General features: G+C 71.4%; 100 protein-coding genes, 5 tRNA genes and 3 pseudogenes (2 of these 108 only partly in view). 36 read left to right on the forward strand and 72 right to left on the reverse strand.

The window, feature by feature from the left end; genetic code table 11:
* Both rsmD and recG read right to left on the reverse strand, forming a co-directional pair.
* Window positions 1–42, reverse strand: partial view of a 16S rRNA (guanine(966)-N(2))-methyltransferase RsmD gene (gene rsmD, locus ACH5AC_RS26865; protein ID WP_398864737.1) — the start only. It extends 543 nt beyond the left edge of the window; the window shows 42 of its 585 coding nt (coding positions 1–42); the start codon lies at window positions 40–42; its stop codon lies beyond the left edge, outside the window.
* A 107-nt stretch (window positions 43–149) separates the two neighbouring features.
* Window positions 150–2,354, reverse strand: coding sequence for an ATP-dependent DNA helicase RecG (recG, locus tag ACH5AC_RS26870; RefSeq protein WP_398864738.1), 2,205 nt, complete (start codon window positions 2,352–2,354; stop codon window positions 150–152).
* A gap of 164 nt (window positions 2,355–2,518) precedes the next feature.
* Here recG and ACH5AC_RS26875 point away from each other — a divergent pair, with 164 nt between their 5' ends.
* Both ACH5AC_RS26875 and ACH5AC_RS26880 read left to right on the forward strand, forming a co-directional pair.
* On the forward strand, window positions 2,519–4,348 hold the full coding sequence (locus ACH5AC_RS26875) for an HSP90 family protein (protein WP_398864739.1): 1,830 nt from the start codon (window positions 2,519–2,521) through the stop codon (window positions 4,346–4,348).
* On the forward strand, window positions 4,345–7,302 hold the full coding sequence (locus ACH5AC_RS26880) for a tetratricopeptide repeat protein (RefSeq protein ID WP_398864740.1): 2,958 nt from the start codon (window positions 4,345–4,347) through the stop codon (window positions 7,300–7,302). The genes ACH5AC_RS26875 and ACH5AC_RS26880 overlap by 4 nt, the downstream gene beginning before the upstream one ends.
* A 21-nt stretch (window positions 7,303–7,323) precedes the next feature.
* Here ACH5AC_RS26880 and ACH5AC_RS26885 read toward each other — a convergent pair whose 3' ends face one another.
* Window positions 7,324–9,006 carry a DAK2 domain-containing protein gene (locus tag ACH5AC_RS26885; RefSeq protein ID WP_398864741.1) on the reverse strand — a complete coding sequence of 561 codons (1,683 nt, stop codon included), beginning with the start codon at window positions 9,004–9,006 and terminating at the stop codon, window positions 7,324–7,326.
* 268 nt (window positions 9,007–9,274) lie between these two features.
* On the opposite strand from ACH5AC_RS26885, the gene rpmB reads away from it, so the two are divergent.
* Window positions 9,275–9,460, forward strand: coding sequence for a 50S ribosomal protein L28 (rpmB, locus tag ACH5AC_RS26890; protein WP_003993230.1), 186 nt, complete (start codon window positions 9,275–9,277; stop codon window positions 9,458–9,460).
* A 94-nt stretch (window positions 9,461–9,554) separates the two neighbouring features.
* Here rpmB and thiD read toward each other — a convergent pair whose 3' ends face one another.
* Together thiD and ACH5AC_RS26900 are read right to left on the reverse strand one after the other, a co-directional pair.
* On the reverse strand, window positions 9,555–10,355 hold the full coding sequence (thiD, locus tag ACH5AC_RS26895) for a bifunctional hydroxymethylpyrimidine kinase/phosphomethylpyrimidine kinase (RefSeq protein ID WP_398864742.1): 801 nt from the start codon (window positions 10,353–10,355) through the stop codon (window positions 9,555–9,557).
* Window positions 10,352–11,317 (reverse strand): thiamine-phosphate kinase, encoded by a 966-nt coding sequence (locus ACH5AC_RS26900; RefSeq protein ID WP_398864743.1) that lies wholly within the window; start codon window positions 11,315–11,317, stop codon window positions 10,352–10,354. The genes thiD and ACH5AC_RS26900 overlap by 4 nt, the downstream gene beginning before the upstream one ends.
* A gap of 206 nt (window positions 11,318–11,523) precedes the next feature.
* Between ACH5AC_RS26900 and ACH5AC_RS26905 the strand changes: the two genes are divergently transcribed.
* Window positions 11,524–11,757: an Lrp/AsnC family transcriptional regulator gene (locus tag ACH5AC_RS26905; RefSeq protein WP_037677600.1), complete on the forward strand. Its 234-nt coding sequence runs from the start codon at window positions 11,524–11,526 to the stop codon at window positions 11,755–11,757.
* A gap of 20 nt (window positions 11,758–11,777) precedes the next feature.
* Window positions 11,778–12,278 (forward strand): DUF3515 domain-containing protein, encoded by a 501-nt coding sequence (locus tag ACH5AC_RS26910; protein ID WP_398864744.1) that lies wholly within the window; start codon window positions 11,778–11,780, stop codon window positions 12,276–12,278.
* A 95-nt stretch (window positions 12,279–12,373) separates the two neighbouring features.
* On the opposite strand, the gene ACH5AC_RS26915 is transcribed toward ACH5AC_RS26910, so the two are convergent.
* From ACH5AC_RS26915 to ACH5AC_RS26925, 3 genes are all read right to left on the reverse strand, one after another.
* On the reverse strand, window positions 12,374–13,531 hold the full coding sequence (locus ACH5AC_RS26915) for a D-alanine--D-alanine ligase family protein (RefSeq protein ID WP_398864745.1): 1,158 nt from the start codon (window positions 13,529–13,531) through the stop codon (window positions 12,374–12,376).
* Between the two features lie 70 nt (window positions 13,532–13,601).
* Window positions 13,602–14,612 (reverse strand): NAD(P)H-dependent glycerol-3-phosphate dehydrogenase, encoded by a 1,011-nt coding sequence (locus ACH5AC_RS26920; protein ID WP_398864746.1) that lies wholly within the window; start codon window positions 14,610–14,612, stop codon window positions 13,602–13,604.
* Entirely contained in the window at window positions 14,609–15,373 is a 765-nt protein-coding gene (locus tag ACH5AC_RS26925; RefSeq protein ID WP_398864747.1) for a lysophospholipid acyltransferase family protein, read from the reverse strand. Before ACH5AC_RS26925 ends, ACH5AC_RS26920 begins: the two co-directional genes overlap by 4 nt.
* A gap of 196 nt (window positions 15,374–15,569) precedes the next feature.
* On the opposite strand from ACH5AC_RS26925, the gene cofC reads away from it, so the two are divergent.
* Both cofC and ACH5AC_RS26935 read left to right on the forward strand, forming a co-directional pair.
* Window positions 15,570–16,208: a 2-phospho-L-lactate guanylyltransferase gene (gene cofC / locus ACH5AC_RS26930; protein ID WP_398864841.1), complete on the forward strand. Its 639-nt coding sequence runs from the start codon at window positions 15,570–15,572 to the stop codon at window positions 16,206–16,208.
* A 10-nt stretch (window positions 16,209–16,218) separates the two neighbouring features.
* Entirely contained in the window at window positions 16,219–16,422 is a 204-nt protein-coding gene (locus ACH5AC_RS26935; protein WP_398864748.1) for a hypothetical protein, read from the forward strand.
* A gap of 93 nt (window positions 16,423–16,515) precedes the next feature.
* On the opposite strand, the gene ACH5AC_RS26940 is transcribed toward ACH5AC_RS26935, so the two are convergent.
* The 4 genes from ACH5AC_RS26940 to leuC all read right to left on the reverse strand — a co-directional run bounded on the left by ACH5AC_RS26940 (window position 16,516) and on the right by leuC (window position 19,827).
* Window positions 16,516–17,166 carry an HU family DNA-binding protein gene (locus ACH5AC_RS26940; protein WP_398864749.1) on the reverse strand — a complete coding sequence of 217 codons (651 nt, stop codon included), beginning with the start codon at window positions 17,164–17,166 and terminating at the stop codon, window positions 16,516–16,518.
* Between the two features lie 136 nt (window positions 17,167–17,302).
* Window positions 17,303–17,533, reverse strand: coding sequence for a hypothetical protein (locus ACH5AC_RS26945; RefSeq protein ID WP_398864750.1), 231 nt, complete (start codon window positions 17,531–17,533; stop codon window positions 17,303–17,305).
* A 263-nt stretch (window positions 17,534–17,796) separates the two neighbouring features.
* Window positions 17,797–18,390 carry a 3-isopropylmalate dehydratase small subunit gene (leuD, locus tag ACH5AC_RS26950; RefSeq protein WP_398864751.1) on the reverse strand — a complete coding sequence of 198 codons (594 nt, stop codon included), beginning with the start codon at window positions 18,388–18,390 and terminating at the stop codon, window positions 17,797–17,799.
* A 6-nt stretch (window positions 18,391–18,396) separates the two neighbouring features.
* Window positions 18,397–19,827 (reverse strand): 3-isopropylmalate dehydratase large subunit, encoded by a 1,431-nt coding sequence (leuC, locus tag ACH5AC_RS26955; protein ID WP_398864752.1) that lies wholly within the window; start codon window positions 19,825–19,827, stop codon window positions 18,397–18,399.
* Window positions 19,828–19,970: 143 nt separating this feature from the next.
* Here leuC and ndgR point away from each other — a divergent pair, with 143 nt between their 5' ends.
* On the forward strand, window positions 19,971–20,687 hold the full coding sequence (gene ndgR, locus ACH5AC_RS26960) for an IclR family transcriptional regulator NdgR (protein WP_398864753.1): 717 nt from the start codon (window positions 19,971–19,973) through the stop codon (window positions 20,685–20,687).
* 206 nt (window positions 20,688–20,893) lie between these two features.
* Here the strand turns inward: ndgR and ACH5AC_RS26965 are convergent, their stop codons facing one another.
* Entirely contained in the window at window positions 20,894–21,040 is a 147-nt protein-coding gene (locus ACH5AC_RS26965) for a hypothetical protein (RefSeq protein WP_398864754.1), read from the reverse strand.
* Between the two features lie 38 nt (window positions 21,041–21,078).
* Here ACH5AC_RS26965 and ACH5AC_RS26970 point away from each other — a divergent pair, with 38 nt between their 5' ends.
* Window positions 21,079–21,723 (forward strand): MerR family transcriptional regulator, encoded by a 645-nt coding sequence (locus ACH5AC_RS26970; RefSeq protein WP_398864755.1) that lies wholly within the window; start codon window positions 21,079–21,081, stop codon window positions 21,721–21,723.
* 48 nt (window positions 21,724–21,771) lie between these two features.
* Here ACH5AC_RS26970 and ACH5AC_RS26975 read toward each other — a convergent pair.
* The 6 genes from ACH5AC_RS26975 to ACH5AC_RS27000 all read right to left on the reverse strand — a co-directional run bounded on the left by ACH5AC_RS26975 (window position 21,772) and on the right by ACH5AC_RS27000 (window position 23,073).
* Window positions 21,772–21,844: transfer RNA gene (locus tag ACH5AC_RS26975), tRNA-Glu, on the reverse strand.
* Window positions 21,845–21,872: 28 nt separating this feature from the next.
* Window positions 21,873–21,944: transfer RNA gene (locus ACH5AC_RS26980), tRNA-Gln, on the reverse strand.
* A gap of 20 nt (window positions 21,945–21,964) precedes the next feature.
* Window positions 21,965–22,037 (reverse strand) — tRNA-Glu (locus ACH5AC_RS26985).
* Between the two features lie 30 nt (window positions 22,038–22,067).
* Window positions 22,068–22,140: transfer RNA gene (locus ACH5AC_RS26990), tRNA-Glu, on the reverse strand.
* Between the two features lie 37 nt (window positions 22,141–22,177).
* Window positions 22,178–22,249, reverse strand: a tRNA-Gln gene (locus tag ACH5AC_RS26995).
* A 92-nt stretch (window positions 22,250–22,341) separates the two neighbouring features.
* On the reverse strand, window positions 22,342–23,073 hold the full coding sequence (locus ACH5AC_RS27000) for an HAD family hydrolase (RefSeq protein WP_398864756.1): 732 nt from the start codon (window positions 23,071–23,073) through the stop codon (window positions 22,342–22,344).
* A gap of 37 nt (window positions 23,074–23,110) precedes the next feature.
* On the opposite strand from ACH5AC_RS27000, the gene ACH5AC_RS27005 reads away from it, so the two are divergent.
* Window positions 23,111–23,395 (forward strand): hypothetical protein, encoded by a 285-nt coding sequence (locus ACH5AC_RS27005; RefSeq protein WP_398864757.1) that lies wholly within the window; start codon window positions 23,111–23,113, stop codon window positions 23,393–23,395.
* Between the two features lie 61 nt (window positions 23,396–23,456).
* Here the strand turns inward: ACH5AC_RS27005 and gltX are convergent, their stop codons facing one another.
* The 3 genes from gltX to ACH5AC_RS27020 all read right to left on the reverse strand — a co-directional run bounded on the left by gltX (window position 23,457) and on the right by ACH5AC_RS27020 (window position 26,019).
* Window positions 23,457–24,941 (reverse strand): glutamate--tRNA ligase, encoded by a 1,485-nt coding sequence (gene gltX / locus ACH5AC_RS27010; protein WP_398864758.1) that lies wholly within the window; start codon window positions 24,939–24,941, stop codon window positions 23,457–23,459.
* Window positions 24,925–25,701, reverse strand: coding sequence for a fumarylacetoacetate hydrolase family protein (locus ACH5AC_RS27015; RefSeq protein WP_398864759.1), 777 nt, complete (start codon window positions 25,699–25,701; stop codon window positions 24,925–24,927). Before ACH5AC_RS27015 ends, gltX begins: the two co-directional genes overlap by 17 nt.
* Before the next feature lie 132 nt (window positions 25,702–25,833).
* Window positions 25,834–26,019, reverse strand: a complete 186-nt coding sequence (locus ACH5AC_RS27020) for a hypothetical protein (protein WP_398864760.1) — start codon at window positions 26,017–26,019, stop codon at window positions 25,834–25,836.
* A gap of 607 nt (window positions 26,020–26,626) precedes the next feature.
* Here ACH5AC_RS27020 and ACH5AC_RS27025 point away from each other — a divergent pair.
* The 8 genes from ACH5AC_RS27025 (at window position 26,627) to ACH5AC_RS27060 (ending at window position 37,260) form a co-directional block, all read left to right on the forward strand.
* Window positions 26,627–30,496 carry a nitrate- and nitrite sensing domain-containing protein gene (locus ACH5AC_RS27025; RefSeq protein WP_398864761.1) on the forward strand — a complete coding sequence of 1,290 codons (3,870 nt, stop codon included), beginning with the start codon at window positions 26,627–26,629 and terminating at the stop codon, window positions 30,494–30,496.
* Window positions 30,497–30,505: 9 nt separating this feature from the next.
* Window positions 30,506–30,919, forward strand: a complete 414-nt coding sequence (locus tag ACH5AC_RS27030; protein ID WP_003973453.1) for a roadblock/LC7 domain-containing protein — start codon at window positions 30,506–30,508, stop codon at window positions 30,917–30,919.
* Between the two features lie 110 nt (window positions 30,920–31,029).
* The gene (locus ACH5AC_RS27035) at window positions 31,030–31,428 is read left to right on the forward strand and encodes a DUF742 domain-containing protein (protein ID WP_009190816.1); all 399 of its coding nucleotides are present in this window, start codon (window positions 31,030–31,032) and stop codon (window positions 31,426–31,428) included.
* Window positions 31,409–31,984, forward strand: a complete 576-nt coding sequence (locus ACH5AC_RS27040; protein WP_137308836.1) for an ATP/GTP-binding protein — start codon at window positions 31,409–31,411, stop codon at window positions 31,982–31,984. The genes ACH5AC_RS27035 and ACH5AC_RS27040 overlap by 20 nt, the downstream gene beginning before the upstream one ends.
* A 377-nt stretch (window positions 31,985–32,361) precedes the next feature.
* The gene (locus ACH5AC_RS27045; RefSeq protein ID WP_398864762.1) at window positions 32,362–35,598 is read left to right on the forward strand and encodes a nitrate- and nitrite sensing domain-containing protein; all 3,237 of its coding nucleotides are present in this window, start codon (window positions 32,362–32,364) and stop codon (window positions 35,596–35,598) included.
* 10 nt (window positions 35,599–35,608) lie between these two features.
* Window positions 35,609–36,022, forward strand: a complete 414-nt coding sequence (locus ACH5AC_RS27050; protein ID WP_004983065.1) for a roadblock/LC7 domain-containing protein — start codon at window positions 35,609–35,611, stop codon at window positions 36,020–36,022.
* A 97-nt stretch (window positions 36,023–36,119) separates the two neighbouring features.
* Complete coding sequence (locus ACH5AC_RS27055) at window positions 36,120–36,698, forward strand: DUF742 domain-containing protein (RefSeq protein WP_398864763.1); 579 nt, start codon at window positions 36,120–36,122, stop codon at window positions 36,696–36,698.
* Window positions 36,679–37,260 (forward strand): ATP/GTP-binding protein, encoded by a 582-nt coding sequence (locus tag ACH5AC_RS27060; protein WP_026243582.1) that lies wholly within the window; start codon window positions 36,679–36,681, stop codon window positions 37,258–37,260. Before ACH5AC_RS27055 ends, ACH5AC_RS27060 begins: the two co-directional genes overlap by 20 nt.
* Before the next feature lie 138 nt (window positions 37,261–37,398).
* On the opposite strand, the gene ACH5AC_RS27065 is transcribed toward ACH5AC_RS27060, so the two are convergent.
* Together ACH5AC_RS27065 and ACH5AC_RS27070 are read right to left on the reverse strand one after the other, a co-directional pair.
* Complete coding sequence (locus ACH5AC_RS27065; protein WP_398864764.1) at window positions 37,399–37,590, reverse strand: acyl-CoA carboxylase subunit epsilon; 192 nt, start codon at window positions 37,588–37,590, stop codon at window positions 37,399–37,401.
* 13 nt (window positions 37,591–37,603) lie between these two features.
* Window positions 37,604–39,199, reverse strand: a complete 1,596-nt coding sequence (locus ACH5AC_RS27070) for an acyl-CoA carboxylase subunit beta (protein WP_398864765.1) — start codon at window positions 39,197–39,199, stop codon at window positions 37,604–37,606.
* A gap of 315 nt (window positions 39,200–39,514) precedes the next feature.
* Here ACH5AC_RS27070 and ACH5AC_RS27075 point away from each other — a divergent pair, with 315 nt between their 5' ends.
* Window positions 39,515–40,132 (forward strand): YceI family protein, encoded by a 618-nt coding sequence (locus ACH5AC_RS27075; RefSeq protein ID WP_398864766.1) that lies wholly within the window; start codon window positions 39,515–39,517, stop codon window positions 40,130–40,132.
* Window positions 40,133–40,201: 69 nt separating this feature from the next.
* Here ACH5AC_RS27075 and ACH5AC_RS27080 read toward each other — a convergent pair whose 3' ends face one another.
* Window positions 40,202–40,762: a YdeI family protein gene (locus tag ACH5AC_RS27080; protein ID WP_398864767.1), complete on the reverse strand. Its 561-nt coding sequence runs from the start codon at window positions 40,760–40,762 to the stop codon at window positions 40,202–40,204.
* A 182-nt stretch (window positions 40,763–40,944) separates the two neighbouring features.
* On the opposite strand from ACH5AC_RS27080, the gene ACH5AC_RS27085 reads away from it, so the two are divergent.
* Window positions 40,945–41,727 carry a S1 family peptidase gene (locus ACH5AC_RS27085; RefSeq protein ID WP_398864768.1) on the forward strand — a complete coding sequence of 261 codons (783 nt, stop codon included), beginning with the start codon at window positions 40,945–40,947 and terminating at the stop codon, window positions 41,725–41,727.
* Between the two features lie 81 nt (window positions 41,728–41,808).
* Here the strand turns inward: ACH5AC_RS27085 and ACH5AC_RS27090 are convergent, their stop codons facing one another.
* From ACH5AC_RS27090 to ureA, 6 genes are all read right to left on the reverse strand, one after another.
* Window positions 41,809–43,191: a hypothetical protein gene (locus ACH5AC_RS27090; protein WP_398864769.1), complete on the reverse strand. Its 1,383-nt coding sequence runs from the start codon at window positions 43,189–43,191 to the stop codon at window positions 41,809–41,811.
* A gap of 93 nt (window positions 43,192–43,284) precedes the next feature.
* Window positions 43,285–44,895, reverse strand: coding sequence for a citramalate synthase (cimA, locus tag ACH5AC_RS27095; protein ID WP_398864770.1), 1,611 nt, complete (start codon window positions 44,893–44,895; stop codon window positions 43,285–43,287).
* Between the two features lie 296 nt (window positions 44,896–45,191).
* On the reverse strand, window positions 45,192–45,740 hold the full coding sequence (locus ACH5AC_RS27100) for a TetR/AcrR family transcriptional regulator (protein ID WP_398864842.1): 549 nt from the start codon (window positions 45,738–45,740) through the stop codon (window positions 45,192–45,194).
* Window positions 45,741–45,759: 19 nt separating this feature from the next.
* Window positions 45,760–46,872, reverse strand: a complete 1,113-nt coding sequence (locus tag ACH5AC_RS27105; protein WP_398864771.1) for an agmatine/peptidylarginine deiminase — start codon at window positions 46,870–46,872, stop codon at window positions 45,760–45,762.
* Between the two features lie 9 nt (window positions 46,873–46,881).
* Window positions 46,882–48,555 (reverse strand): urease subunit alpha, encoded by a 1,674-nt coding sequence (locus ACH5AC_RS27110; protein WP_398864772.1) that lies wholly within the window; start codon window positions 48,553–48,555, stop codon window positions 46,882–46,884.
* Window positions 48,552–49,232 (reverse strand): urease subunit gamma, encoded by a 681-nt coding sequence (gene ureA, locus ACH5AC_RS27115; RefSeq protein ID WP_398864773.1) that lies wholly within the window; start codon window positions 49,230–49,232, stop codon window positions 48,552–48,554. Before ureA ends, ACH5AC_RS27110 begins: the two co-directional genes overlap by 4 nt.
* 151 nt (window positions 49,233–49,383) lie before the next feature.
* On the opposite strand from ureA, the gene ACH5AC_RS27120 reads away from it, so the two are divergent.
* Complete coding sequence (locus ACH5AC_RS27120) at window positions 49,384–50,826, forward strand: cytosine permease (RefSeq protein ID WP_398864774.1); 1,443 nt, start codon at window positions 49,384–49,386, stop codon at window positions 50,824–50,826.
* Here the strand turns inward: ACH5AC_RS27120 and ACH5AC_RS27125 are convergent.
* The 4 genes and pseudogenes from ACH5AC_RS27125 to ACH5AC_RS27140 all read right to left on the reverse strand — a co-directional run.
* Window positions 50,823–51,911, reverse strand: a complete 1,089-nt coding sequence (locus ACH5AC_RS27125; protein WP_398864775.1) for a branched-chain amino acid aminotransferase — start codon at window positions 51,909–51,911, stop codon at window positions 50,823–50,825. The two genes, ACH5AC_RS27120 and ACH5AC_RS27125, sit on opposite strands and share 4 nt — an antisense overlap.
* 257 nt (window positions 51,912–52,168) lie before the next feature.
* Entirely contained in the window at window positions 52,169–53,212 is a 1,044-nt protein-coding gene (locus tag ACH5AC_RS27130; protein ID WP_398864776.1) for a 3-isopropylmalate dehydrogenase, read from the reverse strand.
* A 138-nt stretch (window positions 53,213–53,350) separates the two neighbouring features.
* The gene (locus ACH5AC_RS27135) at window positions 53,351–53,482 is read right to left on the reverse strand and encodes a hypothetical protein (RefSeq protein WP_398864777.1); all 132 of its coding nucleotides are present in this window, start codon (window positions 53,480–53,482) and stop codon (window positions 53,351–53,353) included.
* Between the two features lie 220 nt (window positions 53,483–53,702).
* Window positions 53,703–53,999: pseudogene (locus tag ACH5AC_RS27140) on the reverse strand (LysR substrate-binding domain-containing protein); the annotation flags it as partial.
* A gap of 3 nt (window positions 54,000–54,002) precedes the next feature.
* On the opposite strand from ACH5AC_RS27140, the pseudogene ACH5AC_RS27145 reads away from it, so the two are divergent.
* Window positions 54,003–54,122: pseudogene (locus ACH5AC_RS27145) on the forward strand (alpha/beta hydrolase); the annotation flags it as partial.
* Between the two features lie 95 nt (window positions 54,123–54,217).
* Here the strand turns inward: ACH5AC_RS27145 and pruA are convergent.
* Window positions 54,218–55,849 (reverse strand): L-glutamate gamma-semialdehyde dehydrogenase, encoded by a 1,632-nt coding sequence (gene pruA, locus ACH5AC_RS27150; protein ID WP_398864778.1) that lies wholly within the window; start codon window positions 55,847–55,849, stop codon window positions 54,218–54,220.
* 36 nt (window positions 55,850–55,885) lie between these two features.
* On the reverse strand, window positions 55,886–56,812 hold the full coding sequence (locus ACH5AC_RS27155; protein ID WP_398864779.1) for a proline dehydrogenase family protein: 927 nt from the start codon (window positions 56,810–56,812) through the stop codon (window positions 55,886–55,888).
* A 163-nt stretch (window positions 56,813–56,975) separates the two neighbouring features.
* Here ACH5AC_RS27155 and ACH5AC_RS27160 point away from each other — a divergent pair, with 163 nt between their 5' ends.
* The 6 genes from ACH5AC_RS27160 (at window position 56,976) to ACH5AC_RS27185 (ending at window position 64,558) form a co-directional block, all read left to right on the forward strand.
* On the forward strand, window positions 56,976–58,160 hold the full coding sequence (locus ACH5AC_RS27160; protein ID WP_398864780.1) for a PucR family transcriptional regulator: 1,185 nt from the start codon (window positions 56,976–56,978) through the stop codon (window positions 58,158–58,160).
* Window positions 58,161–58,760: 600 nt separating this feature from the next.
* Window positions 58,761–59,201 carry a hypothetical protein gene (locus ACH5AC_RS27165; RefSeq protein WP_398864781.1) on the forward strand — a complete coding sequence of 147 codons (441 nt, stop codon included), beginning with the start codon at window positions 58,761–58,763 and terminating at the stop codon, window positions 59,199–59,201.
* A 408-nt stretch (window positions 59,202–59,609) separates the two neighbouring features.
* Window positions 59,610–61,106, forward strand: coding sequence for an ABC transporter substrate-binding protein (locus ACH5AC_RS27170; protein WP_398864782.1), 1,497 nt, complete (start codon window positions 59,610–59,612; stop codon window positions 61,104–61,106).
* Between the two features lie 17 nt (window positions 61,107–61,123).
* Window positions 61,124–62,890, forward strand: a complete 1,767-nt coding sequence (locus ACH5AC_RS27175) for an ABC transporter permease subunit (RefSeq protein WP_398864843.1) — start codon at window positions 61,124–61,126, stop codon at window positions 62,888–62,890.
* Window positions 62,880–63,887 (forward strand): ABC transporter ATP-binding protein, encoded by a 1,008-nt coding sequence (locus ACH5AC_RS27180; RefSeq protein WP_398864783.1) that lies wholly within the window; start codon window positions 62,880–62,882, stop codon window positions 63,885–63,887. Before ACH5AC_RS27175 ends, ACH5AC_RS27180 begins: the two co-directional genes overlap by 11 nt.
* Window positions 63,884–64,558 (forward strand): ATP-binding cassette domain-containing protein, encoded by a 675-nt coding sequence (locus ACH5AC_RS27185; RefSeq protein WP_398864784.1) that lies wholly within the window; start codon window positions 63,884–63,886, stop codon window positions 64,556–64,558. The genes ACH5AC_RS27180 and ACH5AC_RS27185 overlap by 4 nt, the downstream gene beginning before the upstream one ends.
* 79 nt (window positions 64,559–64,637) lie before the next feature.
* Here ACH5AC_RS27185 and serA read toward each other — a convergent pair whose 3' ends face one another.
* The 6 genes from serA to ACH5AC_RS27215 form a co-directional block, all read right to left on the reverse strand.
* Window positions 64,638–66,227 carry a phosphoglycerate dehydrogenase gene (gene serA / locus ACH5AC_RS27190; RefSeq protein WP_398864785.1) on the reverse strand — a complete coding sequence of 530 codons (1,590 nt, stop codon included), beginning with the start codon at window positions 66,225–66,227 and terminating at the stop codon, window positions 64,638–64,640.
* A 232-nt stretch (window positions 66,228–66,459) separates the two neighbouring features.
* Complete coding sequence (gene ilvC / locus ACH5AC_RS27195; protein ID WP_398864786.1) at window positions 66,460–67,458, reverse strand: ketol-acid reductoisomerase; 999 nt, start codon at window positions 67,456–67,458, stop codon at window positions 66,460–66,462.
* Window positions 67,459–67,572: 114 nt separating this feature from the next.
* Window positions 67,573–68,097, reverse strand: coding sequence for an acetolactate synthase small subunit (gene ilvN, locus ACH5AC_RS27200; protein ID WP_166002432.1), 525 nt, complete (start codon window positions 68,095–68,097; stop codon window positions 67,573–67,575).
* A 21-nt stretch (window positions 68,098–68,118) separates the two neighbouring features.
* A complete protein-coding gene (locus ACH5AC_RS27205; RefSeq protein ID WP_398864787.1) occupies window positions 68,119–69,984 on the reverse strand; it encodes an acetolactate synthase large subunit in 1,866 nt (621 codons plus the stop codon).
* A 219-nt stretch (window positions 69,985–70,203) separates the two neighbouring features.
* Window positions 70,204–73,185 carry a putative bifunctional diguanylate cyclase/phosphodiesterase gene (locus ACH5AC_RS27210; protein ID WP_398864788.1) on the reverse strand — a complete coding sequence of 994 codons (2,982 nt, stop codon included), beginning with the start codon at window positions 73,183–73,185 and terminating at the stop codon, window positions 70,204–70,206.
* A gap of 369 nt (window positions 73,186–73,554) precedes the next feature.
* On the reverse strand, window positions 73,555–74,529 hold the full coding sequence (locus ACH5AC_RS27215) for a 2-hydroxyacid dehydrogenase (RefSeq protein ID WP_398864789.1): 975 nt from the start codon (window positions 74,527–74,529) through the stop codon (window positions 73,555–73,557).
* Window positions 74,530–74,603: 74 nt separating this feature from the next.
* Between ACH5AC_RS27215 and ACH5AC_RS27220 the strand changes: the two genes are divergently transcribed.
* On the forward strand, window positions 74,604–75,605 hold the full coding sequence (locus ACH5AC_RS27220; RefSeq protein ID WP_398864790.1) for an aldo/keto reductase: 1,002 nt from the start codon (window positions 74,604–74,606) through the stop codon (window positions 75,603–75,605).
* Window positions 75,606–75,817: 212 nt separating this feature from the next.
* Window positions 75,818–76,981, forward strand: a complete 1,164-nt coding sequence (locus tag ACH5AC_RS27225) for a PQQ-dependent sugar dehydrogenase (protein ID WP_398864791.1) — start codon at window positions 75,818–75,820, stop codon at window positions 76,979–76,981.
* Here ACH5AC_RS27225 and ACH5AC_RS27230 read toward each other — a convergent pair.
* The 7 genes from ACH5AC_RS27230 to ACH5AC_RS27260 all read right to left on the reverse strand — a co-directional run bounded on the left by ACH5AC_RS27230 (window position 76,978) and on the right by ACH5AC_RS27260 (window position 84,601).
* Complete coding sequence (locus ACH5AC_RS27230) at window positions 76,978–77,169, reverse strand: DUF6191 domain-containing protein (protein ID WP_398864792.1); 192 nt, start codon at window positions 77,167–77,169, stop codon at window positions 76,978–76,980. The genes ACH5AC_RS27225 and ACH5AC_RS27230 overlap by 4 nt on opposite strands.
* Window positions 77,170–77,226: 57 nt before the next feature.
* Window positions 77,227–80,292, reverse strand: coding sequence for an AAA family ATPase (locus ACH5AC_RS27235; RefSeq protein WP_398864844.1), 3,066 nt, complete (start codon window positions 80,290–80,292; stop codon window positions 77,227–77,229).
* Between the two features lie 92 nt (window positions 80,293–80,384).
* The gene (locus ACH5AC_RS27240; RefSeq protein WP_398864793.1) at window positions 80,385–80,555 is read right to left on the reverse strand and encodes a hypothetical protein; all 171 of its coding nucleotides are present in this window, start codon (window positions 80,553–80,555) and stop codon (window positions 80,385–80,387) included.
* 181 nt (window positions 80,556–80,736) lie between these two features.
* A complete protein-coding gene (locus tag ACH5AC_RS27245) occupies window positions 80,737–81,240 on the reverse strand; it encodes a hypothetical protein (RefSeq protein WP_398864794.1) in 504 nt (167 codons plus the stop codon).
* Window positions 81,241–81,275: 35 nt separating this feature from the next.
* Window positions 81,276–81,851: a GNAT family N-acetyltransferase gene (locus ACH5AC_RS27250; protein ID WP_398864795.1), complete on the reverse strand. Its 576-nt coding sequence runs from the start codon at window positions 81,849–81,851 to the stop codon at window positions 81,276–81,278.
* Window positions 81,829–84,063: an MMPL family transporter gene (locus ACH5AC_RS27255; protein WP_398864796.1), complete on the reverse strand. Its 2,235-nt coding sequence runs from the start codon at window positions 84,061–84,063 to the stop codon at window positions 81,829–81,831. Before ACH5AC_RS27255 ends, ACH5AC_RS27250 begins: the two co-directional genes overlap by 23 nt.
* Window positions 84,064–84,295: 232 nt before the next feature.
* The gene (locus tag ACH5AC_RS27260; RefSeq protein ID WP_398864797.1) at window positions 84,296–84,601 is read right to left on the reverse strand and encodes a hypothetical protein; all 306 of its coding nucleotides are present in this window, start codon (window positions 84,599–84,601) and stop codon (window positions 84,296–84,298) included.
* Window positions 84,602–84,763: 162 nt separating this feature from the next.
* On the opposite strand from ACH5AC_RS27260, the gene ACH5AC_RS27265 reads away from it, so the two are divergent.
* On the forward strand, window positions 84,764–85,570 hold the full coding sequence (locus ACH5AC_RS27265; protein ID WP_398864798.1) for an SAM-dependent methyltransferase: 807 nt from the start codon (window positions 84,764–84,766) through the stop codon (window positions 85,568–85,570).
* A 62-nt stretch (window positions 85,571–85,632) separates the two neighbouring features.
* Here ACH5AC_RS27265 and gatB read toward each other — a convergent pair whose 3' ends face one another.
* The 10 genes from gatB to ACH5AC_RS27315 form a co-directional block, all read right to left on the reverse strand.
* Window positions 85,633–87,147 (reverse strand): Asp-tRNA(Asn)/Glu-tRNA(Gln) amidotransferase subunit GatB, encoded by a 1,515-nt coding sequence (gene gatB, locus ACH5AC_RS27270; protein WP_398864799.1) that lies wholly within the window; start codon window positions 87,145–87,147, stop codon window positions 85,633–85,635.
* Window positions 87,148–87,162: 15 nt separating this feature from the next.
* On the reverse strand, window positions 87,163–87,405 hold the full coding sequence (locus ACH5AC_RS27275; RefSeq protein WP_398864800.1) for a hypothetical protein: 243 nt from the start codon (window positions 87,403–87,405) through the stop codon (window positions 87,163–87,165).
* The gene (gatA, locus tag ACH5AC_RS27280; protein ID WP_398864801.1) at window positions 87,402–88,895 is read right to left on the reverse strand and encodes an Asp-tRNA(Asn)/Glu-tRNA(Gln) amidotransferase subunit GatA; all 1,494 of its coding nucleotides are present in this window, start codon (window positions 88,893–88,895) and stop codon (window positions 87,402–87,404) included. Before gatA ends, ACH5AC_RS27275 begins: the two co-directional genes overlap by 4 nt.
* Window positions 88,896–88,900: 5 nt before the next feature.
* Entirely contained in the window at window positions 88,901–89,197 is a 297-nt protein-coding gene (gene gatC, locus ACH5AC_RS27285) for an Asp-tRNA(Asn)/Glu-tRNA(Gln) amidotransferase subunit GatC (RefSeq protein WP_018531282.1), read from the reverse strand.
* Between the two features lie 185 nt (window positions 89,198–89,382).
* Entirely contained in the window at window positions 89,383–91,680 is a 2,298-nt protein-coding gene (locus ACH5AC_RS27290; RefSeq protein WP_398864802.1) for a putative bifunctional diguanylate cyclase/phosphodiesterase, read from the reverse strand.
* Window positions 91,681–91,950: 270 nt separating this feature from the next.
* Window positions 91,951–94,143 carry an NAD-dependent DNA ligase LigA gene (ligA, locus tag ACH5AC_RS27295; protein ID WP_398864803.1) on the reverse strand — a complete coding sequence of 731 codons (2,193 nt, stop codon included), beginning with the start codon at window positions 94,141–94,143 and terminating at the stop codon, window positions 91,951–91,953.
* Between the two features lie 15 nt (window positions 94,144–94,158).
* Window positions 94,159–95,166 (reverse strand): methionine synthase, encoded by a 1,008-nt coding sequence (locus tag ACH5AC_RS27300; protein WP_398864804.1) that lies wholly within the window; start codon window positions 95,164–95,166, stop codon window positions 94,159–94,161.
* 44 nt (window positions 95,167–95,210) lie between these two features.
* Window positions 95,211–95,909, reverse strand: coding sequence for an SDR family oxidoreductase (locus tag ACH5AC_RS27305; protein WP_398864805.1), 699 nt, complete (start codon window positions 95,907–95,909; stop codon window positions 95,211–95,213).
* A 7-nt stretch (window positions 95,910–95,916) separates the two neighbouring features.
* Window positions 95,917–96,456 carry a TIGR00730 family Rossman fold protein gene (locus tag ACH5AC_RS27310; protein WP_398864806.1) on the reverse strand — a complete coding sequence of 180 codons (540 nt, stop codon included), beginning with the start codon at window positions 96,454–96,456 and terminating at the stop codon, window positions 95,917–95,919.
* Window positions 96,453–97,256 (reverse strand): class I SAM-dependent methyltransferase, encoded by an 804-nt coding sequence (locus ACH5AC_RS27315; RefSeq protein ID WP_398864807.1) that lies wholly within the window; start codon window positions 97,254–97,256, stop codon window positions 96,453–96,455. The genes ACH5AC_RS27310 and ACH5AC_RS27315 overlap by 4 nt, the downstream gene beginning before the upstream one ends.
* 78 nt (window positions 97,257–97,334) lie before the next feature.
* Here ACH5AC_RS27315 and ACH5AC_RS27320 point away from each other — a divergent pair, with 78 nt between their 5' ends.
* Window positions 97,335–97,694, forward strand: coding sequence for a DUF427 domain-containing protein (locus ACH5AC_RS27320; RefSeq protein WP_398864808.1), 360 nt, complete (start codon window positions 97,335–97,337; stop codon window positions 97,692–97,694).
* A gap of 38 nt (window positions 97,695–97,732) precedes the next feature.
* Entirely contained in the window at window positions 97,733–98,515 is a 783-nt protein-coding gene (locus ACH5AC_RS27325) for an alpha/beta fold hydrolase (protein ID WP_398864809.1), read from the forward strand.
* Here the strand turns inward: ACH5AC_RS27325 and ACH5AC_RS27330 are convergent.
* The 3 genes from ACH5AC_RS27330 to mnmA form a co-directional block, all read right to left on the reverse strand.
* The gene (locus ACH5AC_RS27330) at window positions 98,505–99,770 is read right to left on the reverse strand and encodes a globin domain-containing protein (protein WP_398864810.1); all 1,266 of its coding nucleotides are present in this window, start codon (window positions 99,768–99,770) and stop codon (window positions 98,505–98,507) included. The two genes, ACH5AC_RS27325 and ACH5AC_RS27330, sit on opposite strands and share 11 nt — an antisense overlap.
* Window positions 99,767–99,994, reverse strand: coding sequence for a hypothetical protein (locus ACH5AC_RS27335; protein ID WP_398864811.1), 228 nt, complete (start codon window positions 99,992–99,994; stop codon window positions 99,767–99,769). Before ACH5AC_RS27335 ends, ACH5AC_RS27330 begins: the two co-directional genes overlap by 4 nt.
* Before the next feature lie 199 nt (window positions 99,995–100,193).
* Window positions 100,194–101,327 carry a tRNA 2-thiouridine(34) synthase MnmA gene (mnmA, locus tag ACH5AC_RS27340; protein WP_398864812.1) on the reverse strand — a complete coding sequence of 378 codons (1,134 nt, stop codon included), beginning with the start codon at window positions 101,325–101,327 and terminating at the stop codon, window positions 100,194–100,196.
* A gap of 82 nt (window positions 101,328–101,409) precedes the next feature.
* Between mnmA and ACH5AC_RS27345 the strand changes: the two genes are divergently transcribed.
* Window positions 101,410–102,087: an N-acetylmuramoyl-L-alanine amidase gene (locus ACH5AC_RS27345; RefSeq protein ID WP_398864813.1), complete on the forward strand. Its 678-nt coding sequence runs from the start codon at window positions 101,410–101,412 to the stop codon at window positions 102,085–102,087.
* Between the two features lie 19 nt (window positions 102,088–102,106).
* On the opposite strand, the gene ACH5AC_RS27350 is transcribed toward ACH5AC_RS27345, so the two are convergent.
* From ACH5AC_RS27350 to ACH5AC_RS27360, 3 genes are all read right to left on the reverse strand, one after another.
* The gene (locus ACH5AC_RS27350) at window positions 102,107–103,276 is read right to left on the reverse strand and encodes a cysteine desulfurase family protein (protein WP_398864814.1); all 1,170 of its coding nucleotides are present in this window, start codon (window positions 103,274–103,276) and stop codon (window positions 102,107–102,109) included.
* Between the two features lie 204 nt (window positions 103,277–103,480).
* Window positions 103,481–103,747 (reverse strand): DUF4190 domain-containing protein, encoded by a 267-nt coding sequence (locus tag ACH5AC_RS27355; RefSeq protein WP_398864815.1) that lies wholly within the window; start codon window positions 103,745–103,747, stop codon window positions 103,481–103,483.
* 14 nt (window positions 103,748–103,761) lie between these two features.
* A complete protein-coding gene (locus ACH5AC_RS27360; protein ID WP_398864816.1) occupies window positions 103,762–103,926 on the reverse strand; it encodes a hypothetical protein in 165 nt (54 codons plus the stop codon).
* Between the two features lie 100 nt (window positions 103,927–104,026).
* Here ACH5AC_RS27360 and ACH5AC_RS27365 point away from each other — a divergent pair, with 100 nt between their 5' ends.
* Window positions 104,027–104,671: a TetR family transcriptional regulator gene (locus tag ACH5AC_RS27365; protein ID WP_398864817.1), complete on the forward strand. Its 645-nt coding sequence runs from the start codon at window positions 104,027–104,029 to the stop codon at window positions 104,669–104,671.
* A 32-nt stretch (window positions 104,672–104,703) separates the two neighbouring features.
* On the opposite strand, the gene ACH5AC_RS27370 is transcribed toward ACH5AC_RS27365, so the two are convergent.
* A complete protein-coding gene (locus ACH5AC_RS27370; RefSeq protein WP_398864818.1) occupies window positions 104,704–105,561 on the reverse strand; it encodes a thioesterase family protein in 858 nt (285 codons plus the stop codon).
* A 139-nt stretch (window positions 105,562–105,700) separates the two neighbouring features.
* Between ACH5AC_RS27370 and ACH5AC_RS27375 the strand changes: the two are divergent.
* Window positions 105,701–106,934, forward strand: a pseudogene (locus tag ACH5AC_RS27375) (alpha/beta hydrolase).
* On the opposite strand, the gene ACH5AC_RS27380 reads toward ACH5AC_RS27375, so the two are convergent.
* The 5 genes from ACH5AC_RS27380 to ACH5AC_RS27400 form a co-directional block, all read right to left on the reverse strand.
* Window positions 106,843–107,499, reverse strand: coding sequence for a trimeric intracellular cation channel family protein (locus ACH5AC_RS27380; RefSeq protein WP_398864819.1), 657 nt, complete (start codon window positions 107,497–107,499; stop codon window positions 106,843–106,845). The pseudogene ACH5AC_RS27375 and the gene ACH5AC_RS27380 overlap by 92 nt on opposite strands.
* A 63-nt stretch (window positions 107,500–107,562) precedes the next feature.
* Window positions 107,563–108,810 (reverse strand): dipeptide ABC transporter ATP-binding protein, encoded by a 1,248-nt coding sequence (locus ACH5AC_RS27385; protein ID WP_398864845.1) that lies wholly within the window; start codon window positions 108,808–108,810, stop codon window positions 107,563–107,565.
* A gap of 14 nt (window positions 108,811–108,824) precedes the next feature.
* Entirely contained in the window at window positions 108,825–109,919 is a 1,095-nt protein-coding gene (locus ACH5AC_RS27390; protein ID WP_398864820.1) for an ABC transporter ATP-binding protein, read from the reverse strand.
* A complete protein-coding gene (locus tag ACH5AC_RS27395; RefSeq protein ID WP_398864821.1) occupies window positions 109,916–110,914 on the reverse strand; it encodes an ABC transporter permease in 999 nt (332 codons plus the stop codon). Before ACH5AC_RS27395 ends, ACH5AC_RS27390 begins: the two co-directional genes overlap by 4 nt.
* A 111-nt stretch (window positions 110,915–111,025) precedes the next feature.
* Window positions 111,026–112,135: the 3' portion of an ABC transporter substrate-binding protein gene (locus ACH5AC_RS27400; RefSeq protein WP_398864822.1), read on the reverse strand. 690 nt of this gene lie beyond the right edge of the window; 1,110 of the gene's 1,800 nt are visible here — the last part of the coding sequence; its start codon lies off the right edge, out of view — the gene reads right to left on this strand; the stop codon is at window positions 111,026–111,028.

A 112,135-nucleotide genomic window follows, 5' to 3' on the forward strand; every position in this document is an offset into this window, starting at 1 on the left:
CAGGCGACGTCCGCCGGCTGCGCCGGCGATCACGCGGGTCATCTTTGGTCCTTGGTCGTGGGCGGCTTCAGGTATCAGTGTGGCTGGTCGCGCCCGCGCGGCGGTAGCCGCATACGGATTACAGCCCCGCGCCCCCAGGTCGGTGTCCCTCAGCCCTTTTCCAGGTACTGCTCCCTCTCCTCGTCCAGGAGGGCGTCCAGGGCCGTTCTCAGGCCCGGGAGGTCGGTCAGCTCCGGATCGGCCGCCACCACCGCCGTCGCCTCCTGCCTCGCCTCCGCGATGATCTCCTCGTCGTCGATGACGGCGAGGACGCGCAGGGAGGTGCGAGCGCCGGACTGGGCCTGGCCGAGGACATCGCCCTCACGGCGTTGTTCGAGGTCGAGGCGGGAGAGTTCGAAGCCGTCGAGGGTGGAGGCGACGGCGGCCAGGCGCTGGCGGGCGGCACTGGCCTCGGGCATCTCGGTGACGAGGAGGCAGAGACCGGGGGCTGAGCCCCGGCCGACGCGGCCGCGCAGCTGGTGGAGCTGGGAGACGCCGAAGCGGTCGGCGTCCATGATCACCATGGCGGTGGCGTTGGGGACGTTGACGCCGACCTCGATGACGGTGGTGGCGACCAGGACGTCGGTGTCCCCGGCGGCGAAGCGGCGCATGACGGCGTCCTTGTCGTCGGGGGCCATACGGCCGTGCAGGACCTCGACGCGCAGGCCCTTGAGGGGGCCGCCGCTCAGCTGGTCGGCCACCTCCAGGACGGCGAGCGGGGGCCGCTTCTCGGCCTCGTCCTCCGGGGACTTCTTCCTGGCCTTCTTCGGGTCGTCCTCCTCGTCCCCGATGCGGGGGCAGACGACGTACGCCTGGTGGCCGCCCGCCACCTCCTCGCGGACCCGCTCCCAGGCTCGGGCGAGGAAGTGGGGTTTGTCGGCGGCGGGGACGACATGGCTGGCGATGGGTGAGCGGCCGGCCGGGAGCTGGTCGAGGACGGAGGTCTCCAGGTCGCCGAAGACGGTCATGGCGACCGTGCGCGGGATGGGTGTGGCCGTCATGACGAGGAGGTGCGGGGGTTGTTTGCCCTTGCTCCGCAGGGCGTCGCGCTGCTCCACCCCGAAGCGGTGCTGTTCGTCGACGACGACCAGGCCCAGGTCCTGGAACTGGACCTTGTCCTCGATCAGCGCGTGGGTGCCGATGACGATGCCGGCCTCGCCGGTGACCAGGTCGAGCAGGGCCTGGCGGCGGGCGGCCGCTCCCATGGAGCCGGTGAGCAGCACCACCTTGGTGGCGTGCTCGGATCCGCCGAGCATGCCGCCCTCGGCGAGCTCCCCCATCATCTCGACGACGGACCGGTGATGCTGCTGGGCGAGCACCTCGGTGGGCGCCAGCATGGCGGCCTGACCGCCCGCGTCGACGACGGCGAGCATGGCGCGCAGGGCGACCAGGGTTTTCCCGGATCCGACCTCGCCCTGGAGCAGGCGGTGCATCGGGTGGTCCGTCGCCAGGTCGTCGAAGATCTCCTCGGAGACCTTCTGCTGGCCCTCCGTGAGGGTGAAGGGGAGGCGGTCGTCGAAGGCGGAGAGCAGGCCGTCCGGCTTGGGTCTGCGCGGGAGCGCCGGGAGTTGGGCGTCGGTGTGGCGGCGGCGGGCGAGGGCGACCTGGAGGACGAATGCCTCGTCCCACTTGAGGCGGTCGCGGGCGGCGGCGATGTCGGCCTTGGTGTGCGGGCGGTGGATCTTGAGGAGGGCCTCGGGCAGGGAGACCAGGCCGCGGCCCTCGCGGAGTTTCTCCGGGAGCGGGTCGAGGGCCTCCTGGGCGCTGGGCAGCACGGTCTGGACGGCCTTGGCGATCTTCCAGGACTCCAGTTTGGCGGTGGCCGGGTAGAGGGGGATCAGGGCGCCGGCCCAGGACTCGACGGTCTCCTCGGTGTCCGCGCGGAGCAGTTCGTAGGCGGGGTGGGCGAGTTGGAGGCGGCGGTTGAAGACGGAGACCTTGCCCGCGAACATCGCTCGGGTGCCCGGCAGGAGTTCCTTGTGGGGCTTGTGGACGCCGTTGCCGAAGAAGACCAGCTGGAGGCGGCCGCTGCCGTCGGTGATGGTGACTTCGAGGCGCTGCCCCTTGCCCCGGGACGCCTTGGTGGAGGCGAAGGTGTGCAGGCGGGCGTCGGCGACCTGGGCGACCACCGTGACGTGCTCGTCCATGGGGAGGTCGGCGAGGTGGGTGAGCTGGCCGCGCTCCTCGTATCTGCGCGGGTAGTGGTGGAGGAGGTCGCCGACGGTGTGCAGGCCGAGGTGCTCGGCCATCACCTTCGCGGTGGGGGCACCGAGCACGTTCTTCAGTGGTTGTTCCAGTGCGGGCACGGGATCCATTGCACACCACGCCACTGACAATGCCGTATACGTGTGTCGAAACCCCTGGTCAGGCGCGTCGTTCGGGACTTAGGATGGCGCGCTCCGGCCATCCCGCGGATCCCCGCCCCACACGGGACCGCCCGACCCCGCGCCGTCGCGAATCCCCCACCGGCGCAGCGACGATGGACTCCCAGACCTCACAGTCATCCCAGACATCACCGTCACCTCATTCGTTCCAGGTCGACCTGCGTGGTCTGGTGGACCTGCTGTCCCATCACCTCTACTCCAGTCCCAGGGTCTACCTGCGGGAGCTGCTGCAGAACGCGGTGGACGCCATCACCGCCCGGCGGGCGGTGGATCCCGACGCTCCGGCCCGGGTCCGGCTGTCCGCGGAGGGCGGCGCCCTGCGGGTGGCGGACTCCGGCGTCGGGCTCACCGAGGCCGATGTGCACGACCTGCTGGCGACGATCGGCCGCAGTTCCAAGCGGGCCGAGGGGTTGCAGGAGGCGCGCTCGGACTTCCTCGGGCAGTTCGGCATCGGCCTGCTGGCGTGTTTCGTGGTCGCCGAGCGGATCCGGGTGGTCAGCCGCAGCGCCCGCGTGCCGGACGCTCCGCCCGTGGAGTGGACGGCGCGCGACGACGGCTCGTACACCGTACGGACGCTGCCGGACGACGCCCGGCCCGAGCCCGGCACCACCGTGCACCTGGTGGCGCGGGCGGGCGCCGGGGAGTGGCTGGCGCCCGAGCGGGTGGCCGCGCTGGCGCGGGACTTCGGCTCGCTGCTGCCGTACGACGTCCGGGTGGGCGAGGAGGCGGTCACCGATCTGCCGGCCCCCTGGGACCGGTCGTACCCCTCCCCGGCGAACCGCCGGGTGGCACTGGCCCGGCACTGTCACGAGCTGTTCGGTTTCACGCCGTTGGACTCGATCGACCTGTCGGTGCCGCTGGCGGGGATCCGCGGGGTGGCGTATGTGCTGCCGTCGGCGGTCAGCCCGGCGCAGCGCGCGGGGCACCGGGTGCATCTGAAGGGCATGCTGCTGACCGAGCGGGCCGAACAGCTGCTGCCGGACTGGGCGTTCTTCGTGCGCTGCGTCCTGGACACCGACAGTCTGCGGCCGACGGCCTCGCGGGAGGCGCTGTACGAGGACGAGACGCTGGCCGCCGTACGGGAGGCGCTGGGCGAGCGGATCAGGTCCTGGCTGACCGGTCTGGCGGCGGGCGATCCGGAGCGGCTGGCGGCCTTCCTGTCGGTGCACCACCTGGGTGTGAAGTCGCTGGCCCGCCATGACGCGGAGATGCTGCGCACGATGCTGCCCTGGCTGCCGTTCGAGACGACGGACGGGCGGCTGTCGCTGGAGGAGTTCGCGCAGCGGCACCAGCTGGTGCACTTCACCCGCACGGTGGAGGAGTACCGGCAGGTCGCGCCGATCGCGTCCGCGCAGGGCATCGGGGTGATCAACGGCGGTTACACCTACGACAGCGAGCTGGTCGAGGCGCTGCCGTCGGTGCGGCCGGGCACGGTGGTCGCCGAGCTGGACGCGGACACGGTGACCGCGCATCTGGACGCCGTGGACCCGGCGGAGGAGCTGGCCCTGTCGGGCTTTCTGGCGGCCTCGCGGGCCCGGCTGGACCCGCTGGGCTGCGATGTGGTCCTGCGTGCCTTCCATCCGCTGTCGGTGCCCGCGCTGCACCTGGACGACCGGGCGGCCCGGCACGAGCAGGCCCGGGCGGAGGCCGAGGCGCAGGCGGACGACCTGTGGGCGGGCATCCTGGGGTCGCTGCGCGGCAGCGCGCCCCGCGCGCGTCTGGTGCTCAACCACCTCAACCCGCTGATCCGGCGGATCAGTTCCCTGAAGGATCCGGAGCTGATCGGCACCGCGACGGAGTCGCTGTACGGGCAGGCGCTGCTGATGGCGCAGCGGCCGCTGCGGCCGGCGGACTCCGCGCTGCTCAACCGCGCGTTCATCGGCCTGCTGGAGTGGGCCACCCACGGTGAGGAGGGACGGCGATGAGTGCGATCGGCGATTTCGACTCCCTGCGCCGGGCGATGGCGGAGAACTCCGAGCAGCCGGAGGGCCCGGCCCGCAACGCGCGCGCGGAGGAGCTGCTCGCGGTGGCCGAGAAGCTGGAGATCCCGCTGGCCGTGATCGAGGCGCTCGGGCATCAGCTGAAGGTCTACAACTACAGCTCCGAGAAGGCGAAGATGTTCGTCCCGTTCGCGCGGCTGCTGCGGATGTGGGACGAACACCCGGAGGACTTCGACGAGTACGAGACGCACTCGCTGCACTGGGTGTTCAAGTGGATGTCGGCCGGCATGCTGGACCAGCCGCACATTCCGCTGGCGTCGGTGGAGAAGTGGCTCGGCGAGATGGAGCACCGCTACCGGCTCGCAGGGCACTCGGAGCGGGCGGTGCGCAGCGCCGAGTTCAGTGTGGCCGCGCATGTCGGCGACGTGGCGCGGGCCGAGCGGGCGTTCGCGGCGTGGCTGGCGGCGGACCGGGACTCCATGGCCGACTGCCACGCGTGTGAGCTGCACGGGCAGGGCTGGTGGCACTCGGAGCAGGGCCGGGACGAGGAGGCCCTGGGAGTGTGGGGGCCGGTGCTGGAGGGCGCGTACACGTGCGCGCACGAGCCGCACGCGGTCCTCGCGTCGTCCTTGGTGCCGCTGCTGCGGCTGGGCCGCCCGGAGGAGGCCCGCGCGAACCATCTGCGCGGTCTTCGGCTGGTGCGGTCCATGGAGAGCATGCGCGGCGCGTACGCCGACCATGTGGAGTTCTGCGCGCTGACCGGCAACGAGGCGCGCGCCCTGGAGCTGCTCGCGGAGCGGCCGGCGTACTTCACGGACGACGGGCAGCCGCGCAGCAAGCTGGACTTCCTGAGTGTGGTGGCGCTGCTGATGGACCGGCTGTGCGCGCTGGGCCTGGACGGGCAGCGGGTACCGGGTCCGGTCGAGCGGTCGTGGACGGCGGCGGAACTCGCCGCGCACGCGCGCGCGGAGGCGCTGGAGCTGGCCGCCCGCTTCGACGCGCGCAACGGCACGGCGTACGTCAGCGAGTGGGCACGCGCGCGGATGGCGCAGCGGCCGGTGGTGGAGCGGCTGCCGCTGGGCGTGCGCGCGGTGCGCCCGCCGGTGGTGGTGCCCACGGCGCGCCCTGCGGCCGTCGCTTCGGCCGAGCCGCGGGATCTGACGGCGTTGCTCGCCGAGGCCCGTGCGCTGTCCGACGCGCTGCGGCCGAACGCCGTGGAGGCGTGGGCGGCGGTGGCCCGGGCCGCCGAGGAGGGCGACGACGACGTGCTGGACGCGCGCGCCCGCGCGGAGATCGCCGACCACGAGGCGATGGGGCAGGGTCCGGAGGGCGCCGGGACGTTCGAGCGGGCCGCCGCGCTGTACATGGAGGCCGGCGACCCCGGGGAGTCCCTGGCGGCACGCGCGCGTGCCGCCTATCTCCGGGCGCTGGCCGGGGATGTCGAGGGCGCGCTGGAGGCGGTCTCCGAGCCCTACGACGCCGTCCTGGCCCTGTACGCCGAGGACGGCACCGGGGTGCGGCAGGCGGCGGGCGTGCTGATCGGGCGGGCGCGGATCCTGATGCGCCGGGTGCACGAGGCCGAGGGGCCCGTCGGGGCGAGCGCCCTGGCCGATGCCGAGACGGCGGTACGCGAGTTGTTGGCGCTCGTCGAGGGGCGCGCCGGGGATGACGTACGGCTGGCGGCGCGGGTCGCCGAGGGGCACGCGATGCTCGCGGAGCTGGCGGCGCACTCCGGGGACCCGGAGTCGGGCGCGGAGCTGTTCGCACGCGCGGCGCGGGAGTTCGTCGAGGCCGGGCTGCCCTGGTTCGCCGTGGAGTACGAGGCCCGGCTGGCCGGTCTGGCGCACCATCTGGGCGACATGGCGGAGGCGGAGCGGGCGCTGCGCGCGGCCCTGGAGCACGGCGGGCCCCATCTGGAGCCGGTCGGACGGGCGCAGCTGCACCTCCAGCTCGCGGAGGTCGTCGGTGACCGGGGTGGCGCCGCGGAGGCCGCCGAGCACGCCCTGGAGGCGGCGCACTGGGCCGACGAGGCGGGTGAGGGCCCGGCGTTCGGCGCGTGGGCGCGCCACCAGCTCGGCGGGTTCCTGGTCCGGCAGGGCAGGTGGGCGGAGGCGGCGGAGGTGCTGGAGGCGGCGCTGGCGGACCTGAGCCCCGAGACGCACGGCGACGGGACGGTCGTCCAGACCCAGTGGTGGCTCGGGGACTGTCTGAGCGCACTGGGCGAGCACCGGGCCGCCGCCGAGCGCCGGCTGCAGGCCGCCGAGATCGCCCGGCAGTGGCCCGAGCAGCAGGACCACGCCACGCTGGCGCATCTGGCCGCCGAGTCCCTCGGCCAGGCGGGCATGCCCGCCGAGGCGGAGCGGGCGTACGCGCGCGCGGGCGAGCTGTGGCGCTCCCTCGGCGACCCGCACGGCCTGGTGCGCTCCCTGCGCGCCCGCGCGTGGCTGGCGCTGCGCGCCGGCGTGGAGGGCGCGCGGGACGCGCGGGAGCTGATGGCGGACGCCGTGGGCGAGTGCGCGGACGCGCTGGGCGCGGTGTGTGACGACGACGAGGAGGCGCGGCTCAGGCTCGTCGCCGAGCTCGGGCACACCCACCGCCAGTTCGGCGATCTGCTCGCCCGCTCCGCGTCCGAGGACGCCGACGAGGAGTCCATCCGGGACACGCTGGAGGAGGCGCTGTCCCAGCTGGCGCAGGCGGTCGCCGTGTTCGCCCCGCTCGGCGACGCGGCCCTGCACGCGCGCACCGGGGCGGAGCTGGCCGCGGGCTGGCTGGAGTCCGACCTCGCACGGCCCGACCGGGCGACGGCACGCGCGCGTGCGGTGCTGGCGGCGTACGGCGACCATGGCGAGCACGCCGGGGACGCGGGCGACGACGAGACGGTACGGGCCCGTCGTGCGGAGGCGGAGCAGCTGCTGCAGACGGCGCGGGAACAGGCGTAGGGCGAGCGCCTGCGCCAAGCCCTACTCCACGCCGATCAGCAGCAGCGCTCCCTGTCGCCCGCCTCGGTACACCACCGTGTCGACGGCGAGGTACGCCTCCCGTACGCGTGCCTGGAGGTGCTCGGCGATGCCCTCGGGGGCCTCGTCGCCGAGCACCAGGGTGACGAGTTCGCCGCCCGCCGCGAGCATCCGGTCGAGGACGGCCCGGGCGGTGGCGGTGACGTCCGAGCCGATCACCGCCACATCGCCGTCGATGAGGCCGAGGACATCGCCGGCCTGGCAGATGCCGGCCATGGTCCACGACTGGCGTTCGGCGACGGCGACCTCGGCGTAGCGGGTGGCGCCGGCCGCCGAGGTCATCGCGACGACGTCCTCGTCGAAGCGGCGGTCGGGCTCGTGGACGGCGAGCGCGGCGATGCCCTGGACCGCGGCGCGGGTCGGGATGAGGGCGACGCGAATGCCCTCGGCGCGGGCCTGTTCGGCGGCAGCGGCGGCGGTGTGGCGCAGCTCGGCGTCGTTGGGCAGCAGGACGACTTCGCGCGCGTGGGCGCGCCGTACGGCCTCGACGAGCTCCCCGCTGGCGGGCGGCTCCCCGGGGCGGGCGAGGACGGTGGTCGCGCCGGCCTCGGCGCACAGCCCGGCCAGGCCCTCACCGGGCACCACGGCGACCACGGCCCGCTGGACCCGCTCGCGGGGCGGCCGCTCGCCGCGCGCGGTGTGCACGTCGCCGGCGCCGAAGTGGGTGATCCTGATCCGGTACGGCCGTCCCGCCTCGACGCCGGCCTCCACGGCGGCGCCGGCGTCGTCGACGTGCACATGGACGTTCCACAGGCCGTCGCCGCCGACCACCACGAGGGAGTCGCCGAGGGCGTCCAGCCGCTGCCGCAGCCGGTCCACGGCGGCGTCCTCGGCCTCCAGGAGGTAGATCACCTCGAAGGCGGGCCCGCTGTCGTCCCCGCAGCTCTCGGCCGGGGCGGCGTCGTGCTGCTCCACGCGCGCGTGGACCCAGGCGGCGGAGTGGTCCGTGCCCAGCGCCCCCGGCGTCTCCCCCGTGAACGTCTCCACCAGGGCCCCGAGCACCGCCACCAGCCCCCGCCCGCCCGCGTCGACCACGCCGGACCGCTCCAGGACGGGCAACTGGGACGGGGTCTCGGCCAGCGCGCGGCACGCCCCCCGGTAGGCGGCCCGGGCGACCGTCCCGCACTCGCCCTCCGCTTCCGCGGCCGCGTCGGCCGCGGCGGACGCGACCGACAGCACCGTGCCCTCCACCGGGTGGGCGACGGCCCGGCGGGCCGCGTCGGCGGCACACCGCAGTGCACGGCTCAGCCCCGCGCCGTCGGTGTGCGGGGTCTCACCGTCGGCGGCGAGCACCTGCGCCATGCCGCGCAGCAGCTGGGCGAGGATCGTCCCGGAGTTTCCGCGCGCCCCTATGAGCGCGCCGTGCGCCATCGCGCGCGTGGCGTCGGCGAGCGAGGGGGTGCCGGCCGGCGCGGCCCCGGCCTCGTGCCCGGCGAAGACCGCCTCGACCGCGGTGGCCGCGGACTCGACGGTCAGGTAGAGGTTGGTGCCGGTGTCCCCGTCGGCCACCGGGTACACGTTGATCGCGTCGATCTCCTCACGCGCGCGTCCCAGCGCCCGGAGCGCGAGGCCGCACCAGGTGCGTACCGCGAGAGCATCGAGGAATGTCTGCGGCACCTGCGCCACCTGCGCCTCCTTGAGCTGCTGGAACGTGGGACGCAGCGTAGACCTTGATCGGTTGCCCGCTGGAAGAGGGCCGGGCAGGGCCGGACGCGGGTCCCGGGCCGACCATGGTAGTTTCGTTGTACGGACGCAGCCGTTGTATGCTGCTCCGGTTGCCCGATCCCGATCGGGCTCTTCCCCTGGCAACGCCACTCAAGATTCAGGTCTTAGGATCTCGATCCCGGCATGCCGGGATCAACCGTAAGTGCATCTGAAGTCTTTGGAGTGACCCGTGGCTGCCAACTGCGACGTCTGCGGCAAGGGGCCGGGCTTCGGCAACAACATCTCGCACTCGCACCGCCGTACGTCCCGCCGCTGGAACCCGAACATCCAGCGTGTGCGTACCGTGGTCGGCGGGACGCCGAAGCGCGTGAACGCCTGCACCTCGTGCATCAAGGCCGGCAAGGTCTCGCGCTGACGCTCAGCTAAGCGCGCGGCCACAGCTGGTTCGCTGCTCGGAGCCGGTCCACCTCGTGTGGACCGGCTTTTGGCATGCCCGCGCACACCGGGCCTCAGACGCCCTGTGTGTCCCTCCTGAGGTCCCAGCCGTGGTCCACCGGCCCGATCCCCGCGCCGAGCGCGAAGCCCGCGGCGATCGCCCCGGTGACGTACTCCTTGGCCGCGGTCACCGCCTCCGGCACGGACCGGCCCCTCGCCAGACCGCACGCGATGGCGGAGGCGAGAGTGCAGCCCGTGCCGTGGCTGTGCCGGTTGTCGTGGCGGGGAGCGCGCAGCCAGTGCTCCTCGGTGCCGTCGGTGAGCAGGTCGACGGCCTCACCGGCGAGATGACCGCCCTTGATCACCACCCATCGCGGCCCGTACGCCAGCACGGCCGCCGCGGCCCGCCGCAGGTCGCCCTCCGACTCGACGCGTACGCCGGTGAGTTGGGCCACCTCGTCGAGGTTGGGCGTGGCGACGGTGGCGGCCGGCAGCAGCCTGGTCCGTACGGAGTCCAGGGCGGAGGCGGCCAGCAGCGGATCGCCGTGCTTGGAGACGCCGACCGGGTCGACGACGGCGGGCGCGTCCGTGCCGGCCAGCAACCCGGCGACGGCCTCGACGAGTTCGGCCGAGGCGAGCATGCCGGTCTTCACGGCCTGCACGCCGATGTCGTCCACGACGCTGCGGTACTGCGCCCGCACCGCCTCCACCGGCAGCTCCCAAGCTCCCTGCACGCCCAGGGAGTTCTGCGCGGTGACCGCGGTGACCACGCTCATGCCGTGCACACCGAGCGCCAGCATCGTCTTCAGGTCGGCCTGGATCCCGGCACCCCCGCCGGAGTCGGAGCCCGCCACGGTCAACACCCTGGGGATCATGACTCGATGTCCCCGAAGTGGTCCCAGCCGCCCTTGCTGGTCCACGGTGCCCCGTCGACCGTCACCTGGGGCAGCGCGGAGGGGTTGAGGACCTCGCCGATGACCTTCCAGCGGGCCGGCAGCTTCACGTCCGGCGGGAAGGTCGCCACGATGGCGTGGTCCTCGCCGCCGCTGAGCACCCACTGGATCGGGTCGACACCGACGGCCTGCCCGATGTCGTTCATCTGGGACGGGATGTCGATCGCACCGGAACGGATGTCGATACGCACCTTGCTGGCCTCGGCGATGTGCCCGAGGTCGGCGATCAGCCCGTCGCTGACGTCGCACATGGCGGTCGCGCCGAGCGCGGCGGCCGCCGGGCCCGCGTGGTACGGCGGCTCCGGGCGGCGGTGCGCCTCGACGAAGGCGCGCGGCGAGCGGAAGCCGCGGGAGAGCACCGCGTACCCGGCCGCCGACCAGCCCAGCCAGCCGGTGACGGCGACGAGGTCGCCGGGCTGGGCGCCGCCCCGGGTGACGGGCTCCTGGTTGCGCAGATCGCCGAGCGCGGTGATCGACACCATGATCAGGTCGCCGCGTACGACATCGCCGCCGACCACGGCCGCGCCGGCCACCTGGCACTCGTCGCGCAGCCCGTCCATCAGCTCGCTCGGCCAGGTCACCGGCAGCTCGGGGGGCACGACCAGGCCGAGCAGCAGGGCGGTCGGCACGGCGCCCATGGCGGCGATGTCGGCGAGGTTCTGGGCGGCGGCCTTGCGGCCGACGTCGTAGGCGGTGGACCAGTCGCGCCGGAAGTGCCGGCCCTCCAGGAGGATGTCCGTACTGGCCACGACCCGCCGGTCGGGCGCGGCCACCACGGCTGCGTCGTCGCCGGGGCCGACCCGCACCGCCGGGGTGGTGGTGAGCCGGGAGGTGAGCTCCCTGATGAGCCCGAACTCACCGAGCTCACCAACAGTGCCCTTCATTACCCTTACGCCCCTTCTGTTCCTGTCCGTGCCCGGTCGCGCAGGACCAGTGTCCTCGATACGGTCGAGGTGACCGTCGTCTTCCGTCGTGCCTGCACCCCGGCGCGTGAGTCGCGGTTCCCGCAGGTCTCCCCGCGGCGAGCGGCGACGCGATACCGTGGCGTTCCTTTCCCCCACATGATCCTCGTGGCCGCCCTGGAGGTTCCGTGGTACAGGCGTACATCCTGATCCAGACGGAGGTCGGCAAAGCGTCGACCGTCGCCGAGACCATCAGCAAGATTCCCGGTGTCGTCCAGGCAGAGGACGTGACCGGACCGTATGACGTGATCGTGCGGGCCCAGGCCGACACGGTCGATGACCTCGGCCGGATGGTGGTCGCCAAGGTCCAGCAGGTGGACGGGATCACCCGAACCCTGACCTGCCCGGTCGTGCATCTGTAACCCCCGTCTACCCTTGGCCGGTGAACTCTTCGCGTCACCGGCTCAGAATCCTCATCGGGCCGCCCGCGCTCGCACTGTCGATCGCGGCGGCGGGTTGCTCCTCAGCAGACGACACCGCGTCGACGGCGGTTCCCTCGCCGGGGGACCGGGCCGCGGCACTCTGCCGTGACCTGGACAAGGAGCTGCCGTCGAGGGTGGACGACCAGGATCGCCGGGATCCCACGCCGGTCTCCGCGTTGACCGCGGGGTGGGGGGACCCGGCGATCATACTGCGCTGCGGTGTCGAGCGACCCGAGAAGATGTCCGACCCCGAGGCGGACTCCGTCGAGGTGGACGGGGTGGGGTGGTTGATGGAGGAGCAGGACGACGGGTCGTTCCGGTTCACGACGGCCTTGCGCAGGGCGTATGTCGAGGTGTCCATCCCCGCGAAGCGTGCGGCGAACGGGATGGCGCCGTTGGTGGATCTGGCGCCTGCCATTGAGAAAGCGGTGCCGGAAGGAATTGCCGACCAGTCGCCGTAGGGGGCGCGATGAGCTGTCGCGTGCGGGCCGTCTGTGGCTGGTCCCGCCCACGCGGCGGAGCCGCATATCGATACAGCCCCGCGCCCCTGGGTGGGTCAGCGCAGGCCCGTTGAACGGCGCAGGGCCGCCTGGATCAGGCGATCCACCAGCTCGGGATAGCTGATCCCGCTCGCCTGCCACATCTGCGGGTACATCGAGATCGGCGTGAAGCCGGGCATCGTGTTGATCTCGTTGATGACGAAGTCGCCGTCCTCGGTGAGGAAGAAGTCCGCGCGGACCAGGCCCTCGCAGGAGGCGGCCTCGAAGGCGGCCACGGCGAGGCGCTGGACCTCGGCGGTCTCGTCCGGGGAGAGCGGGGCGGGGACGATGCCGGGCGTGGAGTCGATGTACTTGGCCTCGAAGTCGTAGTACGCGTGCGCGTCCGGCGGCGGGATCTCGGCGGGCACGGAGGCGCGCGGGCCGTCCTCGAACTCCAGGACGCCGCACTCGATCTCACGGCCGCGCAGCGCGGCCTCGACGAGGATCTTCGGGTCGTGCCGCTGGGCCTCGGCGATGGCGTCGTCCAGGCCGGCGAGGTCGTCGACCTTGGTGATGCCGATGGACGAACCGGCGCGCGCGGGCTTCACGAACAGCGGCCAGCCGTGCTCGGCGGCGAAGTCGACGATCTTCTTGCGGGCGGCCGACTCGTCCTGCTGCCACTCGCGGGGCCGGATCACCACGTACGGGCCGACCTTGAGCCCGAAGGAGGTGAACACCCGCTTCATGTACTCCTTGTCCTGGCCGACGGCCGAGGCGAGCACGCCCGAACCCACGTACGGCACACCGGAGAGCTCCAGCAGGCCCTGCAGGGTGCCGTCCTCGCCGTAGGGGCCGTGCAGCACCGGGAAGACGACGTCGACCTCGCCGAGCGCCTTGGGCACCGATCCGGGCTCGGTGTAGACGACTTCGCGGCTCGCGGGGTCGACGGGGAGCACCACGCCGCCCTCACTGGACTCGGCCAGCTGCTCGACGTTCGGCGTGCGGCGCTCGGTGATCGCCATGCGTTCCGGTTCGTCGGCGGTGAGCGCCCAGCGGCCGTCCTGGGTGATGCCGATCGGCAGGACGTCGTACACGGTCCGGTCGATGGCCTTCAGGACGGCGCCGGCGGTGACCACGGAGATCCCGTGTTCGGAGCTGCGGCCGCCGAACACGACGGCCACGCGCGGCTTGCGAGGCGGCTGCTGAGGGCTCTGGGGGAGGTTCTCGGTGCTCATATCGCGATGAGAGTACCCGGTGGTAGGGCGCCGAGACAGCGTCCACCCCGGCCCTTCGGGACGGCGTCGCTCAGTGTCGTTCCGGCTTCGCGCTGCGCGACATCAGCTCCTTGAGCGCGACCACCGGCGGCTTGCCCTCGTGCACGATGCCGACGACGGTCTCGGTGATGGGCATGTCGACGCCGTGCCGGCGGGCCAGATCCAGCACGGACTCGCAGGACTTGACGCCCTCGGCGGTCTGCTTGGTGACCGCGATGGTCTCCTGAAGGGTCATGCCCTTGCCGAGGTTGGTGCCGAAGGTGTGGTTGCGCGACAGCGGTGAGGAGCAGGTGGCCACCAGGTCGCCCAGACCCGCGAGCCCGGAGAAGGTCAGCGGGTCGGCGCCCATGGCGAGGCCGAGCCGGGTGGTCTCCGCCAGACCGCGGGTGATCAGCGAGCCCTTGGCGTTGTCGCCGAGGCCCATGCCGTCGGCGATGCCCACCGCGAGTCCGATGACGTTCTTGACCGCGCCGCCCAGTTCGCAGCCGACCACGTCGGTGTTGGTGTACGGGCGGAAGTACGGCGTGTGGCAGGCGGCCTGGAGCCGCTGGGCGACGGCCTCGTCGGTGCAGGCGACGACGGACGCGGCCGGCATGCGGGAGGCGATCTCGCGTGCGAGGTTGGGACCGGTGACCACGGCGACGCGGTCCCGGCCGACCTTGGCGACGTCCTCGACGACCTCGCTCATCCGCATGGTGGTGCCGAGTTCGACGCCCTTCATCAGGGAGACGAGCACGGTGTGCGGCGCCAGCAGCGGGGTCCACTCGGCGAGGTTGGCGCGCAGCGTCTGCGACGGGATGGCCAGGACGGTGAAGTCGGCGTCGCGGGCGGCCTCGGCGGGGTCGGCGGTGGCGCGCAGGTTCTCGGGGAGTTCCACACCGGGCAGGTAGTCGGGGTTGGTCCGCGTGGAGTTGACCGCGTCGGCCAGTTCGGGGCGGCGGGCCCACAGCGTCACCTCGCAGCCCGCGTCGGCGAGCACCATGCCGAAGGCGGTGCCCCAGGATCCGGTGCCGAAGACGGCTGCCCTGACGGTCTTGCTCACTTGCCGCTCTCCCCTTCACGTCCGGCCTGCGCCTCGGTCCTGCGTCGCTGCTCGATCCGCTCCCGGCGCGGGTCGTAGGGCGTCTCGGGCGCCTTCTCGCCGCGGATCTCCTCCAGCTGGCGGGTGATGGCCTCCATGATGACCTCGGTGGCCTCCTTGAGGAGCTCCGCGGTCATCTCCTGGTCGTAGAAGCGGGAGAGGTCCACGGGCGGGCCCGCGAGGACGTGGTGGGTCTTGCGCGGCAGCAGGTGGGGCTTCTTGGCGTAGGGCGGCAGCAGTTCGTTGCAGCCCCACTGAGCGACCGGGACGACCGGGCACTTGGTCTGCAGCGCGACGCGCGCGGCACCGGTCTTGGCGGTCATCGGCCAGCCGTCCGGGTCGCGGGTGAGGGTGCCCTCGGGGTAGAAGGCGACGCACTCGCCGCGCTCCACGGCGTCGATCGCGGCCCGGAAGGCGCTGAGCGCGTCGGTGGACTCGCGGTAGACGGGGATCTGCCCGGTGCCGCGCATGGCGGCGCCGATGAACCCCTTCTTGAAGAGCCCGCTCTTCGCCAGGAATCGCGGCACTCGCCCGGTGTTGTACTGGTAGTGCGCGTAGGCGAAGGGGTCGATGTGGGAATTGTGGTTCACCGCGGTGATAAATCCGCCCTCGGCCGGAATGTGCTCCATTCCACGCCAGTCCCGCTTGATCAGAACCACCAGCGGCGGTTTGCAGAGCACCGCGGCGAAGCGGTACCAGAAGCCGATTCTGCGGCGGGGCACGCGGACACCTTCCTCTAGGACTACCCAGGCCCTTCCCGGGCCTTCCCGGGACTTCCTCCGGGCCCGGGGGGCCGCACAAGTGTGGCGCCGGGCCGCCGGTCTGTCGAGAACACCGTACGCCCCGACCGGAGAACCGCCGGATGAGCCACGTGAATGGCGGGTGACAATGACGGCCACGAGAGAGGGCGGTACGTCGGTGCAGTGGACCCTGGTCATCCCCCTGAAGCCCTTGGCACGGGCCAAGAGCAGGCTGGCGGACACCGCCGACGACGCCCTGCGCCCGTCGCTCGCACTCGCGTTCGCGCAGGACACGGTGGCGGCCGCGCTGGCCGCGCCGCCGGTACGGGATGTGGTGGTCGTCACGGACGACACGCTGGCCGGGCGGGAGCTTTCGGCGCTGGGCGCCCGGATCGTGCCGGACGCGCCGCGCTCCGGCCTGAACGCCGCGCTGGCGCACGGCGCCTCCGCCGTACGTTCCGCACGCCCGGGAAGTGCCGTGGCGGCCCTCAACGCGGATCTGCCGGCGCTGCGGCCGCCGGAATTGGCCCGGGTGCTCGACTCCGCCGCGGAATTCCCCCGCGCTTTTCTCGCGGATGCGGCCGGTATCGGCACGACATTGCTGGCGGTGGCCCCCGGCGATGAATTGCGGCCGGCATTCGGTACGGATTCCCGCGCCCGGCACCGCGCCTCCGGCGCCCGGGAACTCGGTCTCACGGACGTGGACTCCGTGCGCCAGGACGTGGACACCGGCGGCGATCTGCGGGCGGCGCTGGCGCTGGGTGTGGGTCCCCGGACGGCCGCGGCCGCCGCGCGGCTGCTGACAGCGGGGCAGTAGGCTGCGTTTCATGCAGGCGACCGCGTACACGTACGACCCCGAGAGCCGCAGTGGTCAGGTGCTGCTCGACGACGGCACGCCGGTGCCCTTCGACGCCGTGGCGTTCGACGCGGGCGGGCTGCGGCTGCTGCGGCCGGGGCAGCGGGTGCGGATCGAGACGGAGGGCGAGGGCGAGGCCCGGCGCATCACCCTGGTGACACTCCAGACGCTCTGACCACACAGGTGCCCTGAGGTTCCGAGCACGCCGCGGGCCGGACTCCATGCGGGAGTCCGGCCCGGCGCGTGAGTGCCCTTCGACGTCTGGTGCCTAGCGGGCGGCGGCCTTCTTGGCGGTGGTCTTGCGTGCGGTCGACTTCTTGGCGGGGGCCTTCTTGGCCGTCGCCTTCTTCGCCGGCGCCTTCTTGGCCGTCGTCTTCTTCGCGGCCGCCGCGGTCTTCGCGGGGGCGGCCTTCTTTGCGGCCGCCGTGGTCTTCTTGGCGGTCGTCGTCTTCTTCGCCGTGGTCTTCTTGGCCGTGGTCTTCTTCGCGGCCGCCGTGGTCTTCTTCGCGGGGGCGGCCTTCTTCGCCGCGGCCGCCTTGGTGGTCTTCTTCGCGGCGGCCTTCTTGACCGTCGCGGCCGCGCCGCCGGTCAGGCTGCCCTTGGGTGCCTTCTTGACGGCGACCTCGCCACCGCGCGGGAGCTTCTTCGAGCCGCTCACCAGGTCCTTGAAGCCCTGACCGGCGCGGAAGCGCGGCACGGAGGTCTTCTTGACCCGAACCCGCTCGCCGGTCTGGGGGTTGCGGGCGTAGCGAGCGGGGCGGTCGACCTTCTCGAACGAACCGAAGCCGGTGACAGAGACCCGCTCACCTGCGACGACCGCGCGGACGATGGCGTCCAGTACATGGTCGACAGCATCGGCGGCCTGCTGGCGGCCGCCCATCTTGTCGGCAATCGCTTCTACGAGCTGCGCCTTGTTCACGTCTTCCCCTTCGGAGACATTGCCCGAACGAAAGTGTTCAAGCTTTTTCGCACGTTAGGCAGATATATACCGCAAATCAAACACGAAACGGGCTTATCACCCTTGTGCCGCAACAGACTCGGCCGCGGTGGCGCGTTCAGCGTTCCTCGTCGGGGATCCGTCCCTCGTCGAGGTCCGCCGTGAACCGCTCCAGCCGCCTTGTCGCGTCGGCGAGATCGTGCTTGGCCGCGGCCGTAATGACCAGCAGCTTCCGGGTCAGCGCCATCCGTACGCCCTCCGGGACTTGCAGTGCGCGCACTCTTGCGTGCGCTTCCTTGAGCTGGTTCGCGACCGCCGTATAGAGCTCGAGTTGGCCGTCGTGTTCCATGCACAGATTGTGCCATCTGGGGCGAGTTGTCGCCCCCCAGGGGTGCAACTGCCGCCCCGAACGGCCTTCCGGGCACGGGCGGACGCCGCGTCCACAGCAGCCGCGTACCCCGGCAAACACCGCTCTAACGTGGGAAGTTGAGAAGGTTCCGGGTGGATCACAGAGCCGGAGGGGCACAGAAACGGCCGTACCCCCGATCGGTCCGATCGGGGGTACGGCGGGTGGTTCGCGGTGGCCGAAACTCGACCTGTGTCAGCGGATGCTCAGACCTGCAGCGTCCGCGGCTTGAAGGAGGGGCGCTTCGCCTCGTACGCGGCGATGTCGGCCTCGTTCTGGAGGGTGATGGAGATGTCGTCCAGCCCGTTCAGCAGCCGCCAGCTGGAGTTCTCGTCCAGCTCGAAGGCGGCGGTGATGCCCTCGGCGCGCACCTCACGAGCCTCAAGGTCCACAGTGACCTCAGTAGTGGGGTCCTTCTCCGTGAGTTCCCACAGGGCGTCCACGATCTTCTGCTCCAGAACCACCGTGAGCAGGCCGTTCTTGAGCGAGTTGCCTCGGAAGATGTCGGCGAAGCGGGAGGAGATCACGGCCTTGAAGCCGTAGTTCTGCAGCGCCCAGACGGCGTGCTCGCGGGAGGAGCCGGTGCCGAAGTCGGGGCCGGCGACCAGCACGGTCGCGCCCTGCCGCTCGGGCCGGTTGAGGACGAAGCTCTCGTCCTTGCGCCATGCCTCGAACAGCCCGTCCTCGAAGCCGTCCCGGGTCACCTTCTTGAGCCAGTGGGCGGGGATGATCTGGTCGGTGTCGACGTTGGAGCGGCGCAGCGGGACGGCCCGGCCGGTGTGCGTGGTGAATGCTTCCATGGCTGATCAGACTCCAGCGGGCGTACGGGTCTCGGCGTCGGACAGGTCGGCCGGGGAGGCCAGGTGGCCCAGGACGGCCGTGGCGGCCGCGACCTGCGGCGACACCAGGTGCGTACGACCGCCCTTGCCCTGCCGGCCCTCGAAGTTGCGGTTGGAGGTGGACGCGGAGCGCTCACCGGGGGCCAGCTGGTCCGGGTTCATGCCCAGACACATGGAGCAGCCCGCGTGCCGCCATTCGGCGCCGGCCTCCTTGAAGACCACGTCCAGGCCCTCGGAGACGGCCTGCAGACCCACGCGCGCGGAGCCGGGGACGACGAGCATGCGTACGCCGTCGGCGACTTTGCGGCCCTTGACGAGTTCGGCGGCGGCGCGCAGGTCCTCGATGCGGCCGTTGGTGCAGGAGCCTACGAAGACGGTGTCCACCTTGATGGAGCGCAGCGGCTGACCGGCCTCCAACCCCATGTATTCCAGGGCCTTTTCGGCGGCGAGGCGCTCCGATGCGTCTTCGTACGAAGCCGGGTCGGGGACGGATGCCGAAAGCGGTGCGCCCTGGCCGGGGTTGGTGCCCCAGGTGACGAACGGGGACAGCTCGGCGGCCTCGATGACCACCTCGGCGTCGAACTCGGCGTCGTCGTCCGTCCTGAGCGTCTTCCAGTACGCGACGGCCGCGTCCCAGTCCTCGCCCTCGGGGGCGTGCGGGCGGCCCTTGAGGTAGGCGAAGGTGGTCTCGTCGGGGGCGATCATGCCCGCGCGGGCACCGGCCTCGATCGACATGTTGCAGATGGTCATCCGGGCCTCCATCGAGAGCTTCTCGATGGCCTCGCCGCGGTATTCCAGGACGTAGCCCTGGCCGCCACCCGTGCCGATCCTGGCGATGATCGCCAGGATCAGGTCCTTGGCGGTGACGCCCTCGGGCAGTTCGCCGTTGACCGTGATGGCCATGGTCTTCGGGCGGACCAGCGGCAGCGTCTGGGTGGCCAGGACGTGCTCGACCTGGGAGGTGCCGATGCCGAACGCCAGGCCGCCGAAGGCGCCGTGCGTGGAGGTGTGGGAGTCGCCGCAGACGACGGTCATGCCCGGCTGGGTCAGCCCCAGCTGGGGACCCACGACGTGCACGACGCCCTGCTCTACGTCGCCCAGCGGGTGCAGCCGCACGCCGAACTCGGCGCAGTTCTTGCGCAGCGTCTCCAGCTGGACGCGGGAGACCGGGTCCGCGATGGGCTTGTCGATGTCGAGGGTCGGGGTGTTGTGATCCTCGGTGGCGATGGTCAGATCGAGCCGGCGCACCTGGCGACCGCTCTTGCGCAGGCCGTCGAACGCCTGGGGGCTGGTCACCTCGTGCAGCAGGTGCAGATCGATGAAGAGGAGGTCGGGCTCGCCCTCGGCGCGCCGGACGACATGGTCGTCCCAGACCTTCTCCGCGAGTGTCCTACCCATCGCTTTCCCTCCGGCCGGCAGAGGTGCGCCGACCACAACTAGAGACCGGCCCGTTAGGTCTACGGGCCGCTGTGCTCCAAGGGTTGCGCGTCTCACGGAAAAATGAACTTGCGTTTCACAGAGTGAGACGGGAGTATCGTTGCATGGACAACAGTAGCGGCGTCGGCGTTCTGGACAAGGCAGCCCTTGTCCTGAGCGCCCTGGAGTCCGGTCCGGCCACCCTCGCAGGGCTGGTCACCGCGACCGGACTGGCACGACCCACGGCCCACCGGCTGGCCGTGGCTCTGGAACACCACCGTATGGTGGCGCGCGACATGCAGGGGCGCTTCATTCTCGGCCCCCGCCTGGCAGAACTGGCAGCGGCCGCCGGCGAGGACCGCCTCCTCGCGACCGCCGGCCCGGTGCTCACCCATCTCCGTGACGTCACCGGCGAGAGCGCCCAGCTCTACCGCCGCCAGGGCGACATGCGCATCTGCGTCGCCGCGGCGGAACGCCTGTCCGGCCTGCGGGACACGGTCCCGGTCGGCTCGACGCTCACGATGAAGGCGGGCTCCTCGGCCCAGATCCTCATGGCCTGGGAGGAGCCCGAGCGCCTCCACCGCGGCCTGCAGGGCGCCCGCTTCACGGCGACGGCCCTGTCGGGCGTACGACGCCGTGGCTGGGCCCAGTCGATCGGCGAGCGGGAGCCGGGCGTCGCCTCGGTCTCCGCCCCCGTACGCGGCCCGTCGAACCGCGTGGTGGCCGCCGTCTCGGTCTCCGGCCCCATCGAGCGTCTGACCCGCCACCCGGGCCGTATGCACGCGCAGGCCGTCATCGACGCGGCGGCCCGCCTCTCCGAGGCCCTGCGCCGCTCGAGCTGATCAACCAGGAGCGGCCCCCAGGGAAAGCGCCGGCCTCAACGCCGCGGCAGGCTCTTTCCCCCAGGGAGTCGCCCTGCCTTCCCGCCAGGCCGAACCGGTCCTCGCGTAGCGCCCCCGCGCCTGCAGCGGCACCTGTCCGTGCGCGGCCGTCGGCCCGAACGTCGGCATGTCCCGTAGACCGCCTCGTAAGACCCCTCCGGCACGACCTACACCTCGTGCCAGACCCCCACCTGCCCGCGCAGCCTCCCGCCCCGCTCAAGGCGGTTGATCTTCCCCCACGCCTCCCGCATCCCCATCAGGACGACCACGCCCCCGGGTATGGCGGTGGTACGACTGACAGGCTTCTCGGGCACGCTTGGATAGTGCTGTTATCCAAGAAGGGGCGCAAGACGTGCGGCTGGCGGAACTCAGCGAGAGGAGCGGTGTCTCCGCCGCGACGATCAAGTACTACCTGCGCGCGGGGCTGTTGCCGCCCGGCCGCCAGGTCAACCGGACCACCGCGGAGTACAGCGAGGAGCATCTGCGCCGGCTGCGGCTGGTGCGCGCGATGATCCAGGTCGGCGGGCTTCCGGTGGCGAAGGTGCGCGAGGTGCTCGGGCACGTGGACGACGACTCCCTGGGCCGCTCGATCCGTCTGGGCGCGGCGATGTGGGCACTGCCGCGGGTGCCGGAGCCGGACGAGGACGACGAGTACGTCCGGGCGGCGCACCAGGAGGTCCACACGCTCCTCGACCGGCTCGGCTGGGAGAACGCCCTGCGGCTGTCGACCATCTCCCCCGCGTACCGCTCGCTGGTGGTGGCGGTGGCCGCGTTCCGTCGGCTCGGCTACGACTGGGGGGCCGAACTGCTCGCACCATACGCGGAGTTGATGCACCGGACAGCCGTCCTCGACCTGGACTTCATGGAGGAGCACCCGTCGGAGGCGGAGCAGGTCGAGTCCGCGGTCCTGGGGGCGATCCTCAACGAGCCGGTGCTGCAGGCGCTGCACCGGCTGGCCCAGGAGGAGGAGACGACGCGGCGGTACGGCTTCGGGTGAGAACGCCGATGGGGCCCTCACCGAAGTGAGGGCCCCATCGGGCTTCTGTACCCCCGACCGGATTCGAACCGGCGCTACCGCCTTGAGAGGGCGGCGTGCTAGGCCGCTACACAACGGGGGCGTGGACACTGCGTTTCCGCAGGTCCGAGCTGGTCTACCTGGACTCGAACCAAGACTAACTGAACCAGAATCAGTCGTGCTGCCAATTACACCATAGACCAATGTGGTTTAGACCAGTCAGTACCCCCGACCGGATTCGAACCGGCGCTACCGCCTTGAGAGGGCGGCGTGCTAGGCCGCTACACAACGGGGGCCCTAGCGATTCCGATCAAGACCGGAACCAGTACCCCCGACCGGATTCGAACCGGCGCTACTGCCTTGAGAGGGCAGCGTGCTAGGCCGCTACACAACGGGGGCTTTGCAGATGCTGTGTTTCATTCAAAGCGTCTGCGAGCTGGCCTACCTGGACTCGAACCAAGACTAACTGAACCAGAATCAGTCGTGCTGCCAATTACACCATAGGCCACTGGAACGCAAGCCCCAGAGGGGATCTTGTTCTAGTTCGCTCCCCCGGGTTTCCGGCCTCTCGGCCCGCTCCCCGGCGGCGCAGAAAGAACATTACCCGAAGGTGGACGGGGCTCCAAAACGGGTATCCGCGCCGAGGATCGCGGGCAGTTCGGAGAGGGTCGTGATCCGGTGCCCTCCGGGCGGTACGCCGGTGCCGACCGGGCCGCCCCGGCGGTCGATCCACACCGACAGCAGACCGGCCTCGGCGGCGCCCCGCCCGTCGATCTCCGGGTGGTCACCGACGTACGCCACCTGGTGCGGGGGCAGGTCCAGCGCCTCGCAGGCCGCGAGGAAGGCGCCTGCCTCGGGCTTGGAGACGCCGAGCTCCGCGGCGCACAGGATGGTCTCGAAGCGGTCGTGGACGTCGAGGACGCGCAGCTTGTGGTCCTGCACGGTGAGGCTGGAGTTGGACAGCACTCCGTGCCGGTGACTGGCGGCGAGGGCGTCCAGGACCGGCAGGACGTCCGGGAAGAGGCTCCAGGCGGCCTCGTAATGGCCGATGTACCGGTGAAACCAGTCGTCGGCCTCGTCGTCGCTCAGGGAGGCGTCCAGGAAGACCCGGACCCGGTCCCTGCGCTGTCCCTCGAAGCTGGTCTCCCCCGCCGCGAACCGCTCCCACTGCCGGTCGGTGACCTCCCGCCAGTGGTCGAGGGCCTCCTCGGCGGTTCCGTACCGGTCGAGCATCCCCTCGGCGACGAGATGCGCCCGCATCCCCTCACGGTCCGCTGTCGTGTAGTCGAAGAGGGTGTCGTCCACGTCCCAGACCACGGCTCGGATGCTCATGTCCCCGACGGTATCGCGGGGCTGGCACACTGAGGGCATGACCGAGTACCGAGTCCAGTTCACCGTCGAGGCCCGCGCGGCCTACGACGGCCTGCCCGGCGAGCGTCGAGCCCAGTTGGACAGGGCGGTGCGGATACTGGCGCGTGATCCGTTCCGCAAGAACGCGACCGCACAGCTCGGCCCGGACGAGCACCTGCGCAAGGCGTACGTGGCCCCTGGCGTCATGCTGGAGTACATGGTCGCGGGGGCGATCATGGTCGTCGTCGTCCTGGAGATCTTCGACGAGTTCGCGTATCTGATCGACGAGGCCGACGCGGGCTGAGTCGGACGCGAAGGGGCGGCACCCGGGAATCCCGGGTGCCGCCCCTTCGCGTCTGCGGGCGTTACGCGGTCAGCTTCGCCAGTGCCGCGTCGATGCGGGTCAGGGCCTTCTCCTTGCCCAGGACCTCCAGGGACTCGAAGAGGGGCAGGCCGACCGTGCGGCCGGTGACGGCCACGCGGACCGGGGCCTGGGCCTTGCCGAGCTTGAGGCCGTGGGCCTCGCCGGCGGCCAGGACGGCCTCCTTCAGGGACTCGGGGGACGTCCAGTCGGCCGCGTCCAGCTTCTCGCGGGCCGTGCGCAGGAGCGCGTCGCTGCCCTCCTTCATCGCCTTCGCCCAGCTCGCCTCGTCGAAGACGGGCTCCGGCAGGAACAGGAAGTCGACGTTGTCGGTGATCTCCGACAGAACCTTCAGGCGGGTCTGCGCGTGCGGGGCGATCGCCTGCCACCGGGCCTCGTCGAAGTCCTCCGGCGCCCACGGGGCGAACGGCGCCTTCAGCCACGGGCGGCAGCGCTCCGTGAAGTCCTTCACATCGAGCAGCCGGATGTGGTCGCCGTTGATCGCCTCGCACTTCTTCAGGTCGAAGCGGGCCGGGTTGGGGTTGACGTCCTTGACGTCGAAGGCCGCGACCATCTCGTCCATCGTGAAGATGTCCTGGTCGGCCGAGAGCGACCAGCCGAGGAGGGAGAGGTAGTTGAGCAGGCCCTCGGGCAGGAAGCCCTGCTCGCGGTAGAGGTTCAGCGACGACTGCGGGTCGCGCTTGGAGAGCTTCTTGTTGCCCTCGCCCATGACGTAGGGGAGGTGGCCGAACTCGGGGACGCGCTTCGCGATGCCCAGTTCGATCAGCGCCTTGTACAGGGCGATCTGCCGCGGGGTGGAGGAGAGCAGGTCCTCGCCGCGCAGGACGTGGGTGATCTCCATCAGGGCGTCGTCGACCGGGTTCACCAGCGTGTAGAGCGGGGCGCCGTTGGCGCGGACGATGCCGTAGTCCGGGACGTTCTCCGGGGTGAACGTCAGCTCGCCGCGGACCAGGTCCGTGAAGGTGATCGTCTCGTCGGGCATGCGGAAGCGGACGATCGGGGTGCGGCCCGCCGCTTGGTACTCGGCGACCTGCTGGGCGCTCAGGTCGCGGCAGTGGCCGTCGTAGCCGGACGGCTTGCCGGCGGCGCGGGCGGCCTCGCGGCGGGTGTCCAGCTCCTCCTGGGAGCAGTAGCAGTAGTAGGCGTGGCCCGCGTCGAGGAGTTTCTGGGCGACGTCCTTGTAGAGGTCCATGCGCTGCGACTGGCGGTACGGCGCGTGCGGGCCGCCGACCTCCGGGCCCTCGTCCCAGTCGAAGCCGAGCCAGCGCATCGAGTCGAGCAGCTGCTCGTAGGACTCCTCGGAGTCGCGGGCCGCGTCGGTGTCCTCGATGCGGAAGACCAGGGTGCCCTGGTGGTGGCGCGCGAAGGCCCAGTTGAACAGGGCGGTGCGGACCAGGCCCACATGCGGATTACCGGTGGGCGAGGGGCAGAAACGTACGCGTACGGGTGCGCTAGCCACGCTTGACAACCTTGTTGGTGAGAGTGCCGATGCCTTCGATGGTGACGGCGACCTCGTCGCCGACAGCCAGGGGGCCGACCCCAGCCGGGGTGCCCGTGAGGATCACGTCGCCGGGGAGCAGCGTCATGGCCTCGGTGATGTTGACGATGAGGTCCTCGATGGAGTGGATCATCTCGCTGGTCCGGCCGAGCTGGCGCTGCTGGCCGTTGACCGTGAGCTGGATGGTGAGGTCCGAGGGGTCCAGGTCGGTCTCCACCCAGGGGCCGAGCGGGCAGGCGGTGTCGAAGCCCTTGGCCCGCGCCCACTGCTTCTCGCGCTTCTGCACATCGCGCGCGGTGACGTCGTTGGCGCAGGTGTAGCCGAGGATCACGTCCTTGACGCGCTCGCGCGGGACCTCACGGCACATACGGCCGATGACGACGGCGAGTTCCGCCTCGTGGTGCAGGTCGGAGGAGAAGGGCGGGTACTGGATGTCGTCGCCGGGGCCGATCACCGAGGTGGACGGCTTGAAGAAGGCGAACGGTGCGTCCGGCACCTCGTGGCCCAGCTCGCGCGCGTGCTCGGCGTAGTTGCGGCCGAAGGCCACGACCTTGTTGGGCAGCACGGGCGGGAGCAGCCGGACCTTGCTCAGCGGCACCTTCGTACCGGAGAGCTCGTGTTCCGCGAACGGGATGCCCTTGATGATGTCGAGGACGAGCTCGTCCGGCTTGTCGCCCTCGACCGCGCCGAAGGCGACGTTCCCGTCGATGGAGAACCTGGCGATGCGCACGGGTTGGTTGGCCCCTTGACTGAGCTGGCTGGAGTCTGACGCTCCAGGCTAACGCGGAAGGGCGCCCCCGGACGGGGACGCCCTTGACATCCGTGGCGGGCTCGCCTGAACATGCGGCGGCCCCGGCGCGTACTACTGCGCGGCGGCACCCACGGGGAGCTCCATCAGGACGGTGCGGCGCGGGTTGGCGGTCTGGGCGGGCAGGTCGACGGAGTGCTCCGGCTGCTGCGGGGTCTGCAGGGCGTCGGCGTCCTCCAGATGGGCCAGCGTGGTGCGCCGCGGGTTGGCGATCTTGTGGAACATCGTCGTCGTCTTCACTGTTGTGGTGACCTGTTCGTCTCGGGGCCGGCGGAAAGGATCGGCGGAAAGCTTGGGCCGACAGAGGCTTGGATCGGCAGAAGCTTCCTTTTTGTAAAGCGTCAGGCTAGACAGCCGATTCCCCGCGGGAAGGCACGGGGTGCCATCCCGGCCGTGTGAGTTTGCTCACGAATCCGCGCTCAAACCGGTCAATTCAGGCCCGCACTCGAACGTCATGAAACGGACATTCGCCCCCTGAAGCAGCCATTCCGCTCCTGATCATGTCGACTGGGACACCCCCCACCCCTCGGCGATACGCCCCGGTCTGACCGTTATCGGGGAGATCACTTTCTACATCCGGTGACCCGGCCCTCACGCGCTGTCACGGATGTCACAACCTGACCAACCAGCCTTGTTGGAGATCCTGCACTGTGCTGGAATTCCACGGACCGCCGCGGGATCGACCGGCGCGCAAGGGCGCTCAGCAGCGCCGAGTGGCGGCGAGAAGGGGGAAGCCAGCGCCGGTCACTCACGACTACCGGGGGGCGTATTCAGGGCGCCCCTCAAGACGCCGACACCGTCTTTCCGTTCACCCGGAAGGGCGCCTGGTCCAGAGGTTGCGACGCTAGTGCAGGGACGTTTCAAGAGGGATGGCAGCGCTTCGGCGGAGCCGGAGCCGCACGGCGGGACTGGCCCGATAGCCGGCAGCTCCTCGCCCCAGCACGCCCAGAACCAGGGCCAGTCCGGCGACGGCACGGAGCGCTCCGCGCGCCCCGGCGCGCACGCCTCCCAGCCCGCGGGCTCCAACCCCGCGACACCCACGATCAAACCGGCCAAGGGCGCGGGCGACCCCGGCCCGCGCGTGGCCCTGCGCAACTGGCGCATCTCCACGCGTCTGGTGGCGCTGCTGACGCTGCCCGTGGTCGCGGCCACCACGCTGGGCGCGGTCCGTATCGACCAGTCCATGGACGACATCGAGCAGCTCGACAACATGAAGCTGCTGACGGCCATGACCAAGCAGGCCACCGAGCTCGCCGCCAAGCTCCAGGAGGAGCGCGACGAGTCCGCCGGTGTGCTGGCACACGGCGCGCGCGTGGCGGACATCCAGGGCCAGCGGGACGCGACCGACCGGGCCCTGCGGAACTTCGTCGACTCCTCCGAGGAGATCGACTCCTCCAGCAAGAACGGCAACCTCCAGGGCGTCCGCGACAACCTCGTCGGCCTCGTCAGCGACCTCGGCACACTCGCCAAGATCCGCAAGTCCGCGTACACCTCCGAGGGCAACGCCATGCAGACGGTGGAGGGATACCACCGTCTGATCAGCCGGCTGATCGACCTCTCGCAGGACATGGCGGAGGCCACCTCCAACCCCCAGATGATCCAGCGCACGCGCGCCCTGGCGGCCTTCTCGTCCGCCAAGGAGTACGCGTCGATGCAGCGCGCGATCCTCGCCGCGGCCCTGCCCGCCAGCAACACCCAGTTCGGCAGTCTCTCCGACAACGACCGGACGTACGGCGAGATGGCCCTGGAGAGCGAGGAGTCCCAGACGGCCATCTTCCGCAGCATCTACGGCGACGAGGGCGCCGAGGACATGCTGCGGGTGATCGAGCAGGGCAACACCACGATCCAGCAGGCCGACACCTACGCCACCCGCGCCTTCGCCTCCAAGAGCGGTCTGCAGTCGCTCGAGAAGCGCTCCTACCGTGACTGGCTGGACGCCAGCACCACCAAGATCCGCCAGATGGCCAACATCGAGCGGACGCTGCTGGAGCAGATGGAGCAGAAGGCCCGCGAGCTGCGTGCCGAGTCCGAGCGCGACGCGATCATCTCCGGTGCGCTGATCCTGCTGGTCCTCGGTATCTCGCTGGTCGGCGCGTTCGTCGTGGCCCGGTCCATGATCCGCTCGCTGCGCCGACTGCAGGAGACCGCCACCACGGTCGCCCAGGAACGCCTGCCCGAACTGGTCAAGCAGCTGTCCGAGTCCGACCCGCAGGACGTCGACACGTCCGTGGAGTCGGTCGGTGTGCACTCCCGGGACGAGATCGGCCAGGTGGCCGCGGCCTTCGACGACGTGCACCGCGAGGCGGTCCGCCTCGCCGCCGAGCAGGCCCTGCTGCGGGGCAACGTCAACGCGATGTTCACCAACCTCTCGCGCCGCTCCCAGGGTCTGATCCAGCGCCAGCTGTCGCTGATCTCCGAACTGGAGTCCCGCGAGGCCGACCCGGACCAGCTGTCCTCGCTGTTCAAGCTCGACCACCTCGCGACGCGCATGCGCCGTAACGGTGAGAACCTCCTCGTCCTCGCGGGTGAGGAGCCCGGCCGCCGCTGGACCCGCCCGGTCCCGCTGGTCGACGTGCTCCGCGCCGCCGCGTCCGAGGTGGAGCAGTACGAGCGCATCGAGCTGGCCTCCGTACCGACCACCGAAGTGGCCGGCCGCGTGGTCAACGACCTCGTGCACCTGCTCGCCGAGCTGCTGGAGAACGCCACCTCGTTCTCCTCCCCGCAGACCAAGGTCAAGGTCACCGGTCACGCCCTGCCCGACGGCCGGGTGCTGATCGAGATCCACGACACCGGTATCGGTCTGTCGCCGGAGGACCTCGCGGCGATCAACGAGCGGCTCGCCTCGCCGCCCACCGTGGACGTCTCCGTCTCCCGCCGCATGGGTCTGTTCGTGGTCGGTCGTCTGTCGCAGCGGCACGGCATCCGCATCCAGCTGCGCCCGTCCGACTCCGGTGGTACGACCGCGCTGGTCATGCTGCCCGTCGATGTCGCCCAGGGCGGCAAGAAGCCGCAGCCCAAGCCCGGTCAGGGCGCGGGTGGCTCCGGTGGTCCGGCCGCGGCACAGGCCGCCGCCGGTGCCGCCGCGGCCCGTCGGCAGGGCGGTGCCCTCGGCGGCGCCCCGGGTGCGCTGGGCGGTGGCGGCGGTGGGCGGCTCGGCGCCGGGCAGGGCCCGCGGGCCGCGCTGCCCGGGGTGGGCCAGGACGGTCGTCCGGGTGCGCCGGGCGGTGCGCGCGGGCCTCAGCAGGGCCGGACTCCGGCCGGTGCCGGCGCCGGTGCCTTCGGTCAGGCGCCGGGCGCTCCGCAGGGCCTGCAGTCCGCGGGCAACGGTGGCTTCGACGGCCAGGGCCGGGACGCCTTCGGTGGTGCCTCCCGTGGTCAGGTCCCGTCGCCGCGCGCGGGTGACGACGCGGAGCAGGGCGGTGGCCGCCGTGGCCGCAGGCCGCAGCTGTCCGGTCGCGGCGGTCCGCGTGCCGAACTGCCCGGGGGCTCCCCGCAGCCGCGGGTGACCGGCTGGGGCGACGAGAACGCCCAGCCGCAGGTGTCGCACACCCCGCTGGACGCCCCGCGCGGCCACGACGAGCCGGATGTCGCCGCCACCTCCCAGATGCCGCGCTTCGACGAGCGCCAGGGCCCCGGCTCCACCGCGGAGATGCCGGTGGTTCCGCGCGTCGACGAACACCAGGTGCCTCCGGCCGACTTCGGCCGCCCCGGTGCGAACGGCTCCCAGAACACGGGCCAGTTCGCCCGCCCGGCGATGCCCGGCCCGCAGGACACCGGCCAGTTCGCGCGTCCTGGCACGACGGGTCCGCAGGACACCGGCCAGTTCGCGCGTCCCGGCACCACCGGCCCGCAGGACACCGGCCAGTTCCCGAGTCCGGGTGTCAACGGGCACCACGACACGGGTCAGTTCCCGGCGCCCGCGCAGCAGCAGGACGGCTCGTACGTCCGCTCCGACGTCTTCGGCACCCCGGGCGGACAGCCCGCGGGTCCGGGCCGGTTCGCTCCGCAGGCGTACGACAACGGCTCCACCGGCCAGTTCGCCGCCCCCGGCCAGGACGGCTCCAGCACCGGTCAGCACGCGCTGCCCGGTCGCCAGGACCCGGCGTCGACGGGGCAGTTCGAGCGGCCCCAGGGCGGCAACTACGGCATGCCGCCGCGGTCCGCGCGTCCCGAGCCCGACGACAGGGGCGCCGCGCAGCGGCCCGATGAGGGGCGGGGGCCGGGTGACGGGTGGGCACTGCCGCCGGCCCCCGGTCCGGGCGACGGCCGCACGCCGCTCTACGACAACCTGGAGACCAACTGGTTCCACGGCGGTCCGCAGGGCCAGCAGGGCGGTTCCGCCCCGGCCGCGCGGCAGCCGCAGGCTCCGGCGGCTCCCCAGGCGCCCGCTCCGCAGCCCTCCGGTCCCCAGCGGTCGGGCAACGCCGCCTGGCGTACCTCGCCCAACGACGAGCTGGTCCGTCAGGCCGAGCGCGTCCGGCAGCCGGCCGCGGGCGGCGTCACCACCTCCGGCCTGCCGCGCCGGGTGCCCCGGGCGAACCTCGTCCCGGGCACGGCTCAGCAGCAACAGCACCAAGCCGGTCCGCAGGTCTCGCGTGCGCCTGACGACGTACGCGGGCGGCTGACCAATCTCCGTCGGGGCATCGCCCAGGGTCGTCAGGCCGGTACCGGCCCCGGCCAGACGGGCAGTTTCCCCACTCACCAGCAGGAGCGTTAGTTGAGCCAGATGAGCCAGGCGGCACAGAACCTGAACTGGTTGATCACGAACTTCGTGGACAACACCCCGGGGGTGTCCCACACCGTCGTGGTGTCCGCTGACGGTCTCCTGCTTGCGATGTCCGAGGGCTTCCCGCGCGACCGCGCGGACCAGCTCGCGGCGGTCGCGTCGGGCCTGACCTCGCTGACGGCGGGCGCCTCCCGGATCTTCGAGGGCGGCAACGTCGCGCAGACGGTCGTGGAGATGGAGCGGGGATTCCTGTTCCTCATGTCCGTCTCCGACGGCTCGTCGCTCGCGGTTCTCGCCCACCCGGAGTGCGACATCGGCCTCGTCGGCTACGAGATGGCGCTGCTGGTCGACCGCGCGGGAGCCGTGCTCACGCCCGACCTGCGCGCCGAACTCCAAGGCAGTCTGCTTCACTGACCGTTCGGTTCCAACCCGCCTCACCACATCACCGTCAGGCCGCCACAATCCCCCCATCGGCCCCGTCAGACGGCACGACTGACCGACTTGCTGTCCCGTCCGGAGGATTCATGACCCCGCCCACCGCCCATCATGATCCGTACGCCGAGCCGTACGGGGACGAGGGCGACCAGCCGCTGGTGCGTCCCTATGCGATGACCGGTGGCCGGACCCGGCCGCGCTATCAACTCGCCATCGAGGCGCTGATCAGCACGACGGCCGACCCGGCAGCGCTCATGGGGCTCCTTCCCGAGCACCAGCGCATCTGTCACCTGTGCCGTGAGGTCAAGTCGGTGGCCGAGGTGTCGGCACTGCTTGCCATGCCGCTCGGTGTGGCCCGGATCCTGGTCGCCGACCTGGCGGAGGCCGGCCTGGTCGCCATCCACCAGCCGGGTGGCGATGAGAACAACGGCGGCGCACCGGATGTGACGCTGCTCGAAAGGGTGCTCAGTGGACTTCGCAAGCTCTGACGGGGGCCGGGCTACCACCTCCGCGAAGATCGTGGTGGCGGGTGGCTTCGGCGTGGGCAAGACCACGTTCGTGGGTGCCGTCTCGGAGATCAACCCGCTGCGCACGGAGGCCGTCATGACGTCCGCTTCGGCGGGCATCGACGACCTCACCCACACCGGGGACAAGACGACCACCACGGTCGCGATGGACTTCGGCCGTATCACCCTGGACCAGGACCTGATCCTCTACCTGTTCGGCACGCCCGGCCAGGACCGCTTCTGGTTCATGTGGGACGACCTGGTACGCGGCGCGATCGGCGCGGTGGTCCTCGTGGACACCCGGCGCCTCGCCGACTGCTTCCCCGCGGTCGACTACTTCGAGAACAGCGGACTGCCGTTCGTCATCGCCCTCAACGGCTTCGACGGGCAGCAGCCCTACAACCCCGACGAGGTGCGGGAAGCGCTGCAGATCGGGCCCGACACCCCGATCATCACGACCGACGCCCGCCACCGCGCGGACGCCAAGAGCGCGTTGATCACGCTGGTCGAGCACGCGCTGATGGCCCGGCTGAGGTAGCGTTCAAGTCAACTTTCGGTTACTGCAGTTGTCGTAGCCGAACTCGGAGCCGGCTGTGGCCTTTGACACGGCCGGCTTCGGTGTTCATAACGTTTCGGCAGAGGAATCGGGTGGTACCGCCACACCGCGCGGTCGGTTGGTGTCGCTGTGCGCACGAAGGCCCCGTCTTTTGGCGGGGCTCGCTCTTTTTGACCGATTTATCTGGGGCTTACATCACTCGCAATCGGCCCATCCCACTGTTTGGAAGAGCGCTGGTTGACGTGCTGGAATGCCTGAACTGCCCAATAGTCAATGACGTACTCATGGTCGATGGCTGATCGGGCTCTGAGACACTGCGGCACGACGAAGGTGCCGACCGCCGAGAGGTTGTTGGTCGAGTGAGGCGAAGCAAGAAAAGTCCCGAGCCGGCGGCCCGGGGCAACTTCACCCCGCCGCCGCGCGGAGCGGCGCCCGCCCCTGTGCCCGGCTCGGAGCCCGCGGCCGCACCCCAGAAGAGCGGCGGCAGGCTCGCCCCGCGCAACTGGCGGGTGCCCACCCGGCTGAACGCGATCCTGCTCATACCCGTGCTGGTCGGCCTCGTCATGGGCGGCTTCCAGGTGAAGAGCTCGATCGACACCTGGCAGGAGGCCGAGGACGCGGAGAAGACCGCGCGCCTGGTGCGGGCCGCCCTCACCTACGCCGACGCCCTGTACCACGAGCGTGACGTCACCGCCGCCCCGCTGCTGAAGGGCAGTGGCGCCGACGACGAGACCGTCAAGACCGCCCGCGACGCCACCGACAAGGCCGCCGACGCCTTCGACGCCGCCGCCCAGGACATGCCGGACAAGGCCGGCCTGGAGCGCCGGCTGCAGTTGTTCCGCGAGGCCGAGCCCAAGCTGCAGACACTGCGCGGCGCCGCCTACACCAACAACCTCAAGGGCGTGCAGACCGAGGAAGGCTACGTCCAGATCTCCCACCCGCTGACCGAGTTCGCCAACGAACTCGGCCTCGGCACCGGCAACGTCACCTCCTACGGCCGTACCGTCTACGCGATCACGCTGACCAAGAGCGCGGTCTCCCTGGAGCGGTCGATCGGCACGCATCTGCTGGTCAACCCGGGTCCCTCCGCGACCGACCTGGCCCAGCAGCGGGTGGCGCTGACCTCGTACGCCTACCTGGAACGCATCGCCATCGAGGAGTACGTCGGCGGTGGCACCGAGGCCGACGCGCAGCGGCTGAAGGACGCCGAGACCGACATCAAGTCCAAGGCGGAGGCCCAGGCCAGGGAGGCCAAGGCCAAGGACCCTGACTATGTCGCCCCGCCGTCCGACCCGAGCGTGATGGTCGCCGGTATGTCCGGCCTGACCAGCACCGACTCCTCCGAGCGGGCCGCGCTCGCCCAGCAGGGCATCACCCCCGAGAACTGGTGGGCGGTCACCAGCCTCAAGTACGACGCGTACCGCCAGATCGAGTCCGACCTGGCCGACACCGCGGTGAACGAGGCGTCCGACATCGCCTCCGAGGCGAAGACCGACGCGATCATCACCGGTGCGGCCGTCGTGGTCGCCCTGCTCGTCGCGTTCATCCTGGCCGGCGCGGTCGCCCGCCAGATGAGCCGCTCGATGCGCCAACTGCGCAACGCCGCCTTCGGCATCGCCGAGCAGCGTCTGCCGATGCTGGTCGACCAGCTCTCGCGCACCGACCCCGGCCGTGTGGACACCCGGGTCGCGCCGATCCCGATCAACACGCGCGACGAGATCGGTGAGGTCGCCCGCGCCTTCGACCAGGTCCACCGCGAGGCCGTCCGGCTCGCCGCCGAGCAGGCCCTGCTGCGCGGCAACATCAACGCGATCTTCACCAACCTGTCGCGCCGCAACCAGTCGCTGATCGAGGGCCAGCTGACCCTGATCACCGACCTGGAGAACAACGAGGCCGACCCGGACCAGCTGGAGAACCTCTTCCGCCTGGACCACCTCGCGACCCGTATGCGCCGCAACGGCGAGAACCTCCTGGTCCTCGCCGGCGAGGAGCCCGGCCGCCGCTGGGACCAGCCGGTCCCGCTGGTCGACGTCCTGCGCGCCGCCTCCTCCGAGGTGGAGCAGTACGAGCGCATCGAGCTCTCCGGCGTCCCCGAGGCCGAGATCCACGGCCGCGCGGTCACCGACCTGGTGCACCTGCTGGCGGAGCTGCTGGAGAACGCGACGACGTTCTCCTCGCCGCAGACCAAGGTCCGGGTCACCGCGACCCGGCTGCCCGACGGCCGCGTCATGATCGAGATCCACGACAAGGGCATCGGCCTCACGGCCGAGGACTTCGCGGACATCAACCACAAGCTGGCCAACCCGCCTACCGTGGACGCCGCGATCTCCCAGCGCATGGGCCTGTTCGTGGTCGGCCGGCTGTCCGACCGGCACGGCATCCGCGTCCAGCTGCGCCCCTCCGGCGAGCAGGCCGGCACCACCTCGCTGGTCATGCTGCCGGACGCCATCACCCACGGCGGTGGCGGCGAGCCGCACACGAACCCCGACGAGTTCACCGTCTCGCAGATCATCCCGGAGCAGCAGTTCCAGGGCGGCGAGAGCTTCAGCCAGCCGATGCGCACGGCGGCCGAACTCGGCTTCGACGACAGCCGCTACGGCGACGTCCCCGACGACCTGCGCGACCTGGACCCCGTGGGCCGCTCGCTGATGCGCGAGGGGCGCCGCGCGGCCCTGGAGTCCCAGACGCACGGCCAGCAGCCGCAGGACCAGCAGACGCCCGCCCAGCCGGACGGCGCAGCGGCGTACGGCGAGAGCTTCGACGACGGACAGTCCGGCTACGACGGTGCGCAGAACGGCTACGACGCCGGCACCACCGGCTATGCGCAGCAGCCCGCGGGCTACACCGAGCAGACGGCGTACGAGGAGCCCCAGCAGCCCGCGTACGAGGAGCAGTACTACGCGCCGAACGGCGGCTACCCGGAAACCGCGTATGCGGAGCCGGGTCAGCCGGAGCAGCCGACGGCCGGCGGGACCGCGCCGGAAAGCTACCCGTCGTACGAGGAGCCGTCCTACCAGGACGACTGGCCGCAGCAGAACGGCTACCAGGGCGGCTACTCGAACGGCTACGCTCCGGGCGGCCCGGAAACGGAATCCGCGCAGGCCGCTGACGCAGGTGAGCGGGACAGCGTAGGCTTCGACCGTCCGGGACCGGCCCCCTCCGCCGGCCACGAGCTGACCGATGCCGGGCTTCCCCGCCGCGGATCCTTCGCGGCGAACGGTTCGAACGGCGCCCAGCGGCCCGTGAGCCAGGAAGAGCCGGCCCCCGCTTCCCAGAGCAACGGCGACAGCAGCTGGCGTTCGGCGAACGACGAGCGCTGGCAGCAGGCCGCGCAGCTGCGGAAGCCCAAGGCGGGCGGGGTCACCTCCTCCGGTCTGCCCCGGCGGGTGCCCAAGGCCAACCTGGTCGAGGGTGCCGCCGAAACCACCCCCCAGGGAGGCCCACAGGTCTCCCGCGCCCCGGAGGACGTCCGGGGCAGGCTGAGCAACCTGCGGCGCGGCGTCCAGCGAGGCCGCAACGCAGGCAGTGAAACGAACGGCCAGGCCACTAGGAATCACCACAGTGGTCCTGACAGCACCTACGACCAGGAGCGTTAGTGTGAGCCCGATGAGCCAGGCGGCACAGAACCTGAACTGGTTGATCACCAACTTCGTGGACAACACCCCGGGGGTGTCCCACACGGTGGTGGTCTCCGCCGACGGACTCCTTCTGGCGATGTCCGAAGGCTTTCCCCGCGACCGGGCCGACCAGCTCGCGGCCGTCGCCTCCGGTCTGACGTCACTGACGGCAGGCGCCTCCCGGATCTTCGAGGGAGGCAGCGTCAACCAGACGGTCGTGGAGATGGAGCGGGGATTCCTGTTCATCATGTCCATCTCCGACGGTTCGTCGCTCGCGGTTCTCGCACACCCGGAGGCCGACATCGGCCTCATCGGGTACGAGATGGCCCTTCTGGTGGACCGTGCCGGTACGGTCCTGACGCCCGACCTTCGTGCGGAGCTCCAAGGGAGCCTTCTCAACTGACAGTCGGACGGTGCGTATTGGCGTCCCGAGGCCGTAGGGTTTCGGGACGCGGCTTCCACAGGGTTGGATGCCAGGCACAGTCGGAGGAGGAGAGAACGTGGCAACACCCCCAGGCGGTTCGTCGGGTAACTGGTCGTACGGTCCTGCCCAGGGCCAGGGCGACGGTTCCGCGAACCCGTACAGCTTCCCCTCCGCACCGAGCCATCGGCAGCCGTACGTGCCCCAGGCCCCGCAGGGTCCCGGGCAGTCGCCGTACGATCAGCCGCAGGCGCCGCGCATCCAGCCCGTGCAGTCGCAGCGCCGCACCCCCGAGCCGACGCCCGCCGGGGCGTCGAACAACCCCCTGGTGCGTCCGTACGCCATGACCGGCGGCCGGACCCGCCCGCGGTACCAGCTCGCCATCGAGGCACTGGTGCACACCACCGCGGCTCCGCACCAGATGCAGGGCCAACTGCCCGAGCATCAGCGGATCTGCAACCTGTGCCGGGAGATCAAGTCGGTGGCCGAAATCTCGGCGTTGCTGACCATCCCCCTCGGCGTGGCCAGGATCCTCGTCGCCGACTTGGCGGAGGCGGGACTGGTCGCCATCCATCAGCCCGGCGGCGACGAGAACGCCGGTGGCCAGCCAGACGTGACACTGCTCGAAAGGGTGCTCAGTGGACTTCGCAAGCTCTAGCGGCGGTCCTTCCCGCTCCACCACCTCCGCGAAGATCGTGGTGGCGGGCGGCTTCGGCGTGGGCAAGACCACGTTCGTCGGCGCCGTCTCGGAGATCAACCCGCTGCGCACAGAGGCCGTCATGACATCCGCTTCGGCGGGCATCGACGACCTCACCCACACCGGGGACAAGACGACCACCACGGTCGCGATGGACTTCGGCCGTATCACCCTGGACCAGGACCTGATCCTCTACCTGTTCGGCACGCCCGGCCAGGACCGCTTCTGGTTCATGTGGGACGACCTGGTACGCGGCGCGATCGGCGCGGTGGTCCTCGTGGACACCCGGCGCCTCGCCGACTGCTTCCCCGCGGTCGACTACTTCGAGAACAGCGGACTGCCGTTCGTCATCGCCCTCAACGGCTTCGACGGGCAGCAGCCCTACAACCCCGACGAGGTGCGGGAAGCGCTGCAGATCGGGCCCGACACCCCGATCATCACGACCGACGCACGGCATCGGGCCGATGCGAAGTCGACTCTTATCACGTTGGTCGAGCATGCGTTGATGGCTCGGTTGCGGTAGGTGTGTGCGGCCACTGGGCTGCCTGCGGCGGTTGTCGGCCGTCTGCGGGCAGTCGGTGGCCGTTCGCGCAGTTCCCCGCGCCCGTGGTCAAGAAAGGGCCCCTCTGTTGAAGAGGGGCCCTTCTTTTCTGCCTCGGGGTCAGCGCCAGCTGTGGGGGGCGCGGAAGCCCGGTTCGCGTTCCAGGCGGCGCCAGCCGGCCTTTGCGCGGGCTCGGTGGGTCGGGGTCTCGGTGGGGCGGGCGGCGGCGCGGGCCAGGAGGATGGCCGTGATGGCGGCCACTTCCTCGGGCTCGGCGTGGCCCTTCTCGACGCGGATGTCAGGCGTGGTCATGTGTCGGTCTCCGTTACTGCGGGGGGTTGCCGTGCTTGCGGGAGGGCAGGTCGGCGTGCTTGGTGTGCAGCATCGCCAGGGACCTGATCAGGACCTCGCGGGTCTCGGCGGGGTCGATCACGTCGTCCACCAGGCCGCGCTCCGCCGCGTAGTACGGGTGCATCAGTTCGGCCTTGTACTCCTTGACCATGCGGGCCCGCATGGCCTCCGGGTCCTCGGCCTCGGCGATCTGGCGGCGGAAGATCACGTTGGCGGCGCCCTCGGCACCCATCACGGCGATCTCGTTCGTCGGCCAGGCGTAGGTGAGGTCCGCGCCGATGGACTGGCTGTCCATGACGATGTAGGCACCTCCGTACGCCTTGCGCAGGATCAGCGAGATCCGCGGCACGGTCGCGTTGCAGTAGGCGTAGAGGAGTTTGGCGCCGTGCCGGATGATTCCACCGTGCTCCTGGTCCACGCCGGGCAGGAAGCCGGGTACGTCCAGAAGAGTGACGATCGGGATGTTGAAGGCATCACACATCTGGACGAAGCGGGCCGCCTTCTCCGACGCCTCGATGTCCAGGACGCCCGCGAGGCTCTGCGGCTGGTTGGCGACGATGCCGACCACCTGGCCGTCCAGGCGGGCCAGCGCGCAGATGATGTTGCGCGCCCAGCGCTCGTGGACCTCCAGGTACTCGCCGTCGTCGACGATCTCCTCGATGACCCGGGCCATGTCGTACGGGCGGTTGCCGTCCGCCGGGACCAGGTCGAGCAGGACGTCGCTGCGGCGGTCGGCCGCGTCCGTGCAGTCCACCCGCGGGGGGTTCTCACGGTTGTTCTGCGGGAGCAGGGAGAGGAGGTACCGCACCTCGGCGATGCAGGTCTCCTCGTCGTCGTAGGCGAAGTGGCAGACGCCGGAGGTCTCCGCGTGGACGTCGGCGCCGCCCAGGCCGTTCTGGGTGATCTCCTCGCCCGTCACCGCCTTGACCACGTCCGGGCCCGTGATGAACATCTGCGAGGTCTCGCGGACCATGAACACGAAGTCCGTCAGGGCGGGGCTGTAGGCCGCGCCGCCCGCGCACGGGCCGAGCATGACCGAGATCTGCGGGATGACGCCGGACGCCTTGGTGTTGCGCTGGAAGATGCCGCCGTAGCCGGCGAGGGCGGAGACGCCCTCCTGGATACGGGCGCCGGCGCCGTCGTTGAGGGACACCAGGGGGGCACCGGCCGCGATGGCCATGTCCATGATCTTGTGGATCTTCGTGGCGTGGGCCTCGCCCAGCGCGCCGCCGAAGATCCGGAAGTCATGGGCGTAGACGAAGACCGTACGACCCTCCACCGTGCCCCAGCCGGTGATGACACCGTCGGTGTACGGCTTCTTGGCCTCCAGGCCGAAGCCGGTCGCGCGGTGCCGGCGCAGCTGCTCGACCTCCTGGAAGGAACCCGGGTCCAGCAGCAGCTCGATCCGCTCCCGGGCCGTCAGCTTGCCCTTGGCGTGCTGCGCCGCGGTGGCCTTCTCGCTGGGGCCGGCCAGCGCCTGCGCGCGGATCTCGTGCAGCTCGGCCACCCGCCCGCGCGCGTCCGTCGGCTCCCCGGTCGGCTCGCCCGTCGTCTCTTCCAAAACGGTCATGTAGTGACCTTACGAAGAGCAGCAAGGAAAGCGAGCCGTCGACTCCGTACAGTCTCCGGCGCGTTTTCCTGGTGCCCCTGAACAGAACCGGACGACCATGCAGGCATTTCGACTGCTCAGAGGGCGCGCTGGTTGTGCAGGTCCAACAAAGAGAGGTTCAGGGACCCGATTCACCCGTCGAGGGTAACCAACCCCAGGGATACCCCGGACTTCGCCCGCCAGATGTTGAACGTTGAACGGAATAGGTCTACAGTCGGTTCCGTTGACATCGTTGAACATTAAACGGAACCACTCCCTCCCCCCAAGGAGCACGCCATGGGCATCTTCGGCCGCAAGGACAGCAGCGACGCCGCGACGACCGCCGCCGCCCCCGCCGCGGTGAACCCGGATCTCGCCGCGCTGACCGGCGAGTACTCGATCGACCCCGCCCACTCCACGATCGGCTTCGTGGCCCGCCACGCGATGGTCACCAACGTCAAGGGCAAGTTCAACGACTTCACCGGTTCGCTGCACCTGGACGGCACCGACCCGGCCGGCTCCACGGCCTCCATCGACGTGAAGATGGACAGCATCGACACCGGGTCCGCCGACCGCGACGGGCACCTGAAGAGCGCGGACTTCTTCAAGATCGAGGAGTTCCCGGTCATGACCTTCCGCTCCACCAAGGCGGAGGCCCTCGGCGGCGACGAGTACCGCATCACCGGCGACCTGACCATCCTCGGTGTCACCAAGCCGCTCACCATCGACCTGGAGTTCAACGGCGCCGCCAAGGACCCGTTCGGCAACGAGCGCGTCGGCTTCGAGGGCAAGGCGGAGATCCTGCGCTCCGAGTGGGGCCTGACCTGGAACGCCGCGCTGGAGACGGGCGGTGTGCTGATCTCCGACAAGATCAAGCTGAACTTCGACATCTCGGCCATCAAGAACGCCGACTGAGTCACGCCCGCGTCGAGCGCGCCCGCCTTCCACACCCCCCGGGAAGGCGGGCGCTCGCGCGTCCGCGGCTCACGCCCCGGAGTCCTCCAACTTCCTTGTGGCGGCGGCCAGTCGAGCCGCACGGCCGGCGGGGGTACGGGCGCGCAGCAGATCGAGCATGACCAGGTAACGGTCCGTCCGGCCCAGCGCCTCGAACGCCGCCCTGGCCCGGGGGCTGCGCTCCAGCGCGGCGGCGAAGTCCTCGGGGAGGGTCGCGTTCCGCTGCGACTCGTACGCCGCGTCCCACCGTCCGTCCGCCTTCGCCGCCTCGACCTCGGCCAGCCCGGCCGGTCGCATCCGCCCCTCGGCGGTCAACTCCGCCACCCGGCGCACGTTCACCATCGACCAGAGGCTGCCAGGGCGTCGGGGGGTGATCCGCTGCAGGAAGTACGAGTCGTCGAGCCTCTTGCGCTGACCGGTGATCCAGCCGTGGCAGAGCGCGACGTCGTTGACCTGCCCCGCGGTGACGGAGGGGACACCCGCACCCTTCTTGGCGACCTTCACCCAGAGGCCGGGGTGCGGGGCGGGGTGCGCGGTCAGCCAGGCGTCGAGGTCCGCGGCGGAGGCGAAGGGGTGGGCATCGGTGGTCATGGGGGTACCGTACGGCGCTTATGGGTCAGCAACTGGCCTGGAGAAAGCCACCTGTTGTGCCTTGTCGGCGTGTTCCGTGGCCGGAATCCCTCCCTTGTGGGGTCGCTCCCGGCGTTCTCATAATCCAACGGACAGGCTTGACATGAGCCTGCCACCCTTCACCCCCCACGGAAGGCATCACGTTGAAGAAGCTCCTCACGGCGCTCAAGAGATGCGTCGCGCTCGGTGCCGTCGTCCTCGGTGTAGCCAGCCTCCAGCCCGTGTCGGCGGCCCAGGCCGCGCCGCAGCCCGTCATCGGCGGCAGCCAGGCCGCGCAGGGCGAGTTCCCGTTCATGGTGCGGCTCTCCATGGGCTGCGGCGGCTCGCTGTACACCCCCCAGATCGTCCTCACCGCCGCGCACTGCGTGGGCTCGACCGGCCGCAACACCAGCATCACCGCGACCGCCGGCGTCGCGGACCTGCAGTCCAGCAGCCGGATCCAGGTCCGCTCGACGTACGTCTACCGCGCCCCCGGCTACAACGGCACCGGCAAGGACTGGGCGCTCATCAAGCTGGCGCAGCCCATCAACCTGCCGACGCTGAAGATCGCCACGACCACGCAGTACAACACCGGCACCTTCACCGTGGCCGGCTGGGGCGCGGCCCGTGAGGGCGGGCCCCAGCAGCGCTACCTGCTCAAGGCCACCGTGCCGTTCGTCGACGACGCCACCTGCCGCAGCTACGGCGGCTACTACAGCGGCCTGGTCGCGAGCGAGGAGATCTGCGCCGGTTACCCGCAGGGCGGTGTCGACACCTGCCAGGGCGACTCGGGCGGGCCCATGTTCCGCCGGGACAACGCCGGTGCGTGGATCCAGGTCGGCATCGTGAGCTGGGGCGACGGCTGCGCCCGGCCGAACGCGCCCGGCGTCTACGCCGAGGTGTCCACCTTCGCCTCCGCGATCGCCTCGGCGGCGTCCACGCTCTGACCTGCTCGTCCCGTACGACAGTTCCTCCCGTACGACGGCACAGGGCCCGGCGCCTCGGCGCGCCGGGCCCTGTGCATGGCGTCAGAAGCCGCCGAAGTCCCCTCCCCCGCCGAAGCCGCCTCCGTCGAAGCCGCCGCCACCGAAGCCGCCGCCGAAGTCGCCGGTGTCGAAGTCGGCGCCCGAGACGTCCCCGCCCTCGTAGCCGGCGGAGCCGAAGTCGCCGTAGCCGGAGCCGTAGTCGGCGGCGTAGGCGGGGGTGGCCATCATGGAGCCGAGCATCGTGCCGATCAGCAGGCCGGGCAGGATGCCGCCGCCGAAGTAGCCGCCGGCCCAGGGGCCGTAGGCGGGGCCGGCCTCCCAGTAGGGGCGGCGGCCGTAGTCGCTGTCGACCTCGCGGATCACCGGGTCGCGGCCGTCGGCCAGCCGGGTCCGGTCGGCGGCGCAGACCGGGACCTCGCGTGGCGCGCCGCCGGGCGGTGACCAGGTGGCGTCGGCGACCGAGGGGCCGTGGCGAGGGTCGAAGAAGCAGGGCGGGCGGCGCTCCGGCAGCGGCGCGTGCTCACGGCGGGCGGCCAGCTGGGCCAGGCTGAAGCGGCCGTCCTCCAGGGCCTGGGTGACGGCGCGGACGTCGTCCGGCCGGGTGGCGGCCGCCATCGCCGACTTGGCCTGGTCGTAGGCGTCCAGCGCACGCTCGTAGTCCGCGCGCATCGCGTCGTCGGCGCCGGCCTCGGCCGGGTGGAAGTCGAGCCGGTCCAGTTCCTCGCCGAAGGCGGTGATGTCCTCGTCGACGACGACCCGCAGCTTCTCCAGCGCGGCCCGCTGCTCCGCCAGATGGCGGTTGCGGTTGCGGCGGACCAGGGCGTACGCGCCCACGCCGCCGGCGGCCAGGACCGCGCCGGTGGTGATCAGGGCGGCGGTGGAGACGCCGGTGCCCTCGGAGGTGTCCCAGGAGAGGGGGGCGACGCCGCCCATGTTGGCCACGGCCCGGTCGGTGAAGTCGTCGAGCTGGGTCGTGGCGTCGGTCTCGCCGCGGACGCTGTCGACGAGGTTGCGCACGGCCGTGTTCGACAGGACCGCGGAGTCGGCGCGGGCGTCGAAGCGGTCGCCGAGCCGGATGGCGTACAGGCCGGTGACACCGGTGGCGGTGCGCAGGTCGGTGAAGAGGTTCTCGGTGGGCTGGTCGGCCGGCAGGACGGCGATGAACAGCGGTTTGTCGGCGTTCTCGATGCGCTCCCGCAGGGCCTGCGCGTCGCCCGGTGACAGCTGGTCCGAGGCGGCGGGGTCGACGTAGACGGGGCTCTCGCGCAGGGCCTCGGCGATGGCGGAGACGCTGGTGGCCGTCGGGGCGGCGGGCGCCGCGGTCGCGGAGGGGGCCGCCGGGAGCAGGGTCAGGGCGGCGAGCGCCAGCGCGACCAGCAGTCCGAAGAAGCCGGCCATGCCCGTGGATCGGGTCGCGACCTTCATATATCGAAGCTACCCGAACATGCCCCAAAGGGGACAATGAGGGCGCGGGAAATCGGGGCCGTCCGCGGCCGGCCCCGACCTCCGCCCGGCCGGCTACTCGGCCGGCTGCACGCCCGCCCGCAGCAGCCCGTAGGTGTACGCGTCCTCCAGGGCCTGCCAGGACGCCGCGATGACGTTCTCGGCGACACCCACCGTGGACCACTCGCCCGCGCCGTCCGTCGTGGAGATCAGGACGCGGGTCGTGGACTGGGTGCCGTGCACGCCCTCCAGTATGCGGACCTTGTAGTCGACCAGGTCGAACTTGGCGAGCTGGGGGTAGATCTTCTCCAGGGCGACGCGCAGGGCGCGGTCGAGGGCGTTGACCGGGCCGTTGCCCTCGGCGGTGGCGACGATGCGCTCGCCCTTGGCCCACAGCTTGACCGTGGCCTCGTTGGCGTGGGTGCCGTCGGGGCGGTCCTCGACGATGGCGCGCCAGGACTCCACCGCGAAGTAGCGCAGGGGGCCGCCCTGGACCTCGGAGCGGAGCAGGAGTTCGAAGGAGGCGTCGGCGGCCTCGTAGGTGTAGCCCTGGAGTTCGCGCTCCTTGACCCGCTCCACGACCCGGCCGACCAGCGCGCGGTCGCCGCCGAGGTCGACGCCGAGCTCCTTGCCCTTGAGCTCCACGGAGGCGCGCCCGGCCATGTCCGACACCAGCATGCGCATGGTGTTGCCGACCAGTTCGGGATCGATGTGCTGGTACAGGTCCGGGTCGACCTTGATGGCGGAGGCGTGCAGACCGGCCTTGTGGGCGAAGGCGGAGACACCGACGTACGGCTGGTGCGTGGAGGGCGTGAGGTTGACGACCTCGGCGATGGCGTGCGAGATGCGGGTCATCTCGCGGAGCCGGCCGTCGGGGAGGACCTTCTTGCCGTACTTCAGTTCCAGGGCGGCGACGACGGGGAAGAGGTTGGCGTTGCCGACGCGCTCGCCGTAGCCGTTCGCCGTGCACTGGACATGGGTGGCACCCGCGTCGACCGCGGCGAGGGTGTTGGCGACCGCGCAGCCGGTGTCGTCCTGGGCGTGGATACCGAGGCGGGCTCCGGTGTCGGTGAGGACCGTGGCGACCACCGCCTGGACCTGCGCCGGGAGCATGCCGCCGTTGGTGTCGCAGAGCACCACGACGTCCGCGCCGGCCTCCGACGCCGTACGGACGACCGCCTTGGCGTACTGGGGGTTGGCGCGGTAGCCGTCGAAGAAGTGCTCGCAGTCGACGAACACGCGGCGGCCCTGGTCGCGCAGGTAGGAGACCGTGTCGCGGATCATCTCCAGGTTCTCGTCGAGCGTGGTGCGCAGGGCCAGCTCGACGTGCCGGTCGTGGGACTTGGCGACCAGTGTGATCACCGGGGCGCCGGACTCCAGGAGCGCCCTGACCTGCGGGTCCTCGGACGCCTTGGCGCCGGCGCGGCGGGTGGCGCCGAAGGCGACGAGCTGGGCGTGGCGGAAGTCGATCTCCTGCTGGGCGCGGGCGAAGAACTCGGTGTCGCGGGGGTTGGCGCCGGGCCAGCCGCCCTCGATGAAGCCCACGCCGAAGTCGTCCAGGTGCCGTGCGATCGCGAGCTTGTCGGCGACGGTGAGGTTGATGCCCTCGCGCTGGGCGCCGTCGCGCAGGGTGGTGTCGAAGACGTGGAACGAGTCGTCGAGCTCGTTGGTTGCCGTCTCGGTCATGGTCTCAAGGCTCCTGAAACTGAGATCTCGGTCTACCGGAATGACCGGCTCCACCATCCCCCATGGTCTCCCTCGCGCTCTCTTCCCGGCTGTGGGTGGGCCAGGAAACAGAAAAACCTCTCGCGGGTGCGAGAGGTCTGCGCGCGGGTCGAGGACAACGGTGTCCGCCCGTACCTGTTCGTACGACGCGGTCACTGCGGACCGGCGCGCCTGCTGCCAATAATCATGGCGAACGAGAGCACGGGGGCAGTCTGGCACAAGGTGTCCCCGCGTTCACCGTCCGTCTCAGGATGCGGTCAGGCGTCTCGCTCCAGCAGCGAGTCGGTGAGGAACTCCCGGACGTGGCCGAGGACCTGTTCGCGGTCCGTGCCGCGCAGGCCGATCGCGACATGGATGGAGAAGCCGTCGAGCAGGGCCCGCACGCGGGAGGCGAAGCGGTCCGGGTCGACCCGGCGGAACTCGCCGCGGGAGATGCCCTCCGCGAGCAGGGCGACCAGGTCGCGGTGCCAAGCGCCCTCGATCGCGGCCTGGCGGTCACGGGCGTCGCCGTCGGCGTTCTGCGAGCGGTTCCAGACCTCCAGCCACAGCGTCCAGTGCGGGTCGCGGTGTCCGTCCGGGACGTACAGGTCGACGTAGGCGTCGAGGCGCTCGCGGGCGGTGGCCTGCCGGGTCAGTACGCGCCCGCGCTCGACACCGAGCCGTCCCTCGCTCCACTCCAGGGTCTGCAGCAGCAGCTCGTCCTTGGACCGGAAGTAGTAGAGCAGATGCCCACTGCTCATCCCGACCTCCCGCCCGAGCCCCGCCATGGTGAGCTTCTCCAGCCCCCGCTCGGCGATCATCGCCATGGCGGCGACGAGCACGTCCTCACGGGGCGGGGCGGGGGTACGGCGACGGGGTGCGTTCACGCGTCTGTTCTACCGGACAGGTCTGACGGACGGGCGCCTTGGGCTGCTGCTGGGTGATGCAGTGGATGCCGCCGCCGCCCGCGAAGATCGTCCGCGCGTCCACCAGGGTCACCGTGCAGTCCGGGAAGAGGCGGCGGAAGATGCCGGCGGCGATCTCGTCGCGGGGGTCGTCGAAGGCGCACAGGACGACGCCGCCGTTGCAGAGGTAGTGGTTGATGTAGGAGTAGTCGGCCCAGTGGCCGTCGGCCTCCAGGACGGTCGGGGCGGGGATCTCCACCACCTCCAGGCGGCGCCCGCGGGCGTCGGTCCGGGCCTTCAGCAGGCCGATGACCTCCTTGGTCACCTCGTGGTCGGGGTGGGCCGGGTCCGGCTGGTGGTGGGCGACGACCACACCCGGGCGGGCGAAGGCGGCGACGATGTCGACATGGCCGAGGGTGCCGAAGCCGTACGGGGGGTAGTCGCCGGTGAGCCCGCGGGGCAGCCAGATCGCCTTGCGGGTGCCGAGCATCGCGTGGATCTCCGTCTCGACCTGCTCGCGGGTCCAGTGCGGGTTGCGCTCCGGGCCGAGCTGGACGGTCTCCGTGAGCAGGACCGTGCCCTCGCCGTCGACGTGGATGGCGCCGCCCTCGTTGACGAGCCGCGAGGCGTACGTCTTCGAGGCTCCCGCGAGGTCCGCGACATACCCGGCGATCTTCGCGTCGTGCTCCCAGCGGGCCCAGTCCTGGGCACCCCAGCCGTTGAACGTCCAGTCCACGGCGGCGAGTTCACCGCCCGCGCCGGTGAGGAAGGTGGGGCCGATGTCGCGCATCCACGCGTCGTCGAGATCGCGTTCGACCGTCTCGATGCCGGGGCCGAGCAGCGCCCGCGCCTCGGCCGACCGGCCCGGCCCGCACACCACCGTCACCGGTTCGAAGCGGCGTACGGCCCGGGCGACCGCGGCCCAGGCGGTGCGGGCGGCGGCGAGGTCCTCGGGGTCGTCGAAGGTGGGGTTGGGGCCCGGCCAGGCCATCCAGGTGCGCTCGTGCGGCGCCCACTCGGCGGGCATGCGGAAGCCGTCGGCGGCAGCAGACATCGTGGGTCCTCAGAGGAAGTAGAGACGGTTGAGGGAGACGGACTCGGCGGGCTGGGAGCGCAGCGGCTCACCGTCCAGCGTCACCAGGCCGGTGCGCTGGTCGACCTCGACCGATCCGGTACGGGAGTTGAGGCGCAGGTCGGCCGGGCCGATCCCGCGGGTGCCGCGCACGGCGACGCGGCGGCGCCGGGTCGGCATCGCGTCATGGCCCTGGTCGACGGCGGCCCGCGCGACGAAGGCGACCGAGAGGTCGGCGGGGGTGGCGCCGTACGCCCCGAACTGCGGTCCGAGGACCAGGGGTTCGCAGGTGTCCGTGGCCGCGTTGGGGTCGCCGACCACGCCGTACGCCGGGAAGCCCGCCTTGAGGACGAGTTGCGGCTTGGCGCCGAAGTACTCCGGGCGCCACAGCACGATGTCGGCGAGCTTGCCGACCTCGATGGAGCCGACCTCGTGCGAAAGTCCGTGGGCGATGGCCGGGTTGATGGTCAGCTTGGCCAGGTAACGCAGGACGCGTTCGTTGTCGTGCCCGCAGTCCGGCGCGCCGAGCTCGGCCTTCATCTTGCCAGCCATGGCGAAGGTGCGGCGGACGGTCTCGCCCGCCCGGCCCATGCCCTGCGCGTCGGAGGAGGTGATACCGATCGCGCCCAGGTCGTGCAGCACGTCCTCGGCGCCCATGGTCCCGGCGCGGATGCGGTCGCGGGCCATTGCGGCGTCGCCGGGCAGGTCGGTCTTCAGGTCGTGGACGGAGACGATCATGCCGTAGTGCTCGGCGACCGCGTCCCGGCCGAAGGGCAGGGTGGGGTTGGTGGAGGAGCCGATGACGTTCGGCACCCCGGCCATCCTGAGCACGTTCGGTACGTGTCCGCCGCCGCAGCCCTCGATGTGGAAGGCGTGGATGGTGCGGCCCTCCAGGACGCGCAGGGTGTCCTCGACGGACAGGCACTCGTTCAACCCGTCGCTGTGCAGGGCGACTTGGACGTCGTGTTCCTCGGCGACCCGTAGCGCGGTGTCCAGGGCGCGGGTGTGGGCGCCCATGTCCTCGTGCACCTTGAAGCCGCTCGCGCCGCCCTCGGCCAGCGCCTCCACCAGGGGCGCCGCGTGGGAGGACGAACCCCGGCCCAGGAAGCCGATGTTGACGGGCCAGGCGTCGAAGGCGTTGAACGCGTGCCGCAGCGCCCAGGGGGAGTTGACGCCGACGCCCCACACCGGCCCGAACTCCTGGCCGATGACCGTGGTCACACCGGAGGTCAGCGATGCCTCCATGATGCGCGGCGACAGCAGATGGACATGGGTGTCGACGGCGCCGGCGGTGGCGATGAGTCCCTCGCCGGAGACGATGGACGTGCCGGTGCCGACCACCACGTCGACCCCGTCGAGGGTGTCGGGGTTGCCGGCCCGCCCGATGGCGTGGATCCGTCCCTCCCGGATGCCGATGGACACCTTCCGGATGCCCTGCACCGCGTCGATCACCACCACATTGCTGATGACGACGTCGCAGGTCTCGCGGACGGCGGCCGCCCTGAGGTGCAGCCCGTCGCGGGCCGTCTTGCCGAAGCCGGCCAGGAACTCGTCGCCGGGGCGCTGGGAGTCGGACTCGACACGGATCACCAGGCCGGAGTCTCCGAGGCGGACGCGGTCGCCGGCGCGGGGGCCGTGAGTGGTGGCGTACTCGTACGGATTCATCGTGTCGCTCCCAGATATCCGCAGGCGGCGGCCCTGCGCAGGGCCTCTTCCCGCACCCCCGGCGCGTCCAGCACCCCGTCGACGAGCCCCGCGAAGCCGATCGCGATCCGCTCGCCCCCGATCGGCACCAGCCCGACCTCCACGCTCTCCCCCGGCCCGAACCGCACCGAGGACCCGGCGGGCACGGCGAGCCGCATGCCGTAGGCCGTCTCCCGTACGAAGTCCAGGCGCGGGTTGGCCTCGAAGAAGTGGAAGTGGGAGGTCACGGACACCGGCACGGTCGCGGTGTTGGTGACGGTGAGCCGGACCGCCGCCTCCGGCTCGGTGTGCTCGGGCCCCGGCAGCAGGGCGCCCGGCGCCCGCTCCCCCGACCCGCCGCCGATCGGGTCGGAGACGACCGCGAGCCGTGAGCCGTCGTCGAAGACGGCCTCGACATGGACCTCGGTGACCACGTCCGCGACGCCGGGCAGCACGTCGTCCGGGCCGAGGACCGAGCGGGCGCGCTCGATGGCCTCGGCGAGCCGGACGCCGTCCCGCGCGGCCTCGCACACCGTGTCCGCGATCAGCGCGGTGGCCTCCGGCACATTGAGCCGCAGCCCACGCGCGCGCCGCGCCCGGGCCAGCTCGGCGGCTCCGAAGAGCAGTAGCCGGTCACGTTCCGTGGGGGTCAGTCTCATGCTCCGGGCACCTCCTTGCCTCCCTCGAGTTAGAGCATCACTCTAAACACGAAATTCAGGGAATCAAGGTGTTGACCGCTGGAACGCGATAGCCCACATTGAACGTCGCTCTAACAATGCTCACCGCACGGCCGATCGAAGGAGACCTGCCATGCCGATGGAACAGCGCGGAGTCGACACCATCCCCGACGAGGAACGCAGCAGCGGGCCCCGCGACCTGGTCTCGATCCTGCTCGGATCCAACCTCTGCCTGGGGGTGGTCGTCTTCGGCTGGCTGCCGCCGTCCTTCGGGCTCGACTGGTGGTCGTCGGTCACCTCGATCGTCGTGGGCACGCTGGTCGGCACCGCCCTGACCGCCCCACTGGCCCTGATCTCGCTGCGCACGGCGACCAACCTGTCCACCTCCTCCGGGGCCCAGTTCGGGGTGCGCGGCCGGCTGGTCGGCTCGGTCGTCGGCCTGCTGCTCGCCCTCGGCTACACCTCGCTGACGGTGTGGATCGGCGGCGATGTGATGGTCGGCGTCCTCGGCCGGCTGTTCGGACTGCCGGCGGACGGGATGTCGTACGGCCTGATCTACGCGCTGCTCGCGGCGGCGACCGTCGCCGGCGCGGTCTACGGCTACCGGGTGCTGCTCGCGCTGTCCCGGGTGCTGGCCATCGGCATGACGGCGCTGCTGGTCCTCGGGGTGATCGCGTACGCGCCGGACTTCACGACGGACGCGCTGCCGGAGGCGGGCGGCCATCTGCTGGGCGGCTACTGGCCGACCTGGCTGCTCGCCATGGTGGCCGCGGGCCTCTCCGGCCCGATCGCCTTCATCACCCTGCTCGGCGACTACACCCGCTACATCTCGCCGGCCCGCCACTCCTCACGCACGGTGCTGCGCGCGACCTGGCTGGGCCTGATCCTCGGCCTGCTGGTCCCGCAGCTGTTCGGCACCTTCACGGCGTTCGCGGCGCGCGCCGCCCTCGACTACGCCGGTCCGCTCGTCGACGCGGCCCCCGGCTGGTACCTGCTGCCGCTGCTGCTCGCCGCCTCGGCCGGATCGGTCGGCAACGCGGGGCTGATGCTGTACTCGATGGGCCTGGACCTGGACGCGATCCTGCCGCGCGCGTCACGGGCGAACGCCACCTACGCGGTCGCCGTCGTGGCGACGGCCTGTGTCTTCGCCGGCCACTACGCCTCCAGCGCGCAGGAGGCGATGACGTCCTTCGTCCTCCTGCTCACCGCCATCGGCACGCCCTGGGCGGTCATCACCCTCATCGGCTTCGCCCGCTGCCGGGGCGTCTACGACGCGGACGCCCTCCAGGTCTTCAACCGCCGCGCCCGGGGCGGCGTCTACTGGTTCCACGCCGGCTGGAACATCCCGGCCACGGCATCCTGGCTGCTGGGCGCGACGATCGGCCTGCTGTCGGTGTCCCTGCCGCAGTACGAGGGCCCGCTGCTGTCGCTGACGGGCGGGGTGGACTGCGGTTTCCTGCTGTCGGGGGCGGTCGGCGGAGCGGCGTATCTGCTGCTGACGCCGGGCGGCCGGGAGAGCGACAGGGCCGCCTCGGACCCACAGTCCGCTGCGGCCCTGGCGAAGAGCGAGGTCTAGCCGAGCTTGTGCATCCAGCCGTGCTGGTCCTCGGCCGTGCCGCGCTGGATGTCGAGCAGGGCCTGGCGCAGTCGCAGGGTGACCTCGCCGGGCTCGCCGTCCGACTGCTGCCAGGCGACGCCGGTGCGCTTGACCGTACCGACCGGCGTGATCACGGCCGCCGTACCGCAGGCGAAGACCTCGGTGAGGGTGCCGTTCTCGGAGTCGCGCTGCCACTGGTCGACGGAGACGCGGCCCTCCTCGGCCTCGTAGCCGAGGTCGCGGGCGACGGTGAGGAGGGAGTCACGGGTGACGCCCTCCAGGATGGAACCGGTGAGGGACGGGGTGATGATCTTGTCGCCGTAGACGAAGTACAGGTTCATCCCGCCGAGCTCCTCGACCCACTTGCGCTCGACCGCGTCGAGGTAGCAGACCTGGGCGCAGCCCTCGGCGGCGGCCTCGGCCTGGGCGAGCAGGGAGGCGGCGTAGTTGCCGCCCGTCTTCGCGTCGCCCATGCCGCCCGGCACCGCGCGGACGTGGTCCTCGGAGACCCAGATGGAGACGGGCTTCACGCCGCCCGGGAAGTACGCGCCGGCCGGGGAGGCGATGACCAGGAAGAGGTACTCGTTGGCCGGCTTGACGCCCAGGCCGACCTCGGTGGCGATCATGAAGGGGCGCAGGTAGAGGGACTCCTCGCCACCGTGCGGCGGGACCCACGCCTGGTCCTGCCGCACCAGCGCGTCGCACGCCTCGATGAACGTCTCGACCGGCAGCTCGGGCATCCCGAGGCGGCGGGCGGAGGACTGGAAGCGCAGGGCGTTCTTCTCGGGGCGGAAGGTGGCGACGGTCCCGTCGGGCTGCCGGTACGCCTTGAGGCCCTCGAAGATCTCCTGGGCGTAGTGCAGCACCATGGTGGCGGGGTCGAGGGAGAGCGGCGCGTACGGGACGAGCTGCCCGTCGTGCCAGCCGCGGCCCTCGGTCCACTTGATCGTCACCATGTGGTCGGTGAAGTGGCGGCCGAATCCGGGGTTGGCCAGGACCGCCTCGCGCTCCGCGGCGGAGAGCGGGTGGGCGGAGGGCTTGAGCTCGATCGTGGGCGTCGTCATGAGTGGTTGTCCTTCACCGGTTGGTTGTGACGGGCCGCAACTCATGCCTCGCACCGACCTTTTCCGGCCAGTGCTAGGACGTCCGAGCTTTCCCTCATTTCGCGGCTCCGGGTCCGATTATCGCCCTAGGAGTGCGCCGGAAGGAATCGGGGTGAATGCGGCCCAGTGGTTGATGGTGGCACCCGGCGCCGCATACGAGAAGCCGCCGGGCGCGGAATGCGACCCGACGGCTTCGTGTGGTGACGTAGCGCGGCGGGTCAGCCGGCTACGCGTACGGCGAGGGCGTCGCCGATCTCGGAGGTGGAGCGGGCCGGCTGCCCGGCGCGCTCGGTGAGGTCGGCGGCGACCGCGGCGTCGATGCGGTCGGCTTCGGCGTCGTGGCCGAGGTGGCGCAGGAGCAGGGCGACGGACAGGACCGTGGCGGTGGGGTCGGCCTTGCCCTGGCCGGCGATGTCGGGCGCGGAACCGTGCACCGGCTCGAACATCGAGGGGAACTCGCCGGACGGGTTGATGTTCCCGCTCGCGGCGACGCCGATGCCGCCGGAGACGGCCGCGGCGAGGTCGGTGACGATGTCGCCGAAGAGGTTGTCGGTGACGATGACGTCGAACCGCTCGGGCTGGGTGACCAGGTAGATGGTCGCCGCGTCGACGTGCATGTACTCGGTGGTGACCTCGGGGAACTCCTCGGCCACCCTGTTGAAGATGTTGGTCCACAGGTGACCGGCGAAGGTCAGCACGTTGTTCTTGTGGATCAGCGCCAGCTTCTTGCGCGGGCGCGCCTGGGCGCGGGCGAAGGCGTCGCGGACCACGCGCTCGACTCCGAAGGCCGTGTTGACGGAGACCTCGGTGGCGACCTCGTGCTCGGTGCCCTTGCGGATGGTGCCGCCGTTGCCGGTGTACGGGCCCTCGGTGCCCTCACGGACCACGACGAAGTCGATCTGCGGCTCACCGGCGAGCGGGGTGGCGACACCCGGGAGGAGCTTCGACGGGCGCAGGTTGACGTGGTGGTCGAAGGCGAAGCGGAGCTTGAGCAGGAAGCCGCGCTCCAGGACGCCGGAGGGGACGCTCGGGTCGCCGATCGCGCCCAGCAGGATGGCGTCGTGCTTCTTCAGGGCGTCGAGGTCGGCGTCGGTGAGGGTCTCACCGGTGGCGTGGTACCGCTGGGCGCCGAAGTCGTACTCCTTGGTCTCCAGCTTCACATCCTGCGGAAGGACGGCGGAGAGGACCTTGAGACCTTCGGCCACGACCTCCTGGCCGATGCCGTCACCGGGAATCACTGCGAGATTGAGGCTGCGAGACATGCCCGGCACCCTACTCCTCGTCCCAGGGAATGACACGGCACTGTCCGCCATACGGACAGCGCCGTGTCATCCTCCTGCGGGTGCGGCTCCCGGCTCGTGAAGTCCCCGGAAGACTCTCGGAGACGTGCGGAGAACGGCTCAGTGGCCGCTCTGGCCGCCGTTGTCACGGCGGTCGAGGGCGCGCTGGAGGGCGGCGGCGGCCTGCTTGCGGTCGGACTCGCTCGTACGGGAGGTGTGGCGGACTCGGCGGCGGACGGTCGTCTCGGCCATGGGAAATCGACTCCTTCGAGAACCATGGAGTGCAAGGAGGGGGTTACGAGACGCCGGATGGGCGGGAGCGGTGGCCGCAGGGGTTGCCTGCACGGGGCCCGGCTCGCGACGCCCTTCGCTTGATCGAGCGAGACGTTCGGCTCCTACAAAACTAAGTGACGACCGGGCATCTGTCTCCACAATTAGTCGGACTTCCTACTATCTGAGACGGTGGACTGGGTCACACCCCGCTGACCTGGGCTTTCACACGGGAGCGCAGCTCGCGGACGAGCGCGCGCACGGCCGCCGTGGTGGCCAGTTCGGGGGTGGTGACATAGCCGACCCGGCGGGTGGGGCGGTCCGGACCGAGGTCGGTGATCCGCAGGCCGTCCGGTGTCCGGGTGAGCGACAGCGCGGGCATGATCGCCATGCCCAGTCCGCTGCCGACCATCGACAGCACCGCCCCGTCGTCCTCGGCGCGCACGCTCGCGGCCGGGATCCAGTCCTGGGCGGCCCACCAGTCGCGGGTGTAGGAGGAACCTTCCAGCGGGACCTGCCGAAGGCCGAGGTGCATCTGCTGCCCACGGGCCACTTCGCGCTGGAGACCCACGCCGACCAGATCGCCGGGCTCATGCGGCACTTTCTCGGCCGCCACCTGTGACGGCCGAGGCCCCCGCCTCCCACGGTCACGGCAGCAATTCTGCACGCGCGAGGGGCCGGGCAACCGCCCGGCCCCTCAAGGTGCATGACTGATCGTCAGCCCATGTGCGGGTACGTGTAGTCGGTCGGCGGGACCAGCGTCTCCTTGATGGCGCGGGTCAGCGTCCAGCGCATCAGGTTCTGCGGGGCGCCGGCCTTGTCGTTGGTGCCGGAGGCCCGGCCGCCGCCGAAGGGCTGCTGGCCGACGACGGCGCCGGTCGACTTGTCGTTGATGTAGAAGTTGCCGGCCGCGTAGCGCAGCTTCTCCATCGTGTACGCCGCCGCCGCGCGGTCGGCGGAGATGACGGAGCCGGTGAGGGCGTAGGCGGACACCGACTCCATCTGCGTCAGCATCTCGTCGTACTTCTCGTCCTCGTAGACGTACACGGCGAGGAACGGGCCGAAGTACTCGGTGGTGAAGACCTCGTTCTCCGGGTCGGTGCACTCGACGACGGTCGGGCGCACGAAGTAGCCGACCGAGTCGTCGTAGCTGCCGCCCGCGACGATCGTGCAGGCCGGGTCGGACTTCGCGCGGTCGATGGCGGCCTTGTTCTTGGCGAAGGCACGCTCGTCGATGACGGCGCCGATGAAGTTCGACAGGTCGGTGACGTCACCCATGGTCAGGTAGTCGACCTCGGCGGCGAACTCCTCACGGAAGCCGTCGTTCCAGATGGAGGCGGGGATGTACGCCCGGGAGGTGGCGCTGCACTTCTGGCCCTGGTACTCGAAGGCACCGCGGGTGAGCGCGGTCTTCAGCACCGCGCGGTCGGCGCTCGGGTGGGCGACGACGAAGTCCTTGCCGCCCGTCTCGCCGACGATGCGCGGGTAGGAGCGGTACTTCTCGATGTTGGCGCCGACCGTCTTCCACAGGTACTGGAAGGTCTTGGTGGAGCCGGTGAAGTGGATGCCGGCCAGGTCCCGGTGCTCCAGGGCGACCTGGGAGACCTCGATGCCGTCACCGGTGACGAGGTTGATGACGCCCTTGGGCAGACCGGCCTCCTCCAGCAGCTGCATCAGCAGCACGGCGGCGTGGGTCTGCGTCGGGGACGGCTTCCACACGACCACGTTGCCCATGAGGGCGGGCGCGGTCGGCAGGTTGCCGGCGATCGCCGTGAAGTTGAACGGCGTGATCGCGTAGACGAAGCCCTCCAGCGGGCGGTGGTCGAGGCGGTTCCAGACGCCCGGGGAGTTGGCCGGGGGCTGCTCGGCGAGCAGGTCGCGGGCGTACTTGACGTTGAAGCGCCAGAAGTCGACCAGCTCGCACGGGGTGTCGATCTCGGCCTGCTGGGCGGTCTTGGACTGGCCGAGCATGGTGGAGGCGGCCAGGGTCTCCCGCCAGGGGCCGGCCAGCAGCTCGGCGGCGCGCAGGATGATCGCGGCGCGGTCGTCGAAGGACATCGCGCGCCAGGCCGGCGCGGCGGCCAGGGCGGCGTCGATCGCGTCCTGCGCGTCCTGCTGCGTGGCGTTGCGGTACGTGCCGAGGACGGCCTTGTGGTTGTGCGGCTGTACGACCTGGAAGGTCTCGCCGCCGCCCATCCGCCGCTCGCCGCCGATGGTGCACGGCAGGTCGATCGGGTTCTCGGCCAGCTCCTTCAGCCTGGCCTCCAGACGGGCACGCTCGGGCGAGCCGGGGGCGTAGCCGTGCACCGGCTCGTTGACGGGGGTGGGGACCTGGGTCACAGCGTCCATGTTTTCCGTAACTCCTTAGTGAGCGGTGTTTCGGTCTCAGCCCTTGGTGATCATGCTGCGGACAAAGAAGCGCAGGTTGGCCGGCTTCTCCGCCAGGCGGCGCATGAAGTAGCCGTACCAGTCGGTGCCGTAGGCGGTGTAGACGCGCATGCGGTGACCCTCGGCGGCCAGTCGCAGGTGCTCGTCGCTGCGGATGCCGTAGAGCATCTGGAACTCGTACTCGTCGAGCTTGCGGCCCGCCTTGCGGGCGAGTTCCTGGGCGATGGAGATCAGGCGCGGGTCGTGGGACCCGATCATCGGGTAGCCCTCGCCCTCCATCAGGGTGCGCAGGACCCGCACATACGCCTTGTCGATCTCGTGCTTCTGCTGGTAGGCGACCTCGGCGGGCTCCTTGTAGGCGCCCTTGACCAGTCGTACGCGGCTGCCGTTCGCGGCGAGGCGGCGGGCGTCGGCCTCGGTGCGGAAGAGGTACGCCTGGATGACGCAGCCGGTCTGCGGGAAGTCCCTGCGCAGCTCGTCGTGGATGGCGAACATCGAGTCGAGGGTGGTGTGGTCCTCGGCGTCGAGCGTGACGGTCGTACCGATGGCGGCGGCGGCCTCGACGACCGGACGGACGTTGGCGAGCGCCAGCTCGTGGCCGCCCTCCAGCGCCTGGCCGAACATCGACAGTTTCACCGACATCTCGACGCGCTCGCCGAGGTCCAGGGCCTTCAGGCGCTCGACGAGCTCCAGGTAGGCGTCCCGAGCGGCGGCGGCCTGCTCGGGGGTGGTGATGTCCTCGCCGACGACGTCCATGGTCAGCTCCAGGCCCTTGGCCGTGAGCTCCCGGATGATCGGCACGATGTCGTCGACGGTCTCACCGGGGATGAACCGGTCGACGACCTGCTTCGTCACCGGGGCCGCCGAGATCAGGCGTCGCATCCGGTCGCTGCGCGACGCGGCGAGAATCACGGGACCCAGCACGGGGCACCTCCACAGAACATGCCATGACGGCCGACACCCGACGATTCGGGTACGGCACGGAGAACCACCGTGAAACCTAAGGATCCCTCCGATCGTCGGCCATCGACAGCTGTCACGCATCCGTGCCGCAGATCTCAGACAGATGTATGAAGGTCTCGCCAGGATGCGGGAGAATGCCCAGGTGACGTCGGACCACACGGGTGACTACCAGGAGCTGGTGGACGAGATCTCCGAACTGCTCGGCGCGCCCGCGACCCTGGAGAACCGTGACTTCGAGCTGATCGCCTTCGGGGCGTACGACAGTGAGGTGGACCTCGATCCCTCCGCGCTGGACCCGGTCCGGACCCGCTCGATCCTCACCCGGCGCTCCACGGCGGCGGTGCGCGCCTGGTTCGAGGGGTTCGGGATCACCCGGGCGACGGGCCCGGTGCGGATCCCGCCGACACCGGACGCCGGGGTGTACCGCGGGCGGATCTGTCTCCCCGTACGCCATCGGGGCGTCGTCCTCGGCTATGTGTGGCTGCTGGACAGCGATCCGGGCCCGTCGGAGGAGCAGTTGGCCGCCGCGATGGGGGTGGCGGCGCGGATCGGGGCGCTGCTCGCCGACGAGGTGCAGCACGGGGCGGATCTGACCCGGGAGCTGCGGGCGGTGCTGACCGCCGAGCGCGGCTGGCAGCGGGACATGGCGGTGGCGGAGCTGCGCACCGGGCTGGGGGCCCGCGCGGACGGCCCGCACACGGTGGTGTGTGTGGCGCCCTGGCCGTCGGCCGACCCCGCCGAGGCGCCCTCGGTGCGGACCCTGCCGGGGGCGACGGCGTTGTGCACGGCGCCCTGGGGGACCACGGAGCAGTGTCTGGCCGTGCTGGTGCGGCTGCGCTCGGCGGACACGGTGGCCCCGGCGGTGTCGGCGGCGAGCCGCCTGCTGGAGCGGACCGGCGGGCAGGGGGCGGCGGCCGGGGTCGCGGTGGGGCGCACCGGGCTGGTGGAGCTGGGCACCGCCTGGCAGGAGGCGTCGGCGGCGGCCCGCGCGGCCCGCGCGGAGCCCCGCTTCGGCCCCGTCGCCGAGTGGTCGCGCATCGGCCCGTACCGGCTGCTGACCTCCCTCACCTCCGCCCACGACCCGGCGGCGGCCCCGCTCCTCGCCCCCGCCCACCGCGAACTGGCCCGCACCGCCGAGACGTACCTGGACTGCGCCGGCCAGGCCGGCCGCGCGGCGGCGGAACTGGGCATCCACCGCCAGACCCTCTACTACCGCCTCTCCCGGGTGGAACAGCTGACGGGCCTGGACCTGGACGACGGCGAGGACCGACTGCTGCTGCACATGGCGTTGAAGGCGGCGCGGCTGTGAGGTGGTCTGGGATGCGCGACTTCGTTATCCGCCCGCATCGCCGCCGGGACGGCCATGTCATCCAAGTCCGAGGACGGGGCGGAGAGCACACCGGACACCGCGGAAGCCGTTGGCGTGCGGTCACGCCGGACGGCGTTCCGCACGACCAGCTTGACGCGACCGCGCTGGCGCCTACGCGAACGCGGTCCAGCTCCCCTGCGTCCAGGCCGCGCCGTGCCCCGCACCTGGCTCGAACCGGCCGGCGAGGACCTGTACCGCATCCAGTGGCACCACCCCAGGAGGGAAAGGGCTGCCTGACGGTCATGAGCACCGGCCCGGGCAACAGCGGCCGGGTGCGTCGGAATCGCTGACGAGGACACTGCCGAAGGGGCAGAAGCCGTTGAGGAACGGTGCACGGGCGGCGCCGGTCAACGGTTCCTCGTGCGGGTGGACCGAGGAACCGGGCGACTGAAGTACGGGTCGTCCCGGACAGCCCTCTGACCAGTCCGGACAGCCGTTCGCTGTCCGGGACAGCCGACGGCTCTTGTCCCGCCTCAGCCGTCTCAGCAACATCGGTGCTGCCCGATCGGGCACAACCACCCAATTCTGCGGGAGATTCTCATGCACCCATGGTCCCGTCGCGTGATCACGGCCGGCATCACCGCCGTCAGCGCCCTCGGCATCTTCGCGTCCCAGGCGACGGCGGTGACGCCCGTCGGCGCCTGGAAGGGGAACACCTACAGCGCCTCCGACATCGCCGGCTCGCACACTTGGGGCAACTCGTACGTGAGCGGCAGCCGCGTCTACGTCACGGGGTACGTCAGGGACACCCTGTCGGACGGCCACGGCGCGTGCCTGAACATCCGCGCGTGGTACAGCGACAGCTTCTTCCCGCGCGACGAGTTCGTGGCCGACACCGACGGCAACAACTCCAGCTACAAGTCCTTCAGCTTCAACTTCAACGCGAGCACCGTCGAGTACATCGACATCCAGGAATGCCTCACCGAATCGGGCAGTGTCCACGACGAGGCCCCCGGCTGGCAGACCATCGTCTCGCCGTAGCGGCTCCACCCTTCTCCGTCACCGCGACCTCCTCGAAAGGAATGCAATGCGTCAACGTCATGCCCTCACCGGTGCCGGGATCGGTCCGTGCTCGTCGCCGGTGCCGTGCACCCGTTGACCCGCTGACGCCCGCCGCCGGGGCCCGCCACGCCGGGTCCCGGCGGCGCGACAGGCATCGGCGCACACAGTATCCGGGTGTCGGGCAGCCGAACCTGGACCGAAGCGGCATACCGGTCCACCCACACCACCGACACCGCCGCATCCGCCATCAACTACGTCACCGACATCGCCAGATGACAACACAGGGCCGGGGAAGAGGGGCGAGAGGGCCGATTGCTGAAAATGATTGTCATCATGCTACGGTCGGTGAAACCGCTCTCTTGATCACCCTTGCACCCGGAGGGTCCTGTGCCCCTGCCCGCCCGCCATCTGCTCCCCGCCACCGCGCTCACCGCGGCCTCCCTCCTGCTCACCGGCTGCTTCACGGGCGGCTCGGACACCGGGGACGCCCAGGGCGAGGGCAAGCGCGTTCGCCTCGCGATGATGCAGCCGCCGCGTTCCGGCCTGAACCCGCTCACCGACGACGCCTTCAAGCTGTCCCGCTGGTCCACGGCCGAGACGCTGGTGAAGCTGGACAAGGAGGGCGACGCCCAGCCCGCGCTGGCCACCGAGTGGCAGCAGTCCGGCCGCACCTGGACCTTCGAGATACGCGACGGCGTCACCTTCCACGACGGCACCAAGCTGGACGCGGCGGCCGTCGTCCGCTCCCTCACCACCGCCGCGACCGCCTCGCCCAAGCCCCGCATCCTCGACGGCGTCGAGCTGACGGCGAAGGCCGTGGACGCCGACACCGTCAGCGTCACCACCGGCACCGAGGACCCCCTAGTCCCGCAGCGCCTCAGCTCGCCGCAGCTCGCGATCCTCGCCGCCAAGGCGTACACCGGCAAGACGGTCAACCCGGTCGGCGCCGGCACCGGCCCCTTCGAGCTGGTCAAGGTCAACGGCACGGCCTCCGCGAGCCTCGACCGCTACGACGGCTACTGGGGCGGCAAGGCCAAGGCCGCCGGCATCGACGCCACGTTCGTGCCCGACGGCACCGCCCGGGCCGCCGCCCTGCGCAGCGGCGAGGCCGACATCGTGGAGTCCGTCCCCGTGTCGCAGGCGGCCCTGCTCGACCAGGACCTCATCACCCAGGTCCCCATGCCGCGCACCAACACCTTCTACCTCAACACCGAGAAGGGCGTCTTCAAGGACGCCTCGCTGCGCGCCGCCGCCCGGGAGGCGATCGACGCCGAATCGATCGTGAAGGGCGTGTACGAGGGTCGCGCGGACGTCGCCCAGGGCCTGCTCGGCCCCGCGCTGCCGTGGGCGGCCGAACTGCGCACACCGGTGCGGCGCGCGAAGGCGGGCGACCCGGCCGGCAAGTCGATCACCATCGGCACCTTCACCGACCGCGCCGAACTCCCCGAGGTCGCCGCCGCGCTGCAACAGCAGCTGCAGAAGGCCGGGTTCAAGGTGAAGCTGGAGATCCGCGAGTACGCCAACATCGAGGCCGACATGCTGGCGGGCGCCTTCGACGCCTTCATCCTGTCCCGGGCCACCGTCCTGGACTCCGGCGACCCTGCCGCCTACCTCTACAGCGACTTCGCCTCCGACGGCTCCTTCAACATCCCCCAGCTCGCCGACCCGACCGTGGACGCGGCGCTGAAGAAGGCCGGCGAGACCCAGACCGGTGACGCCCGCCGCAAGGCGATCATCGCCGCCGAGGCCGCCGTCCTCGCGACGGACGCTGCCGTGCCGATGCTGCACGAGCGGGTCATCCAGGGCGACGCCGCCGGTGTCGTCGGCGCCGCGCACGACCCGCGGGAGCGTGAGCTGGTCACCGTCGACACATACGTCAAGTGAAGTACCTGGTAAGCCGGTTGAGGCCGAGCACCGCCGGGGTCACCCGGCTGGTGTGTCTGCTCGCGGTGGTGTCCGCGGTGGGCCTGCTGCCCTGGCTCTCCGGCCGCGACCCGGCACTCACCGTGCTGCGGGCCCGCTCCGCCGAGCAGGAGCCGACGCGGGAGGCCCTGGACGCCGTCCGCCGTGACCTCGGGCTGGACGCCGGGCCGCTCGTCCTGCTGGGGCGGTGGGCCGGTGACCTGCTGCGCGGCGACCTCGGGGTGTCGTGGGTGTCGGGCACCGACGTCCTGCCGTCCGTGACCGCCGGGCTCCAGGTCTCGCTGGGGCTGATGGGCGCGGCGTTCGCGGTGGCGGTGCTGCTCGCCGTGGTGCTGGTCGCGCCGGTGCTGGTGCGCGGGCGCGGGTCGGCCGGGGCGGGCGCCGCGATGCTGGCCGCCGTACCGGAGTTCCTGCTGGCCACGGTGGGGCTGCTGGTGTGCGGGGTGTGGCTGGGCTGGCTGCCCACATCCGGCTGGCAGGGCCCGGTGCACATGGTGCTGCCCGCGATCGCCCTGGGCGTGCCCGGGGGTGGGCTGCTCGGCCGGCTGGTCGCGGACGCGCTGCCGGGTGTGCTGGAGGAGCGGTGGGTGGAGTTGTGGCGGGGCGCGGGCGTGAGCCGCGCGCGGATCGCCGCCGCTGCCCTGCGCCGGGTACTGCCGCCGCTGGTGCCGCAGTTCGGAATGGTCGCGGTCGGGCTGACCGGTGGCGCGGTCGCGGTGGAGACGGTGTTCGCGGTGCCCGGCATCGGCCGTACGGCCCTGGGGGCGGCGAAGTCACAGGACCTGCCGCTGCTCCAGGGCTCGGTGCTGGCCCTGTTGCTGCTCGGGTTGGTCGCCGGGGCGGGGGCGGCGTTCACACGGCGCCGGCTGCTGGGCCCGGCACTGCGTGACGCCTCGCTGGCGCTGCCGCCGGCCCGCCCGGTCCGTACACACCCGGTGATCCCGTCGGCCCTGTTCACCGTGTTGACGGTGACGATCTGCTGGGGCCTGTCGCGGGACCCGTACGCCGTGAACACCGCGGCCCGGCTCGCCGCGCCGACCTGGGCGCACCCCCTCGGCACCGACGGCCTCGGCCGGGACGTCCTGGCCCGGCTCGGCCACGGCGCCGCCACCACCGTCGGCACGGCCGCGGCCGTCTGTCTGCTGAGCCTGCTGCTGTCGCTGGCGCTGGGCTTCCTGCCGGGCGTCGCGGCCGGCGCGGCGGACATCGCCAACGCGCTCCCGCCGGTCATCGTCGGCATCCTGGTCGCGGCGGCCGCGGGCCCGGGGACGGGCGGCGCGGCACTGGCGGTCGCGCTGATCTCCTGGCCCCCGCTGGCCGCCCACGCGGCGGCGCTGGTGCAGGAGGTCCGGGCATCGGCGTTCCTCACGGCCCAGCGCGCCATCGGCGCCACACCGTGGTGGGTCCTCACCCGCCACGTCCTGCCGTCGGTCGTGGCACCGGTCGTCCGCCACGCGCTGCTGCGCCTGCCCGGCATCGCGCTCGCCCTGGCGTCGCTGGGCTTCCTCGGACTGGGCGCACAGCCGCCGGCTCCCGAGTGGGGCCTGCTGCTGGACGAATCGCGCGCGTACGTGGAACGCGCGCCGTGGGCCGCCCTGGCCCCCGCGGTCGCGCTGGCGCTGCTGGCGGGGCTGGCGGTGTCGGGGGCGGCGTACGCGGAGGGACGGCGGCGCGGTTCGGCGCCTCGCACGGCACGTCGTACGAGCGTGCCGCACGGCAAGAAGGAGGTCCCCGTTGCCGGATGATCTGACACTGCCCGACGAGGTGCTGCTCGCGGCCGACGCCCCCCTGCCCGACGACGTCCTCCTCTCGGTGCGCGACCTGCGCATCGCCTTCGCCGGCGTCGAAGCGGTCCGTGGCGTGTCCTTCGACGTGCGGGCCCGGGAAGTGCTCGCCCTGGTGGGCGAGTCGGGCGCGGGCAAGTCGCTCACCGCGCGGGCGCTGCTCGGCATGCTGCCCCGCGAGGCGACGAGCACCGCAAGCGTGCACCCGGACCTGTCGGCCGCGCGGGGCCGCCGTATCGCGCTGGTCCCCCAGGACGCGCTGTCCGCCCTGTCCCCCGTGCACCCGGTCGGCGACCAACTCGCCGCCGCCGTACGGTCGGTACGCCGGGTGTCGCGCGCCGAGGCCCGCACGCTCGCGGTGGCCGCACTGGACCGGGTGGGCATCCCCGACGCCGCCCGCAGGGCACGCGCGTACCCCCACGAGTACTCCGGCGGCATGCGCCAGCGCGCGGTCATCGCGATGGCCACCATCAACGAGCCGGACATCCTGGTCGCCGACGAGCCGACGACCGCGCTGGACGAGGACCGCCGAGCGCAGGTGCTGCGGGTCCTGGCGGAGCAGCGCGAGGCGGTCGGCGCCGCCCTGGTCCTCGTCACGCACGACATGGACGCCGTACGACAGCACGCCGACCGCGTGCTGGTCATGTACGCGGGCCGCACGGCGGAGCACGGCCCGGCGGGCGCGGTGCTGTCGCACCCCCGTGCCCCCTACACGGCGGGCCTGCTGGCGTCACTCCCCCAGGACGACGGCCCCCGGCGCCGCCGCCTGCCCGCCCTCCCCGGCACCCCGCCCGCCCCCGGCGCCCTCCCGCCCGGCTGCGCCTTCTCACCCCGCTGCCCGCTGGCGACGGACATCTGCCGCACGGGCGAGGAGCCGGCCCCGACAGCAGTGGACGACCGCCTGGTCGCCTGCCACCGGGCAACCGAAGTGCCGTACCCGTCAAGGGAGTTCCTATGACCCTGCTGGACGTCCGCGACCTGGTCGTCCGCTACGGCAAGGCCATCGCGGTCGACGCTGTCTCCTTCTCCGTGGAGGCGGGCGAGACGTTGGCCCTGGACGGCCCCTCGGGCTGCGGCAAGTCCTCCACCGCCCTGGCGGTGCTGCAGCTGCGCCGCCCCGACGCGGGCGAAGTCTGGTTCGAGGGACGTGACTTGACCGCCCTCGACGAGCGGGAGCTGCGCCCGCTGCGCCCCCGTATGCAGCCGGTCTTCCAGGACCCGTACGGCTCGCTCAGCCCGCGCCACCGGATCCGGGACGCGGTGGCGGAGCCGCTGAAGGTGCAGGGCCGCTGGGACCCCGCCACCGGCCCCGACCGGGTGGCGGAACTCCTCGACCGGGTCGGCCTGGACCCGTCGTACGGCGAACGCCACCCGCATGAACTGTCGGGCGGCCAGTGCCAACGCGCCGGAATCGCCCGGGCACTGGCGTCCGAACCCCGCCTGCTGGTCCTCGACGAACCGGTGTCGGCACTGGACCCCTCGGTACGCGCGGGCGTCCTGAACCTGCTCACCGACCTCCAGGACGACCTCGGCCTCGGCTACCTCTTCATCTGCCACGACCGGGCGGTCGTACGACACTTCGCGGACCGGGTGATAGAGATGCGGGAGGGACGCCTGACCGGCGTCTGACGCGCGAAAGAACGCCGGGCGAGCTGGAAACCAGCGCGCCCGGCGTTCCTGTACAAGCCCTGCTCCAGGGGCGGCGACCTCAGGACAGGTTCACCGCACGGGCCGAGGTCGCGCCGATCTCCGCCGCGAGCTCGGTCAGTACCCCGGCGGGCACCGTGTCGTCGACCGTGAGGACGGCCAGCGCCTCACCGCCCGCCACCGCCCGGGCGACCTGCATACCGGCGATGTTGATGCCCGCCTCGCCGAGGATGCGGCCCACCGTGCCGACGACACCCGGCCGGTCCTCGTACTTCAGTACGACCATGTGCTCGGCGAGTGCGAGATCGACGTCGTACTCCCCGACCGCGACGATCTTCTGCAGGTGCTTCGGGCCGGCCAGCGTGCCGGACACCGCCACCTCCTCGCCGGTACCGAGGGTGCCGCGCACGGTGACGACATTGCGGTGGTCGGCCGACTCGGAGCTGGTGGTCAGCCGCACCTCGACACCGCGCTCCTGGGCGAACAGCGGGGCGTTGACGTAGGACACCGTCTCGTCGACGACGTCCTCGAAGACACCCTTGAGCGCGGACAGCTCCAGCACCTTCACATCGTGCTGGGTGATCTCGCCGTAGACCTCGACGTCGAGGCGGACGGCCACCTCGCCGGCGAGCGCGGTGAAGATCCGGCCGAGGCGCTCGGCGAGCGGCAGGCCCGGCTTGACGTCCTCGGCGATGACGCCGCCCTGGACGTTCACCGCGTCGGGCACGAGCTCACCGGCGAGGGCCAGCCGCACGGACCGGGCGACGGCGATACCGGCCTTCTCCTGGGCCTCGTCGGTCGACGCGCCGAGGTGCGGGGTGGCGACGACCTGGTCGAACTCGAACAGCGGGGAGTCCGTGCACGGCTCCTTCGCGTACACGTCCAGACCCGCGCCCGCGACGCGGCCCTCCTTCAGCGCCGAGTACAGCGCCTCCTCGTCGACGATGCCGCCACGCGCGGCGTTGACGATGCGCACGCTCGGCTTGACCTTGCGCAGCGCCTCGTCGCCGATCAGGCCGACCGTCTCGGGGGTCTTGGGCAGGTGGACGGTGATGAAGTCGGAGACCTCGAGCAGATCGTCCAGGGACAGCACCCTGACACCCATCTGCGCGGCGCGCGCGGGCTGGATGTAGGGGTCGTAGGCGACGACCTTCATGCCGAAGGCGGACATGCGCTGCGCGACGAGGGCGCCGATCCGGCCGAGGCCGACCACGCCGAGGGTCTTCTCCGCCAGCTCGACGCCCGTGTACTTGCTGCGCTTCCACTCGCCGTTCTTCAGTGCGGCGTTGGCCTGCGGGATGTTGCGGGCGGTGGCGAGGAGCAGACCGCAGGCCAGTTCGGCGGCGGTCACGATGTTGGAGGTGGGGGCGTTGACGACCATCACGCCGGCCTTGGTGGCGGCGGAGACGTCGACGTTGTCCAGGCCGACGCCGGCCCGGGCGACGACCTTCAGCTTGTTCGCGGCGGCGATGGCCTCGGCGTCGACCTTGGTGGCCGAGCGGATCAGGATGGCGTCGACGTCGGCGATGGCGGGGAGCAGTTCGGCTCGGTCCGCTCCGTTGCAGTGCCGGATCTCGAAGTCCGGGCCAAGCGCGTCCACGGTCGCGGGCGACAGCTCTTCAGCGATGAGTACGACGGGTTTCGAGCTCACGTGAGTCCTCACAAGTCCAATGCATGCGGACGGCCGTCCGACGGCCGCAGGCGGAGGAGGGGGCTAGCCGCGGAAGACGCACGACGCTGTGGGCCTGACGCGTTCTGTTGTGCGCCAGTGTAGTGGCGCGACGAGGCGCGTCTTACGCCTCTGCGGAAGGATCACCCGACCGGGGTGGCCGGGTTGGACAACGGGGCCGGAGCGTGCTCGCTCCGGCCCCGCCCCTTGAGGCTTACGCCTCCTCGTCGACCCAGCTCATCAGCTTGCGCAGCTGCTTGCCGGTGGTCTCCAGCAGGTGCTCGGAGTCCTGCGACTTGTACTCGTTGTACTTCTTCAGACCGCCGTGGTACTCGTCCATCCACTGCTGGGCGAAGGTGCCGTCCTGGATCTCCGCGAGGACCTTCTTCATCTCGGCCTTGGTGGCGTCGGTGATGATCCGCGGGCCGGTGACGTAGTCGCCCCACTCGGCGGTCTCGGAGATCGACCAGCGCATCTTCTCCAGGCCGCCCTCGTACATGAGGTCCACGATCAGCTTCAGCTCGTGCAGGCACTCGAAGTAGGCGATCTCCGGCTGGTAGCCGGCCTCGGTGAGGGTCTCGAAGCCCGCCTTCACCAGCGCCGCGGTGCCACCGCACAGCACGGCCTGCTCACCGAACAGGTCGGTCTCGGTCTCCTCGGTGAAGGTCGTCTTGATGACGCCGGCGCGGGTGCCGCCGATGCCCTTGGCGTACGACAGGGCCAGCGCGAAGGCGTTGCCGGAGGCGTCCTGCTCGACGGCGGCGATGCACGGAACGCCGCGGCCCTCCTCGTACTGGCGGCGGACCAGGTGGCCCGGGCCCTTCGGGGCGACCATGCAGACGTCCACGCCGGCCGGGGGCTTGATGAAGCCGAAGCGGATGTTGAGGCCATGGCCGAAGAACAGCGCGTCGCCGTCCTTCAGGTTGGGGGCGATGTGCTCCTCGTAGACCTGGGCCTGGATCGGGTCCGGGACGAGGATCATGATGACGTCGGCCTCGGCGGCGGCCTCCGACGGGGTCACCACGCGCAGGCCCTGCTCCTCGGCCTTGGCCTTGGACTTGGAGCCCTCGTGCAGACCGACCCGGACGTCGACACCGGAGTCGCGCAGCGACAGGGCGTGCGCGTGGCCCTGGCTGCCGTAGCCGATGACCGCGACCTTGCGGCCCTGGATGATGGACAGGTCGGCGTCAGCGTCGTAGAACAGCTCGGCCACTTTGGGTTCTCTCCTTGGAGTGCTGGTGTTGCGTCCCACCGTATGACGGCGGGGAGAGGGAAGGTTTCGGGGTCTCGCCATACGGGCGGCCGGGACGACCGCCCGTATCCAGGATCAGGCGCTGCGGTCGAGGGCGCGCAGCGAGCGGTCCGTGATGGAGCGGGCGCCGCGGCCGATCGCGATGGTTCCGGACTGGACCAGCTCCTTGATGCCGTACGGCTCCAGCATCTTGAGCATGGCGGACAGCTTGTCGCTGCTGCCGGTGGCCTCGATGGTGACGGCCTCCGGGGAGACGTCCACGGTCTTGGCGCGGAACAGCTGGACGATCTCGACGATCTGGGAGCGGGTCTCGTTGTCGGCGCGCACCTTCACCAGAACGAGTTCACGCTGGACGGCCTGGGACGGCTCCAGTTCGACGATCTTGAGCACGTTGACCAGCTTGTTGAGCTGCTTGGTGACCTGTTCCAGCGGCAGGTCCTCGACGTTCACCACGATGGTGATGCGGGAGATGTCGGGGTGCTCGGTGACACCGACGGCGAGCGAGTCGATGTTGAAGCCGCGCCGGGAGAACAGGGCGGCGATCCGGGCCAGGATGCCCGGCGTGTTCTCCACCAGGACGGAGAGCGTGTGCTTGGACATGATCTTTTACGTCTCTCTCGCTCAGTCGTCTTCGTTGTCGCCGAAGTCGGGGCGGACGTCCCGGGCGGCCATGATCTCGTCGTTGGAGGTGCCGGCGGCGACCATCGGCCACACCATGGCGTCCTCGTGGACGACGAAGTCGATGACGACGGGGCGGTCGTTGATGGAGTTCGCCTCCTCGATGACCTTGTCGAGGTCGTCGGGGGACTCGCAGCGGATGGCGTAGCAGCCCATGGCCTCGGACAGCTTCACGAAGTCGGGGACGCGGGTGCCCCTGGCCTCCGGGTTGATGTCGTTGGGGCCGCTGTGCAGCACTGTGTTGGAGTAGCGCTGGTTGTAGAACAGGGTCTGCCACTGGCGGACCATCCCGAGGGCGCCGTTGTTGATGATGGCGACCTTGATCGGGATGTTGTTCAGGGCGCAGGTGGTGAGCTCCTGGTTGGTCATCTGGAAGCAGCCGTCGCCGTCGATCGCCCAGACGGTCCGGTCGGGGGCTCCGGCCTTGGCGCCCATGGCGGCCGGGACCGCGTAGCCCATGGTGCCCGCGCCGCCGGAGTTCAGCCAGGTGGCGGGCTTGTCGTACTCGATGAAGTGGGCGGCCCACATCTGGTGCTGGCCGACGCCCGCCGCGAAGATCGTGCCCTCGGGGGCGAGCTGTCCGATGCGCTCGATGACCTGCTGCGGGGAGAGCGAGCCGTCGTCGGGCTGGTCGTAGCCGAGCGGGTAGGTCTCGCGCCAGCGGTTCAGGTCGGTCCACCAGGCTGCGTAGTTCTCCTGGGCGGAGGCGCCCTGGCCGCCCTCGCTGTGCTCCTTCTGGACGGCCTGGATGAGGTCGGCGATGACCTCGCGGGCGTCACCGACGATCGGCACGTCGGCGGCGCGGTTCTTGCCGATCTCCGCCGGGTCGATGTCCGCGTGGACGATCTTGGCGTACGGGGCGAAGCTGTCCAGCTTGCCGGTGACGCGGTCGTCGAAGCGGGCGCCGAGGGCGATGATCAGGTCGGCCTTCTGCAGGGCGGTGACGGCGGCGACGGACCCGTGCATGCCGGGCATGCCCAGGTGCTGCGGGTGGCTGTCGGGGAACGCGCCGAGCGCCATCAGGGTGGTGGTGACGGGCGCGCCGGTCAGCTCGGCGAGCACCTTCAGCTCGGCGGTCGCCCTGGCCTTGAGGACGCCGCCGCCGACGTACAGGACGGGCCGCTTGGCGGTGGTGATCAGCTTGGCGGCCTCGCGGATCTGCTTGGCGTGCGGCTTGGTCACGGGGCGGTAGCCCGGCAGGTCCATGGTGGGCGGCCAGGTGAAGGTGGTCTTCGCCTGGAGGGCGTCCTTGGCGATGTCGACCAGGACCGGGCCGGGGCGGCCGGTGGCGGCGATGTGGAACGCCTGCGCGATCACCCGGGGGATGTCCTCGGCCTTGGTGACCAGGAAGTTGTGCTTGGTGATCGGCATGGTGATGCCGACGATGTCCGCCTCCTGGAAGGCGTCCGTGCCGATCGCCTTGGAGGCGACCTGGCCGGTGATCGCCACCAGCGGCACCGAGTCCATGTGGGCGTCGGCGATCGGGGTGACCAGGTTGGTGGCGCCGGGGCCGGAGGTCGCCATGCAGACGCCGACCTTGCCGGTGGCCTGCGCGTAGCCGGTGGCGGCGTGGCCGGCGCCCTGCTCGTGGCGGACCAGGACGTGGCGGACCCGGGTGGAGTCCATCAGCGGGTCGTAGGCCGGAAGGATCGCACCGCCGGGAATGCCGAACACCGTGTCGGCCCCGACCTCCTCGAGAGAGCGGATGAGGGACTGCGCACCCGTGACGTGCTCGACGGGAGCGGAGTTGTGTCCTCCGGATCGGGGCCGGGGCTGCGGATGAGGGGCCCCGGTGGCCTGCTCGGTCATCGGCATTCTCTTCTCGATGCTGAGGGTGTTTTGCGAGTTTTGGGCGAAGTACGACGGGTGCTGGTGCAACAAAAAACCCCTCGTGCCGTAAGGCAAGCGAGGGGAGCGCGCCGGTGGGGTCGCTGAGCGGTCAGGGGCTCAGCGTCAGCCGACGCGCTTTCCAAGTACGAGAATTCGGGTGCGCATGGCACAGACCCTCCCCCCGGCACGCACTCACTGTCAAGTGGGTGGGACGGGGGTCTCATTATGTGAACGCAGGGGTGTGATGCCGCTCAGGGCGAAGGCCGGTTCGGCCGGTGGCTGCGGCATCGGACAGTGGCCGGAACCGAGCGCCCGGCGCAGCCGGTACTCGTCCAGCGGCCCCGAGAACGCCATGCCCTGCCCATGGGTGCAGCCCATCGCGCGCAGCGCCGCGACCTGCTCCGGCAGGTCGACGCCGTCGGCCACGGACTGCAGTCCCAGGTCGGTGGCGATGTGCAGCAGGCCGCTGGTGATCTTGTGCAGTCGGGCCGACTCGACGACGCCCTCGACCAGCCCGCGGTCCAGCTTGAGGACGTCGAGGGGCAGCCTGCGCAGCGCGGTGAGCGCCGCGTAGCCGCTGCCGAAGCCGTCCAGCGCGATCCGTACGCCGAGCCGGCGCAGGGCGCCCAGGCGGCGCTCCAGCTCGTCCAGCGGGACGCGGGGGTCGGTGTCGGACAGCTCGACGATCAGCGAGCCGGACGGCAGGCCGTGCCGGGTCAGCAGGGCCTCGATCGAGCCGAGCGGCATCGACCGGTCCAGCAGCCGGCGCGCGCTCATCCGCACGGCCACGGGGACGACGACCCCGCTCGCGGTGCGCTCGGCGGCCTGCTCCACTGCCTCCTCCAGCATCCAGCGGCCCAGCTCGGCCGTCCGGTCGCTGTCCTCGGCGACCCGCAGGAACTCGGCGGGGGTGAACAGCACACCCTGCGAGGACCGCCAGCGGGCCTGGGCGGCGACGGCGGTGATCGCGCCGTCGTCGAGCCGCACCACGGGCTGGTGCAGCAGCGTGAACTCGCCGTCGTGCAGCGCGGCCCGCAGCCGGGTGGCCAGTTCCGCCTTGCGTACGACGTCCTGCTGCATCTGCGGTTTGTACAGCTCGACCCGGCCCTTGCCGCCCGCCTTGGCGCGGTACATCGCGAGGTCGGCGTTGCGCAGCAGCTCCCCCGCGCCGAGGCCGGGTTCGGCGAAGGCGACGCCGATCGAGGCGGCGACCCGGACCTCGTTGCCGTCGATCGTGTAGGGCTGGGAGAGGGTGAGCCTGAGGCGGTCGGCGAGCTCCAGGATGTGGCGTTCGCGGGCGACGCGGTCACGGGTGTGGTCGCCGACGATCAGGGCCGCGAACTCGTCGCCGCCCAGCCGGGAGGCGGTGTCGCCCTGCCGGACGGCCTCCTGGAGCCGGCGGGCGGCCTGGACGAGCAGTTCGTCGCCGGCCTGGTGCCCGATCGTGTCGTTGACGGCCTTGAAGCCGTCGAGGTCGATGAAGAGGACGGCCGTGTTCCGCAGGGCGGTGCCCCGGTCGGAGCTGCGGCGGCCGGACAGGGCCTGCTGGACGCGCCGGGTGAACAGGGCGCGGTTGGGCAGGTCGGTGAGCGGGTCGTGCTCCGCGTTGTGCTGGAGCTGCGCCTGCAGGCGCACTCTTTCGGTCACGTCCCGGCTGTTGAAGATGAGGCCGCCGTGGTGGCGGTTGACGGTCGACTCGACATTCAGCCAGCCGCCGTCACCCGAACGGAAACGGCACTCGATGCGCGTAGTGGGCTCCTCAAGTGGGCTGGCGGCGAGAAAACGCCGCACCTCGTGCACGACGCAGCCCAGGTCCTCCGGGTGGATGAGATTGGCCAGTTCCGTGCCCACCAGCTCCTCCGCCGGGCGGCCGTAGACACCGGCGGCGGCCGGGGAGACGTAGCGCAGGACGCCGCTGGGGGCGGCGATCATGATGACGTCGCTGGAGCCCTGCACCAGGGAGCGGAAGTGGTTCTCCTTCTGCGCCAGTTCCTGGGTGAGGGCCATGTTGTCGAGCAGCATGATGCCCTGGCGCACGACGAGGGCGAGGACGACGGTGCCGGCCGTCAGGAGCACCACGCGGTCGACGTCGCGGCCGTTGAGGACGTTGTAGAGGATCCCCAGGGTGCAGACGGCTGCGGCGAGATAGGGGGTCAGCGCGGCGAGGGAGCCGGTGATGGGCCGGGTGACCTGGTACCGGGTGTGCTCGCCGGTCTGCGCGGCGACGGCCTGCGCGGTCACGGAGGGGTGCGGGGCGCCGGTGCGCTGGCCGGGCAGGTGCTCGTGCACCACACGCGTGTACCCGTCGGCCTCGCCCGGCCCGCGGTGGCGGCGGGGGGTGGCCCAGGGGGCGTACGCCAGCAGCAGCGAGCCGGCGAACCAGCCCGCGTCGAGCAGCTGGCCGGAGCGGTAGGTGTGGTGCAGCAGCGGTGAGGTGAACAGGGCGTCGCACATCACGGTCAGGGCGAGCGCCCCGATCGCGGTGTTGACGGCCGTGCGGTTGACGGCGGTCCTGCGGAAGTGCAGCACCAGGACCATGCTCACCAGGGCGATGTCCAGCAGCGGGTACGCCAGGGAGAGCGCGGCGTGCGCGACACTGGCCCCCTCGAACCGGGCGGCCTGGGCGAGGGCGAGGCTCCACGCGAGGGTGAGCAGCGAGCCGGCGATCAGCCAGGCGTCCAGTGCCAGGCAGACCCAGCCGGCCTTGTTCGCGGGCCGGGTGGCGAGCACCAGCAGGCCGACGATCGCGGGCGGCGCGAAGCACAGGAAGAACAGGTCCGCGTAGGAGGGGCTGGGCACGGGTCGCTCCAGCATGACCTCGTACCACCCCCAGACCCCGTTGCCCAGGGCCGCCATCGCCGAGGAGAGCGCGAACAGCAGCCAGGCGGGGCGGAAGCGGACGCGGCGTGAGCGCGCGTAGAGGAAGCAGGAGACGGCCGCGGCGCCCGCCGCGGCGCTGAGCCCGAAGTCGCCCATGATCAGGGCGAGTTTGCTGGATCCCCAGCCGAACGCGGAACCGACGGCGTATCCCGCGCAGACCAGGGCCAGGAGCAGTTGGTGGACCAGGCCCGACCGGGTGGCACCGGAGGGCGGAGGTCCGGCCGGGGTCGGCCCGGCCGGAGCCTGTGCCCTCGGTGCCCCGTCGAGGAGGCCCGTGGAGGTCGACGGCGGCGCGGTCACCGGACCCTCCCGGTCCGCACCGGCCGGTCGCGGTGCGCTGGGTGGGCGTTCCTCCTGCGGACGCCGTGCCTGGGGTGGTGATGGCTGTGATGAGTGCCGTGGCCGCGCCTGCGCGCGGCCGTGCGCCAGGGTCGCCGTCGGCGGCCCCGCCGCGTCGGATCGTTCGTCCATAGGCCGTGCATCGCCCGTTGCCCCCCTCACAAGTCTGCAATGTCGATCCCCGGCGCCGAACGGTGCACGGCGCAGCCCCTGTCGGGACGATACACCAGTCTCGTCACTCAGGGACATAGTTCCTCTACGCTCAGTGACGGCGGCAGCGACACGCGTACGTGCTGCGTTCGGGGGACTGCGGAGGGTGCTCGAACCGGACTACACGCTTGCCGTGCCCGTCGTAAGGATCACGTGCCGCAGCGGCTCCTGGTTCACGAAACGCCGCAACTGGTCGGCCAGCAGGCGCTCGGCGCGCGGCAGGAAGGCGGAACTGGGGCCGCCGACGTGCGGAGTGATGAGCACACCCGGCGCGTGCCACAGGGGGTGGCCCGGGGGCAGTGGCTCGGGTTCGACGACGTCCAGGGCGGCGGTGATGCGGCCGCTCTCCAGTTCGGCGAGCAGGGCGCCGGTGTCCACGACGGCGCCCCGGGCCACGTTGACCAGCAGCGCGCCGTCCTTCATCCGGGCCAGGAAGCCCTTGTCCACCAGGCCGCGCGTGGTGTCGGTGAGCGGCGTGGACAGGATCACGACGTCGGCCTGAGGGAGCAGGGCGGGCAGTTCGGTGATCGGGTGCACCGGGCCGCGCGCCGTGGTGCGCTCGGAGCGCGCGACGCGCGCCACCCGCGCGAGCTCGAAGGGTGCGAGCCGGTCCTCGATGGCGGCGCCGATCGCTCCGTAGCCGACGATCAGCACGCTCTTGTCGGCGAGCGCGGGCCGGAACCCGGTCTGCCAGCGCTCCTCCTGCTGGGCGCGCACATAGCCCGGGATGCCGCGCAGGGAGGCGAGCGTCAGGGTCAGCGCCAGCTCGGCGGTGCTCGCCTCGTGCACCCCGCGCGCGTTGCACAGGGCCACCCCCGGTACCAGGTCGGCCAGGTTCGCGGTGACGTCGTCGACGCCGGCGGTGAGCGTCTGCACCAGCCGGACGTTGCGCAGCTCCTTGAGCGGACGGACCTTCACCGACTGCCGCTTCATGTACGGCACCACGTACACGACGCAGTCGGCGGGGTCCCCCGGGTACGGCTGGTCACCGCTCTCCCCGCCGTCCCAGAACAGGTAGTTGAGCCCCTCGGGCAGGCCGTCGATGTCACCGGGCGGAAGGGGCAGCCACACGTCTCTCACCATGTCGTTCGTCATGACGGGAGGCTATGTCAGGGACACGCGCGTGCAGAGGTTAGGTTGGGGTTCGGCACAGGGAGGGTCACGAGCAGGTGGAGCGCAGGAGGATCGGCGCGGCGGCGCTCGAGGTGGGGGCCGTCGGACTCGGGTGCATGCCGATGAGCTGGGCGTACAGCGCGTCGCGGCAGCGGGGCGACGAGTCGCTGAGAGCGGTCAACCGGGCGCTGGACCTCGGGTCGTCACTGCTGGACACCGCCGACATGTACGGGCCGTTCACCAACGAGCTGCTGGTGGGGCGGGTGTTGAAGGAACGGCGCCGGGACGCGTTCGTGTCGACGAAGGTGGGCCTGCTGGTCGGCGAGCAGCACATCGTGGCCAACGGCCGCCCCGGATACGTCAGGAGGGCCTGCGACGCGTCGCTGCGCCGGCTCCAGACCGATGTGATCGACCTCTACCAGCTGCACCGCGCCGACCCGGAGGTCCCCGTCGAGGAGACATGGGGCGCGATGGCGGAACTCGTCGGGGCGGGGAAGGTGCGGGCGCTCGGCCTGTGCGCGGTCGGGGTACGCGGCGGACGCCGGGCGGGTGGTGCCCGGCTGTACGACACGACGCTGCGCCAACTGCGCCGGGTGCAGCAGGTGTTCCCGGTGAGCGCGGTGCAGGCCGAACTGTCGGTGTGGTCGCCGGAGGCGCTGGACGCGCTGCTGCCGTGGTGCGAGGAGCGCGGGGTCGGCTTCCTCGCGGCGATGCCTCTGGGGAACGGCTTCCTCACCGGTACGCTCACGCCCGGCCAGGGCTTCGAGCCGCAGGACATGCGGGCCCGGCACCCCCGCTTCACCGCCGAGATGATGGCAGCCAACCAGCCGATCGTGGCCGGCCTGCGCCGGATCGCCCGGCGCCACGGGGAGAACGTCACCCCGGCACAGGTGGCCCTGGCGTGGGTGCTGTCCCGGGGCCGCCATGTGGTGCCCGTGCCGGGGGCCAAGCAGGAGCGGTGGGTGATCGAGAACGCGGGGGCGGCCGGGCTGCGGCTGACCCCGGAGGACCTGGCGGAGGTGGCGGGGCTGCCCGGGGCGCGGGGGTCGTGGGAGTGAGGAGCGTGGGGCGAGGGGTGTAGGGCGAGAGGCGTAGGGGCGAGAGGCGTAGGGACAAGGGGGCAAGGGGGGCGATCATCGCGGGAGCGAGCGTCGTGGGCGTGCGGGTCCGGGGAATTGTGGACCCGGCGTGGTTCGGGTTTCGGTGATCGGGAACCTGTGAGGCGCGAGCGGTGTATGACAAGTGAGAACCCGCCCGCGTCGAAGGGATCATGATCGTGCAACGTCGAGCTGTGACGGCCGTGTTGGCCGCGGGCGCGCTGCTGCTGGCGGCCGGCTGCTCCTCCGACGACGGAGGCACCCCCGGCGCCACCACCTCCCCGGGCGGTACGTCCGCACAGGGCACCCCCTCGCCACCGGGCGGCGAGGAGACCCCGCCGGCGGAGGGCAGCGCGAAGGTGGTGCGCACGGTCGCCGAGGGCCTGAACACCCCCTGGGGCCTGGCCCCGATTCCGGGCGGTGATCTGCTGGTCTCCTCGCGCGACGAGGCGACGATCACCCGCGTGGACACGGAGAGCGGCAAGAAGACCGAGCTGGGCGAGGTGCCGGGCGTCGAGCCGGCCGGCGAGGGCGGCCTGATGGGCATCGCCCTGTCCCCGGACTACGCGTCGGACCACATGGTCTACGCGTACTTCACCTCCGCCTCGGACAACCGCGTCGTCCGCATGATCTACGACGAGAAGAAGCCCGCAGGCAAGCAGCTGGGCGCGCCCGACACCATCCTCAGAGGCATCCCGAAGGGCATGATCCACAACGGCGGGCGGATCGCCTTCGGCCCGGACAGGATGCTCTACGTGGGCACGGGCGAGCGCGGCGACGAGGGGCTCTCCCAGGACAAGGAGTCGCTCGGCGGCAAGATCCTGCGTCTCACCCCCGACGGCGAGCCGGCCCCGGGCAACCCCTTCCCCGACTCCCCGGTGTACTCGTTCGGGCACCGCAATGTGCAGGGCCTCGCCTGGGACACCAAGCAGCGGCTCTTCGCCTCCGAGTTCGGGCAGAACACCTGGGACGAGCTGAACACGATCAAGCCGGGCGAGAACTACGGCTGGCCGAAGGTCGAGGGCAGGTCCGACGACCCTGCGTTCCACAACCCGATCACCCAGTGGCGCCCCGAGGACGCCTCCCCCAGCGGCATCGCCTACGCCGAGGGCTCGATATGGATGGCGGGCCTGCGCGGCAACCGCCTGTGGCGGGTCCCGCTGAAGGGCACGGAGACCTCGGCGGACCCGGAGGCGTTCTTCCTGCGCGAGCACGGCCGCCTGCGCACGGTGGTGTCGGCCGGCGGCAGCAGACTCTGGCTGACCACCAGCAACACGGACGGCCGGGGCAACCCGAAGGAGGGCGACGACCGGATCCTGGAGGTGGATGTGAGCTAGTTATCGCCGCTGTCCTGTGAAGGCTCCGGCTTCGGCCGCCGCATGACGACCTTCCCGGACGCCAGGTCTATCGGCCCCCGGCTGGGGTCGTTGTCCCCCACGTCCACGCGGGTCGTCGCGAGGCGGTTCTTCTCCTCCCGGGTGTGCTTGCGGCCCGGTGCGAACAACTCCTCGAAGGTGCTGAACATCGCGTTTCCTTTCCCATTCGGGTTGGTCGGTGTCCGGGTACACGTCGGTGTCTGTCCTCAACCCGCCACGGGCCTGCCCTCGGCCTCCGCCCGGAACAGCCCCAGCCGGTGGGCCACCGCCGCCGCCTCGCCGCGGCCCGAGACGCCCAGCTTGGAGAGGATGTTGGAGACATGGACGCTGGCGGTCTTCGGGGAGATGAAGAGTTCCTCGGCGATCTGGCGGTTGGTGCGGCCGGCGGAGACCAGGCGCAGCACGTCCCGCTCGCGGTTGGTCAGGCCCAGGGCGTCGGCGGGGGTGAGGGCGGAGCGGGGGGCGTGGGTCAGGGTGAGGCGGGCGCGCTGGGCGAGGCGGGTGACGGCGTCGGACAGCGGGCGGGCGCCGAGATGCTCGGCCACCGCGCCCGAGAGGCGGAGCAGTTCCGTGGCGCGGGCCCGCTCGTCGTCGCCCGGGGCGGCGCCCAGCAGGGCCTCGGCGAGGCGGTACCGCACGCGGGCGAGGTCGTAGGGCCGCTCGAGTGGTTCCACGGCGGTGACGACCCTGCACCACTCCTCGGGGGCGAAGCTGCCCTCCGCGCGCAGCAGTTCGGCGCCCAGCCACTGCTCGTGGGCCCGCCACAGGGGCGCTCCGGTGGCCAGGCCCTTCGTCGCCGTGCGCAGGCGTTCGAGGATCCGGGCGCGCCCGGGTGCGGCGGCGGGCAGGCCCTGGGCGTCGGCTTCGGCGGTCGCGGCGGCCAGCAGCAGCGGCCAGCCATAGCGCTGGGTGCCGGGCGGGAGTCCGGCGTCCAGGGCCCGGTCCAGTTCGGCGCGGGCGTCCTCCAGGCGCCCTTGGGCCGCGGCGATGCCGAGGGCGATCCAGCTCATCGGCAGGGAGTACTGCGGCATGAGGTCATGGGTGCCGAGGCAGGCCCGTGCGGCGGCGAGGTGGTGGGCGGCCCCGGCCAGGTCGCCCCGGGCGAGGGCGAGGTAGGCGAGGCGCACGGAGCCGCCGGTGCGGGGTTTGGCGCTCTGCTCGACGCGCTGGGCGTTGGCCGCGGCCTCGGCGGCCTCGTCCCAGCGCCCCAGGGAGTACAGCGACTCGGCGAGATTGCCCCAGATCCACGCCTCGGAGTCCAGCAGCCCGAGCCTGCGGGTGATCCGGACGCCTTCCTCCAGGATGCCGACCGCCTCCGCCGAGCGTCCGACGCCCTCCAGCACCGACGGCAGGTTGACCAGGCTGCGGCCCAGCTCGTTGTCCAGGCCCAGTTCCGCGGCCCGCTCCTTGACCTCGTACATCTCGGCCAGCCCGGACTCGGTGTCACCGGAGTCGACCCGCAGGCCGCCGAGGGTGAGGCGGGCGTTGAGCTCGATGTCGTGGGCGCCGACCATGCGCGCGTACTCGACGGCGCGTTCGGCGGCGGTCATGGCGTCGGGACCCGGCTGGTGCAGCATGGACCAGCCCGCCACGGCCGCGAGGACCTCGGCGTGCACCTCGGACGGGGGCAGGCCGCGCACCAGGTCCTGCGCGGTGGCGAGTTCGGCCCAGCCGTCGTCGCGCGCCAGGGCCTGGGTGAGCCGGGAGCGCTGCACCCAGAACCACGCCGAGCGCAGGGGGTCGTCGTCCCCCAGCAGCCGCAGTGCCCGCTTGGTGATCTTCAGGGCGCGCTCGCGTTCGCCGCAGAACCGGCCCGCCACGGCGGCCTCGGCCATCAGGTCGTAGTAGCTCAGCCCGTCGGTGGCGGAATCGCCACCGCAGGGGCGGTACACCTCGCTGTAGTCGGCCATGCGCAGGCGCCGGCGGACGTCCTCGGGGGCGATGTCCCACAGCTCCATGGCCCGCTCCAGGAGCCGCAGTTGCTCGCTGTAGGCGTGGCGGGAGCGGGCCTGCACGGAGGCGTCGAGGACGGCGGGCAGGGCCTTGGCCGGGTCGTGCGCGTGGTACCAGTAGCTCGCCAGCCGGGTGGCCCGCGCGTCGGCGGGCACCAGGGCGGGATCGGCCTCCAGGGCTTCGGCGTAGCGCCGGTTGAGGCGGGAGCGCTCGCCGGGCAGCAGGTCGTCGCTCACGGCCTCGCGGACCAGGGAGTGCCGGAAGCGGTAGCCGTCGCCGGACGGGGCGGGCGTGAGGATGCTGGCGTTCACCGCGGCCCGCAGCGCCTCGATGAGGTCGTCCTCGGGGAGCCGGGCGACCGCGGCGAGCAGCGCGTACTCGACGGTGGAGCCGCCCTCGGCGACGATCCGGGCCACGTGCTGGGCGCTCTCGGGCAGAGTCTCGACACGCACCAGCAGCAGGTCGCGCAGGGAGTCGGTCAGGCCCGTGCGGCAGCCCGCGTGGGCGGCGACGGCGAGTTCCTCGACGAAGAAGGCGTTGCCGTCGGAGCGTTCGAAGATGTCGTCGACCTGCGCGGGGTCGGGTTCGGCGGCGAGGATGCCGGCGATCTGGCGGCCGACCTCCTCGCGGTTGAAGCGGGCGAGTTCGATGCGGCGGACCGTGCGCAGCCGGTCGAGTTCGGCAAGCAGGGGACGCAGCGGGTGGCGGCGGTGGATGTCGTCGGAGCGGTAGGTGGCCAGCACGACGAGGCGGCCGGTGCGCAGGGTGCGCAGCAGGTAGGACAGCAGGTGGCGGGTGGAGGCGTCGGCCCAGTGCAGGTCCTCCAGGGCGACGACGACCGTGCGGTCGGCGGCGACGCGTTCCAGGAGGCGGGCGGTGAGTTCGAAGAGGCGGGCCATGCCCTCCTCGTCGTGCCGGCCGGTGCGGGGTTCGCCCAGCTCCGGGAGGAGCCGGGCGAGTTCCTCCTCCTGGCCGGCCGCGGCGGCGGCGAGTTCGCCGGGCAGGGCGGCGCGCAGGGCGCGCAGCGCGGTGGAGAACGGGGCGAACGGCAGCCCGTCGGCGCCGATCTCGACGCAGCCGCCGACGGCGACGACGGCGCCCGCGCGGTCGGCGGCCCCGGCGAACTCCTCCACCAGCCGGGTCTTGCCGACACCGGCCTCCCCTCCGACGAGCAACGCCTGCGGCTCTCCCCCAGTGCCGAAAGCCTGGGAGGTACCCCCACCGGCGGCACGGGCGAGCGCATCGCTCAGCATGTCCAACTCGTCGGCGCGGCCGACGAAAACGGGGCTGACGGACCTGGTCTCCACGGCTCCGAGCATCGCACAGGCGTCCGGCACCGCCCTACTCCTCGCCGGAAGGACCGGAAAGACCGGAGAGACCGGACCGACCGGCGGGAGAGGGCGCGGCGCGGTCACGCGGCCCGGGCGAAACGGTACCGGCGCACGCGGTGGGCGGGGGCCCCGCGTCCCTCGGTCTTGTGGTCGTCGTCGCCGGCGCGCAGGACCTCGCGGACCAGCCGGTCCTGCTCGGCCCGGCGGATCAGCTCGGCGGAGCGGTGCTGGTGCATCTCGTACTCGTACATGGTGTCCCCCTCGGACGGCGGTTTCGGATCTCGCTTCCTGCGATGCCTCAACCTTCGTCTCCCAGGTGGGTCCGCCACATCGGGAGAGTTCCGCATCTTCGACGAGGAGCGGGGCCTTAGCCGGCGTTCGGGAGGTCTTAGGCGCGCCCTTGGACGCGCCTCATGCCTTAGAGGCGTCGCCTCAGTTCGCGGACGGCAGTCCGAGCAGGGCGTCGGTGTACTTGAGGACGGCCAGGAGCAGTGCGACGGCGCCGAGCCAGACGCCCGCCCAGGCGGCCGACCGGATCCACAGGGCCTGTGGCCGGCCTGGGGTGCCGAAGGCGGGCCGGATCAGGACGACGACGGCGGTGACCAGGGCGGCCAGCGCGAACAGTCCCGCCCACAGCGCGGTGGTGTGCCAGGCGTCGCCGTAGACCTCCTGGATCTGCTGGGCGACACTGGCGCTCGACGAGGTCTCCAACTGCCCGACGAGGGTCTCGCGGGCGGCGGCGACGGTGCCGATCCAGCCGCCGGTGAGCGACACGATGCCGAGGGCTATGGAGACGATCGCCCCGGCGCCCTGGCCGACACCGACACCAAAGGGGCGCTCCTCGGTCGCTTCCGCCGCCTCGGCGTCGTACTCGTCCTCGATGGCTTCGGCAGCCACGGCCGGCTCGGTGCTCTCGTCAGCAGTCCTGGTTTCCATGCCCCGCACGGTACGGACGCTCTCTGAGAGGTCCCTTAATGATCGCTGTGCGCGGCGCGCACGCGTGCGGCGCGCCATTCGGGGGCGAGGAGCGACCAGACCTCGGTGTCCGTGCGCACGCCCCGGTGGGGGTAGTGCTCGCGGAACGCGCCCTCGCGGGTCATGCCGAGGCGCCGGGCCACGTCGAGGCTGGGCTCGTTGGCAGACGACGCCCGCCACTCCACGCGGTGCATGCCGCGCTCGTCGAACGCCCAGTCGAGCAGCACGCGCATGCCGCGGGTGACCAGTCCGCGCCCGGTCGCCGCGGGCTCCAGCCAGCAGCCGGCCTCGCAGGTGCCGGAGGGGGTGTCCCAGACGCGGAACAGCAGTCCGCCGACCAGCCTGCCGTCCAGCCACAGCCCGTGCAGGCTGCCGGCGTCGGCGGCGCGCTTGTCGGCGTACGACCGCAGCCAGGAACGGGCCCCGTCCAGATCCCTCAGCACGTCGGGCATGCCGATGTGGCGGCCGATGAACTCCCGGCCGCGGTCGATGCCGGCGAGCAGTTCCTCGGCGTGCCAGACCTCCAGCGGCCGCAGTTCGGCGCCGTCGTCACCCAGGGATATCGCGTACATCCTGCTGGTCCCGCTCCTTCTCGAGTTCCGCCACGACGTCCGTGAGCCTCTCATGGGCGGCGGCACGGGACTCGGGCGGTTCGATGCTGATGCGGGGCATGCGGCGGTCCAGCCAGCCGGGCAGCCACCAGTTGGCGGAGCCGAGCAGATGCATCAGGGCGGGTACGAGGAGCGTCCGCAGGACGAAGGCGTCGAGGGCGACGGCCGAGGCGAGCGCGATGCCGAACATCGCGATCACGCGGTCCCCGCTGAGGACGAAGGCGAGGAAGACCGAGATCATGATGACCGCGGCGGAGTTGATCACCCGGCTGGTCTCGGCCAGGCCGACCCGGACCGCGCGCCGGTTGTCGCCGGTCTCCAGCCACTCCTCGTACATCCGGCTGATCAGGAAGACCTGGTAGTCCATGGAGAGCCCGAAGAGGACCGACACCATGATCACCGGGAGGAAGGGCTCGATGGGGCCCGCGCGGCCGAGGCCGAGCAGTTCGCTGCCCCAGCCCCACTGGAAGATCGCGACGACGACACCGAAGGCGGCGGCGACGGCGGCGACGTTCATCGCGGCGGCCTTGAGGGGAATGGCGACGGACCGGAAGGCGAGCAGGAGCAGCAGACAGCCGAGCCCGATCACGACGCCGACGAACAGGGGCAGCTTGCCGACGATGACCTCGGCGAAGTCGTCATAGGCGGCCGTCACCCCGCCGACCTGCACGTCGAGGGAGGTGCCGCTCTCGGCGCGGGGCAGCACCTCGGTGCGCAGCCGGTCGACGAGGTCGCTGGTGTCCCGGGACTGCGGGGCGGACTCGGGGATCACGCTGAGGTACGCCGTCGTACCGCCGGAGTCGTAGGTCACCGGTGTGACGGACGCGACGCCCTCGGTCGCGCGCAGGGTGGCGTCGAGGCCGTCGAGGGCGAGGCGGTCCTCGGCGCCGTCGACATGGGTCACCAGGGTGAGCGGGCCGTTGACGCCGGGGCCGAAGCCGTCGGCGAGAAGGTCGTACGCCTGGCGGGTGGTGCTGGACTGCGGGTCGTTGCCCTGGTCGGAGGTGCCGAGGCGCAGGCCCAGGGTGGGCAGGGCGAGGACGGCGATGACGGCGAGGGCGAGCGCGCCGAGCGCCTTGGGCCGGCGCTCCACGAAGGCCGACCAGCGGGCGGCGAGTCCGGTCGGCAGCTCGGGCTCCGGTCCGTGCTGGGCCAGCCGGCGCCGCTCGCGGCGGCTGAGCGCGCGCAGGCCGATGAAGGACAGCAGGGCGGGCAGCAGGGTCACCGAGGCTGCGACGGTGAGGACGACGGTCAGGGACGCGGCGAGCGCGACGCCGTTGAGGAAGTTCAGCCGCAGGATGAGCATCCCGAGCAGGGCGATGCACACGGTCGCGCCCGCGAACACCACCGCGCGTCCGGTGGTGGCGACGGCCTGGGTGGCGGCCTCGTGGACGGACAGGCCCCGCTTCAGCCCGCGCCGGTGCCGGGTCACGATGAACAGCGCGTAGTCGATGCCGACGCCGAGCCCGATGAGCATGCCCAGCATGGGCGCGAAGTCGGCGACGGTCATCACATGCCCGAGCAGCACGATCCCGGCGTACGCGGTGCCGACGCCGACCAGCGCGGTGGCGATGGGCAGCAGCGAGGCGGCGAGCGAGCCGAAGGCGAGGAACAGCACCACCGCGGCGACGGCCACACCGATGACCTCGGCGAGGTGTCCGCCGGAGGACTGGGTGAGCGCTATCGCGCTGCCGCCGAGCGCCACCTGGAGCCCGTCGCCCTGGGCGGCCTCCGCGGTGCGCACGACGGCCTGCGCCTCGGCCTTGTCGATGTCCTCGGCGCGGTCCTCGAAGGTGACGGTGGCATAGGCGGTGCGACCGTCCTCGCTGATCCGGCCGGGGCTGTGCTCGTCGTAGGGGCTGGTCACGGCGGCCACCCCGGGCAGGTCCGATATCTCCTGCAGGGTGCGGGTCATCGTCTGCTCGACGTCGGCGGCGCGGACGGTGCCGGACGTGGTGTGCCAGACGACGGTGTCGCTGTCACCGCCGAGGTCCGGGAAACCCTTCTCCAGCAGCTGGGTGGCTCGGCCGGACTCGGTGCCGGGGACCTGGTAGTCGTTGGAGTACGCGGTACCGGCGGCCGTCGCGGCCGCGGCGACCCCGCCGAAGGCGAGCAACCACAACAGGACGGCGACGAGGCGGCGCTGGACACACCAGCGTGCGAGGGCTGCCACGGACGTGCTCCCGGGGACGTGGGTGGATCTTTGACCGGGAACCGTCGTCAGCCGACCCTCTGAACCGTCAGAACCCTCTGAACCGTCAGAACGTCGCCAGTGAACCGAACGCCCGCAAAGAACGCATGAGCAATCTGCTGCCACTCTGGCAGGCCGATGAGATCATTTGCGGCGTTCGTGTGCTTATTCACAGGACTGGGAGGCAGATCACAGGACAGTAACGCGCCGGTTGTCAGTCCAGCTGGTCCCCCACGGCCATCACCATCACCCCGCCTATCAGCAGCCACAGGGCACGCCGGGTGCGGCCCCGGGCACCCAGCACCGCGGCGAGCGCGCAGACGGCGGCCCCGAGGGCGTAGGCGGCGGGTGCGGTGGCCGGGGCGGAGCCGCCGGTCAGGCGCAGTAGCGCCGCCGCGAGGCCGGCGAGGGTCAGCAGGCCGCCGGTGCCGCTCGCGGTCCAGCGGGCACGCCGGGCGTCCTCGACGCCGGTCTCGGCCTCGGCCTCCTCACGCGTGTCGAAGTCGGTACGTCCACTCATGGCGCGGGAGCGTACCCCTTCCGGGCGAGTGCGGAACGGGCACGTCCGGTGAAAAGGTGTCGCCCCTACCTGTGAAGGTGGTGCTTCATTGAGGGTCCCGACCGGAACCGACGTATCACCTTCCGCCCTGGTGGATTCCGAGGACGAGGAGCCCTTACACCGATGCCCGCCGACCGCGCCGACGCCGCCGACCGTGCCGACCTCGTCGACCGTCTGACGCACCCCCGCTATCCGCGCAGCAACCACTACGACGTCCAGTGGCTGATCGAGAACCAGATGGGCCCGCACCCGCTGTGGCTGCTGGAGTGGCTGGCCCCCGCGCTCGGCCTGGACTCCCTGCGCCCCTGCGCGCGCGTGCTCGACCTGGGCTGCGGGCGGGCGCTGACCTCGGTGTTCCTGGCCCGCGAGTACGACGTGCAGGTCACCGCGGCCGACCTGTGGATCAGGCCCGACGAGAACGCCGCCCGGATCGCCGAGGCCGGGTTCTCGGACCGGGTGTTCCCTGTGCACGCCGAGGCGCACGACCTGCCGTTCGCCGAGGGCGGCTTCGACGCGATCGTCTGCGTCGACGCCTACCAGTACTTCGGCACCACCGACCTGTATCTGCCCACCGTGACGCGGCTGCTGAAGCCCGGCGGGCGGATCGGGATCGTCGTGCCGTCGCTGCGCGACGAGCCGGAGGGCACCGAGCCGCCGGAGCATCTCAAGGCGCACTGGGACGCCGGTTTCTGGGCGTTCCACTCCCCCGAGTGGTGGCGGCGCAACTGGACCCGCACCGGCGCCGTGGACGTCGAGACGGCCGACTGGCAGCCGGACGGCTGGCGCGACTGGCTGCTGTGGAGCGAGGTGTGCGCCGAGGAGAGCCCGAGCGAGTTCATGGCGAAGATGGCCCGCGACTCGGTGTCCCTGCTGCGCGCCGACGAAGGCCGCTCGCTCGGGTTCGCGCGGATCGTGGGCCGACGACGGTGACACCGGGAACGTGCTGAAGGGGTGCGCCGGAGTTGAGCCGGTGCACCCCCTCGGCTGTGTGCTCAGCCCTCGCTGACGCCCAGCTTCTCCAGGATCAGCTCCTTGACGCGGGCCGCGTCGGCCTGGCCTCGGGTGGCCTTCATGACCGCGCCGACCAGGGCGCCGGCCGCGGCCACCTTGCCGCCGCGGATCTTCTCCGCGATGGCCGGGTTGCCGGCGATGGCCTCGTCGACGGCCGTGCCGAGAGCCGAGTCGTCGGAGACGACCTTCAGCCCGCGCTTCTCCACGACCTCGTCCGGGGTGCCTTCGCCCGCGAGGACGCCCTCGATGACCTGGCGGGCCAGCTTGTCGTTCAGATCGCCCTTGGCGACCAGCTCGGTGACCCGGGCGACCTGCTCCGGCGTGATCGCCAGCTCGTCCAGCGCCTTGCCCGACTCGTTGGCGCTGCGCGCCAGTTCGCCCATCCACCACTTGCGGGCGGATGCGGCGTCGGCTCCGGCGTCGATCGTGGCGACGATCGGGTCCAGCGCGCCGGCGTTGAGGATCGCCTGCATGTCGGTGGCGGAGATGCCCCAGTCGGCGAGCAGCCGGGTACGGCGGGCCAGCGGCAGCTCCGGCAGCGCGGCGCGGATCTCCTCGACCCACTCGCGCGACGGCGCCACCGGGACCAGGTCGGGCTCCGGGAAGTACCGGTAGTCCTCGGCCTCCTCCTTGGTACGCCCGGAGGTGGTGGAGCCGGTGTCCTCGTGGAAGTGCCGGGTCTCCTGGACGATGCTGCCGCCGTCGCCGAGCACCGCCGCGTGCCGCTGGATCTCGAAGCGCACCGCGCGCTCCACGGACCGCAGCGAGTTGACGTTCTTCGTCTCCGAGCGGGTGCCGAACTTCTCGGTGCCGTGCGGGCGCAGCGACAGATTCACGTCGCAGCGCATCTGGCCCATCTCCATACGGGCCTCGGACACGCCGAGCGCGCGGATCAGCTCGCGCAGTTCACGGACGTACGCCTTCGCCACCTCGGGGGCGCGCTCGCCGGCGCCGACGATCGGCTTGGTGACGATCTCGATGAGCGGGATGCCGGCGCGGTTGTAGTCGAGCAGCGAGTGCTGCGCGCCGTGGATACGTCCCGTCGCGCCGCCGACGTGGGTCGACTTGCCGGTGTCCTCCTCCATGTGGGCGCGCTCGATCTCCACGCGGAAGGTCTCGCCGTCCTCCAGCTGCACGTCGAGGTAGCCGTTGAAGGCGATCGGCTCGTCGTACTGGGAGGTCTGGAAGTTCTTCGGCATGTCCGGATAGAAGTAGTTCTTCCGGGCGAAGCGGCACCACTCGGCGATCTCGCAGTTCAGCGCGAGACCGATCTTGATCGCCGACTCGACGCCGGTCGCGTTGACGACCGGGAGCGCGCCGGGCAGGCCGAGGCAGACCGGGCAGGTCTGGGTGTTCGGGTCGGCGCCGAGCGAGGTCGAGCAGCCGCAGAACATCTTGGTCTTGGTGCCGAGTTCGACATGGACCTCAAGGCCCATGACGGGGTCGTACGACGCCAGCGCGTCCTCGTACGACACCAGGTCGGTCGTGGTGGTCACGGTGAAACTTCCCTCTCAGCCCAGCAGGACGTCGTCGTCGCCCAGCCGCTTCAGCTCGCGGTACAGGATGGCGAGGCCGGTGACGATCGCGACCGCGGAGACGGTGGCGTCGATCAGCCGCAGCGTGTCCTGCTCGGCCCGGGCCTTCTTGATCTGCTTGGCGACACCGAACGCGCCGAACGCGGTGGTGGCCATGGACAGGTACGTACCGGACTTGGACTTCTTGAAGCCCTTGGCCTTCGACAGTGCGTTGCTCACAGCGACGGAGCCTCCTCCAGGAGCGGGTGGCCCCACTTTTCCACGAAGGCGGCCTCGACGGCGGCGCCCACCTTGTAGAGGCGGTCGTCCTGCATCGCCGGGGCGATGATCTGCAGCCCGACCGGGAGGTTGTCCTCCGGGGCGAGCCCGCAGGGCAGGGACATGGCCGCGTTGCCCGCCAGGTTGGTCGGGATGGTGCACAGGTCGGCCAGGTACATCGCCATCGGGTCGTCGGCGCGCTCGCCGATCGCGAAGGCGGTGGTCGGGGTCGTCGGGGAGACGATCACGTCGACCTGCTCGAACGCCTTCTCGAAGTCCCGCGTGATCAGCGTGCGGACCTTCTGGGCCGAGCCGTAGTACGCGTCGTAGTAGCCGCTCGACAGGGCGTACGTGCCGAGCATGATGCGCCGCTTCACCTCGGGGCCGAAGCCCGCCTCACGGGTGAGGGAGGTGACCTCCTCGGCGGAGTGCGAGCCGTCGTCGCCGGTACGCAGGCCGTAGCGCAGGCCGTCGAAGCGGGCGAGGTTGCTCGAACACTCGCTCGGCGCGATCAGGTAGTACGCCGACAGCGCCAGGTCGAAGGACGGGCAGTCCAGCTCCACGATCTCGGCGCCCAGCTCCTTCAGCAGCTCGACCGACTCGTCGAACCGCTGGATGACGCCGGCCTGGTAGCCCTCGCCGCGGAACTGCTTGACGACGCCGACGCGCATGCCGGCGACGGAGCCGCCCCGGGCGGCCTCGACGACCGGCGGGACCGGGGCGTCGATGGAGGTGGAGTCCATCGGGTCGTGCCCGGCGATCACTTCGTGGAGCAGGGCCGCGTCCAGGACCGTGCGGGCGCAGGGCCCGCCCTGGTCGAGGGAGGACGAGAAGGCGACCATGCCGTAACGGGAGACCGCGCCGTACGTCGGCTTGACGCCGACCGTGCCGGTGACGGCGGCCGGCTGGCGGATGGAGCCGCCGGTGTCGGTGCCGATGGCGAGCGGGGCCATGTGCGCGGCCAGCGCGGCACTCGACCCGCCGCCGGAGCCACCGGGGATCTTGGTGAGGTCCCAGGGGTTGCCGGTCGGGCCGTAGGCGCTGTTCTCGGTGGAGGACCCCATGGCGAACTCGTCCATGTTGGTCTTGCCGAGGATGACGACGTCGGCGGCCTTGAGCCGCTTGGTGAGCGTCGCGTCGTACGGCGGGATCCAGCCTTCCAGGATCTTCGAGCCGACCGTCGTGGGCACGCCCTCGGTGGTGAAGATGTCCTTGAGTGCGAGCGGCACGCCGGCCAGGGGGCCGAGCTTCTCTCCCCGGGCGCGCTTCTCGTCGACGGCGCGGGCCTGGGCCAGCGCGCCCTCGCGGTCGATGTGCAGGAAGGCGTGCACCTTCTCGTCGACGGCCTCGATCCGGGCCAGGTGGGCCTCGGTGACCTCGACGGCGGTCAGCTCGCCGGAAGCGATCTTCGCGGCGATCTCGGCGGCCGTGAGCTTGATGATGTCCGTCATGGCTGTTAGTCCTCCCCCAGGATCTGCGGCACCTTGAAACGCTGCTGCTCCTGGGCCGGGGCGCCGGAGAGCGCCTGCTCGGGGGTGAGCGACGGACGGACCTCGTCCGCCCGCATGACGTTCGTCAGCGGGAGCGGGTGCGAGGTCGGCGGTACGTCTTGGTCGGCGACCTCGCTGACGCGGGCGACCGCGCCGATGATGTCGTCCAGCTGTCCCGCGAAGTGGTCGAGCTCTTCGGGCTTCAGCTCCAGACGCGCCAGCCGGGCGAGGTGGGCGACCTCCTCGCGCGTGATGCCAGGCATGCAGCGTTCCTCTGGGGTGAGTGTGTGTGGTTTGGGCCCAATCCTAGGGGGCGGCGGACGATGACCGTGAAACGGTTTCGCCCACGCCCCGCAACGCTGCGGGGAAAGCCGCCGACGGCGAGCACTCCCCACCTGTTGCCCAGCCTCTCAGCCCACTGGAAGCGGGTGGTGCGCGGGTGGGAGACCTATTCGGCGGCGGGCAGCGCGGCGCGCGGCCGCTGCCACCCCCGCGACCCCCGGGCCCGCAGCCACGCCGTCGTCTCCTCCGGCGGCATCGCGGCCGCCACGAGCCAGCCCTGCACGGCGTCGCACCCCAGATCCCGCAGCCGCTCCCAGGTCTCGTCGTCCTCGACTCCCTCGGCGACCACGAGGAGCCCCAGCGAGTGCGCCAGATCCACCGTGCACCGCACGATCTCCGCGTCCTGCGCGTCGACCGCCAGCCGCGCCACGAACGACCGGTCGATCTTCAGCTCGCTCACCGGCAGCCGCCGCAGATGCACCAGCGAGGAGTACCCGGTGCCGAAGTCGTCCAGGGACATCTTCACGCCGTGGCCGGTGAGTCCGTTGAGCGTGTCCGCGGCCCGCTGCGGGTCCTCCAGCAGCACATGCTCGGTTATCTCCAGCTGCAGCGCCCCGGCGGGGACCCCGTGCCGCGCCAGCCGCGCCGCGACCGAGCCGGCGAACCCGGGGGTGTGGACGTCACGCGGCGAGACGTTCACCGCGACCGGCACGAACAGCCCCTGCGCCCGCCACCGCGCGACCTGCCCGAGGGCCGTCTCCAGCACGTACTCCGTGAGGTGCGGCATCAGCCCGGACGACTCGGCGATCGCTATGAACTCGTCCGGCGGCACCTTCCCCCGCTCCGGATGCACCCACCGCACCAGCGCCTCCAGGCCGGCGACCTGTCCGTCGAAGCGCACCTTGGGCTGGTAGTGCAGCTGCACCTCGTGCGCGTCCAGCGCCCGGCGCAGGTCCCCCAGCAGACCGAGCCGGTCAGGGGTGTTCGAGTCCCGCTTGGACTCGTACACCTCCACGCCCGTACGGTCCCGTTTCGCCTGGTACATCGCGACGTCCGCGCGCCGCAGCAGGCCCTCGGCGTCGAGCGCGTGGTCGGGGAAGACGGCGACCCCGGCGCTGGCCTCCAGGACGAGGGTGAGCCCGTCGAGGTCGAGCGGGGAGCTGAGGGCCGAGACCAGCCCGCGGGCGACCCGGGTCGCGGAGGTGGTGGAGTCGGCCACGGGCAGTAAGACGGCGAACTCGTCGCCCCCGAGCCGCGCCACCTCGGCCCCGCGTGGCAGGGCCAGCCGCAGCCGGTCGGCGATCTGCAACAGCAGCCGGTCACCGGCGAGATGACCGAGCGTGTCATTGACCGATCGGAAACGATCGAGGTCGATCAGCATCAGGGCGGCGCGGGCGCCGATCCGCTCGGCGTCGTCCAGCGCGGTCCAGATGCGCTCCAGGAGCCACTGCCGGTTGGGCAGCCCGGTCAGCGGGTCGCGCAGTTGCTCCTCGGCGCGGGCCCGGGCTATCCACAGGGTGGAGTCGAGGGCGATGAGCGGAATGGAGAACAGCGGCAGCAGGATGGGCTTGGCGACGGCCACCACACACACCAGCGGGGCGATACCGAGCAGCGCGATCGCGACCAGGCCCTGTCTGACCAGGGCGGTACGGGCGACGGTGGGCAGTCCGCCGGAGCGCGGGGCGTGCAGATACCAGAGCAGGACGCGGGTGACGGCGAGGTAGGCGGCCGCGACCAGCATCACCTGCGGGGCGGTGTAGAAGGTCCAGGTGTGCGGGTACCAGGGGGACTCGACGGACGGTACGCGTCCGAAGGCGGCCAGGACGAGGGCGCCGGCGCCGATGCCGAGGATGTCCACCGCGCCGTGCAGCACGCCCTGCCGCCAGCGGTGGCGGCGGGCTATGCCGACCAGGACGACGACGGTGAGGCTGACCATCCCGGCGGGCACCCAGCCGTACAGCAGCAGGACGGCGAGGGTGAGGGCGGCGCCGGAGCCGGTGCCGCCCCACCAGCGGGAGCGGCCGAGCATCACGAGATGGCCGACGATGATGCCGGTCAGCACGGCCAGCGACCAGCCGACCACGCCGGACGGGAAGAGCGCGTGGTGGTCGGTGAAGCAGCGGTAGAAGCCGGCGCCGAGGGCGAAGCCGGCCGCCGCGACGACGGCGGCGGGCAGCGCGGGCCAGGACGGTTGCCGTTCGTGCTCACCGCCCGGCAGCCCCGTGACGGGCACCCCCGTGACGGGCACCGCGGTGGGCACGGCGAGGCGCGGATCCAGGGCGGCGGGTGCGCCGAGAGTGCGCGCCCCGCGCTCCCCCCGCACCCCGAGCTGCTCCCACCCTCCCGGCTCACCCGCGCCCGGACGACGGGCTGACCACGCCGCCCACCGACCCGCCCACCAGGCGCCGGCGGCCCGGCGCAGGGGCAGCCGGGAGTCCGGGGCGGCGCTCTCGGTCGGTTCCATTCCCGTCCCTCTCACAGCCGGCGGTGCCCACGCCCCGCGGCCCGATGCCCGACAGCCATCAACGGCGCCGCGTTGGAAAACCCTTGCCCCGGTCCTCATGAGCCCACCAAGAACTACGGGGATGCCCCGACCGCGACTGGGCACGGCAGGCGCACATCTCAACAGTAGGCCGCAGAAGGCTTCCACGGGCAGCGGTCGTCGACGGTTGCCCGAATGCATCCCAGCCACCCGTATGCATCTGATATGCGCCGTTCGGGTGGCCTTCAACCGCTATTCCTCGACCGGCAGGGCGACTTCGGCGGCCGCCTCCGGCCCCTGCTCCAAGAGGACGTGGAAACCGTCCTCGTTCAGAACCGGAACCTTCACCTGCATCGCCTTGTCGTACTTCGAACCGGGGTTGTCGCCCACAACGACGAAAGAGGTCTTCTTCGAAACCGATCCGGTCACCTTCGCCCCTCTGGTCTGCAGGGCCTCCTTGGCGCCGTCCCGGGTGAAGTGTTCCAGGGTGCCGGTGACGACGACGGTGAGTCCTTCGAGGGGGCGCGGGCCCTCGTCCTCGGCGGATCCCTCCTCCTCCATCCGGACTCCGGCCGCCTTCCACTTGCGCAGGATCTCCTGGTGCCAGTCCTCGGCGAACCACTCCTTGAGGGAGGCAGCGATGATCGGGCCGACGCCCTCGGTGGCGGCCAGCTCCTCCTCGCTCGCCTGCTCGATCCGGTCGATGGAGCGGAACTCGCGGGCCAGCGCCTCGGCGGCGACCGGTCCCACATGACGGATCGACAGACCGGTCAGGACGCGGGCGAGCGGACGCTCCTTGGCCGCCGCGATGTTCTCCAGCATGGCGAGCGCGTTCTTCTTCGGCTCGCCCTGCTGGTTGGCGAAGACCGTGGCGATCTTCTCCTCGCCGGTCTTCGGGTCCCGCTTGGGCAGCCCGCTGTCCTGGTCGAGGACATACGCCCTGATGGGCAGCAGCTGCTCGACGGTGAGGTCGAACAGGTCCCCCTCGTCCGTCAGCGGCGGGGTCTTCGGCTCCAACGGAGCGGTGAGGGCGGCCGCGGCCACATAGCCGAAGTGCTCGATGTCCAGCGCCTTGCGGCCGGCCAGGTAGAACAGGCGCTCACGCAACTGGGCGGGGCAGCTTCGGGCGTTGGGGCAGCGCAGGTCGACGTCGCCCTCCTTCATCGGCCTGAGCGCCGTACCGCACTCGGGGCACTCGGACGGCATCACGAACTCCCGCTCGGTGCCGTCGCGCAGGTCGACGACCGGGCCGAGGATCTCCGGGATGACGTCACCGGCCTTGCGCAGCACCACGGTGTCGCCGATGAGGACGCCCTTGGCCTTGACCACGTCCTGGTTGTGCAGGGTCGCGAACTCGACCTCCGAGCCGGCCACCGTCACCGGCTCGACCTGGGCGTACGGCGTCACCCGGCCCGTACGCCCCACGCCCACGCGGATGTTGACGAGCTTGGTGTTGACCTCCTCCGGCGCGTACTTGTACGCGATCGCCCAGCGCGGGGCGCGTGAGGTGGAGCCGAGGCGGCCCTGCAGCGGGATCTCGTCGAGCTTGACGACGACACCGTCGATCTCGTGCTCCACGGAGTGGCGGTTCTCGCCGTAGTACGCGATGAACTGCCGTACCCCGTCGAGGTCGCCGACCACCTTGTGGTGCGTGGAGATGGGCAGGCCCCAGGTCTTCAGCAGGTCGTACGCCTCGGAGAGGCGGGTGAGGCCCTCGTAGCCCTCCAGGGCGCCGATGCCGTGGACCACCATGTGCAGCGGGCGGGTGGCGGTGACCCGCGGGTCCTTCTGGCGCAGCGAACCGGCCGCCGCGTTGCGCGGGTTGGCGAAGGGCTTGTCGCCGGCCTCCACCAGGCGGGCGTTGAGCTCCTCGAACTTCTCCATCGGGAAGTAGACCTCGCCGCGGATCTCGACGAGGGCCGGGACGCCGTCGCCGCGCAGCCGGTCCGGGATCTCCGCGATGGTGCGCACATTGGGCGTGATGTCCTCGCCGGTGCGGCCGTCGCCGCGGGTCGCCGCGCGGGTGAGCCGGCCGTGCTCATAGGTGAGGTTGACGGCGAGGCCGTCGACCTTCAGCTCGCACAGGAAGTGGTACACGGACGACCCGACGTCCTTGTGGACGCGCTCGCCCCAGGCGGCCAGCTCCAGGTCGTCGAACGCGTTGTCCAGCGAGAGCATCCGCCGGCGGTGCTGGACGGCCGTGAACTCCGTCTCGTACGCGCCCGCGACCTTCTGCGTCGGCGAGTCCGGGGTGCGCAGCTCGTGGTACTCCTCCTCCAGCGCCTCCAAGGACCGCAGCAGGCGGTCGAACTCGGCGTCGCTGATGACGGGAGCGTCCTTCACGTAGTACCGGAAGCGGTGCTCCTCGATCTGCTCAGCGAGCTTCGCGTGCTGCTCCCGTGCCTCGGCGGGCACCGTCGTCTCCGCTTGCTTGTCGCCGGCCACCGTGTTGTCCTCCCGTTACTCTGGGTTGTCCGCGAGGGATCTCGCCGCCCGGACGCAGTGGGCGAGGGCCTTGCGCGCGTACGCCGGGGAGGCCCCCGCGAGTCCGCACGCCGGCGTCACCGTGACCGCCTCCGCGAGCAGCCCTGGTTGCAGCCCCAGCCTGCGCCACAGCGTCCTGACACCCATGACGCTACCGGCAGGGTCTGACAATGGGCCGTCCACGCCCGGCACGACACCGGTGAACAGCCGGGTACCCGCTTCGACGGCCTCTCCGATCGCGTCGTCGTCACGTTCCGTGAGGAGCGAGAAGTCGAAGGAGATCGCGGTCGCGCCGGCGCGGCGCAGGAGGGCGAAGGGGACGTCCGGGGCGCAGGTGTGCACGACGACGAGGCCATCACCGCCGTCTCCGTCATGGACGCCGATGACGTCCCGCAGGGTCTGCTCGACGATCTGCCGGTCCACGGCGCGGTGGGTGCGGTAGCCGCTGGCGGTCTTCACCTGGCCGCGCAGTACGGCGGTCAGCGAGGGTTCGTCGAGCTGGAGGGCGAGGCGGGCGCCGGGGATGCGGCGCCGGACCTCGGCCAGGTGCTGGCGCAGGCCCTCGGAGAGGGAAGCGGCCAGGTCGCGGCAGGCGCCGGGGTCGGAGAGGGCGGCCTCTCCATTCTTCAGCTCCAGCGCGGCGGCCAGGGTCCAGGGGCCGACCGCCTGCACCTTCAGCGGGCCCTCGTATCCCTGGGTGAACTCCTCCAGCGCGTCGAGGTCCTCGCCCAGCCAGGACCTCGCGCGCCTGGTGTCCCGGCCCGGGCGGTCGCCGATCCGCCAGCCGCTGGGCTCCACGCGCGCGTACAGCTCGACCAGCAGGCCGGCGGTACGGCCGATCATGTCGGCGCCGGGGCCCCGGTTCGGCAGTTCGGCGAGGTACGGGAAGTCCTCGAAGGTCCCGGTGACGGTCTTGGCGGCCTCGCGGGCGTCTGCGCCGGGCATGGATCCGATACCGGTGGCTGCACCACAGTTGTTGCTCACCCCGGCAGCCTACGTAACCCCCGGCCGGTCGAGAGGCGGACCCTTCACCGGCCCGGCCGCACCGTCAGGTCGTTGACCTCCGCGTCCCTCGGCAGGTCCAGCGCCATGAGGATCGTCGTCGCGACCGACTCGGGGTCGATCCACCGCGACGCGTCGTACTCCTTGCCCTCCTGCTGGTGGACCTTGGCCTGCATGGGGCTGGCCGTACGCCCGGGATAGACGGACGTGACCCGGACCCCGTTCCCGTGCTCCTCGTGCCGCAGGGAGTCCGCCAGCGCCTTCAGCCCGTGCTTGGAGGCCGCGTACGCGGACCAGTCGGCGTGGGCGTTCAGCCCCGCGCCCGAGTTCACGAACAGCACATGTCCCCGGCTCGCCCGCAGCTGCGGCAGGAAGTGGCGGGTCAGTTCGGCGGGCGCGACGAGGTTGACGTTCAGCTGGTGGCGCCAGGACTTCGGGGTCAGCTCGCCCACCGGGCCCAGGTCGACCACACCGGCGATGTGGAGCAGGGAGTCCACCCGGTCGGGCAGCGTCTGGTGGGAGAAGGCCCAGGACAGCCGGTCCGGGTCGGCCAGGTCGCCGACCAGGGTCCGCGCGCCGGGGAACTCGGCCGCCAGCTCCTTCGCCCGCCCCGCGTCGCGCGCGTGCAGCACGAGCTCGTCCCCGCGCGCGTGCAGCCGGCGGGCGACGGCCGCACCGATGCCGGAGCCCGCTCCGGTGATCACATGAGTAGCCATGCCCGCCATGCTCGCACTACCGGACGCCCACACTCTCCTCCAGGTAGGCCAGCGCCCCCACCGGCTCCTCCGCGAAGAAGACCAGCTCGGACAGCGGCCGGGGCAGGAAGCCCTCGTCCTCCATGCGGCGGAACTGCGTCTTCAGCCCGTCGTAGAAGCCGGCCGTGTTCAACAGCACCACCGGCTTCTCCGTGTGGCCGTGCTTCTTCAGCTCCAGGATCTCCGTCGCCTCGTCGAGCGTCCCCGTCCCTCCGACCATGATCACGACCGCGTCGGCCTTCTCCAGGAGCAGCTTCTTTCGCTCGGCGAGGTCGGCCGCGATCACCATCTCGTCCACGCCCGGCCGGGCCTTCGCCGCCAGGAACTCCACGGACACCCCCACCAGCCGCCCGCCCGCCTCCTCCACACCGTCCGCGACGACCTTCATCAGCCCCACGTCCGAGCCGCCCCAGACCAGGGTGTGCCCGCCCTTGCCGATGAGCGTCGCGAAGTCGCGCGCGGGGCGCGTGTAGCGGTCGTCGAGGTCGGCGGCGGAGAGGAAGACACAGATGTTCATGACCCCACCGTAGGGGCCCGGTCCGACATCGCGGTCACCCGGATCTTCGACTGCCGGTGCGGAAGCTCCTCCCAGTCGTCCATGAAGCGGGCGGACAGACCGTGCCGGGCGGCGAGTTCCACCAGGGTCCGGGTCCGGTAGTAGAAGTCCTCGTGCAGCACCTGGTGTTCCGTGCCCTCGGTGCGGTCGAACGTGAAGTCGAAGAATCCGCCGGGGGCGAGGATGCGGCCCACATGGGCGAAGCACTCCTCGATGACGTGCAGCGGCGAGTGCGAGAAGACACTGTGCGCGTGGACGACGTCGAAGTACCCGTCGGGCAGGAAGGCGAAGGTGAGGTCGTCGGCGAGCGCGAGGTGGGGCAGTTTGGCCTGCAGACCCTCGCGTACGAGGGTGTCCTGGGCGGCGAGCAGGATGTGCGGGGAGATGTCGATGCCGTAGTAGTGGCCGGCGTCGAGGTGGTCGATGAACAGCCGTCCGGCGCGCAGGTTGCCGCAGCCGATGTCCAGCATCCGGTGGTGCGGTTGGAGCCCGTGCCGCAGCAGGTAGTCGTACTGCATCCGCCCGATCCGCTCCCACGCCTCGGCCGACGGGTTGTGGCCGACGGCGGCCCGGGGGTCGCGGGCGGTGTCCGAGGCCATGACCGCGCGGTAGTAGGCGATGTGGTCGCGGTACCGCAGGCGCAGCCAGGTGTCACGGACCGTGCGACGGACGTGGGCCGGCACGCGGCCCGGGTGGCGCAGGGCGTAGCGGGCCTGGTGGAGGAGGCTTCGACGGTTTCTGGACAGGTCTGTGGATCCCATGAGGGCCTCCGTGGGGAAGAACTCGGCGACAGCTTGCGCTGTAGCTACAACGGACGGCTATCCCCGGGAGGCACGGTCGTGACCGAAGGTCACCGCATCACCATCGAACAGGGCACACAGCGGGTCCGTGTCATCCACGGCGACCAGGTGCTGGCGGAGAGCGACCGACCGCTCGTACTGCGGGAGACGGGCTGTCCGGTGCGCTACTACATCCCGGCCGACGACGTCCGCATGGACCTCCTCACACCGTCCGGGACACACACGTACTGCCCGTTCAAGGGCACGGCCTCCTACTGGTCGCTGCCGGACGCGCCCGATCTGGTGTGGGCGTACCCCGAGCCGAAGCCGGAGGTGGCCGCCATCGAGGGCCACCTGTGCTTCTACGAGACGTACGTTGACGGGGCAGAGGGCGCAGTGGAGGGCACGGACGTGTCGTAGCGCGATGAGCCGCGCGCCCTGAGGCAGTCTGCACGGGCATGGACGACAAGACTCTTTCCCGCGACGGCACCTCGATCGCCTACGCCCGCTCCGGCCGGGGTCCCGCGGTGATCCTGGTGAGCGGCGCGATGTCGACGGGCGGCACGCTCGCCCCGCTGGCCGCCCGGCTGGCGGACGGTTTCGAGACCGTGGTGTACGACCGCCGGGGCCGTGGCGGGAGCGGCGACACCCCGCCGTACGACGTGCGCCGCGAGGTGGAGGACCTCGCGGCGCTCGTCGAGGTGGTCGGCGGCGAGGCGGCGCTGTTCGGTGTGTCCTCGGGCGGCGCGCTGGTGCTCCAGGCGCTGGCCGAGGGGCTGCCGGTGCGTCGTGCGGCCGTCTACGAGACGCCGTACGCCGACTTCTCCCCCGCCGGCGCCGAGGAACGCGCCGCGTACACCCGGAACCTGACCGAGGCGCTCGCCGAGGGCCGGCGCGGGGACGCGGTGGAGCTGTTCCTCCGGCTGACCGGCATGGCGGAGGAGGTGATCCGGGGCGCCCGGCAGTCGCCGATGTGGCCGGGCATGGAGTCCGTCGCCCCGAGCCTGGCCTACGACGACAGGGTCATGGGCGACTCGCTGGTGCCCCGGGAGCGGCTGGCGTCGGTCACCGTGCCGGTGCTGGCGCTGGCCGGTGGGGCGAGCCCGGACTGGATGCGCGAGGCCACGCGCGCGGTGGCGGAGGCGCTTCCGGAGGGGACGTACCGGGTCTTGGAGGGCCAGACCCACATGGTGGACCCGGACGTGGTGGCGCCGGTGCTGAGGGAGTTCTTCACGGTGTGAGCCCGAGCGGCACGGCGGTCCTGCCGGTCGCGGTCGCCGGGTCGTGGCGGATGCGCTCGGCGGGCAGCCCGAGACCGGTCAGGCGCCATACGGCGGCGGCGACCATGCCGGGCGGGCCACTGACGTAGGCGGTGCGGTCCGTGAGGTCGCCGTGCCGGGTCATCTCCTCGACGACCGACCCGTGCTCGGACGCGCCGGGGCCGTCGCCGATCACCGGGACCACCCGAAGCCAGGGGCAGCGCTTCTCCAGCCGCGACAGGACAGGGACGTCGTAGAGGTCCTCGGCGGTGCGGGCGCCGAGGAAGAGGTGGGCGGTGCGGCCCGGCCGGCGGCGGGCGGCGAGGTCCTCGATCAGCGCCCGGGCGGTGGCCCAGCCGGTGCCGCCGGCCACGATCAGGACGTCCCGTGCGAGGTCGTCGTCGAGCGTCACCGTGCCCCGGGCGGGTCCCAGGCGCAGGGTGTCGCCGACGCCGGTCCGGGTCACCAGGGCGTCGCTCACCCCGTCGGGGCCGGTGCGCCGGACGTGGAACTCCAGCTCGCCGTCGGGTCCCGGCAGGCCAGCCGGGGTGTAGGGGCGCCAGGTGTGCGGCAGCAGCGGGGTCTGCAGGGTGGCGTACTGGCCGGGCCGGTACGGGTACGGCTGGGAGGGACGGACGCGGAGCACCGCGAGGTCCGGACGGCGTCGCTGATGCTCCGTCACCGTGCCGCCCCAGTACGACGGTTCCGCGAGTGCGCCCTTGGCGCCGTCCACCATGGCCGCCGCGACGAACCGCAGCATGCGCACCCATGCCGCCTCGACGTCCGCGCCCAGTCGGCCGTCCGCGCTGCGGCGCAGGGCCTCGACCAGGGCCTCCTCGAACACGTCGTAGTGCACCGGCAGCACGCCGAGCTTGCGGTGGTCGCGGCCGAGGCGGGCGCAGTAGGCGGCCAGGTCGTCGGGGCGGTGCAGGTTCTCGATCAGGTACCAGAACGCCCGCTCCAGATGGGCCCGCTGGAACTCCATCGAGTCGGGGAACAGCTGCCGCAGATAGGGGTGCCGTTCGAACATGGCCTCGTAGAGGTGGCCGATGAGTTCGTCGAAGGGGGTGACCTGGGCGAGGTTCCGGGTGATCAGCTCCTGGTCGGCTGCCCCCTCGTACGTGCCCCGGGGCGCGGGGGCCGATGCGCGTCCCGCGCGCGTGGCGGGCGTGAGGAGCTGGTCGCGCAGGCGCATGGCCTCGCGGCGGGCGAGCAGGGCGTGGTAGTCGTCGGTCACCGGCAGACCTGCTTCACGCAGCCGCCGCACGGCCCTGCCGACGGCGAGGCGCACGTACTCCTGGCTGTCCTGGTCCTGCGGATGTAGTACCAGGCCATGTTGGACGTCAGCCCGGCCAGCAGCACCCAGACGATCCCTGCCCAGGCGCCCTGGCTGAAGGAGACCACGGCGGCGGCCGTGGCGAGGAGGCAGGTGGACAGGGCCAGGGCGGCTGGGCGGGGCATGGGCTGCTTTCTTTTAGTTCAGTGACGCGGGGATGCTTCGCATCACATCACCGGGCAGGGCCGGCCGGGTACGGCCGGCCGGCCCTGTTTCAGGGCCCTTCGGCCCTGCCGCCTTATCGCCATGGGTGTGGTTTTGCTGCGAGTGCAAGCCGTATGTGGCTGGTCGCGCAGTTCCCCGCGCCCCTGACGGCGCTGCCCCTCAGGTCAGTGAAGGGGTCGCCGCGCGTGTGGTCGACGCGATGGTGGCGGAGCCGACCACTCGGGTGCCGTCGTAGAGGACGATCGCCTGGCCGGGGGCCACGCCTCGGACCGGGGCCGTGAAGGTCACGCGCAGCTCGGACTCGACCAGCTCGGCTGTCACCTCGGTCTCGCCGCCGTGGGCGCGGAGCTGGGCGGTGTAGGTGCCGGGGCCGGTGGGGGCGGCGCCGCACCAGCGCGGCTTGATCGCGGTGAGGGCGCAGACGTCCAGGGCGGCGGCCGGGCCGACCGTCACCGTGTTGTCCACCGGGGAGATGTCGAGGACGTAGCGCGGCTTGCCGTCGGCGGCCGGGGTGCCGATGCGCAGGCCCTTGCGCTGGCCGATGGTGAAGCCGTAGGCGCCCTCGTGGGTGCCCAGCTTGGTGCCGGACTCGTCGACGATGTCGCCCTCGGCCTTGCCCAGCCTCTTCGCCAGGAATCCCTGGGTGTCGCCGTCGGCGATGAAGCAGATGTCGTGCGAGTCGGGCTTCTTGGCCACGGCCAGTCCCCTGCGCTTGGCCTCCGCGCGGATCTCGTCCTTCGTCGTGACCGTGTCGCCGAGCGGGAACAGCGCGTGGGCGAGCTGCCGGTCGTCCAGGACGCCGAGGACGTACGACTGGTCCTTGGCCATGTCGGAGGCGCGGTGCAGCTCGCGGGTGCCGTCCTCGCGGACGATCACCTTGGCGTAGTGGCCGGTGCAGACCGCGTCGAAGCCGAGGGCCAGGGCCTTGTCCAGCAGGGCCGCGAACTTGATCTTCTCGTTGCAGCGCAGGCAGGGGTTGGGGGTGCGGCCCGCCTCGTACTCGGCGACGAAGTCCTCGACGACGTCCTCGCGGAAGCGGTCGGCGAGGTCCCAGACGTAGAACGGGATGCCGATGACGTCGGCGGCGCGGCGCGCGTCGCGGGAGTCCTCGATGGTGCAGCAGCCCCGCGCGCCCGTACGGAAGGACTGCGGGTTGGCGGAGAGCGCGAGGTGGACGCCGGTGACGTCGTGCCCGGCTTCGGCGGCGCGGGCGGCGGCGACGGCGGAGTCGACACCGCCGGACATGGCGGCGAGTACGCGAAGGGGGCGGGGGCGCTGCGAGGTCTCAGTCATAACCCTTCCAGGGTACGGGGCGCCGGGAACCGTGGGCCGCGCGTTCGCGTTGACGATCAGGAGGGGCGAGGAAGGGCAGGGCATGGGGGCGACCAGGACGACGAAGAGGGCTGAGCGGGACGCGGACCGGAGGGTCGGGCGGCGGGCCCTGCTGATCGGCGGCGCGGCGGCGGCCGTCGGGACGGCGGTGCTGGCCCGCGAGCAACTGGCGCGGCTGTGGTGGCGGACACCGGGGGTGCGCAAGCCTCGGGTGGAGGGCGCGGTGGACTACCGGGGCGCGCGCTGGGTGGCGGCCTCCTCGGCGAACTTCCGGTGGGCGGACCGGCCGGACGACTACACGATCGACATGGTCGTCATCCATGTCACCCAGGGCAGCTTCGCGAGCGCGGTGAAGGTGTTCCAGGACCCCGAGCACCAGGCGGCGGCGCACTACATCGTCGGTCAGGACGGCCGCGTCGCCCAGATGATCCGTGAGCTGGACGTGGCGTACCACGCGGGCAACCGCTCGTACAACGAGCGCAGCATCGGCATCGAGCACGAGGGCTTCGTGGAGAAGGAGTCGTCCTTCACGGACGCGATGTACACCTCCTCCGCGCGTCTGACGGCGGGCATCTGCCGGCGGTACGGCATACCCGTGGACCGCGAGCACATAGTCGGCCATGTGGAGGTGCCGGGGACGGACCACACGGACCCGGGCGAGCACTGGGACTGGGACCGCTATCTGCGGCTGGTCCGGGAGGCGCACGCCGCCGCCGCGTGACCGGGTCGGGTCGTCCGGGTCAGGTCAGCCCGGCCGCGCGGGCGCGTTCCACGGCCGGTCCGATGGCCTTGGCGACCGCCTCGACGTCGGCCTGGCTGGAGGTGTGGCCCAGGGAGAAGCGGAGGGTGCCGCGGGCCAGGTCCGGGTCGGTGCCGGTGGCCAGCAGGACGTGGCTGGGCTGGGCGACGCCGGCGGTGCAGGCGGAGCCGGTGGAGCACTCGATGCCCTGGGCGTCCAGCAGCAGGAGCAGGGAGTCGCCCTCGCAGCCGGGGAAGGTGAAGTGGGCGTTGGCCGGAAGGCGGCCCTCCGGCGCCGGGTCGCCGCCGAGGATCGCGTCGGGCACGGCCGTACGGACCGCGGTGACCAACTGGTCGCGCAGGGCGCCGATCTCGCGGGCGAACCACTCGCGGTGCTCCGCCGCGTGGCGGCCGGCGACAGCGAAGGAGGCGATGGCGGGGACGTCGAGGGTGCCGGAGCGGACGTGGCGTTCCTGGCCGCCGCCGTGCAGGACGGGGACGGGGGTGTACTCGCGGCCGAGGAGCAGGGCGCCGATGCCGTACGGGCCGCCGATCTTGTGGCCGGAGACCGTCATGGCGGCGAGGCCGGAGGCGCCGAAGTCGACCGGGACCTGACCGAACGCCTGGACCGCGTCGGCGTGCAGCGGGACGCCGAACTCGGCCGCGGCTTTTGCCAGTTCGCGGACCGGCATGATCGTGCCGATCTCGTTGTTGGCCCACATCACCGTGGCCAGGGCGACGTCGTCGGGGTTGCGGGCGATGGCCTCGCGCAGGGCGTCCGGGTGGACCCGGCCGTGGGAGTCGACCGGGAGGTATTCGACGGTGGCGCCCTCGTGTTCGGCGAGCCAGTGGACGGCGTCCAGGACGGCGTGGTGCTCGACGGGGCTGGCGAGGACGCGGGTGCGGGCCGGGTCGGTGTCGCGGCGCGACCAGAACAGGCCCTTGACGGCGAGGTTGTCGGCCTCGGTGCCGCCGGAGGTGTAGACGACCTCGCTGGGGCGGGCGCCGAGTGCTTCCGCGAGGAGTTCGCGGGACTCCTCGACCGTGCGGCGGGCCTGGCGGCCGGATGCGTGCAGGGAGGACGCGTTGCCGGTGATGCTCAGCTGGGCGGTCAGGGCCTCTGCCGCCTCCGGGAGCATCGGGGTGGTCGCGGCGTGGTCGAGGTATGCCATGGTGAGGCCGATTCTACGGGGCCGTTGTTCGGGACCTCAGGTGAGAGTCGGCCGGAGCTGCAGCGGGGGTTGGCTGCACGGTGCCCGGCGCTGGGGGCTGTGCCCGCCCTCCCCCACTCTCGGCTCCGCTCGAGCGGGGGGACCCCCATCGCCCTGCGGAACGACTGCCCACAGCCAGCCGGCAGCCGCTATGGCGGCCACGGTCTACAGGCTCCACGAGATCGTCGAGTCCGCGTGGATGAAGGCGGCCAGGACTGCCAGGTCCAGGATGCCGAGGGTGAGGCCGAGGTAGGCGCGGCCCTTGCGGTGGGTGCCGCGGAGGAGGGCGATGGTGGCGAGGACGATGGCGGTGGGGCCCAGGAAGATGTTGAGGACCAGGAAGCCCACCAGGCCGAGGATGAAGGACGCGACGGCCATGCCGTCGGTGTCGTGGATGCCGGTGCGGCTCGTGGCCGGTGCGGTGAGGTGCATGGCGGTCAGCTCCTTCAGCGGCTTTCGGCGCTGCGGCGGCCGTGGCGCTCGCGGAGGGCGAAGATGCCCAGCCAGGCGGCGATCACGGTGGCGGCGACGAGGGTGAAGCCGAGCGGCGCGTGGGCCACGGTGCCCAGGACGACGCCGAGCAGCAGGAGTGCGGCGACGAGGAACAGCATGGGTCGGAATCCCCCTCCGAGAGAACAGTTGTTCACTGACTTCGAGTCTAGCGCGCACAACGGCTTTCCATTTCGGGAGAACAGTTGTTAACTGGATGACATGAGTCACACTCTCGGCATCCGGCAGGCGCAGAAGCAGAAGACCCGACAGGCGCTGCTGGACGCCGCGTTGGGCCTGCTGGAGGAGCAGAGCCTGAGCAGCCTGGGTCTGCGTGAGGTCACCCGCGCCGTGGGGGTCGCCCCGACCGCCTTCTACCGGCACTTCCGCTCCACCGCGGACCTCGGTGTGGCCCTGGTGGAGGAGGCCCTGGGCAGTCTGCACCCGATGATCCGGGACACCGTGACCGCGGCGGACAGCAGCGACGAACGCATCAGGCGCGCCGTGGAGCTGATCGCCCGCCATGTGGCCGCGCACCCCGCTCACGTCCGTTTCGTCGCCCGGGAGCGGCATGGCGGGGTGCAGCCGGTGCGGGAGGCGATCCGTGAGCAACTGGGCCGGTTCGCCACCGAGGTGAAGGCCGAACTGGCCAAGGACCCCACGGCGGAGGGCTGGAGCGACGACGACCTGCTGATGCTCTCCCACCTCTACGTGGACCAGATGATCATCACCGCGTCCCTGTTCCTCGAAGCGCAGGAGGCACAGGAGGCGCAGGAGGGCCGGGACGGCGACCTGGAGGACGTCACCCGGCTCGCCACCCGGCAGTTGCGGCTCATCACGATCGGCCGTGAGCACTGGCTCGACTGAGGAGGGCGCCACAGCCCCGCCTCAGCCCCGCCTCAGCCCCGCCGCACCCGCGCCAACTGCCGTGACTGTGCGACGAGCCGGTCCGCGCTGTCCCAGACCTCCGCGTCCTCCTCCAGGAAGCCGCCCGCGAGGTTGCGGGTGGTGATCGCCACCCGGACCGGGCCGGGGGCGGGCCTGGCGCGGACGTGCACGGTGAGTTCGACCGTCGGGACCCAGCCGGAGATGCCGAGGTCGAAGGCGGTCGGCGGCAGGGCGTCCACCGCGAGGAGGAGGGAGAAGGGGTCCGGGTCGCGGCCGTCGGCCAGGCCGAACCAGGCGCGCATCTCGCCCTTGCCGGAGGGCTGTCCGAGTGCCCAGCCGATCGTCGCCGGGTCCAGCTTGAGCATCAGCCGGTCGGCGATCGACTGCTGCTCCTTGGCCGGGGTCGGCCCGTCCTCGGGGCCGAAGCAGTGGCTCAGCGGCGGGAACGCCGGCGGCTTCGCCGTCGTACGGACGTCGTCGGGGAGGGTGTCCAGGTCGCCGTAGGAGGCCAGGACGCGGATGCGTTCGACCTCGCGGCCGTCCTCGTCGTACTGGAGGAGCGACGCCTGGCCGGTGGAGAGGGTGCGGCCGGTGCGGACGGTCTCGGTGCGGATCAGCGCCGGGCCGGGGCGGGAGGCGCTGAGGTAGTGCGCGGAGACGGTGAAGGGGTCGGCGTGCGGCAGGGTGTCGGCGAGGGCGCGACCCAGGACGGCGAGCAGATAGCCGCCGTTGACGGCGCCGAAGATGGTCCAGCCGACCGGGAGGTCGATGTCGTAGACGCCGGGTGCGCGCGGCGTGGGCGTGGTGTCGCGGTCGAACTCGCTGTCGCCGAGGGTGGCGGGGCGTGCGGTGGCTGCTGCTTCGGGCATGAGGGAAACCGTACAACATCAAATTACTAAGCGGTAGCTTTCTGCCTCGCGGCCATGCACCCGTCGATGTTGGCAATTTCTCGGTAAGTGTCCGTACTCGTCCGTAAACCACGAGCCCGTCCCCGCCCTCTGTACAGGCATGAGCCTCACCGGGACTCCGTTCCTCTACACCCTGATCGCACTGTCCGTCGCCGCCGTCGCGCTGCCGCTGGCGCTGTGGTCGCGGCTGCGCGGGCCCAAGGTCCTGCGGGCCGCGGCCCGTGTGCTGATGCTGGTGTTCGCCCAGGGCACGGCTGTCGCCCTCGTCTTCGTGCTGGTCAACAACGCCAACAACCTCTACGACGACTGGGACGACCTCCTCGGCACGGGCAGCCATGTGCAGCAGGCCGCCGACCTCGGCCCGGACCGGCACCGGCGGGGTCGAGCTGAGCCGGCTGCCGAAGGTGCGGCAGGAGTTCACGGACGCCGAGGGGCCCGGCATGGGCGCGGCCGGCGGGGTACGGGTCACCGAGCTCAAGGGCCAGGTCTCCGGTGTCCGGGCAGAGGTCTACGTCTGGCTGCCGCCGCAGTACGACGACCCCGCGTACCGCACCCACAGGTTCCCGGTGGTGGAGCTGCTGCCCGGCTGGCCCGGCTCGGCGAAGGCGTGGTTCGGCTCGCTCCAGGTCCACGAACAGCTGCTGCCGCTGATGCGCTCGGGCAAGGTCGCCCCGTTCATCCTGGTCGCACCGCGCACCGCGCTGCTGCCCGGCGTGGACACCGGCTGCGCCAACATCACCGGCACGGTCAACGCCGACACCTGGCTGAGCGTGGACGTGCCGAAGATGGTCATGGACAACTTCCGGACCCAGCCCGCGCCCAAGGGCTGGGCGGTCGCCGGGTACTCCGCCGGGGCGCACTGCGCGGCCAAGCTGACGGTGGCCCACCCCGACCGCTTCCGCGCGGCGGTCAGCCTGTCCGGCTACAACGACCCCAGCGCCCAGCACCACTCGCTCGCCGCGCAGACCCGCGCGCTGCGCGACCAGAACAACCCGTACGTACTGCTGCGCAAGGCCGCCACCCCGCCGCCCGTCGCGCTGTACCTCTCCGGCCAGCCCCGCGACGGCTACGAGGACGCGCAGGCCCTGGCCCGGGAGGCGAAGGCCCCGACGTCCGTGCACGTCGTGTACATCCCGAAGAGCGCCGGCGGCCACACCCTCAAGCTGTGGCGGCCGCAGGTGGTGCCGGCCTTCGAGTGGATCACCGCGCAGCTCGGGCAGGGCCGTACAGCGGAGAACGGCGCTACTCCTCCCGGACCGTCGAGCGGCGGTTCCAGGCGCGAGGCGCTCGCCAGTGGTACCGCAGTGCGAGGAGACGCAGTACGAAGGCCGTGACCGCGGCGAGGGCGCTGGCCAGCGGGGTGAGGACGTCGTAGCGCAGGCACAGGGCCACGATCGTGGCGCCGACCATCGCCGGTACGGCGTACAGGTCGCGGTCCCAGCGCAGCAGCGACGGCACCTCGTTGGCCAGGACGTCGCGCAGCACCCCGCCGCCGACGGCGGTGGCCAGACCGAGGGCCGCGGAGGCGGTCAGGCCCAGGCCGTGGTCGTACGCCTTCGTCGTGCCGGTCACGCAGAACAGGCCGAGGCCGGCCGCGTCGAAGACGTTCACGCCGGTCTGGATGCGCTCCACCTGCGGATGGAGGAAGACGACGAGGAGCGCGGCGAGCAGCGGGGTGAGGAAGTAGCCGAGGTCCGTGAAGGCGGCCGGGGGTACGGCGCCGATGACCAGGTCGCGGAAGAGCCCGCCGCCGAGCGCGGTGACCTCGGCGAGGACGGCGATGCCGAAGACGTCGAAGTTCTTGCGGACGGCCAGCAGCGCCCCCGAGATGGCGAACACGAAGATGCCCATCAGGTCGAGGGTGTGCTGGACGGAGGGACTGAAGAGCTGCTGGATCACCCTCACATTCTCACCCAGGACTGAGCCCCCGCCTTACATTTCAAGGCGGGGGCTCGATATTGCTTACTTCTCCTTGGCGGGGGGTTCCTCCGCGGGAGAATCTCCGGCGGGAGGCTCCTGCGCGGGCGACTCGTCCGCGGAGGGCTCGTCCTGCGAGGCGGCTTCCGTCTCCGTCTCCGCCGCCACCGCCGTCGACGTCTTCGCCGACTCCGCCAGCACCTCGTCGGCCACCAGCTCCGCCGCCTCCTTGGCCGCGGTCAGCAGGACGGTGTCCTGGGGCTGCTGGTCCTCGAAGTTCTCCGGGTGATGGCAGGCCACCTGCTGCCCGGGGCGCAGCTCGATCAGCGGCGGCTCGGTGGTCCTGCAGACCTCCGTCGCCTTCCAGCACCGGGTGTGGAAGCGGCAGCCGCTCGGCGGGGAGATCGGCGAGGGCACGTCGCCCTTGAGCAGGATCCGCTCGCTCTTGGCGTTCTTGCGCTTCGGGTCCGGGATCGGCACCGCCGACATCAGCGCCTTGGTGTACGGGTGCATCGGCGTCCTGTAGAGCAGATCGCGATCGGCCAGCTCCACGATCTTGCCGAGATACATCACCGCGATCCGGTCCGAGACGTGCCGGACGACCGACAGGTCGTGCGCGATGATCACGTACGTCAGGCCGAGCTCGTCCTGGAGGTCGTCCAGCAGGTTCACCACCTGCGCCTGGATCGACACGTCCAGCGCGGACACCGGCTCGTCGGCCACGACCAGCTTCGGGTTCAGGGCGAGGGCGCGCGCGATACCGATGCGCTGGCGCTGGCCGCCGGAGAACTCGTGCGGGTAGCGGTTGTAGTGCTCGGGGTTGAGCCCGACCACCGACAGCAGCCGCTGCACCTCCTTCTTGATGCCGCCCTCGGGCGTGACGCCCTGGAGCTTGAAGGGGGCGCCGATGATGGTGCCGATGGTGTGGCGCGGGTTCAGCGACGAGTACGGGTCCTGGAAGATCATCTGCACATCGCGGCGCAGCGGACGCATGCCCGCCACCCCGAGGTGCGTGATGTCCTTGCCCTCGAACTCGACCGTGCCGCCGGTCGGCTCAAGGAGGCGGGTGATCAGCCGGCCCATCGTGGACTTGCCGCAGCCCGACTCGCCGACGACGCCCAGGGTCTCACCGGCCCGGACCTCGAAGTCGATGCCGTCGACCGCGTGGACCGCGCCGACCTGACGCTGCAGCAGGCCCTTCTTGATCGGGAAGTGCTTCTGCAGGCCGGTGACCTTCAGCAGCACCTCGCCGTCGGGGCGGCCGGTGCCTTCGCTCTGCGCGGGAATCGTCACCGCTTTCTCGTCACTCACAGCTTCGGCGCAATCTCTTCGGTCCAGATACGCTCCCGCTGCTCCTTGCTCAGGTGGCAGGCGGCCCAGTGCCGGCTGCCGACCTCGGCCAGCTCGGGCCGGACCGTGCGGGTGACGTCGTCCTTCGGGAGGTCCGCGTACGGGCAGCGCGGGTTGAAGGCGCAGCCGGACGGGACGTTGATCAGGGAGGGCGGGGAGCCCTTGACCGGGATGAGCCGCTCCTGCTGCTCGCGGTCCAGGCGCGGCATCGAGCCGAGCAGACCCCAGGTGTAGGGGTGGCGGGGCTCGTAGAACACCTTCTCGGCCGGGCCGCGTTCGACGCAGCGGCCGCCGTACATCACCAGCAGGTCGTCGGCCAGTTCGGCGACGACGCCCAGGTCGTGGGTGATGATGATGACCGCGGAGCCGAACTCCGTCTGCAGGTCGCGGATCAGGTCGAGGATCTGTGCCTGGACGGTCACGTCCAGGGCGGTCGTCGGCTCGTCCGCGATGAGCAGTTCGGGGTTGTTGACCAGCGACATCGCGATCATGGCGCGCTGGCGCATACCGCCGGAGAACTCGTGCGGGTAGCTGTCCACCCGCTTGTCCGGCTGCGGGATGCCCACCCGGTCGAGCATCTCGATCGCCCGGCGGCGGGCGGTCTTCTTGTCGACGTCGTGGTGGATCCGGTACGCCTCCACGATCTGCTGGCCGATCGTGTAGTACGGGTGCAGCGCCGACAGCGGATCCTGGAAGATCATCGCCATCTCGCGGCCGCGCAGCTTGCGCACGTAGTCAGGATCGGCGGACAGCAGTTCGGTGCCGTTCAGCCAGATCTCGCCGGAGATCCGCGCCTTGCGCTTGCCGTACTGGCCGGCGGTGTGCAGGCCCATGATGCCGAGCGAGGTCACCGACTTGCCGGAGCCGGACTCGCCGACGATGCCGAGGGTCTTGCCCTTCTCCAGCTGGAAGCTGAGGCCGTCGACGGACTTGACCAGGCCGTCGTCGGTCGGGAAGTGCACCTTCAGGTCGCGCACTTCGAGGAAGGCGCTGGGGGCGCCCGCGGGAGTGGGTTCGCCCACGGCCGTCCCGCTCTTGCTCAGTTCGGTCATGCGAGCCTCACTCGGGGGTCGATCACGGCGTAAAGGATGTCCACCACGAGGTTGGCGAAGAGCACCGCGAGGGAGGTGATCAGGGTGACGCCCACGATGATGGGCAGGTCCTGGGTCCTGATCGCGAGCAGCACCTCCCGGCCGAGGCCGGGCAGGTTGAACGTGGACTCGGTGAGGATCGCGCCGCCGATGAGGGCGCCGAGGTCCATGCCGAGCATGGTGAGGATCGGCGTCATCGTGGAGCGCATGGCGTGCTTGCCGATGACGGTCTGCTCGCGCAGGCCCTTGGCGCGCGCGGTGCGGATGTAGTCCTCGCCGAGGATCTCCAGCATGGTGGCCCGGGTGATCCGGGCGTACATCGCGGCGTAGAGGAAGGCGAGGGTGATCCAGGGCAGGATCATGGCGCCGAACCAGCTGCCGAAGTTCTCGGTCACGGGGACGTACTTCCCGTTGACCCAGCCGAGACCGAAGATGAAGATCGCCGAGGCGAGCATGCCGGTGAAGTAGATGGGGAGCGAGACGCCCCCGAGCGCGACGACCATCGCGCCGCGGTCCCACAGGGTGCCCCGCTTGAGCGCGGAGAGCACACCCGCCGAGACACCGAAGACCAACCACAGCACGGCGGCACCGAGCGCCAGTCCCAGGGTCACCGGGAAGCGGTCGGTCAGTACCGGCCAGATGGCCTGCTCGGTACGGAAGGAGTAGCCGAAGCACGGCGCGGAGCAGTGGATGGTGTCACCGCCGCCCGAGTAGGTGCGGCCCGCGAAGACGCCCTTGAAGAACTCCCAGACCTGGACGTAGATCGGCTCGCCCAGTCCGAGCTTCTGCCGCACCCCTTCGACGGCGGCGGGGTCGGCCTGCTTGCCCACGAAGCTCAAGGCAATGTCGACGCCCGCCCACTTGGGGATGAGGAAGAAGATGCTGAAGACCACCGTGATGATGACCACCAGCATCACTGCGGCGGCGAACAACCGCCTGATGAGGTATGCGAGCACAGCTCTCGGCCCGCCGCGGACCGCGGGCCACCGGAGATTGTCCGATGGCCCGCGGTCACGCTGCGCCGGCCTTCACCTGCCTTTCGTGCCGTACGGCGGGTGTGCCGGTTGTCAGGAGGCGGACTTGAGACCGAGGTTGACGAAGTCGTACATCCCGCTGTAGCCGTCGGAGGTGTACACGTTCGCCAGACGGTCCGAGCGCCAGTTCACGAACTTCTCGAAGATGAAGGGCAGGTAGTAGGCGCCCTCCATGACCTTGTGGTTGATCTCGGTGGCGATCTTCGCCTTGCCGGCGTCGTCCAGCGTGGTGACGTACTGGTCGAACAGGCCGTCGATCGTCTTGTCCTTGATCAGGGCGTAGTTGTTGTTACCGCTGTCGAGGATGTACTTGCTGTTCCACAGCGGCAGACCGTAGCCCTGGACGGACGGGAAGTCGGGGCCCCAGCCCATGATGATGATGCCGTAGCCCTTCTTGGCCACGTTGGAGGGGCTGCCGATGATGCCGGAGGTCTGCGAGCCGTCGTACTGGTCGATCTCGGCGTCGATGCCGACCTTCTTCAGGGACGCCTGCAGCGACTGGGCGGTGGCCACCTCGACCGGCTTGTTGTTGCGGACCGCGATGGTGGTCTTGAAGCCGTTCGGCTGACCGCACGCCTTCAGGGCTTCCTTGGCCTTCTCGATGTTGCCGCTCTTGTTGGCGCCGGCGATCTCGTACGGGTCGTACTTCTGGCCCTCGGAGCCCGGGACGGACGGCGGCAGCATGTTGGTGCCGATGTCACCACCGGCGACGGGGCCGCCGCGCGCGGTCTGCAGGGAGACGTGGTCGGCGCCGTAGATCACGGCCTTGCGGCACTCGATGTTGTCGAACGGCTTGACGCTCTGCGGGAAGACCGCGTAGCGGATGTAGCCGGAGACCGGGTTGTCCAGGTTGCCCTTGTGCTCCTTCAGGGCGGTGGTGCGGCCCTGCGGGGACATGCCGGTCTGGTTGATGTCCAGGTCCAGGTCACCGTTGAGCAGGCGCTGGTCCAGCTCGTTGGCGTTGGAGAAGATCTCGACGGTGATCTTGTCCGGGTACGCCTTGCGGATCGGGTCCGAGTCCTGCTTCCAGTTGTCGTTGCGGACCAGGGTCAGACCCTTGCCCGGGCTGTACGACTCGAACTTGTACGGGCCGGAGGAGAACGGGCGCAGGGTGTACTTGGCCTTGGTGTCCTTGTCCTGGCG

Source organism: Streptomyces sp. NPDC018693, from assembly GCF_044391385.1.
In the GTDB taxonomy this organism is placed as follows: Bacteria; Actinomycetota; Actinomycetes; order Streptomycetales; family Streptomycetaceae; genus Streptomyces.

Excerpts from the sequence above, each read along its gene's own strand:
- recG (WP_398864738.1), bottom strand. The coding sequence starts at position 2,354 with ATGGATCCCGTGCCCGCACTGGAACAACCACTGAAGAACGTGCTCGGT.
- ACH5AC_RS26875 (WP_398864739.1), top strand. The coding sequence starts at position 2,519 with ATGGACTCCCAGACCTCACAGTCATCCCAGACATCACCGTCACCTCAT.
- ACH5AC_RS26880 (WP_398864740.1), top strand. The coding sequence starts at position 4,345 with ATGAGTGCGATCGGCGATTTCGACTCCCTGCGCCGGGCGATGGCGGAG.
- thiD (WP_398864742.1), bottom strand. The coding sequence starts at position 10,355 with ATGATCCCCAGGGTGTTGACCGTGGCGGGCTCCGACTCCGGCGGGGGT.
- ACH5AC_RS26900 (WP_398864743.1), bottom strand. The coding sequence starts at position 11,317 with ATGAAGGGCACTGTTGGTGAGCTCGGTGAGTTCGGGCTCATCAGGGAG.
- ACH5AC_RS26915 (WP_398864745.1), bottom strand. The coding sequence starts at position 13,531 with ATGAGCACCGAGAACCTCCCCCAGAGCCCTCAGCAGCCGCCTCGCAAG.
- ACH5AC_RS26935 (WP_398864748.1), top strand. The coding sequence starts at position 16,219 with ATGCAGGCGACCGCGTACACGTACGACCCCGAGAGCCGCAGTGGTCAG.
- ACH5AC_RS26945 (WP_398864750.1), bottom strand. The coding sequence starts at position 17,533 with ATGGAACACGACGGCCAACTCGAGCTCTATACGGCGGTCGCGAACCAG.
- leuD (WP_398864751.1), bottom strand. The coding sequence starts at position 18,390 with ATGGAAGCATTCACCACGCACACCGGCCGGGCCGTCCCGCTGCGCCGC.
- leuC (WP_398864752.1), bottom strand. The coding sequence starts at position 19,827 with ATGGGTAGGACACTCGCGGAGAAGGTCTGGGACGACCATGTCGTCCGG.
- ndgR (WP_398864753.1), top strand. The coding sequence starts at position 19,971 with ATGGACAACAGTAGCGGCGTCGGCGTTCTGGACAAGGCAGCCCTTGTC.
- ACH5AC_RS27000 (WP_398864756.1), bottom strand. The coding sequence starts at position 23,073 with ATGAGCATCCGAGCCGTGGTCTGGGACGTGGACGACACCCTCTTCGAC.
- ACH5AC_RS27005 (WP_398864757.1), top strand. The coding sequence starts at position 23,111 with ATGACCGAGTACCGAGTCCAGTTCACCGTCGAGGCCCGCGCGGCCTAC.
- ACH5AC_RS27030 (WP_003973453.1), top strand. The coding sequence starts at position 30,506 with ATGAGCCAGGCGGCACAGAACCTGAACTGGTTGATCACGAACTTCGTG.
- ACH5AC_RS27035 (WP_009190816.1), top strand. The coding sequence starts at position 31,030 with ATGACCCCGCCCACCGCCCATCATGATCCGTACGCCGAGCCGTACGGG.
- ACH5AC_RS27050 (WP_004983065.1), top strand. The coding sequence starts at position 35,609 with ATGAGCCAGGCGGCACAGAACCTGAACTGGTTGATCACCAACTTCGTG.
- ACH5AC_RS27065 (WP_398864764.1), bottom strand. The coding sequence starts at position 37,590 with ATGACCACGCCTGACATCCGCGTCGAGAAGGGCCACGCCGAGCCCGAG.
- ACH5AC_RS27070 (WP_398864765.1), bottom strand. The coding sequence starts at position 39,199 with ATGACCGTTTTGGAAGAGACGACGGGCGAGCCGACCGGGGAGCCGACG.
- ACH5AC_RS27075 (WP_398864766.1), top strand. The coding sequence starts at position 39,515 with ATGGGCATCTTCGGCCGCAAGGACAGCAGCGACGCCGCGACGACCGCC.
- ACH5AC_RS27080 (WP_398864767.1), bottom strand. The coding sequence starts at position 40,762 with ATGACCACCGATGCCCACCCCTTCGCCTCCGCCGCGGACCTCGACGCC.
- ACH5AC_RS27090 (WP_398864769.1), bottom strand. The coding sequence starts at position 43,191 with ATGAAGGTCGCGACCCGATCCACGGGCATGGCCGGCTTCTTCGGACTG.
- cimA (WP_398864770.1), bottom strand. The coding sequence starts at position 44,895 with ATGACCGAGACGGCAACCAACGAGCTCGACGACTCGTTCCACGTCTTC.
- ACH5AC_RS27100 (WP_398864842.1), bottom strand. The coding sequence starts at position 45,740 with ATGGCGATGATCGCCGAGCGGGGGCTGGAGAAGCTCACCATGGCGGGG.
- ACH5AC_RS27105 (WP_398864771.1), bottom strand. The coding sequence starts at position 46,872 with ATGTCTGCTGCCGCCGACGGCTTCCGCATGCCCGCCGAGTGGGCGCCG.
- ACH5AC_RS27110 (WP_398864772.1), bottom strand. The coding sequence starts at position 48,555 with ATGAATCCGTACGAGTACGCCACCACTCACGGCCCCCGCGCCGGCGAC.
- ureA (WP_398864773.1), bottom strand. The coding sequence starts at position 49,232 with ATGAGACTGACCCCCACGGAACGTGACCGGCTACTGCTCTTCGGAGCC.
- ACH5AC_RS27120 (WP_398864774.1), top strand. The coding sequence starts at position 49,384 with ATGCCGATGGAACAGCGCGGAGTCGACACCATCCCCGACGAGGAACGC.
- ACH5AC_RS27125 (WP_398864775.1), bottom strand. The coding sequence starts at position 51,911 with ATGACGACGCCCACGATCGAGCTCAAGCCCTCCGCCCACCCGCTCTCC.
- ACH5AC_RS27130 (WP_398864776.1), bottom strand. The coding sequence starts at position 53,212 with ATGTCTCGCAGCCTCAATCTCGCAGTGATTCCCGGTGACGGCATCGGC.
- ACH5AC_RS27135 (WP_398864777.1), bottom strand. The coding sequence starts at position 53,482 with ATGGCCGAGACGACCGTCCGCCGCCGAGTCCGCCACACCTCCCGTACG.
- pruA (WP_398864778.1), bottom strand. The coding sequence starts at position 55,849 with ATGGACGCTGTGACCCAGGTCCCCACCCCCGTCAACGAGCCGGTGCAC.
- ACH5AC_RS27160 (WP_398864780.1), top strand. The coding sequence starts at position 56,976 with ATGCGGGAGAATGCCCAGGTGACGTCGGACCACACGGGTGACTACCAG.
- ACH5AC_RS27165 (WP_398864781.1), top strand. The coding sequence starts at position 58,761 with ATGCACCCATGGTCCCGTCGCGTGATCACGGCCGGCATCACCGCCGTC.
- ACH5AC_RS27185 (WP_398864784.1), top strand. The coding sequence starts at position 63,884 with ATGACCCTGCTGGACGTCCGCGACCTGGTCGTCCGCTACGGCAAGGCC.
- ilvN (WP_166002432.1), bottom strand. The coding sequence starts at position 68,097 with ATGTCCAAGCACACGCTCTCCGTCCTGGTGGAGAACACGCCGGGCATC.
- ACH5AC_RS27205 (WP_398864787.1), bottom strand. The coding sequence starts at position 69,984 with ATGACCGAGCAGGCCACCGGGGCCCCTCATCCGCAGCCCCGGCCCCGA.
- ACH5AC_RS27215 (WP_398864789.1), bottom strand. The coding sequence starts at position 74,529 with ATGACGAACGACATGGTGAGAGACGTGTGGCTGCCCCTTCCGCCCGGT.
- ACH5AC_RS27225 (WP_398864791.1), top strand. The coding sequence starts at position 75,818 with ATGATCGTGCAACGTCGAGCTGTGACGGCCGTGTTGGCCGCGGGCGCG.
- ACH5AC_RS27230 (WP_398864792.1), bottom strand. The coding sequence starts at position 77,169 with ATGTTCAGCACCTTCGAGGAGTTGTTCGCACCGGGCCGCAAGCACACC.
- ACH5AC_RS27235 (WP_398864844.1), bottom strand. The coding sequence starts at position 80,292 with ATGCTCGGAGCCGTGGAGACCAGGTCCGTCAGCCCCGTTTTCGTCGGC.
- ACH5AC_RS27240 (WP_398864793.1), bottom strand. The coding sequence starts at position 80,555 with ATGTACGAGTACGAGATGCACCAGCACCGCTCCGCCGAGCTGATCCGC.
- ACH5AC_RS27245 (WP_398864794.1), bottom strand. The coding sequence starts at position 81,240 with ATGGAAACCAGGACTGCTGACGAGAGCACCGAGCCGGCCGTGGCTGCC.
- ACH5AC_RS27250 (WP_398864795.1), bottom strand. The coding sequence starts at position 81,851 with ATGTACGCGATATCCCTGGGTGACGACGGCGCCGAACTGCGGCCGCTG.
- ACH5AC_RS27260 (WP_398864797.1), bottom strand. The coding sequence starts at position 84,601 with ATGAGTGGACGTACCGACTTCGACACGCGTGAGGAGGCCGAGGCCGAG.
- ACH5AC_RS27265 (WP_398864798.1), top strand. The coding sequence starts at position 84,764 with ATGCCCGCCGACCGCGCCGACGCCGCCGACCGTGCCGACCTCGTCGAC.
- gatA (WP_398864801.1), bottom strand. The coding sequence starts at position 88,895 with ATGACGGACATCATCAAGCTCACGGCCGCCGAGATCGCCGCGAAGATC.
- gatC (WP_018531282.1), bottom strand. The coding sequence starts at position 89,197 with ATGCCTGGCATCACGCGCGAGGAGGTCGCCCACCTCGCCCGGCTGGCG.
- ACH5AC_RS27290 (WP_398864802.1), bottom strand. The coding sequence starts at position 91,680 with ATGGAACCGACCGAGAGCGCCGCCCCGGACTCCCGGCTGCCCCTGCGC.
- ACH5AC_RS27305 (WP_398864805.1), bottom strand. The coding sequence starts at position 95,909 with ATGGCGGGCATGGCTACTCATGTGATCACCGGAGCGGGCTCCGGCATC.
- ACH5AC_RS27310 (WP_398864806.1), bottom strand. The coding sequence starts at position 96,456 with ATGAACATCTGTGTCTTCCTCTCCGCCGCCGACCTCGACGACCGCTAC.
- ACH5AC_RS27315 (WP_398864807.1), bottom strand. The coding sequence starts at position 97,256 with ATGGGATCCACAGACCTGTCCAGAAACCGTCGAAGCCTCCTCCACCAG.
- ACH5AC_RS27325 (WP_398864809.1), top strand. The coding sequence starts at position 97,733 with ATGGACGACAAGACTCTTTCCCGCGACGGCACCTCGATCGCCTACGCC.
- ACH5AC_RS27335 (WP_398864811.1), bottom strand. The coding sequence starts at position 99,994 with ATGCCCCGCCCAGCCGCCCTGGCCCTGTCCACCTGCCTCCTCGCCACG.
- mnmA (WP_398864812.1), bottom strand. The coding sequence starts at position 101,327 with ATGACTGAGACCTCGCAGCGCCCCCGCCCCCTTCGCGTACTCGCCGCC.
- ACH5AC_RS27345 (WP_398864813.1), top strand. The coding sequence starts at position 101,410 with ATGGGGGCGACCAGGACGACGAAGAGGGCTGAGCGGGACGCGGACCGG.
- ACH5AC_RS27350 (WP_398864814.1), bottom strand. The coding sequence starts at position 103,276 with ATGGCATACCTCGACCACGCCGCGACCACCCCGATGCTCCCGGAGGCG.
- ACH5AC_RS27355 (WP_398864815.1), bottom strand. The coding sequence starts at position 103,747 with ATGCACCTCACCGCACCGGCCACGAGCCGCACCGGCATCCACGACACC.
- ACH5AC_RS27360 (WP_398864816.1), bottom strand. The coding sequence starts at position 103,926 with ATGCTGTTCCTCGTCGCCGCACTCCTGCTGCTCGGCGTCGTCCTGGGC.
- ACH5AC_RS27365 (WP_398864817.1), top strand. The coding sequence starts at position 104,027 with ATGAGTCACACTCTCGGCATCCGGCAGGCGCAGAAGCAGAAGACCCGA.
- ACH5AC_RS27370 (WP_398864818.1), bottom strand. The coding sequence starts at position 105,561 with ATGCCCGAAGCAGCAGCCACCGCACGCCCCGCCACCCTCGGCGACAGC.
- ACH5AC_RS27390 (WP_398864820.1), bottom strand. The coding sequence starts at position 109,919 with ATGACCGAACTGAGCAAGAGCGGGACGGCCGTGGGCGAACCCACTCCC.